This window comes from Bacillus sp. EU55, from assembly GCF_038005925.1.
GTDB lineage: Bacteria > Bacillota > Bacilli > Bacillales > Bacillaceae > Bacillus > Bacillus velezensis.
The window spans coordinates 2921180-3036522 of the sequence record NZ_JBBOUE010000001.1; the positions used below are offsets into that span (position 1 = coordinate 2921180).

105 protein-coding genes, 3 tRNA genes, 1 riboswitch and 3 other annotated features (1 of these 112 cut by a window edge) are annotated in these 115343 nt (G+C 47.2%); of the genes, 14 read left to right on the forward strand and 94 right to left on the reverse strand.

Annotated features, from left to right (window positions below):
• From NYE50_RS14860 to NYE50_RS14875, 4 genes are all read right to left on the reverse strand, one after another.
• Window positions 1-269, reverse strand: the 5' end (the start) of a protein-coding gene (locus NYE50_RS14860) for an SPOR domain-containing protein (protein ID WP_224988709.1). It extends 733 nt beyond the left edge of the window; only the first 269 of its 1002 coding nucleotides appear in the window; it begins with the start codon at window positions 267-269; the stop codon falls past the left edge of the window.
• 126 nt (window positions 270-395) lie between these two features.
• Window positions 396-1148 (reverse strand): prepilin peptidase, encoded by a 753-nt coding sequence (locus NYE50_RS14865; RefSeq protein ID WP_224988708.1) that lies wholly within the window; start codon window positions 1146-1148, stop codon window positions 396-398.
• 139 nt (window positions 1149-1287) lie between these two features.
• Complete coding sequence (locus NYE50_RS14870; protein WP_224988707.1) at window positions 1288-2580, reverse strand: bifunctional folylpolyglutamate synthase/dihydrofolate synthase; 1293 nt, start codon at window positions 2578-2580, stop codon at window positions 1288-1290.
• Window positions 2581-2638: 58 nt separating this feature from the next.
• Window positions 2639-5281 (reverse strand): valine--tRNA ligase, encoded by a 2643-nt coding sequence (locus tag NYE50_RS14875; RefSeq protein ID WP_224988706.1) that lies wholly within the window; start codon window positions 5279-5281, stop codon window positions 2639-2641.
• A 58-nt stretch (window positions 5282-5339) separates the two neighbouring features.
• Window positions 5340-5561 (reverse strand) — a binding site (T-box leader).
• A gap of 172 nt (window positions 5562-5733) precedes the next feature.
• Between NYE50_RS14875 and NYE50_RS14880 the strand changes: the two genes are divergently transcribed.
• The gene (locus NYE50_RS14880) at window positions 5734-5925 is read left to right on the forward strand and encodes a hypothetical protein (RefSeq protein ID WP_003152639.1); all 192 of its coding nucleotides are present in this window, start codon (window positions 5734-5736) and stop codon (window positions 5923-5925) included.
• Between the two features lie 13 nt (window positions 5926-5938).
• Here NYE50_RS14880 and ysxE read toward each other — a convergent pair whose 3' ends face one another.
• The 8 genes from ysxE to hemA form a co-directional block, all read right to left on the reverse strand.
• Entirely contained in the window at window positions 5939-6961 is a 1023-nt protein-coding gene (gene ysxE / locus NYE50_RS14885; RefSeq protein ID WP_029973368.1) for a spore coat protein YsxE, read from the reverse strand.
• Between the two features lie 33 nt (window positions 6962-6994).
• Complete coding sequence (locus NYE50_RS14890) at window positions 6995-8875, reverse strand: LysM peptidoglycan-binding domain-containing protein (RefSeq protein WP_340765469.1); 1881 nt, start codon at window positions 8873-8875, stop codon at window positions 6995-6997.
• A gap of 132 nt (window positions 8876-9007) precedes the next feature.
• A complete protein-coding gene (hemL, locus tag NYE50_RS14895; RefSeq protein ID WP_014418553.1) occupies window positions 9008-10297 on the reverse strand; it encodes a glutamate-1-semialdehyde 2,1-aminomutase in 1290 nt (429 codons plus the stop codon).
• A 28-nt stretch (window positions 10298-10325) separates the two neighbouring features.
• Window positions 10326-11300 carry a porphobilinogen synthase gene (gene hemB / locus NYE50_RS14900; RefSeq protein WP_029973366.1) on the reverse strand — a complete coding sequence of 325 codons (975 nt, stop codon included), beginning with the start codon at window positions 11298-11300 and terminating at the stop codon, window positions 10326-10328.
• 5 nt (window positions 11301-11305) lie between these two features.
• A complete protein-coding gene (locus NYE50_RS14905) occupies window positions 11306-12085 on the reverse strand; it encodes a uroporphyrinogen-III synthase (protein WP_014418554.1) in 780 nt (259 codons plus the stop codon).
• Window positions 12075-13016, reverse strand: a complete 942-nt coding sequence (gene hemC / locus NYE50_RS14910; protein ID WP_012118114.1) for a hydroxymethylbilane synthase — start codon at window positions 13014-13016, stop codon at window positions 12075-12077. The genes NYE50_RS14905 and hemC overlap by 11 nt, the downstream gene beginning before the upstream one ends.
• Before the next feature lie 34 nt (window positions 13017-13050).
• A complete protein-coding gene (locus tag NYE50_RS14915) occupies window positions 13051-13881 on the reverse strand; it encodes a cytochrome c biogenesis protein (protein ID WP_007408154.1) in 831 nt (276 codons plus the stop codon).
• A 7-nt stretch (window positions 13882-13888) separates the two neighbouring features.
• On the reverse strand, window positions 13889-15256 hold the full coding sequence (hemA, locus tag NYE50_RS14920; RefSeq protein ID WP_003152628.1) for a glutamyl-tRNA reductase: 1368 nt from the start codon (window positions 15254-15256) through the stop codon (window positions 13889-13891).
• 193 nt (window positions 15257-15449) lie between these two features.
• Between hemA and NYE50_RS14925 the strand changes: the two genes are divergently transcribed.
• Window positions 15450-15941, forward strand: coding sequence for a hypothetical protein (locus NYE50_RS14925; RefSeq protein WP_017418292.1), 492 nt, complete (start codon window positions 15450-15452; stop codon window positions 15939-15941).
• A 32-nt stretch (window positions 15942-15973) separates the two neighbouring features.
• On the opposite strand, the gene yihA is transcribed toward NYE50_RS14925, so the two are convergent.
• The 13 genes from yihA to ilvB form a co-directional block, all read right to left on the reverse strand.
• Complete coding sequence (yihA, locus tag NYE50_RS14930) at window positions 15974-16561, reverse strand: ribosome biogenesis GTP-binding protein YihA/YsxC (RefSeq protein WP_003152626.1); 588 nt, start codon at window positions 16559-16561, stop codon at window positions 15974-15976.
• The gene (gene lon / locus NYE50_RS14935) at window positions 16558-18882 is read right to left on the reverse strand and encodes an endopeptidase La (protein ID WP_159354433.1); all 2325 of its coding nucleotides are present in this window, start codon (window positions 18880-18882) and stop codon (window positions 16558-16560) included. The genes yihA and lon overlap by 4 nt, the downstream gene beginning before the upstream one ends.
• Before the next feature lie 198 nt (window positions 18883-19080).
• Window positions 19081-20739 (reverse strand): ATP-dependent protease LonB, encoded by a 1659-nt coding sequence (lonB, locus tag NYE50_RS14940; RefSeq protein WP_014418557.1) that lies wholly within the window; start codon window positions 20737-20739, stop codon window positions 19081-19083.
• Window positions 20740-20889: 150 nt separating this feature from the next.
• Window positions 20890-22152 (reverse strand): ATP-dependent protease ATP-binding subunit ClpX, encoded by a 1263-nt coding sequence (gene clpX / locus NYE50_RS14945; protein ID WP_007408149.1) that lies wholly within the window; start codon window positions 22150-22152, stop codon window positions 20890-20892.
• A gap of 271 nt (window positions 22153-22423) precedes the next feature.
• Window positions 22424-23698, reverse strand: a complete 1275-nt coding sequence (tig, locus tag NYE50_RS14950; protein WP_003152618.1) for a trigger factor — start codon at window positions 23696-23698, stop codon at window positions 22424-22426.
• Window positions 23699-23914: 216 nt separating this feature from the next.
• On the reverse strand, window positions 23915-24919 hold the full coding sequence (gene ddcA / locus NYE50_RS14955; protein WP_014305521.1) for a DNA damage checkpoint antagonist DdcA: 1005 nt from the start codon (window positions 24917-24919) through the stop codon (window positions 23915-23917).
• Between the two features lie 117 nt (window positions 24920-25036).
• Window positions 25037-25636 (reverse strand): 3-isopropylmalate dehydratase small subunit, encoded by a 600-nt coding sequence (gene leuD, locus NYE50_RS14960; RefSeq protein ID WP_007408146.1) that lies wholly within the window; start codon window positions 25634-25636, stop codon window positions 25037-25039.
• Between the two features lie 15 nt (window positions 25637-25651).
• Window positions 25652-27070 (reverse strand): 3-isopropylmalate dehydratase large subunit, encoded by a 1419-nt coding sequence (gene leuC / locus NYE50_RS14965; RefSeq protein ID WP_014418559.1) that lies wholly within the window; start codon window positions 27068-27070, stop codon window positions 25652-25654.
• 49 nt (window positions 27071-27119) lie between these two features.
• Window positions 27120-28217: a 3-isopropylmalate dehydrogenase gene (gene leuB, locus NYE50_RS14970; protein WP_003152604.1), complete on the reverse strand. Its 1098-nt coding sequence runs from the start codon at window positions 28215-28217 to the stop codon at window positions 27120-27122.
• Window positions 28218-28237: 20 nt separating this feature from the next.
• Entirely contained in the window at window positions 28238-29794 is a 1557-nt protein-coding gene (locus NYE50_RS14975) for a 2-isopropylmalate synthase (RefSeq protein ID WP_021494398.1), read from the reverse strand.
• Window positions 29781-30809, reverse strand: a complete 1029-nt coding sequence (gene ilvC, locus NYE50_RS14980) for a ketol-acid reductoisomerase (RefSeq protein WP_014418562.1) — start codon at window positions 30807-30809, stop codon at window positions 29781-29783. The genes NYE50_RS14975 and ilvC overlap by 14 nt, the downstream gene beginning before the upstream one ends.
• Window positions 30810-30831: 22 nt before the next feature.
• Complete coding sequence (gene ilvN / locus NYE50_RS14985) at window positions 30832-31350, reverse strand: acetolactate synthase small subunit (protein ID WP_159354434.1); 519 nt, start codon at window positions 31348-31350, stop codon at window positions 30832-30834.
• Window positions 31347-33071, reverse strand: coding sequence for an acetolactate synthase large subunit (gene ilvB, locus NYE50_RS14990; protein WP_159354435.1), 1725 nt, complete (start codon window positions 33069-33071; stop codon window positions 31347-31349). The genes ilvN and ilvB overlap by 4 nt, the downstream gene beginning before the upstream one ends.
• Before the next feature lie 119 nt (window positions 33072-33190).
• Window positions 33191-33442: a binding site (T-box leader), on the reverse strand.
• Window positions 33443-33864: 422 nt separating this feature from the next.
• Between ilvB and NYE50_RS14995 the strand changes: the two genes are divergently transcribed.
• A complete protein-coding gene (locus tag NYE50_RS14995) occupies window positions 33865-34215 on the forward strand; it encodes a DNA helicase (protein WP_159354436.1) in 351 nt (116 codons plus the stop codon).
• A gap of 39 nt (window positions 34216-34254) precedes the next feature.
• On the opposite strand, the gene NYE50_RS15000 is transcribed toward NYE50_RS14995, so the two are convergent.
• The 19 genes from NYE50_RS15000 to sdhC form a co-directional block, all read right to left on the reverse strand.
• A complete protein-coding gene (locus NYE50_RS15000; RefSeq protein WP_007408136.1) occupies window positions 34255-34440 on the reverse strand; it encodes a hypothetical protein in 186 nt (61 codons plus the stop codon).
• A gap of 250 nt (window positions 34441-34690) precedes the next feature.
• Window positions 34691-34764: transfer RNA gene (locus NYE50_RS15005), tRNA-Arg, on the reverse strand.
• A 320-nt stretch (window positions 34765-35084) separates the two neighbouring features.
• A complete protein-coding gene (locus tag NYE50_RS15010) occupies window positions 35085-35975 on the reverse strand; it encodes a restriction endonuclease subunit S (protein WP_159354437.1) in 891 nt (296 codons plus the stop codon).
• Window positions 35965-37851: an HsdM family class I SAM-dependent methyltransferase gene (locus NYE50_RS15015; protein WP_159354438.1), complete on the reverse strand. Its 1887-nt coding sequence runs from the start codon at window positions 37849-37851 to the stop codon at window positions 35965-35967. Before NYE50_RS15015 ends, NYE50_RS15010 begins: the two co-directional genes overlap by 11 nt.
• 180 nt (window positions 37852-38031) lie before the next feature.
• Window positions 38032-38640, reverse strand: a complete 609-nt coding sequence (locus NYE50_RS15020; RefSeq protein ID WP_159354439.1) for a recombinase family protein — start codon at window positions 38638-38640, stop codon at window positions 38032-38034.
• Between the two features lie 120 nt (window positions 38641-38760).
• Window positions 38761-39621 (reverse strand): tyrosine-type recombinase/integrase, encoded by an 861-nt coding sequence (locus tag NYE50_RS15025; RefSeq protein WP_159354440.1) that lies wholly within the window; start codon window positions 39619-39621, stop codon window positions 38761-38763.
• Between the two features lie 126 nt (window positions 39622-39747).
• Window positions 39748-39821: transfer RNA gene (locus NYE50_RS15030), tRNA-Arg, on the reverse strand.
• 124 nt (window positions 39822-39945) lie between these two features.
• Window positions 39946-40019: transfer RNA gene (locus NYE50_RS15035), tRNA-Arg, on the reverse strand.
• Between the two features lie 113 nt (window positions 40020-40132).
• Window positions 40133-40642 (reverse strand): YfcE family phosphodiesterase, encoded by a 510-nt coding sequence (locus NYE50_RS15040; RefSeq protein ID WP_100261932.1) that lies wholly within the window; start codon window positions 40640-40642, stop codon window positions 40133-40135.
• Between the two features lie 15 nt (window positions 40643-40657).
• Window positions 40658-41254, reverse strand: coding sequence for an XTP/dITP diphosphatase (locus NYE50_RS15045; protein WP_159354714.1), 597 nt, complete (start codon window positions 41252-41254; stop codon window positions 40658-40660).
• Between the two features lie 11 nt (window positions 41255-41265).
• Window positions 41266-42003, reverse strand: coding sequence for a ribonuclease PH (gene rph, locus NYE50_RS15050; protein ID WP_007612934.1), 738 nt, complete (start codon window positions 42001-42003; stop codon window positions 41266-41268).
• A gap of 109 nt (window positions 42004-42112) precedes the next feature.
• Window positions 42113-43198, reverse strand: a complete 1086-nt coding sequence (locus NYE50_RS15055) for a GerMN domain-containing protein (RefSeq protein WP_014418573.1) — start codon at window positions 43196-43198, stop codon at window positions 42113-42115.
• A 105-nt stretch (window positions 43199-43303) separates the two neighbouring features.
• Entirely contained in the window at window positions 43304-44122 is an 819-nt protein-coding gene (gene racE, locus NYE50_RS15060; RefSeq protein ID WP_012118125.1) for a glutamate racemase, read from the reverse strand.
• Window positions 44123-44129: 7 nt separating this feature from the next.
• Window positions 44130-44570 carry a MarR family winged helix-turn-helix transcriptional regulator gene (locus tag NYE50_RS15065; RefSeq protein WP_014418574.1) on the reverse strand — a complete coding sequence of 147 codons (441 nt, stop codon included), beginning with the start codon at window positions 44568-44570 and terminating at the stop codon, window positions 44130-44132.
• A 186-nt stretch (window positions 44571-44756) separates the two neighbouring features.
• Window positions 44757-44981: a spore germination transcription factor GerE gene (gene gerE / locus NYE50_RS15070; RefSeq protein ID WP_003152579.1), complete on the reverse strand. Its 225-nt coding sequence runs from the start codon at window positions 44979-44981 to the stop codon at window positions 44757-44759.
• A 120-nt stretch (window positions 44982-45101) separates the two neighbouring features.
• Window positions 45102-45539, reverse strand: a complete 438-nt coding sequence (locus tag NYE50_RS15075; protein ID WP_012118126.1) for an acyl-CoA thioesterase — start codon at window positions 45537-45539, stop codon at window positions 45102-45104.
• 59 nt (window positions 45540-45598) lie between these two features.
• A complete protein-coding gene (gene sdhB, locus NYE50_RS15080; protein ID WP_003152575.1) occupies window positions 45599-46357 on the reverse strand; it encodes a succinate dehydrogenase iron-sulfur subunit in 759 nt (252 codons plus the stop codon).
• A 2-nt stretch (window positions 46358-46359) separates the two neighbouring features.
• Window positions 46360-48120, reverse strand: a complete 1761-nt coding sequence (gene sdhA / locus NYE50_RS15085) for a succinate dehydrogenase flavoprotein subunit (RefSeq protein WP_003152573.1) — start codon at window positions 48118-48120, stop codon at window positions 46360-46362.
• Between the two features lie 33 nt (window positions 48121-48153).
• Entirely contained in the window at window positions 48154-48762 is a 609-nt protein-coding gene (sdhC, locus tag NYE50_RS15090) for a succinate dehydrogenase cytochrome B558 (RefSeq protein WP_003152571.1), read from the reverse strand.
• A gap of 296 nt (window positions 48763-49058) precedes the next feature.
• Here sdhC and NYE50_RS15095 point away from each other — a divergent pair, with 296 nt between their 5' ends.
• Entirely contained in the window at window positions 49059-49505 is a 447-nt protein-coding gene (locus tag NYE50_RS15095; RefSeq protein WP_007612940.1) for a YslB family protein, read from the forward strand.
• Between the two features lie 46 nt (window positions 49506-49551).
• Here the strand turns inward: NYE50_RS15095 and NYE50_RS15100 are convergent, their stop codons facing one another.
• From NYE50_RS15100 to NYE50_RS15140, 9 genes are all read right to left on the reverse strand, one after another.
• Window positions 49552-50781, reverse strand: coding sequence for an aspartate kinase (locus tag NYE50_RS15100; RefSeq protein ID WP_224988363.1), 1230 nt, complete (start codon window positions 50779-50781; stop codon window positions 49552-49554).
• A 125-nt stretch (window positions 50782-50906) separates the two neighbouring features.
• Window positions 50907-51086, reverse strand: a riboswitch (Lysine riboswitch).
• A 61-nt stretch (window positions 51087-51147) separates the two neighbouring features.
• Complete coding sequence (gene uvrC, locus NYE50_RS15105) at window positions 51148-52920, reverse strand: excinuclease ABC subunit UvrC (RefSeq protein ID WP_017418307.1); 1773 nt, start codon at window positions 52918-52920, stop codon at window positions 51148-51150.
• Window positions 52921-53062: 142 nt separating this feature from the next.
• A complete protein-coding gene (gene trxA, locus NYE50_RS15110) occupies window positions 53063-53377 on the reverse strand; it encodes a thioredoxin (RefSeq protein ID WP_003152560.1) in 315 nt (104 codons plus the stop codon).
• Window positions 53378-53530: 153 nt separating this feature from the next.
• A complete protein-coding gene (locus tag NYE50_RS15115; RefSeq protein WP_159354441.1) occupies window positions 53531-55021 on the reverse strand; it encodes an alpha-N-arabinofuranosidase in 1491 nt (496 codons plus the stop codon).
• 213 nt (window positions 55022-55234) lie between these two features.
• A complete protein-coding gene (locus NYE50_RS15120; protein ID WP_159354442.1) occupies window positions 55235-56212 on the reverse strand; it encodes an electron transfer flavoprotein subunit alpha/FixB family protein in 978 nt (325 codons plus the stop codon).
• Window positions 56213-56243: 31 nt separating this feature from the next.
• The gene (locus NYE50_RS15125) at window positions 56244-57017 is read right to left on the reverse strand and encodes an electron transfer flavoprotein subunit beta/FixA family protein (protein ID WP_007408121.1); all 774 of its coding nucleotides are present in this window, start codon (window positions 57015-57017) and stop codon (window positions 56244-56246) included.
• 13 nt (window positions 57018-57030) lie between these two features.
• Window positions 57031-57810 carry an enoyl-CoA hydratase gene (locus NYE50_RS15130; protein WP_029973355.1) on the reverse strand — a complete coding sequence of 260 codons (780 nt, stop codon included), beginning with the start codon at window positions 57808-57810 and terminating at the stop codon, window positions 57031-57033.
• 13 nt (window positions 57811-57823) lie between these two features.
• Window positions 57824-58408 carry a TetR/AcrR family transcriptional regulator gene (locus NYE50_RS15135; protein WP_007408119.1) on the reverse strand — a complete coding sequence of 195 codons (585 nt, stop codon included), beginning with the start codon at window positions 58406-58408 and terminating at the stop codon, window positions 57824-57826.
• Between the two features lie 88 nt (window positions 58409-58496).
• Complete coding sequence (locus NYE50_RS15140; protein ID WP_172869984.1) at window positions 58497-60185, reverse strand: AMP-binding protein; 1689 nt, start codon at window positions 60183-60185, stop codon at window positions 58497-58499.
• 105 nt (window positions 60186-60290) lie between these two features.
• On the opposite strand from NYE50_RS15140, the gene NYE50_RS15145 reads away from it, so the two are divergent.
• On the forward strand, window positions 60291-60965 hold the full coding sequence (locus NYE50_RS15145; protein ID WP_172869985.1) for a DUF2711 family protein: 675 nt from the start codon (window positions 60291-60293) through the stop codon (window positions 60963-60965).
• A 138-nt stretch (window positions 60966-61103) separates the two neighbouring features.
• On the opposite strand, the gene NYE50_RS15150 is transcribed toward NYE50_RS15145, so the two are convergent.
• The 5 genes from NYE50_RS15150 to zapA all read right to left on the reverse strand — a co-directional run bounded on the left by NYE50_RS15150 (window position 61104) and on the right by zapA (window position 66519).
• The gene (locus NYE50_RS15150) at window positions 61104-61508 is read right to left on the reverse strand and encodes a DUF350 domain-containing protein (RefSeq protein ID WP_003152541.1); all 405 of its coding nucleotides are present in this window, start codon (window positions 61506-61508) and stop codon (window positions 61104-61106) included.
• Window positions 61509-61524: 16 nt separating this feature from the next.
• Entirely contained in the window at window positions 61525-63882 is a 2358-nt protein-coding gene (locus NYE50_RS15155; protein ID WP_159354444.1) for an endonuclease MutS2, read from the reverse strand.
• A 20-nt stretch (window positions 63883-63902) separates the two neighbouring features.
• Window positions 63903-65615, reverse strand: coding sequence for a DNA polymerase/3'-5' exonuclease PolX (polX, locus tag NYE50_RS15160; protein WP_007408115.1), 1713 nt, complete (start codon window positions 65613-65615; stop codon window positions 63903-63905).
• A 105-nt stretch (window positions 65616-65720) separates the two neighbouring features.
• The gene (locus NYE50_RS15165) at window positions 65721-66254 is read right to left on the reverse strand and encodes a CvpA family protein (protein WP_014418586.1); all 534 of its coding nucleotides are present in this window, start codon (window positions 66252-66254) and stop codon (window positions 65721-65723) included.
• Window positions 66255-66261: 7 nt separating this feature from the next.
• Window positions 66262-66519: a cell division protein ZapA gene (gene zapA, locus NYE50_RS15170; RefSeq protein WP_007408114.1), complete on the reverse strand. Its 258-nt coding sequence runs from the start codon at window positions 66517-66519 to the stop codon at window positions 66262-66264.
• Window positions 66520-66652: 133 nt separating this feature from the next.
• On the opposite strand from zapA, the gene rnhC reads away from it, so the two are divergent.
• A complete protein-coding gene (gene rnhC / locus NYE50_RS15175; protein WP_053573141.1) occupies window positions 66653-67594 on the forward strand; it encodes a ribonuclease HIII in 942 nt (313 codons plus the stop codon).
• Between the two features lie 37 nt (window positions 67595-67631).
• Here rnhC and pheT read toward each other — a convergent pair whose 3' ends face one another.
• From pheT to NYE50_RS15190, 3 genes are all read right to left on the reverse strand, one after another.
• A complete protein-coding gene (pheT, locus tag NYE50_RS15180; RefSeq protein WP_159354445.1) occupies window positions 67632-70046 on the reverse strand; it encodes a phenylalanine--tRNA ligase subunit beta in 2415 nt (804 codons plus the stop codon).
• A 13-nt stretch (window positions 70047-70059) separates the two neighbouring features.
• Window positions 70060-71094: a phenylalanine--tRNA ligase subunit alpha gene (gene pheS / locus NYE50_RS15185; protein WP_016938647.1), complete on the reverse strand. Its 1035-nt coding sequence runs from the start codon at window positions 71092-71094 to the stop codon at window positions 70060-70062.
• A 361-nt stretch (window positions 71095-71455) separates the two neighbouring features.
• Window positions 71456-72202 carry a TrmH family RNA methyltransferase gene (locus NYE50_RS15190; RefSeq protein WP_159354446.1) on the reverse strand — a complete coding sequence of 249 codons (747 nt, stop codon included), beginning with the start codon at window positions 72200-72202 and terminating at the stop codon, window positions 71456-71458.
• A 120-nt stretch (window positions 72203-72322) separates the two neighbouring features.
• Between NYE50_RS15190 and sspI the strand changes: the two genes are divergently transcribed.
• The 4 genes from sspI (at window position 72323) to NYE50_RS15210 (ending at window position 76522) form a co-directional block, all read left to right on the forward strand.
• The gene (sspI, locus tag NYE50_RS15195) at window positions 72323-72538 is read left to right on the forward strand and encodes a small acid-soluble spore protein SspI (RefSeq protein WP_003152527.1); all 216 of its coding nucleotides are present in this window, start codon (window positions 72323-72325) and stop codon (window positions 72536-72538) included.
• Window positions 72539-72599: 61 nt separating this feature from the next.
• On the forward strand, window positions 72600-73685 hold the full coding sequence (locus NYE50_RS15200) for a CdaR family transcriptional regulator (RefSeq protein WP_159354447.1): 1086 nt from the start codon (window positions 72600-72602) through the stop codon (window positions 73683-73685).
• 99 nt (window positions 73686-73784) lie between these two features.
• The gene (glcD, locus tag NYE50_RS15205) at window positions 73785-75197 is read left to right on the forward strand and encodes a glycolate oxidase subunit GlcD (RefSeq protein WP_015417962.1); all 1413 of its coding nucleotides are present in this window, start codon (window positions 73785-73787) and stop codon (window positions 75195-75197) included.
• Window positions 75194-76522 (forward strand): (Fe-S)-binding protein, encoded by a 1329-nt coding sequence (locus NYE50_RS15210; protein WP_025285083.1) that lies wholly within the window; start codon window positions 75194-75196, stop codon window positions 76520-76522. Before glcD ends, NYE50_RS15210 begins: the two co-directional genes overlap by 4 nt.
• A 70-nt stretch (window positions 76523-76592) precedes the next feature.
• Here the strand turns inward: NYE50_RS15210 and cstA are convergent, their stop codons facing one another.
• From cstA to NYE50_RS15270, 12 genes are all read right to left on the reverse strand, one after another.
• Window positions 76593-78389 (reverse strand): carbon starvation protein CstA, encoded by a 1797-nt coding sequence (cstA, locus tag NYE50_RS15215; RefSeq protein ID WP_012118141.1) that lies wholly within the window; start codon window positions 78387-78389, stop codon window positions 76593-76595.
• Window positions 78390-78499: 110 nt separating this feature from the next.
• Window positions 78500-79999: an arabinosylfuranosidase ArfA gene (gene arfA / locus NYE50_RS15220; protein ID WP_159354448.1), complete on the reverse strand. Its 1500-nt coding sequence runs from the start codon at window positions 79997-79999 to the stop codon at window positions 78500-78502.
• Window positions 80000-80017: 18 nt separating this feature from the next.
• Window positions 80018-80845, reverse strand: a complete 828-nt coding sequence (locus NYE50_RS15225) for a carbohydrate ABC transporter permease (RefSeq protein ID WP_007612991.1) — start codon at window positions 80843-80845, stop codon at window positions 80018-80020.
• An 18-nt stretch (window positions 80846-80863) separates the two neighbouring features.
• Window positions 80864-81805: a carbohydrate ABC transporter permease gene (locus tag NYE50_RS15230; RefSeq protein ID WP_159354449.1), complete on the reverse strand. Its 942-nt coding sequence runs from the start codon at window positions 81803-81805 to the stop codon at window positions 80864-80866.
• A gap of 41 nt (window positions 81806-81846) precedes the next feature.
• The gene (locus NYE50_RS15235; protein ID WP_061862456.1) at window positions 81847-83142 is read right to left on the reverse strand and encodes an ABC transporter substrate-binding protein; all 1296 of its coding nucleotides are present in this window, start codon (window positions 83140-83142) and stop codon (window positions 81847-81849) included.
• 31 nt (window positions 83143-83173) lie between these two features.
• On the reverse strand, window positions 83174-84358 hold the full coding sequence (locus NYE50_RS15240) for a sn-glycerol-1-phosphate dehydrogenase (RefSeq protein WP_224988359.1): 1185 nt from the start codon (window positions 84356-84358) through the stop codon (window positions 83174-83176).
• A complete protein-coding gene (locus NYE50_RS15245) occupies window positions 84355-85161 on the reverse strand; it encodes an HAD-IIA family hydrolase (RefSeq protein ID WP_400127230.1) in 807 nt (268 codons plus the stop codon). Before NYE50_RS15245 ends, NYE50_RS15240 begins: the two co-directional genes overlap by 4 nt.
• On the reverse strand, window positions 85139-85828 hold the full coding sequence (gene araD, locus NYE50_RS15250) for an L-ribulose-5-phosphate 4-epimerase (protein WP_003152509.1): 690 nt from the start codon (window positions 85826-85828) through the stop codon (window positions 85139-85141). Before araD ends, NYE50_RS15245 begins: the two co-directional genes overlap by 23 nt.
• The gene (araB, locus tag NYE50_RS15255) at window positions 85821-87506 is read right to left on the reverse strand and encodes a ribulokinase (protein ID WP_159354452.1); all 1686 of its coding nucleotides are present in this window, start codon (window positions 87504-87506) and stop codon (window positions 85821-85823) included. The genes araD and araB overlap by 8 nt, the downstream gene beginning before the upstream one ends.
• A gap of 1 nt (window position 87507) precedes the next feature.
• Window positions 87508-89001, reverse strand: a complete 1494-nt coding sequence (araA, locus tag NYE50_RS15260) for an L-arabinose isomerase (RefSeq protein WP_224988355.1) — start codon at window positions 88999-89001, stop codon at window positions 87508-87510.
• 184 nt (window positions 89002-89185) lie between these two features.
• A complete protein-coding gene (locus NYE50_RS15265; protein ID WP_072177268.1) occupies window positions 89186-90151 on the reverse strand; it encodes a glycoside hydrolase family 43 protein in 966 nt (321 codons plus the stop codon).
• Between the two features lie 141 nt (window positions 90152-90292).
• On the reverse strand, window positions 90293-91378 hold the full coding sequence (locus NYE50_RS15270) for a M42 family metallopeptidase (protein ID WP_007408096.1): 1086 nt from the start codon (window positions 91376-91378) through the stop codon (window positions 90293-90295).
• 183 nt (window positions 91379-91561) lie between these two features.
• Between NYE50_RS15270 and NYE50_RS15275 the strand changes: the two genes are divergently transcribed.
• Window positions 91562-91954, forward strand: coding sequence for a hypothetical protein (locus NYE50_RS15275; protein WP_003152498.1), 393 nt, complete (start codon window positions 91562-91564; stop codon window positions 91952-91954).
• 13 nt (window positions 91955-91967) lie between these two features.
• On the opposite strand, the gene NYE50_RS15280 is transcribed toward NYE50_RS15275, so the two are convergent.
• The 8 genes from NYE50_RS15280 to NYE50_RS15315 form a co-directional block, all read right to left on the reverse strand.
• Window positions 91968-92234 carry a DUF1294 domain-containing protein gene (locus tag NYE50_RS15280; RefSeq protein WP_159354454.1) on the reverse strand — a complete coding sequence of 89 codons (267 nt, stop codon included), beginning with the start codon at window positions 92232-92234 and terminating at the stop codon, window positions 91968-91970.
• A gap of 57 nt (window positions 92235-92291) precedes the next feature.
• Window positions 92292-92651 (reverse strand): 50S ribosomal protein L20, encoded by a 360-nt coding sequence (rplT, locus tag NYE50_RS15285; protein WP_007613019.1) that lies wholly within the window; start codon window positions 92649-92651, stop codon window positions 92292-92294.
• A 31-nt stretch (window positions 92652-92682) separates the two neighbouring features.
• Window positions 92683-92883 (reverse strand): 50S ribosomal protein L35, encoded by a 201-nt coding sequence (rpmI, locus tag NYE50_RS15290; RefSeq protein ID WP_003152493.1) that lies wholly within the window; start codon window positions 92881-92883, stop codon window positions 92683-92685.
• Window positions 92884-92895: 12 nt separating this feature from the next.
• Window positions 92896-93417, reverse strand: coding sequence for a translation initiation factor IF-3 (infC, locus tag NYE50_RS15295; protein ID WP_071543361.1), 522 nt, complete (start codon window positions 93415-93417; stop codon window positions 92896-92898).
• Between the two features lie 58 nt (window positions 93418-93475).
• Window positions 93476-93606 (reverse strand) — a sequence feature (ribosomal protein L20 leader region).
• A gap of 181 nt (window positions 93607-93787) precedes the next feature.
• Window positions 93788-94471 carry an antiholin-like protein LrgB gene (gene lrgB, locus NYE50_RS15300; RefSeq protein ID WP_007408093.1) on the reverse strand — a complete coding sequence of 228 codons (684 nt, stop codon included), beginning with the start codon at window positions 94469-94471 and terminating at the stop codon, window positions 93788-93790.
• Window positions 94472-94483: 12 nt separating this feature from the next.
• Window positions 94484-94921, reverse strand: coding sequence for an antiholin-like murein hydrolase modulator LrgA (gene lrgA / locus NYE50_RS15305; protein ID WP_007613022.1), 438 nt, complete (start codon window positions 94919-94921; stop codon window positions 94484-94486).
• Window positions 94922-95050: 129 nt separating this feature from the next.
• A complete protein-coding gene (locus NYE50_RS15310) occupies window positions 95051-95785 on the reverse strand; it encodes a LytR/AlgR family response regulator transcription factor (protein WP_014418602.1) in 735 nt (244 codons plus the stop codon).
• The gene (locus NYE50_RS15315) at window positions 95763-97544 is read right to left on the reverse strand and encodes a sensor histidine kinase (protein ID WP_014418603.1); all 1782 of its coding nucleotides are present in this window, start codon (window positions 97542-97544) and stop codon (window positions 95763-95765) included. Before NYE50_RS15315 ends, NYE50_RS15310 begins: the two co-directional genes overlap by 23 nt.
• Before the next feature lie 188 nt (window positions 97545-97732).
• Between NYE50_RS15315 and NYE50_RS15320 the strand changes: the two genes are divergently transcribed.
• Window positions 97733-98527, forward strand: coding sequence for an HAD family hydrolase (locus NYE50_RS15320; protein WP_017418329.1), 795 nt, complete (start codon window positions 97733-97735; stop codon window positions 98525-98527).
• Window positions 98528-98581: 54 nt separating this feature from the next.
• Here the strand turns inward: NYE50_RS15320 and thrS are convergent, their stop codons facing one another.
• From thrS to NYE50_RS15365, 9 genes are all read right to left on the reverse strand, one after another.
• Complete coding sequence (gene thrS / locus NYE50_RS15325) at window positions 98582-100513, reverse strand: threonine--tRNA ligase (RefSeq protein ID WP_224988353.1); 1932 nt, start codon at window positions 100511-100513, stop codon at window positions 98582-98584.
• Between the two features lie 409 nt (window positions 100514-100922).
• Entirely contained in the window at window positions 100923-101753 is an 831-nt protein-coding gene (ytxC, locus tag NYE50_RS15330) for a putative sporulation protein YtxC (protein ID WP_032871714.1), read from the reverse strand.
• Between the two features lie 65 nt (window positions 101754-101818).
• On the reverse strand, window positions 101819-102460 hold the full coding sequence (locus NYE50_RS15335; RefSeq protein WP_007408086.1) for a TVP38/TMEM64 family protein: 642 nt from the start codon (window positions 102458-102460) through the stop codon (window positions 101819-101821).
• 31 nt (window positions 102461-102491) lie between these two features.
• Window positions 102492-103427 (reverse strand): primosomal protein DnaI, encoded by a 936-nt coding sequence (gene dnaI, locus NYE50_RS15340; protein ID WP_012118157.1) that lies wholly within the window; start codon window positions 103425-103427, stop codon window positions 102492-102494.
• 24 nt (window positions 103428-103451) lie between these two features.
• Window positions 103452-104861 (reverse strand): replication initiation and membrane attachment family protein, encoded by a 1410-nt coding sequence (locus NYE50_RS15345; protein ID WP_014418608.1) that lies wholly within the window; start codon window positions 104859-104861, stop codon window positions 103452-103454.
• A 111-nt stretch (window positions 104862-104972) separates the two neighbouring features.
• Window positions 104973-105431 (reverse strand): transcriptional regulator NrdR, encoded by a 459-nt coding sequence (gene nrdR, locus NYE50_RS15350; protein ID WP_003152473.1) that lies wholly within the window; start codon window positions 105429-105431, stop codon window positions 104973-104975.
• 248 nt (window positions 105432-105679) lie between these two features.
• Entirely contained in the window at window positions 105680-106060 is a 381-nt protein-coding gene (speD, locus tag NYE50_RS15355) for an adenosylmethionine decarboxylase (protein WP_003152471.1), read from the reverse strand.
• Window positions 106061-106298: 238 nt separating this feature from the next.
• Window positions 106299-107321: a glyceraldehyde-3-phosphate dehydrogenase gene (locus tag NYE50_RS15360; RefSeq protein ID WP_014418609.1), complete on the reverse strand. Its 1023-nt coding sequence runs from the start codon at window positions 107319-107321 to the stop codon at window positions 106299-106301.
• A gap of 208 nt (window positions 107322-107529) precedes the next feature.
• A complete protein-coding gene (locus NYE50_RS15365) occupies window positions 107530-107916 on the reverse strand; it encodes a winged helix-turn-helix transcriptional regulator (RefSeq protein ID WP_003152469.1) in 387 nt (128 codons plus the stop codon).
• 183 nt (window positions 107917-108099) lie between these two features.
• Here NYE50_RS15365 and NYE50_RS15370 point away from each other — a divergent pair, with 183 nt between their 5' ends.
• Together NYE50_RS15370 and NYE50_RS15375 are read left to right on the forward strand one after the other, a co-directional pair.
• A complete protein-coding gene (locus NYE50_RS15370) occupies window positions 108100-109299 on the forward strand; it encodes an MFS transporter (protein ID WP_063094578.1) in 1200 nt (399 codons plus the stop codon).
• An 83-nt stretch (window positions 109300-109382) separates the two neighbouring features.
• Complete coding sequence (locus NYE50_RS15375) at window positions 109383-110225, forward strand: aldo/keto reductase (RefSeq protein WP_007408081.1); 843 nt, start codon at window positions 109383-109385, stop codon at window positions 110223-110225.
• 38 nt (window positions 110226-110263) lie between these two features.
• On the opposite strand, the gene coaE is transcribed toward NYE50_RS15375, so the two are convergent.
• The 4 genes from coaE to polA form a co-directional block, all read right to left on the reverse strand.
• Window positions 110264-110857: a dephospho-CoA kinase gene (gene coaE, locus NYE50_RS15380; protein ID WP_021494430.1), complete on the reverse strand. Its 594-nt coding sequence runs from the start codon at window positions 110855-110857 to the stop codon at window positions 110264-110266.
• A 15-nt stretch (window positions 110858-110872) separates the two neighbouring features.
• Window positions 110873-111505, reverse strand: a complete 633-nt coding sequence (ytaF, locus tag NYE50_RS15385; protein WP_159354456.1) for a sporulation membrane protein YtaF — start codon at window positions 111503-111505, stop codon at window positions 110873-110875.
• Window positions 111506-111643: 138 nt separating this feature from the next.
• Entirely contained in the window at window positions 111644-112474 is an 831-nt protein-coding gene (gene mutM / locus NYE50_RS15390; protein WP_139783898.1) for a DNA-formamidopyrimidine glycosylase, read from the reverse strand.
• Between the two features lie 24 nt (window positions 112475-112498).
• The gene (polA, locus tag NYE50_RS15395) at window positions 112499-115138 is read right to left on the reverse strand and encodes a DNA polymerase I (protein ID WP_159354457.1); all 2640 of its coding nucleotides are present in this window, start codon (window positions 115136-115138) and stop codon (window positions 112499-112501) included.
• Window positions 115139-115343: the final 205 nt, after the last annotated feature.

The following is a 115343-nucleotide window of genomic DNA, read 5'->3' on the forward strand; positions in this document are numbered from 1 at the left end:
TATGGCGGGACGACTTTCGGATCGTCTTCAAATACCTCATGATTCTTCTCATCATCCCAATTGAAGTCTTCTTCTTTCGGATCTTCATGAGATGCTGCAATCTCCTGCTCCGCCTTCTTTGTTTCTTCCCAATTTGAAAATGTGACGGTTTTCTCCCCGCCTTCATTCACATCTTCTTGTCCATACATCGTTTCTTCTTTTCCGTTAATCGTTACTTTAAGGGCATCGTTTTTGGCTTTGCTGTTCTTTTTGCTTTTCCTTTTTTTCAACGTCTCTTCCCCCTTGCATTCGTCTTGGCCGTACCTTGAACTGATCATGGTTCACACTTTAGCATAGGCGTAAAAAAAAAGAACAAGACTTTTGTCGTCTTGTCCAAAAAACGTTCGCCAAATTTTTCAAGCCCCGCCTGAAGCGAGTGTGATGTAAAACGCGAACAGCTCTTCACCGTAAAAGTAACTTACAGCGCTCCCGGCTGCGATGGCCGGCGCAAACGGGAAAGGCTGCTTTTTACCAAGCCTGCCTCCCGCTGCGGCGCACATACCGTATACGGCTCCGATTATAACGGAAAGAAAGAATGCAATAAGGACAAGCTTCACGCCGAGCGCAAGTCCGATCACTCCAAACAGCTTCACATCACCTGCGCCGATGCCTCCTTTACTGACAAACATGATAAAAACAAGCAGAAAAAATCCGCAAACAGCTCCGGCAACCCCCGCATACCATGAATCCAGCGGAGAAAAAATACGGCCGACGATAAAAAGCGGAAGAAAAAACAGCAGAACTTTGTCAGGAATCAGCATATATTGCAGATCCGTCACAGTCACAATCATCAGCAGAGACAAAAATAACAGCGCGATTAGCAGCTCTTTTGAGAAACCGAAATGGATGCCGGCAGCCGTGAATAAACATGCCGTCCAGCATTCCGCCGCCGGATACATCACTGACAGCTTCTCACGGCAGTGTCTGCATCTCCCTCTTTGCAAGATATAGGAAACAACGGGCACAAGCTCCCCCCAAGAGAGCGGCAAGCCGCAGAACGAACAGGATGAGCGCGGCGAAATAACCGAGATTCGAAGCGGAATACGGCATGCGACTGTATAAAAAAAAGAACCGAAAATCAGACCGAGAACAAACAGAATGAAAAGCACTCAGACCACACCTTTTCTATCAATCTGGCTCAGATTGTAGCATAGAAAAATACCATGCCTGAAATGGCTGAAAATGTGTTTTCCTCATAAAAACACCCGGCAAAACCGTAAAATGGCTTGCCGGGTGTTCCAGGGGCTGTCAGATCAGCCGCTTTCTCATTTCGGAAATAAAGTATAAGGAACCGGTAATGATGATGACATCATCCGCTCCGTCTTTTTGTTCTATCCACTCTTTCACACTGTCCGGATTCTCATCAAAGCTCTTATCCGCAAGACTGCTTGCATTGTAAAGGTCTTCGGCGCTTGCGGCACGCGGAAAGTCAAATGACGCAAAATGAATGGAATCCGCTTCGGTTTCAAGCTTTTTAATCATTTCCTGATACGGTTTGTCTTTTAAAGCGCTGAATACGACATGGACGTTTTTATCGGCAAATCGCTGCCTGATCGTTTCTGTCAGCGTATTAACGCCTTCTTCATTATGGGCGCCGTCCGCAAACACTAAAGGGCGGCTTTGAAGCCGTTCAAACCGGCCCGGCCATGAAGCTTTTTTCAGACCGTTTCGCAATGCTTCTTCAGAAATGGCTGTGATTTTCAGGCGATTCAGCCATTCAGCAGCCAATATCGCCAAGGCCGCATTCTGCCTTTGATGAATGCCGATCAGCGACGTTTGAACGTCCTCATAACATTTCGTTTCCGTTTCCAGCGAGAAGCTTTCGCCGGACGGAAGCGCCGCACCATTAAACAGTCTGCATGTTTTATATAGCGACTGGCACGGAGCCTGCTTTTCTTCGGCCTCCGCTTCAATAACGCCGAGTGCTTCCGGCTGATTGACACCTGTAATGACCGGAATGGCTTTTTTAATAATACCGGCTTTCTGCCCGGCGATCTCCTCGATGGTATTGCCTAAAATCGCCATATGGTCATGTCCGATGCTTGTAATGACCGACAAAAGCGGTTTCACAATATTGGTTGAATCGAATGTGCCGCCGAGCCCCGCTTCAAAAATGACAAAATCGATATCATCCCGCTTCGCAAAATATAAAAATGAACACGCTGTAATGATTTCAAATTCTGTCACCGTTCCGGCATCGGTTTTATCAATCTCATCGACTATCGGTTTGATTTCATTAACGAGCGCTCTCCATTCCTCATCAGAAATCGGCGTGCCGTTTACGCTGATACGCTCATTGAACGTAATAATGTAAGGCGATGTGAACGTGCCGACCGTATAACCGGCTTCTTGAAGCACGGAACGGATAAAAGCGACGGTCGATCCTTTGCCGTTTGTGCCCGCCACATGAATGGCGCGAATGTTCTTTTCCGGGTGTTCCAGTTTTTCCATCAGCTTTTCCATACGGAGAAGGCCCGGCTTAACGCCGAACTTGAGTCTGCCGTGAATCCAGCTGATCGCTTCTTTGTACGTATTAAACAATGAAATCCCCTCTTTTATACGACAAGGCGGTTTCTTAGGAAACCGCCCCGCTGTTTTATCAGCCTTTCAGCTCTGCAATCCGCTGCCGGACAGCTTCGCGTTTTGCCGTGTAGTCTTTCTCTTTTCCGCGTTCTTCTTCAATGACATGCTCAGGAGCTTTTTTAATGAATCCTTCGTTGCCGAGTTTTTTCTGAACGCGTTCGACTTCTTTTGTCAGCTTGTCGAATTCTTTTTGCAGACGGGCGATCTCTTCATCAATGTTAATCAGCCCTTCAAGCGGCAGAATGACTTCCGCTCCGGTGACGACCGCTGTCATCGCTTTGTCTGCCGCAGTGAGATCCGTCCCGATTTTCAGCGTGCTCGGATTCGTAAAGCGTTCAACGTAAGAACGGTTCTTCTCAAGGCGGCCGGCAATGTCTTCCGTAGATGTTTTAATGTAAAGCTCAACCTGCTTGCTCATCGGCGTGTTGACTTCGCTCCGGATATTGCGGACAGAACGGATTAATTCGACGAGCAGTTTCATATCCGCCGCTGCCTCTTTATCCGTATGTTCCGGCACCGGAACCGGCCAAGAGCTGATCGTGATTGACTCGCCTTCATGAGGAAGGTGCTGCCAGATTTCTTCCGTTAAGAATGGCATAAACGGGTGAAGAAGACGCATCGTCTGGTCAAGCACGTATGCCAGAACAGAACGGGTTGTTTTCTTCGCCGCTTCATCTTCCCCGTACAGCGGAAGCTTCGCCATTTCGATATACCAGTCGCACACATCGTCCCAGATAAAGTTGTACAGGTGGCGTCCGACTTCACCGAATTCATAACGATCCGCAAGCTGTGTTACGTCTTCTATCGTTTCATTCAGTCTTGTGAGGATCCACTTATCAGCAACTGATTTTTCACCGGACAGATCAAGCTCGTCATACGTCATGCCGTCCATGTTCATTAATGCAAAACGGGAGGCGTTCCAAATTTTATTTGCGAAGTTCCATGTGGATTCCACTTTTTCATAGCTGAAACGGAGATCCTGTCCCGGTGAACTTCCGGTTGCCAGGAAATAGCGCAGGGAATCCGCTCCGTACTTGTCGATGACATCCATCGGGTCCACGCCGTTCCCAAGGGATTTACTCATTTTTCTGCCCTGCTCGTCACGGATTAAGCCGTGAATCAGCACGTCTTTGAACGGACGCTCGCCGGTAAACTCAAGACCTTGGAAAATCATCCGGGATACCCAGAAGAAAATGATGTCATATCCCGTTACAAGAACATCGGTTGAGTAATACCGCTTAAAGTCTTCAGCGTTTTCATCAGGCCAGCCCATTGTAGAAAACGGCCAAAGCGCGGAGCTGAACCATGTATCAAGCACGTCTGAATCCTGTTCCCAATTTTCACTGTCCTCAGGCGCCTCAAGGCCGACGTACACTTCTTTTGTTTCTTTATGATACCAAGCCGGGATGCGGTGGCCCCACCACAGCTGACGGGAAATACACCAATCACGGATATTTTCCATCCAGTGCAGGTACGTTTTCTCGAACCGGTCAGGAACGAAGTGAACTTTCTCTTCTTTTGACTGAAGGTCAACCGCAGCATCGGCCAGCGGCTGCATTTTGACAAACCATTGTGTGGACAGGTACGGCTCAACAACGGCGCCGCTTCTTTCACTGTGGCCGACAGAATGCATATGGTCTTCGATTTTAAAGAGAACACCGGATTCCTGAAGATCTTTGACGAGTTTTTTGCGGCATTCAAACCGGTCCATGCCGTTATATTGCAGCGCTTTTTCATTCATTGTTCCGTCTTCATTCATGACGAGAATCCGCTCTAAATTGTGGCGGTTTCCGAGTTCAAAGTCATTCGGGTCATGGGCAGGCGTGATTTTAACAGCGCCTGATCCGAATTCCATATCAACATAATCATCGCCGACGATCGGAATTTCGCGGTTTGTAATCGGCAGAATCACCGTTTTGCCGATTAAGTGCTTGTAGCGCTCATCTTCAGGATGAACCGCGACAGCCGTGTCGCCAAGCATCGTTTCCGGACGGGTGGTCGCGATTTCAATTGAGCCTGAACCGTCTGCTAACGGGTAGCGCAAATGATAAAACGCGCCCTGTACGTCTTTGTAAATCACTTCAATATCGGATAAAGCCGTTTTTGTGGCAGGGTCCCAGTTGATGATATATTCGCCTCTGTAAATCAAGCCTTTCTCGTACAGCTTGACGAATACTTCACGCACGGCTTTGTTCAGCCCTTCATCAAGAGTAAAACGTTCGCGTGAATAATCGAGTCCGAGTCCCATCTTGGCCCATTGGCTGCGGATGAAATCAGCATACTCTTCTTTCCACTTCCACGTTTCTTCTAAAAACTTTTCACGGCCGAGGTCATAACGGCTTGTGCCCTGTTCGCGGAGTTTCGCTTCGACTTTTGCCTGAGTGGCGATGCCGGCGTGATCCATGCCCGGAAGCCAGAGCACGTCATAGCCCTGCATGCGTTTCATACGCGTAACGATATCTTGCAGCGTCGTATCCCACGCATGTCCGAGGTGCAGCCTGCCCGTCACGTTCGGCGGCGGAATGACGACAGAATACGGCTGTTTCGTTTGATCGCTGCCCGCTTCAAAATATTTTCCTTTCAGCCAAAAATCATAGCGGCCTTTTTCAATCGCAGACGGATCATATTTTGTCGGCATTGTTTGTTCGTTTGTATCCATGATAACCCTCCAGCATGTTTAGAAATGGCTGAGCAACTAAAAAAGAGCCTTCATCCTGATAAAGGACGAAAAGCTCTTTCGCGGTACCACCTTTTTTCATGAACAGATTTGTTCATGCACTTAAACGGATAACGGGTGCGGCCCGAATTTCTCTACTGTATGTTCAAGAAATTATGCTCCCGGGCGACCTTCCAATGAGACGGCATAAGAAGCCTTTCAGCACAGTAGCTTCTCTCTCTTCATGCGTCTTTCTTGTACTCTTCCCGTTCAAAGCAGGTGTATTTATATCAGCTCATGATCTTATTTATTATGTTCTTTATTATAGTAAAAGTGTTTTTGATTCGTCAATCATCTTTTCCAAAAACCGCTGCCGTCATACATAAATGGGCATGCACCCCGCCCTTTCCCTTACATACGATACATAGAAAGGCGAATGTGAGGAGGAATTGCCCGTGAGAAAAAAATTCAATTCTTATTCGCTCCCCCAGTGGGCCAGACAGGTCCGCCTTGTATCCGTGCAAGTCATTATCCCGATTACGATCTTTCAGGGGATCAGGACGATTTTCTTCCCGACGACTTTTGATGTCCTGCTGCTTGCCATCCTGCTGTTTTTAGCGTGCGCCCTGCATTTGGAATGGATATAAAAAACGAGTCCCGTTATGAAGAGGACTCGTTTTCCGCTTTTATTTTTTTCTCCCGCTCAATCTGATGAACCTTCATGAGAAAAGGCTCAACATTTTTCATCTGCCAAAACGCTCTTAATAATTGCGTGCACTCTTCTTTTTCAGAGCCCCTTTGGCCGGTCTGATACCGTTTCAGCACTTTGTACATGGCGGACGGATAAGCCATATAGCTGAGAAACAGGCTGATTTCCGCTTCACGGAGCGGGAATGATTTGTGATACGTATAAAACCAGTCCAGACACTCCGGGCATGCTTTCGGATAGCTTCTGAACATTCTGGAGTAAAAGCCGAGCAGGTCGTTTTGCGGAGGGCCCAGCGCAGCTTTCTCGAAATTCGTGAAAAAGCCCGATCCCGCATCATTATACAGAAAGTGGCGGCTCGATAAGCTGCCGTGGTTGATCACCGCTCTCGTCTTGTCATGGTCCTTTGCCGCCTCAAACCATTCTTCCAGACGTTCCAGAGCAAAATTGACGGCGGAAACCGTTTCTGTAAGATACGTAACAGCCTGCAGTTCAAAAGGTGAAAGGTACCACTCTTTTTCCGCCCGGTCGGCGAATTGTTCATAGACAAGCTTATCATTTTCCCAATCTCTTTTCGTTGCTTCATAAAAGCCGCTGATATCTTCAGTCCGGATTTGGATGTCCCGCACAGTCGCGGAATGGAGCTTCGCGACCTCTTTAAAAAGGTAAACATGTTTTTGATCCCGTTCCTCTTCCTGATCGTACTGAAGCCAAGGCATTAAATAATAAGAATTCTCCGTCTGTCTTCCGGCAAAAAAATCGCCGGCATACGTGCGGCAGATCGGCACAAATGATCGGTAGCCCTTCTCCTCAATCTCAATCATAAGATCCGTAAATTCACTGCTGCGGGCCGGCTTGAGCTGTTTCAAAGCAAAAATGCCGTAGTTTGAGTAGACCTTCCAAACATGCGGGCTGACAGGCTCAATATACTCAGCCGCCAGCCCGTATTCCTGAAGCACTGATTGGACTGCTTCCATTCCATTCACCACATTTTTACGGCCTCTTTGTGCTTACGCATGGCTGTTATTATATTCAGGTATATACAGAAGCTGACCTTCTTCAAGCTCGTCATCAAACGATAAAGCATTCGTTCTGATGAGCTGCTGGGATGTTATATCATATCGTTCACACACCCGGTCGATAGTATCTTGCTGCTGTACGATACAAATTTTCATTCTTGAAAACTTTTCTTCTTCCCTTGTAAATAATTTTGTCAAGTAATGAGAGTTGTCATTTTCCTTCTGCTCGGTTCCCGGTGCCGCTTCTTCATTCTTTCTTTCAGACTTAAGCGGCTCAGGCTGTTCAGCTTGCGCCGGCTCCTCAGGCGGCAGTTTGGAAAACTGAAAAGACAAATCGAGAGGCTTCCCGGTTTCCTCCTCCGGCTGCGCCATCTTCCTTACCTCAATTTCAAACCCTTCTTCATCATGAGCCTCTTCTTCAAGCAGCTTAGGAGCGCTGTAAAACTCCTCTTCCTGCTGTTCCGGAACGAACTCGCGATAAACGGGCGCCTGCTCTTCTTGAAAAACCGCAGGCTCATCTTCGTCTTCTGCCGCCTCATGATCGCTCTGACGGAGAAGCGGCTCGGCCTCTGGCTGCTCTTCTTTTTGAAGGAAGGGCTGTTCCGCAATTTTTGGTTTTTCTGCATGCGGAGTCAGAGTGAACGCAGGGAAAACCGGCTCGTTATCCTCTTTTGACTTTTCCTGCACTTCTGCTGAATCATCCTCAAATACAGCTTCATTCCTCACAGCCGACATGATTGCAGGCTCCTCAGCTTCTTCCGGCTCTTCTTCATGTTGAAAGGAAACGGGAGGAGGAGGCTCAGTAAAGGAAACAGGTTTCGGCACCTCTTCCTGCCCCCTCAGAATCGGGGCAGTCTCCGGCTCTTCTTCTTCCTGCTCCCTCAAAATCGGGGCAGTCTCCGGCTCTTCTTCTTCCCGCTCCCTCAAAATCGGGGCTGCTTCCTGCTCTTCTTCCCGCTCCCTCAGAATCGGGGCAGTCTCCGGCTCTTCTTCTTCCCGCTCCCTCAGAATAGGGGCTGCTTCCTGCGCTTCTTCTTCCCGCTCCCTCAGAATCGGGGCAGTTTCTTGCTCTTCTTCTTCCTGCTCCCTCAGAATCGGGGCAGTCTCCGGCTCTTCTTCTTCCTGCTCCCTCAGAATAGGGGCAGTCTCCGGCTCTTCTTCTTCCCGCTCCCTCAGAATAGGGGCAGTCTCCGGCTCTTCTTCCCGTTCCCTCAGAATCGGAGCAGTCTCCGGCTCTTCTTCCTCCTGCCTGAGTAAAGGCGGAGTTTCTTCCTCGTTCTTCTCGGTTTCTTGTGCTGCTTCTTCTGATACAGTCAAAGGTATTTCAGGCTCATGGCGTATCATTAATTCTGGTTCGTTTTCGTCCTCAGAATAATGTCCGGCAAGATTGATCATTTCTTCTCTGGCAAATTCAGGCGCCACGTACAAAGGGATCTCCGGCTCTTTTGGCTCGGATTCCTCAAGCAGCCCTTCAATTGCCAAATCAGCTTGAATGGTTAAGATCCTTGAATCCGTCAGCTGATAATCAAAGGCATCAATAAATACGAAAACATCATTGAGGTGGCTCACTTTATTTTTCGGAATCGTGATGTCCACCGGGAAACAATGAATGAGCTCGGCCGTGCCATCCTCCCTCGCCCTCACTTCCTCTACATGCCTCAGCTCCCTATCAAGCTCTTCAAAATGACTGCTGTGATCTATGTTGTACTCGCCAGTAAGTTCTAATGATCCTTTAATTGAGACATAATCATTTACTTCCTGCACCCTGATGTCAGGGTCTAATGAAATCGAAAGTAATTCAGAAACTTCCTGTCCTTTTTGGAAACAGATTGATTCTTCAACAGAAAATTGCAATCGGTGATTATGCGGCAAGTTCATATCCTCCTTTCATCTAATCCATACAATTAGATGTCACTAAAGGTGTATGCCGCAATCCGGGAAAATATGATAATGGAGGCATTGAAAAAAGCCGATACAAGTCTTGCTTGCATCGGCTTTTCGTTATCAGCGGCTGATCGCCTGGAACACTTTCTCAGCGGCTTGAATGGTTTTTTCAATATCCTCCATTGTATGCGCAGTGGAGAGAAACAATCCTTCAAATTGAGACGGCGGCAGAAATACGCCTGCGTCGGCCATCCCTTTATAATATTTGGCGAACAGCTTTAAATCAGAAGATTTGGCTGCTTCATAGTTAATGACAGGCTCATTTGTGAAAAAGAAGCCGATCATGGAACCCGCCCGGTTAAACGTGTGCGGAATGCCATGTGCTGCAGCTGCTTTTGAAATGCCTTCTTCAAGCATATCGCCTTTTTTCACAAATTCTTGGTAAGATTCAGGTGTGAGCTGCTGTAGCGTCTCAAGTCCCGCTGTCATGGCAAGCGGATTTCCTGACAATGTTCCCGCCTGGTAGATCGGACCGCTCGGCGCGATTCGTTCCATAATGTCAGCTTTTCCGCCATACGCACCGACAGGAAGACCGCCGCCGATGACTTTGCCGAGACACGTTAAGTCAGGCGTCACGCCGAAATACCCTTGCGCACAGTTATAATCCACGCGAAAACCGGTCATGACCTCATCAAAAATGAGCAGCGCGCCATACTGTTCCGTAATGTCGCGAAGTCCTTGTAAAAAGCCTTCCTGCGGCGGAACAACGCCCATATTGCCTGCTACCGGTTCAACAATGACCCCGGCAATATCTTCACCGTACTCCCGGAATGCGAGTGCAACGCTTTCCAAGTCGTTGTATGGAACGGTAATCGTATTCATTGCTATTCCTTCCGGCACGCCCGGGCTGTCCGGAAGGCCGAGTGTCGCCACTCCGGATCCCGCTTTGATCAGCAGCGAATCGCCATGGCCGTGGTAACAGCCTTCGAATTTCAAAATTTTGTTGCGGCCGGTATATCCTCTTGCCAGACGCAGGGCGCTCATTGTCGCCTCTGTGCCGGAGCTGACCATCCGCACGATTTCAACAGACGGCACACGGTCAATGACCAATTTGGCCAGTTCGTTTTCCACCTCAGTAGATGCCCCGAAACTTGTCCCGTTCTCGGCTACTTTTTTCAGGCTTTCAACGACCCGGTCATTTGTGTGGCCCAAAATGAGCGGCCCCCAGCTCAGGACGTAGTCGATATATTCATTGCCGTCAATATCAAAAATTTTCGATCCTTTTCCGCGCTGCATAAAGATCGGGTCCATATCAACTGATTTAAACGCGCGCACCGGGCTGTTCACTCCGCCCGGCATCAGTTTCTGCGCTTCTTTAAAAGCGGCTTTTGATTTTTCATAGCTTCTCATCTGCCTCAGCTCCCGTCAAATGAAATCGTTACTCAGCAAGCCATTTTGCTGCGTCTTTTGCATGATACGTCATAATCAGATCGGCTCCTGCACGTTTCATGCTCGTTAAAATTTCCAGCACCATTTCTTTTTCTTTAATCCAGCCGTTTTGGGCTGCCGCTTTCACCATGGAATACTCCCCGCTCACATTATATGCGACCAGCGGCAGGTGATGGCGGTTTTTCACATCACGCATAATATCTAAGTATGACATAGACGGTTTGACGATTAAAAAGTCAGCGCCTTCTGCCGCGTCTGATTCAGCCTCACGGAGCGCTTCCAAGCGGTTGGCCGGATCCATCTGATATGTTTTTCGGTCTCCGAACTGCGGCGTGCTGTCAGCCGCGTCGCGGAACGGACCGTAAAATTCACTTGAATATTTCACGGCATAAGACATGATCGGAATATTCGTGAATCCTTCTTTGTCGAGCGCTTCTCTGATCACTGTGACAAAACCGTCCATCATATTTGAAGGAGCGATGATGTCAGCGCCTGCTTTGGCCTGGCTGACGGCTGTCTGCGCCAGCAGCTCAAGCGACTCGTCATTTAAGATTTCTCCGTCTTTCACGACGCCGCAATGGCCGTGATCCGTGTATTCACAGAGACACGTATCAGCGATTACGATCATTTCAGGATAATGCTTTTTAATTTCAGCAATCCCTTTCTGCACAATGCCGTGATCGTGAAAAGCCTGGGTTCCGCAGGCGTCTTTTTCTTCCGGCACGCCGAAAACGATGACCGACTTAATGCCGAGCGATATCAGCTCAGCCATTTCATCCTTTAACAAATCGAGTGATACATGATAAACCCCCGGCATGGAAGGAACTTCTTTTTTTCCTTCAAGTCCTTCAACGACAAATAACGGGTAAATAAAATCTGAAGGGTGAAGACGTGTTTCTTTTACTAAATCTCTCATCTCAGCGTTCGCGCGCAAACGGCGGTGTCTGTTAAATGTTTGATTCATCATTATCAATCCTTTCCCGACATGCTGCACATGACGTCCAGCATGCCTTCAATCGTATAGATGTCAGGCACATGGGATGAGATCCCGTATTCCAAGAGCGCTTTCTCTGTCAAAGGGCCGATGCTGATATAGCTCGCACCGCTGTTTTCCCACGCTTTTTCTCCGTCTCCGACCGCGTGCATAAACGTATGCACCGCCGATGAGCTGGTAAACGTAATAAAATCAAAATGAGAGCGGGATGCAGCCCGTCTCAGCTCGTCCATGCCTTTTTCATCCTGAATGGTATTGTATAACACCCATTCCCTTATTTGATAGCCAAGCGGCTCAAGCTCCGCTTTTATGACATCGCGTGATAAATTGCCCTTTATCACTGAAATGGGTTCGGCAGCTGATGCGTGCCGTTTTAAAGTATCAGCCAGACATTCCGCCACATACTCGTCAGGCATCGCATCCGTCCGGGCTCCCCGCTCTTTCAGGGCGCGCGCAGTCTTTTCACCGACGGCTGCGATTTTTTTCCGTCCCGAAAGCGCAAGACCGTGCCGATCAAGATAGGAAAAAAAGAACCGGACACCGTTTACGCTTGTAAACACAAGCCATCCCGGCTCAGAAAGGTCTTCCCGGAGACTGTCCGCACATTCATCCGGGAGCGCTTCCTGAAAAGCGATCAGCGAAGCGGAAACAGCCGTTCCGCCGAGCGCCTCCACTTTTTTTCGGAACGGTGCGGCCTGTCTTTTGTTCCGGGTGACAAGCACGGTCTTTCCTTGTAAAGGAAGGTCATTTGCCATCCTGATCGAGCTCCTGTTTCACGCTGTCGATTAATGCTTTGGCTCCTTTTTCAGACATCATCGCCGCACAGCGTTTCCCGATTTCTTCCGGATCATGTCCCGCCGCTGTTTCTTTATAAATCGTCTTTCCGTCCGGAGACGCGACAAGACCGACCAATTCAACCTCATCCCGGTCATTGACGGACGCATACCCGGCTATCGGCACTTGGCAGCCGCCTTCCATCGCGTGTAAGAAAGCCCGTTCGGCTGCCACCGTGCGCTGCGTATACTCATCGGTAAATTGCGCAAACAGCTTCAAAAGCTCCTCATCCGACTCTCTGCATTCAATGGCAAGAGCGCCTTGGCCGACCGCAGGCAGACAGCGGTCCGGTTCGAGAAATTCAGATACGACATCATCTTTCCAGCCCATTCTCGAAAGTCCCGCAGCCGCTAAAATAATAGCATCGTAATCTTCCGTTTCAAGCTTTTGAAGTCTCGTATCGATATTGCCTCTGATCCACTTAATTGTAAGATCAGGGCGTTCAGCAAGAATCTGGGCGCTTCTTCTTAAACTGCTGGTGCCGATGATGCCCCCTTCTTTTATGCCGTCCAGCTTTTGATGCCCCTTTGAAATCAGCGCATCACGCGGATCCTCACGTTTCGGTATGCAGCCTATGACAAGACCCTCAGGCAAAACGGCGGGCATGTCTTTCATGCTGTGAACCGCCATATCAATCTCCTGATGCAGCAGCGCCTGTTCAATCTCTTTGACAAACAAACCTTTGCCGCCCACTTTTGACAGTGTAACATCAAGGATGCGGTCGCCTTTTGTGACAATCTCCCGGATTTCAAAGTTATAGGAAGGGTTCAATTCCTTCAGTTTGTTAATCACCCATTTTGTCTGGGTCATAGCCAGTTTGCTCCGTCTGGAACCTACCTTAATCGTTCTCATTTTCTTTCCTCCCGAATCTGTTTGGGCGCGTGCGTTAACTGAACCAATGGAATTGCGACAGGCTTCCGAGCAGGAAGTAATTAATCATCAGCACGAGAAAACATGCTGAATTCCATAACGCCGCCACTTTTCCCTGCAGTTCCTTAATCATTCTGATATATAAATAGTAGCTGTATAAAAGCAGCACAATAAACGAACCGAGCACTTTTGAATCAAACCAGTACAGCGTTTCCAGCGACACATACGCCCAGATCACGCCTAATATCAGGCTCAACAGCAGCATCGGAACCCCGATGACATTTAAAACGTAAGCCATATAATCAAGTTTTGACAAATCTTCAATTCTCAACAGCCATTTTCCCCACTTTTTCTTCTTTAATAAAGAATATTGAAACTGATAAAGAAGCGAAAAGACAAAAGAAAGGGAAAAAGCGCCGTAAGACAGAATCGCCATTGTAATATGAATGACCAAAAGCTCTGAGACCAGCTGGCCGGAAAAAGCGGCCGAATGCTGATCCGTCGGTGAAAACGTATGGATCGCAATCATCGAGAAACCGATGACATTCGTGAAAAATACGATAAAATCAACGCGCAGAATCTGCGTGACCACAAGTGAGAGCGTGACAAGCACCCACGCATAAAAGTAAAGGGCCTCTGTAATATTCAAGACCGGAAATCTGCCCGTCTGCCACATGAAATAAGAAAGATAGACGGTTTGCAGAGTCCAGACAATAGAAAGCAACCAGAAGGCCATTTTCCCAGCCTTCCGGTTGTGTTGAAGAAAATCTATAAAGTAAAAAAGGACGCTTACTGCATAAATAACAATTGTCGCTTCATTAAGTCTTGCCATTGCTGTATCAATCATACAGCCCTCACTCACTTACAAGCGGACGTAAGCCCGTTTTTGCTTCTGCCTTTTGAAACGAATGAACCGTCTGGCGGTTATCCAGGCTTTTGTCCAGCTGGCGGCCGGCCTCTTCCTCAATATCGAATATCTGCATAAACAGCTTCAGCTTTTCATCTGAATCCGCTTCAGCCGCAAGCTCTTTCGCTTTCAGAATCGGGTCGCGCAGCATTTGGTTAATGATGCTTTTCGTATGTTTGCTGAGAAGTTTTTTCTCTCTTACCGTCAGATGAGGCAGCTTGCGCTCAATGCTCTGCATCGTATCGGACTGGATGGACAGCGCCTTTTCACGCAGCGCCGAAATGACCGGCACGACGCCGAGCGTATTAAGCCACTGCTTAAACTCAACAATTGCCGCTTCAATAAACAGCTCGACTTTTTCAGCGGTTTCACGGCGTTCTTGTAAGTTAGCTTCAACGATTCCTTCAAGGTCATCAATATCGTACAGAAAAACACCTTCAAGATCGTTAAGCGCCGGATCGAGGTCTCGCGGCACAGCGATATCCACCATAAATAACGGACGGCCTTTCCGCTGTCTGCCCGCTCTCTCCATCATTTCTTTGGACACGACGAAATCACTTGCGCCTGTCGAACTGATTAAAATATCAGCTTCAGCAAGTGCATGTTCAAGCTGGTTTAAGCTGCGCGCTTCTCCGGAGAAACGGTCAGCAAGCGCTTTTGCCTTCAAAAACGTTCTGTTGATGACCGTTACTTTGCCGATGCCCTGACCGTGCAGGTTTTCTGCGGCGAGCTCGCCCATTTTTCCCGCACCGAGAATCAAAATGTGCTTATTTGACAATGAGCCGAAGATTTTTTTCGCGAGTTCAACGGCGGCGTAACTGACGGAAACGGCATTGGCGCCGATATCGGTTTCGGCATGCGTGCGTTTGCCGACGGTCACCGCCTGTTTAAACAGCTCATTGAAAATGGTGCCGATCGTCTTTTCTGCCTGCGCCGTTTTAAAGCTCGAGCGGACCTGGCCGAGTATTTGCGTTTCTCCGATGACCATGGAATCCAAGCCGCACGCCACACGGAATAAATGCTCGATCGCCGCGTCGCTCTCATAAAATTTCAGAAACGGAGACAGCTCTTCTTTCGGCAGCGAGAACCATTCGGATAAAAATGTTTTTATATAATAACGGCCGGTATGGAGCTGGTCGACCACCGCATATATTTCGGTGCGGTTGCAGGTTGACACGATAATGTTTTCAAGAACGCTTTTTTCTTCTTTTAAACGGAGCATCGCTTCTGCAAGCTCATCCGGCTGAAAACTTATTTTTTCGCGTATTTCAATAGGGGCGGATTTATAATCTACTCCCACAACAAGAATATGCATCGCTTTCATGCACCCCCGTACATCGCAATTTATTTATAATCATTCTAACATAGAATTTATTATTTATAATAATTATAACATAGTTTCTTCGGGAAAATGTGAACAGATTTCAAAAATGTTATGCTATAGTATAAAAAGCTCGTTTCCACTTAATCATCATACTAAAAATCCTTTACTGCGGGTAGGTGACAGGATGAAAAAAACATCAATTTTATTACCGGGACTTCTGCTTGCCGCTTCATTATTCGCATGGCTTCAGAGCGGACAGGTTCACCTGTTTGCGAATCAGGGGGAATGGCCGGTGCTCCTTATGCTCTTGGGCGCCGTGCTCTTGTATCAGGGCAAAAAGGAAGCGGCCGGGCCTCACGTCCTGATCGGCTTGCTTCTTTTCGGCATAGGTTTACACTTTTTCGCCAAACCTGAGCTCTCATGGTGGCCGGGAGATTTTGAAATGATTCTCTTCGTCTTCGGATTCTCCTTATTTGCGGCAGCCAGAAAAGAATATGTATACGAAGCGGCTGCCATGATTGGTTTTTCCCTCTTTTTATACTTCTTTAAACAAATTACGGCGTGGCTGGAGTCCGTCCATATTCCGACGGAACACTTCAAAACATACTGGCCGTATGTTTTCATCGGAATCAGCCTTTTATTATTGTTTATCAAGCGGAACAAAACTATACGATAAAACCCAAAACGCACTGCGTTTTGGGTTTTTCATTACCGGCTGATCATTTTTTTAATGGCTCCCCATGCTTCATCTTTGCCTTTTTTCGTTTCAGAGGAAAATAAAATCAGCTCATCTTCAGGATCCATATCAAGCGTCTGTTTGACAACCTTTAAGTGCTTGTCCCATTTTCCTTTTGGAATCTTATCCGCTTTTGTCGCGATAACGATGACGGGAATGCCGTAATACTTCAGGAATTCATACATGTTCACGTCTTCAGCAGACGGCGCGTGCCTGAGGTCGACAATCTGCACGCAGGCTTTCAGCTCTTCGCGGGTCGTCATATAGGTTTCAATCATTCTCCCCCATGCTTCCCGCTCGCTTTTGGAAACTTTCGCAAATCCGTACCCGGGAACGTCGACAAAATGCAATTCATCATTGATGATGTAAAAGTTTAAGGTCTGTGTTTTCCCCGGTTTTGATGACGTTCTGGCCAAGTTTTTCCGATTGATTAATGAATTGATAAAAGATGACTTTCCTACATTTGATCTTCCCGCCAGCGCAATTTCCGGAAGCCCCCCATCAGGGTACTGTTCGGGTTTGACCGCGCTGATCACGATTTCTGACTTTGTGACTTTCATTTCTTCTCTCCTACTAAGGCATGTTCCAAAACGTCATCCAGGTGAGAAACGAATATAAACTTCAGTCCTTCTCTGACGCTTTCTGGAATATCCTCTATATCTTTTTCGTTATCTTTAGGCGCAATAATAGTAGTCAGGCCCGCTCTGTGCGCGCCGAGCGCCTTTTCTTTCAGTCCGCCGATCGGAAGCACGCGGCCCCGCAGCGTGATTTCTCCCGTCATACCGACTTCGCGTTTTACCGCACGGTCCGTTAATGCTGAAACGAGCGCCGTGGCCATCGTAATTCCGGCAGAAGGGCCGTCTTTCGGCACCGCTCCTTCAGGGACATGGATATGAATGTCATACTTCTCATGGAATTTCGGGTCGATTCCGAACTGTTCCGCTTTCGAGCGGACATAACTGAAAGCGGCCTGCGCTGATTCCCGCATGACATCTCCAAGCTTCCCGGTCAGAATCAGCTTTCCTTTTCCCGGTGACAATGACACTTCGATTGACAGCGTATCTCCGCCGACCGTCGTATACGCGAGCCCCGTGACAACCCCGATTTGATCTTCGGTTTCCGCCTGTCCGTATCTGAATATCCGTTTTCCGAGATAGTCGGCCAGATTTTTCTCTGTAACGGTAATGCGTTTTCTCTCCTCAGACACAATGGCTTTCGCAGCCTTTCGGCAAATGGCGGCAATCTGGCGTTCAAGCGTTCTCACGCCGGCTTCCCTCGTATAGTAGCGGATGATGTCCGTAATCGCCTGGTCCCGAATCTGCAGGTTGCTCTTTGTGAGCCCGTGCTCTTTGATTTGTTTCGGAAGCAGGTGGTCCTTCACGATTTCCAGCTTTTCGTTTTCAGTGTAGCCTGACAGGCTGATAATCTCCATTCTGTCTCTGAGAGGTCCCGGTATGGAAGCAAGGTTATTCGCAGTCGCGATAAACAGCACTTTCGATAAATCGAACGTCTCTTCAATATAGTGGTCGCTGAATGTGCTGTTTTGTTCCGGATCCAGCACCTCAAGCATCGCCGAAGACGGATCGCCTCTGAAATCAGACGACATTTTGTCGATCTCATCCAGGAGAAAGACGGGATTTTGTTTACCGGCTTTTTTCATCCCCTGTATAATACGGCCCGGCATCGCTCCGACGTATGTACGCCGGTGCCCGCGGATTTCAGACTCATCGCGCACTCCGCCCAGTGAAATTCTCACAAAACGGCGCCCCATGCTCGTACTGATTGATTTTGCAAGAGATGTTTTACCGACTCCCGGAGGTCCGGCCAGACAAAGAATCGGCCCTTTCAGCGTTTTCGTCAGCTGTTTCACGGCCAAATACTCCAAAATCCGCTCTTTCACTTTCTCTAAGCCGTGATGCTCTTTATCTAAGATTTCCCCGGCTTTTTTAATGTCAAGTTTATCTTCTGTTTCATCCGACCACGGAAGGGCGATGAGCCAGTCAATATAGTTGCGGATAACAGAGCTTTCCGCTGAGCTTGACGGCACTTTTTCGTAACGGCTTAATTCCTTAAGCGCCGTTTCTTTGACACGCTCAGGCATGCCTGCTTCTTCTATCTTTTCCGTGAGCGACTGAACTTCGCCGGTTTTTCCTTCTTTGTCGCCAAGCTCCTTCTGAATGGCTTTCATCTGTTCACGCAAGTAGTATTCCTTTTGAGTGCGTTCCATCGAACGTTTGACGCGCTGACCGATTTTTTTCTCAATCTCCAGCACTTCTTTTTCATTATGAATGGAACGGATGACCTTATTCAGACGTTCTTTAATATCCGTTGTTTCTAAAATGTCCTGCTTGTCCTTTAATTTCAGCGGGAGATGAGAAGCGACGATATCCGCCATTCTGCCGGGCTCTTCAATATCAGTCACAGCCGCATACGTTTCTGCGGAGATTTTTTTAGAAATTTTTATGTACTGGTCAAAATGGTCCAGCAGCGTCCGCATAAGCGCTTCGTCTTCCACGTCTTTTGAATCATCCTCATGCATCAGCTGTATATCGACCGAAGTATAATCTTCGAGCTCGGCGTATTCAAGAATCTGCGCCCGCTGAATTCCTTCTACAAGCACTCTGATCGTACCGTTGGGCAGCTTCAGCATCTGTTTAATTTTTGTATAAGTGCCGACGGCGAAAATATCCTCTTCACCCGGTTCGTCTATCGAAATATCCTGCTGAGTGGCTAAAAAAATCATATGATCATGCATCATTGCCTGTTCAAGAGCCTGAACCGACTTGTCACGGCCTACATCTAAATGTAAAACCATTGTCGGGTATACCAATAAGCCTCTTAAAGGGAGGAGCGGGATGCTGCGTTTTGTATCTTCTGCCATGTGACTGACACCTCCGTGACTTTAGTATGAACCATTATAATACAACTTTTTCATCGTTGTACAATTCCGGGATCGGGCAAAATCGGCTTATCCGCCTGCCCTGTATATAAAACAGTCTCTTCGTAGTATACCCTTTCTTTCTGTTCTGAAAAAGGAAAAGATGTCCTCCATAAAAAAACCCCATTATAAAAATGGGGTTTATACGGATTCTTTATTCATTTGGATATCAAACGGTTTTTGTTCTGAAGGAGGGTCAACCAATATGACGTCAAGCACTTCCTGGAACGTTTTTACCGCTTTAATGGTGATTCCGTCTATTCGTTTCAGAATGGACTGCTGATTTTCATATGGGATAATGACCGTTTTTGCTCCGGCCTGTTTTGCGGCTTTAATTTTCGGAATGACGCCGCCGATCGGTTTGACAAGCCCCGTCAGGCTGATTTCTCCCGTCATCGCCACCGTATGGTCGATCGGGATGCGGTGAATCGCGGAAAAAATCCCCGCGGCCATCGCGATACCTGCTGAAGGTCCGTCAATCGGGCCTCCGCCCGGAAAATTGACGTGAATGTCATAGTCTGAAGGTTTGATGCCCATTGTGCGCAGAACCGTCAGAACATTTTCCACAGATCCCTTCGCCATGCTTTTGCGGCGGATCGACTTCGATTGGCTGCCGATGCTTTCTTCCTCTGCAATTCCCGTGATATTCAGGCTTCCTTTGTCCTGCGCAGGTGTGACATTCACTTCGATTTCCAGCAATGCGCCGCTGTTCGGCCCGTAGACAGCAAGTCCGTTCACGATGCCGACTTGCGGTTCATCGGCGATTTTCTGCTCATTTTTAGGCGTAAGCTGACTGGAATGAACAACCCATTCTATATCTTCTGTCGTAATTTCCTGTCTGTCCTCAGTCACCGCCATGCCGGCGGCGATCTGGATCATATTGACGGCTTCACGTCCGTTTCTCGTATATGCGGTCAGCACACTGAGAGCTTCGTCAGAAATCTCTTTCTGAATTTTGTCGGCTGCTTTTTTCGCAACGATTTTAAGTTCATCCTTTTCCAGCTCGCGGAAAAATACTTCAAGACAGCGCGAACGGATGGCCGGCGGAATTTCATTCGGCATTCTCGTTGTCGCTCCGATCAAACGGAAATCTGCCGGAAGCCCATTTTGAAAAATATCATGAATGTGATTCGGTATTTGCGTATTTTCTTCACTGTAATACGCACTGTCTAAAAATACTTTTCGATCTTCAAGCACCTTCAGCATTTTATTCATCTGAATCGGATGAAGCTCGCCGATTTCATCAATAAACAATACCCCGCCGTGAGCATGGGTCACAGCCCCCTGTTTCGGCTGCGGAATGCCCGCTTGGCCCATCGCACCCGCTCCCTGATAAATCGGATCATGCACTGAACCGATAAGCGGATCGGCAATCCCCCGTTCATCAAATCGCGCGGTCGTCGCATCAAGTTCAACAAATACAGCCTGCTTTTGAAACGGTGACTGTTTATGTTTTTTCGCTTCTTCCAATACCAGCCGCGCCGCAGCCGTTTTACCGACTCCCGGAGGACCGTAAATAATGACATGCTGCGGGTTCGGTCCGCAAAGCGCTGCTTTTAACGCTTTAATTCCGTCTTCCTGGCCGACAATGTCCTGAAAGCTTTTCGGCCGCACCTTTTCTGATAAAGGTTCTGATAAACTGATGGCGCGCATTTTGCGCAGCTGTTCCATTTCTTTTTTTGATTCTTTATCTATCGTCACTTTTTGTGTACGCTGGTTTTTGAGCAGATTCCAAAAATATAATCCGATGACTATCCCGAAAAACAGCTGTACAAATAATGCGATCCCTGTCCAACTCATGCTGGTCCCTCCTGAAAAAACGATTTATGTATCCAATTCATTCCTCTGTCCGCTAGTATCTCCCAGCAAAGCCCGGAATAAACATTTTCAGAAGGGTCAGGACAAGAAAAAAAACCTCCTGATCAATTCGGGTCAGGAGGTTTTGTCATGTTATGCTGATGTTTTATCTTGGCCGACAACTGTGCCGTCTTTTAATACAAGACGCGGTGCTTCACCGTCTGCGACTGTCGCTCCGGTAATGACACATTTTTCAATATCATCGCGGGACGGCAGATCAAACATGACGTCAAGCATGATGCCTTCAATGATAGAACGCAGGCCGCGTGCGCCTGTTTTACGCTCGATCGCTTTTTTCGCAATTTCAGATAATGCCTCGTCTTCAAATTCAAGCTCGACATCATCAAGTTCTAACATTTTCTTGTATTGTTTGACGAGTGCGTTTTTCGGTTTAGTCAGAATTTCAACCAGTGCCGTTTCGTCAAGCTGCTCAAGGCTTGCAATGACAGGAAGACGGCCGATGAATTCAGGAATCAGACCGAAACGGAGCAAGTCTTCAGGAAGAACTTTAGAAAGCAGTTCTTCTTTTTCCAGGTCTGCCGCTTTATTATCAGAGCCGAAGCCGATGACTTTTTGTCCGAGACGGCGTTTGATGATTTGTTCGATGCCGTCAAATGCACCGCCGCAAATGAACAGGATGTTCGTCGTATCGATCTGGATGAATTCCTGATGAGGATGTTTGCGTCCTCCTTGAGGCGGCACGCTTGCAACCGTTCCTTCAAGAATTTTCAGCAGCGCCTGCTGAACGCCTTCGCCTGATACGTCGCGTGTAATGGACGGGTTTTCAGATTTTCGCGCTACTTTATCGATTTCATCGATATAAATAATGCCTTTTTCTGCTTTTTCCACATCATAGTCTGCTGCCTGAATCAGCTTGAGGAGGATGTTTTCTACGTCCTCACCGACATATCCGGCTTCAGTCAGAGATGTAGCGTCCGCAATCGCAAACGGCACGTTCAGAATACGCGCAAGCGTCTGGGCAAGAAGTGTTTTCCCGCTTCCAGTCGGTCCGATTAAAGAAATATTACTTTTAGAAAGCTCGACATCATCCACTTTACTGTTGGAGTTGATGCGTTTGTAATGGTTGTATACCGCAACCGCAAGTGATTTCTTCGCCTGATCCTGTCCGATGACATATTCATTCAGAATCTCACGGATTTCCTGCGGCTTCGGAACGTCTTTAAATTCGACTTCTTCTTCTGTACCAAGCTCTTCTTCTACGATTTCTGTACAGAGCTCAATACATTCGTCGCATATATATACACCCGGTCCTGCAACCAGCTTACGAACCTGATCTTGCGTTTTTCCGCAGAACGAGCATTTCAATTGTCCTTTTTCCTCGTTGAATTTAAACATTCTTTCACCCCTTAATCTTGTCTCACTTTTTCTTTTACCTGAAGGGCAAAAGAAAACGGTTCTTGCTACGATCGAGTATGTATTGCATTTTACCATACTTTCCAGTAAGACGGTAACAATGTGTTTCGCACTTGCACATTCTATATGTATGACGAAAAACAGCCCGGCAATGACTATCTTGCCCCAAGAAAAAGAGTTATATCATAATTGTACAAAACAAGGCACGAATTAATCGCGCCCTGTTTTATTATGTCTATTATTATGAACCATATTAACGGTTTTCTACAAGAAAATCAATTGCTTTTCGAACTTTTAAATCTTCTTTCATCGCGTCAGTTGAACCGATTGCCTGCTTGATGTTTTCAACCGGCATGTTGTAAGCTTCAGCCATTTTAGTCAGCTCAGCTTCAACTTCTTCGTCCGTTACTTCAAGGTTTTCTGCTTGAGCGATCGCTTCAAGAGTCAGGTTTGATTTTACGCGTTTTGCGGCATCTTCTTTCATTTGCTCTTTTAACGCGTTTTCGTCTTGGCCTGAGAATTGAGTGTAAAGCTCAAGGTTCATGCCTTGCATTTGCAGACGCTGTTCGAATTCTTTCAGCATGCGGTCAAGCTCAGTGTCGATCATCGCTTGAGGAACATCAGCTTCAGCGTTTTCAGATGCTTTCAGAACAAGCTCTTCACGCAATTTAGCGTCAGCTTCGTTTTCTTTTGCTTCTTCAAGGCGTTTTTTTGTTTTCTCAGTTAATTCAGCAAGCGTTTCAACTTCTTCGTCAATGTCTTTTGCGAATTCGTCGTTAAGCTCAGGAAGCTCTTTCGCTTTGATTTCATGAATTTTCACTTTGAAAACAGCTGGTTTTCCGGCAAGCTCTTCAGCGTGGTACTCTTCAGGGAATGTTACTTCAACATCCTTTTCAGCGCCTGCTTCAAGGCCTGTTAACTGCTCTTCGAAGCCCGGGATGAATGAACCTGATCCTACTTCAAGTGAGTAGTTCTCAGCTTTTCCGCCTTCAAACGCTTCGCCGTCAACGAAACCTTCGAAGTCAAGAACGACTGTATCGCCGTTTTCAACAGCGCCTTCTTCTTTCACGACAAGCTCAGCCTGACGCTCTTGAAGCGCTTTAAGTTCGTTTTGTACATCTTCGTCAGTAACGGCAGTGTCATCTTTTTCGATTCCTAAGCCTTTGTAGTCGCCAAGTTTCACTTCCGGTTTTACAGTCACTTTTGCAGTGAAAATCAAGCTTTCGCCTTTTTCGATTTTTTCAACATCGATTTCAGGGCGGTCTACAGGCTCAATGCCGGCTTCTTCAACCGCTTTAGGGTATTCTACAGGAAGTAAAATATCTAAAGCATCCTGGTAAAGAGCTTCAACGCCGAAACGCTGTTCGAATAAACCGCGGGGAACTTTCCCTTTGCGGAATCCAGGAATAGAAACCTGTTTTACTACTTTTTTAAATGCATCATCAAGAGCTGTTTTGAACGTATCGGCATCAACTTCAACCGTTAATACGCCTTCGTTGCCTTCTTGTTTTTCCCATTTTACAGACATGTGTTTCCCTCCAAAAATCTATTCAGGTTGTGTCGGTCTTCCATTCTAAAGCAATCCGCGGCTTTGTCAAAGAAAAAACCGCTTTGAATCAGAATCATTATGTAATGAACTGGCAGCCTGTCCAACCGTAATTCTCATTTCAGTTAAACCGCTATACATAAATACAACCACTATATTATAACATAACGCCTACCGCTTTCAACTATATGGCGTGATTTACAAATAAGAAATTTCTTCAATATCCTTAATCATCGTGCAGGCTTCTTCGAGTTCGCGGCTGTCAAACTCGTACATCATATGAAGTTCCTCCGGCTCAATGTCAATGCCGTGCATCTCGTAACCGACCTTATGAAGCGCCGCCGCCCATAAATCTGCGTTCAAAAACTTCGGCATAAAAGGGTGCAGGACGTACAGATGCCTTCTCCACAGCTCCTCGACGGCAGCGTATAATGTAGGGTTTTCATTGCCGAGCGTTTCATCAAGCACCCGGAGAACGCGATGCAAAATCGGAGCCGCATCAGGCTGAACCGTTTCACTCGGAACCGCGGTCATTGAATCGCCGAATTTTGTAATATGGACCGGCTTGCTGTAGTCATGGTCCGCCATCAGCGTCAAAATCATCGTCTTGATAAGAGGATGCGCGCCCGGATCTTGAAGAATCGTTTTTAAGAGACCCGTGTATTTTGCAATATTGCGGTCTTTGAGAGAATGAATCAGATTCATTTGTTCAGCGGGGCTGTTCAGCACTTTTTCCGCATCAAGAATGTCCTCGTATTCCTCCTCCCACGCTTCATCCTGCTGGTCGGGATCGGTCATTTTGCGGCTGAATTCGAGCAGCCGGTAGAATTGCTCCGCACTTTCTGCGGGCAGCTGGTTTTCTTCCAGCACAGCTTCAATTGTGCTTTTGACTTCTTCATATTGTTTCAGCTGAATTAAAATGGTCATGTACACCTGCAGTACGGTGAAATAATGGCCGTACCCTTCATTCAGCATTTTCTCGCAAACTTGTTTTGCTTCTTCCAATTCCCCGAGTTCCAGAAAACAAATCGCCATGCCTAAATGTACATCGGACTCGGTATCGCCATGGCTTACCGCCTCTGAAAACAGTTCGAGGGCCTCCTCATACTGTTTGTCCTTCATGGCGGCCATCCCTTTATCAACCAAGCGTTCTTTCAGACGGGGGAAAGGAATGATATCAGCTTTTTTCTTGTCATGCGTCATACTTTATTTCCTTTCAGGCGCTATTTTGTTCAAGTGTATCAACACGCGTCATGAAACACAAGAAAGGATGGTGCGCACGGTAAAAAAAGCCGCCGGACAGATGCCGGGCGGCTTTTTTCAGGCTTGAAGCCATGAACTTCTTTTCGATTCAAACTGCTGAATGTCGTCCTCCAGCAGAAGCGTTAATGAAATTTCATCATAACCGTTTATCAGCATTTCCTTCCAGTGCGGATCGACTTCAAATGAAATCTCTTTTCCTTCACTGTCGTGAATGAGCTGGTTTTCCAAATCAACCGTCATGTTAAGAGACTGATTTTCATATTGACCGGCGAGTTTTTTCCACTGATCATACGGCATACGGATGGGAAGCATACCGTTTTTAAAACAGTTTTGATGAAAAATATCGGCAAATGACGGAGCAATGATGATTTTGAAGCCGTAATCATCCAGCGCCCAAGGAGCGTGCTCACGGGATGATCCGCAGCCAAAATTCTCTCCGGCAATTAATATGGACGCGCCTTCATAGACTTTGCGATTTAATTCAAATTCAGGATCAGGCTCACCGTTCTCAAGGTATCTCCAATCAAAAAACGCGAATCTGCCGTATCCGGTTCTTTCAATTCTTTTCAAAAACTGTTTCGGAATAATCTGGTCCGTATCGACGTTGATCCGGTTTAAGACGGCCGCTTTTCCCGTATGCGTTTTTAAAGGTTCCATCTTTTCGCGCACTCCTTACACAACTGTTTTTTCTTGATAAAACTTTCTTACATCGACGAAATGCCCGTGAATGGCTGCCATTGCCGCCATCGCCGGACTGACAAGGTGTGTTCTCGCGCCTTTTCCCTGTCTGCCTTCGAAGTTGCGGTTGGAAGTGGAAGCGCATCGTTCCCCTTCAGGCACGACATCATTGTTCATACTGAGGCACATGCTGCAGCCTGATTCTCTCCATTCAAAGCCGGCCTCGAGAAACACGCGGTGCAGCCCTTCTTCCTCGGCCTGCTGTTTCACGCTTTGAGAACCCGGCACCACAATGGCTCTGACGCTGTCAGCGACTTTTCGGCCTTTGATCATATCCGCAGCCTGGCGAAGATCGGTCATCCGCGAATTTGTACAGGAGCCGATAAACACATGCTCGACTTTAATATCTTCAATTTTTTGATTCGGTGCGATTCCCATGTATTCGTACGCGCGGATGGCTTCTTTTTTACCGTCTTCAGAATCAATGGTTTCCGGCGCCGGTATTTGGGCATCGACCGGAAGAACCATGCCGGGATTGACGCCCCATGTTACCATTGGAGAAATCTCGCTGCCGTCTAACACGATGGAATGATCGTATACGGCGCCCGGATCGGTTTGTAACGCTTTCCATTCTGCGGCGGCTTTTTCAAATTCCTCGCCTTTTGGCGCGTATTTACGGTTTTTACAATATTCAATCGTCGTGTCATCTGGAGCGATCAGTCCCGCCCGTGCTCCCGCTTCTATTGACATATTGCAGACCGTCATGCGTTCGTCCATAGACATGTTTCTGAATACTTCCCCGGTGTATTCAATGACATATCCGGTACCGAATTTCACCCCGTATTTTCCGATGACCGACAAGATGACATCCTTCGCGGTCACTCCTTTTTGGAGCGTTCCGTCAACGCGGATTTCAAGCGTTTTCGGCCGCTGCTGCCATAATGTCTGTGTGGAAAGAACATGTTCCACCTCACTTGTGCCGATACCGAAGGCAAGCGCTCCGAACGCGCCGTGAGTCGATGTATGGCTGTCTCCGCAAACGATCGTTTTTCCCGGAAGTGTCAGACCAAGCTCAGGCCCGACCACGTGAACGATTCCCTGGTCTGCGCTGTGAAGATCCGCAAGACGGACGCCGAACTCCTCACAATTCCGTTCAAGCGCGGTTACTTGGCGCTTTGCGACTTCATCTTTAATGTCAAAACGGTTGACGGTCGGAATATTGTGGTCCATCGTCGCGAATGTGTTCTGCGGCCGTCTGACCTTTCTCCCCTTCTGCCTTAACCCTTCAAACGCCTGAGGAGACGTCACCTCATGAATTAGGTGCAGATCAATATAGAGAAGGTCGGGTTTTCCTTCACCGCTTTTTACAACATGCCGATCCCAAATCTTTTCGATGATTGTTCGAGGCATCATCTTTGTTTCCTCCCTCTACCTATGAACTAAGACCGCTTTCTTTAAAGCGTCACACTATAGATTTTGTATTCGAGCCGGCTAATGCGGCTTTTACTTTTTCAGTAATGTCATGCGTTCCGGCATATTGGCCGTCCCGGGCGATATCACGTGTACGGCTGCCGTCTGCAAGCACCTTTGCGACCGCCTTTTCCACCGCCTGAGCTTCGTTTTCAAGCCCGAAAGATGTTCTCAAAAGCATCGCCGCTGATAAAATCGCCGCAAACGGATTGGCCATCCCTTTACCGGCGATGTCAGGCGCAGATCCATGCACGGGTTCAAACAAGTGAAGACCTGAACTTGATAAACTGGCTGACGGCAGCATGCCGAGCGAACCTGTCAGCATGGAAGCTTCATCGCTTAAAATATCGCCGAACATATTCTCAGTTACGATGACGTCAAACTGGCTCGGAGCGTAGATGAGCTGCATCGCGGCATTATCGACAAGCATATGTTCAAGCGTCACATCAGGAAATTCTTTTGCGATTTCATCTGCGGTTTCACGCCACAGCCTGCTTGATGAAAGCACATTCGCCTTATCGACGGACGTCACTTTTCCTTTTCTGCCGGCAGCCATCTTAAAGGCTTCTCTGACAACGCGTGCGATTTCTTCTTTCTTATAAAAAAGGGTATCGACCGCTTCCTTTTCTCCCGCTTCATTGACATACTGTCTGCTCGGTTCTCCGAAGTAGAGGCCGCCCGTCAGTTCCCTGACGATTACAAAGTCGACGCCGCTGATATATTCTTTTTTCAGCGGAGAAGCCTCAGACAGGCTTTCAAATACGGTCACGGGACGCAGATTGGCAAACAGGCCGAGTTTTTTTCTGATGCCAAGCAGGCCTTTTTCCGGTCTGAGCTCTGGAGGATTTTGGTCCCATTTCGGCCCGCCGACGGCTCCGAGCAGGATGGCGTCGGATCTTTCACAAAGAGCCACCGTCTCCTCAGGAAGGGGGTTTTGATGGGCGTCAATAGCTGCTCCCCCGATCAGCCCGTTTTCAAATTCAAATTCATGTCCGAATTGTTCGGCAACGCTTTTCAATACATCTGCCGCTGATTCCGCCACTTCCGGTCCGATTCCGTCACCGGGCAGCAAAGCAATGCGTTTTTTCAAATCAAACGTTCTCCTTTCTATTACGAGCCGACCGCAGTCTGTCTCTTTAATCCGTCTAAATTGCAATCCAGCACCAACTGCCGGTTCACGGCGTTCAGATAAGCTTTAGCAGAAGCTTCCAGAACATCCTGCGCGATTCCCCGCCCTGATGTTTCTTTTCCGTTCACGGTCACTCTGACAAAAACTTGAGCCAGCGCGTCTTCGCCTTTCCGGTTGGATTGGATGCGGTAGTCTGTCAGTTCAATATTTTTATCGATGCAGCGCCCGAGCGTGTTATAAACGGCTTCCACGCTGCCCGCCCCCGTTGCCGCCTCTTGAATCAGCTGTTCGTTTTCCTGATTTTTTAAAGAGACTGTTGCAGTCGGCACCTGAGACGTCCCGTAATGCACTTGCAGAGACAAAAATTCATAGCCGATTTTTTTGTCCGTCACTTTTTCTTCTAAAATAAGAGAAATCAAGTCATCATCGGTGATTTCTTTTTTCTTTTCGGTCAGTTCTTTAAACATCGTAAAAAATTTATTGATTTCCTCACTATCAAACTGGAATCCAAGCGCATTCAGGCGGTCTTTGAACGCATGGCGTCCGGAATGCTTTCCGAGTACGAGCGCATCAGCAGTCACGCCGACAAGTTCCGGTGAAATGATTTCATATGTTGATTTTTCTTTCAGGAAACCGTCTTGGTGAATGCCGGACTCATGTGCGAAAGCGTTATCTCCGACGATTGCTTTATTGCGGGGAACGGCCATGCCCGTCAGTTTGCTGACAAGATCACTCGTCCGCTTCAATTCATGAAGATTGAGGGATGAATCGGCTTGATGCGCGTCATTTCTGACATGAAGCGCAACGGCGATTTCCTCTAGCGCGGCGTTCCCGGCTCTTTCTCCTATGCCGTTAATGGCGCATTCAATTTGATCTGCGCCGTTCTCAATTGCCGAAAGTGAGTTGGCAACCGCCATTCCGAGATCATCGTGGCAATGGGCTGAAAGCTTTACCCGGCCGATATTCGGAACGTGTTCCTTCATATATTTAAAGATGTTTCCGTATTCAGCCGGCGTCAGGTAACCTACAGTGTCCGGCAGGTTGATGACGCTCGCGCCGGCATCAATCACTTTTTCTACGATTTCAGCCAGAAACGGAAGTTCGGTGCGGCATGCGTCTTCTGCTGACCATTGAACGATCGGAAAGCGTTCTTTTGCATACTTCACCATTTCAACCGCTTTTTCCTTAACCTCTTCCCGCGTCATTTTCAGCTTATGCTTCAGATGAATGTCAGAGGTGGCGATAAAGATGTGAATCCGCGGGCTGGCCCCGTCTTTCAGCGCTTCCCAGGCTGCGTCGATGTCACCTTTGACAGATCGGGCAAGCCCTGTTACCGAACAATTTTTAATCGTTCTTGCGATTTCCTGCACGGCTAAAAAATCACCTCGGGATGAAGCGGGAAATCCCGCTTCAATAATGTCCACCCCGAGTCTTTCAAGCTGCTTGGCTATCGCCAGTTTCTCCCGGGAATTGAGGTTGACCCCGGGGGATTGTTCACCGTCACGAAGGGTCGTGTCGAAAACATTAATTTTGCGCAACGGAGACCACCGCTTCCTTCTTTTTGCCTTGTTTGACAAACGGCATCATTTCACGAAGCTGTCTGCCGACCTTTTCAATCTGATGCTCGTTTTCACTTGCATTGATCGCATTGAAACGAGGACGGTTCACTTGGTTTTCCACGATCCATTCTTTTGCGAATGTACCGTTTTGAATATCCGTTAATACTTGTTTCATCGATTCTTTTACCTTCGCATCGACTACGCGCGGTCCTGATACAAAGTCTCCCCATTGAGCCGTATCGGAGATAGAGTATCTCATGCCCGCCAATCCTTCTTCATACATCAAGTCTACGATCAACTTCAGTTCGTGCAGACACTCGAAGTATGCGAGTTCAGGCTGGTAGCCGGCTTCTGTCAGCGTTTCAAAACCCGCTTTGACAAGCGCTGTTAAACCTCCGCACAGAACAGCCTGCTCACCGAACAAATCCGTTTCCGTTTCTTCCTTAAATGTTGTTTCAAGAACGCCCGCACGCGCTCCGCCGATTCCTTTTGCATAAGCAAGAGCCGTATCTTTCGCTTCGCCTGATACATCCTGGTAGATGGCAAACAATGCCGGTACGCCCGCGCCTTGTTCATATGTTCTTCTGACAAGGTGTCCAGGTCCTTTAGGGGCGACAAGGAATACATCCACATCAGCAGGAGGCACGATCTGATGGAAATGGACGTTAAATCCGTGTGCGAATACCAATGACTTGCCCGCCGTCAATTCATCTTTGATTTCAGATTCATATACTTTTTGCTGCTGTTCATCCGGAAGAAGAACCATAATGATATCAGCCTGGGCAGCCGCTTCTCTTACCGAAAAGACTTTATGACCGTCTTCTTGGGCCTGTGTAAATGATTTGCCTTGTCTGACGCCGACAATGACATCAATTCCGCTTTCTTTTAAGTTCAGCGCGTGTGCATGACCTTGTGAACCGTAACCGATAATCGCTACTTTTTTACCCGCCAATACGTTCTCTTTGATATCACCGTTATAATATACTTTTACCATTTTAATCTCTCCCTTTTTTGTGTTATACAATTGAAATTGTTTTATTGGATGACGCCTTCTGCTGGGTTCCCCTCGCAAAAGCCGTTGTGCCCGTTCTCGCGATTTCTTTAATTCCGTAAGGTTTGAGAAGCTCTATGAGCGCTTCGATTTTATTAGATTCGCCGGTAACCTGAACGACGATGCTGTCTCTTGAGACATCAACGACGGAAGCTCTGAACGGCTCAATGATTCCATTGATTTCCGTTCTGGCCGACGGTGCAGAAACAACTTTGATTAATGCCAGCTCACGCTGTACAATTGATTGGTTTGTAATATCCGTCACTTTCAGGACGTCAATTTGTTTGTTAAGCTGCTTTGTCAGCTGCTTTACGTCATTTTCGCCTTCCACATGGACGACAAATGTAATCCTTGAAACACCGCTTGTTTCCGTGTGGCCTACAGTGATGCTTTCGATATTATAGTGTCTTTTTGTAAACAGGCCGGTGATCCGGTTTAATACTCCCGAGCGGTTGACCACCGTTAATGTGATAATGCGTTTCAAGGTTTCACCCCCACCATTTCATGAAGTCCTTTACCCGGCGCAATCATCGGGAATACTTTCTCGCTTTTGGCGACCCGGACGTCAATAACGGCCGGTTCTTTTGATGAAAGCGCCTTTTTAAGCTCTTCTTCCGCCTCTTCTTCCGATGAAATCCGGACGCCTTTAATGCCGTAGGCTTCTGACAATTTGACAAAGTCAGGCTGCGCCGAGAATTTGGATTCAGAGTAGCGTTCTTCATAGAAGATTTCCTGCCACTGTCTGACCATGCCCAGACATTCGTTGTTCAAGATAACCACTTTGACAGGAAGATTCAGCTGCCGGATGACATCTAATTCCTGAAGGGTCATCTGAAAACCGCCGTCTCCGAGGATGGCAACGACCGTGGCGTTACGATCGGCCAGCTGCGCTCCGATAGCCGCCGGAAGGCCGAAGCCCATTGTGCCGAGCCCCCCCGAGGTCACCCACTTATCAGCCTTTCGGAAAGGATAAAACTGAGCCGCCCACATCTGGTGCTGGCCGACATCCGTCGCCACAATCGCCTCTCCGTTTGTGAATTGGTGAATATACTCAATCAGCTTTTGGGGTTTCAAGCCCTCTTCTCTGTTGTCTGTATACCAAAGCGGATATTCTTCTTGCCATTCTGAAAGCTGCTGTTTCCATTCCTCTGTCTGTCCCTGTTTTCCGTTTTGCTTCAATAATTCCTGAAGGACGATTTTACTGTCGCCGACCACCGGAATCTGCGTTTCAATAATTTTTCCGATTTCAGCAGGATCAATATCGATATGCGCTACTTTGGCCGATTTTGCAAAATGCTTCAGATTTCCGGTCACGCGATCATCGAACCGCGCTCCGATGCTGATCAACAAGTCACAGTGGTAAAGCGCCATATTCGCTGTGTATGTGCCGTGCATCCCCGCCATTCCCAGAAAAAGAGGATGGTCTGCCGGGAAACCGCCCAAACCGAGAAGCGTGTGCGCTACCGGAATTTGCTGCTGTTCGACATAATTTTTTAAATCTTCTGAAGCTTTACCGTGCAAAACACCCGCTCCGGCTAAAATAACCGGCTTTTTCGCACTGCTGACAGCTTCCACGAGCTTTCGGATCTGCAGATAGTTAGGCTCTTTTACAGGCTGATAACCCGGAAGGCTGATCTCGTGATCATATCTGAACTCTCCTTCAAATGCTGCGACATCCTTCGGTATATCAATTAATACCGGGCCCGGTCTTCCCGTCGTGGCGATATGGAACGCCTCTTTAATCACACGGGGGAGATCTTCCGGACGGCGGACTTGGTAGCTGTGTTTCGTAATCGGCATCGTAATTCCTAAAATGTCGGCTTCCTGGAAAGCGTCGCTGCCGATGACCGAAGTGGCCACCTGACCGGTAAACACTACGAGCGGCAATGAATCTATCATCGCATCCGCAAGACCGGTAACTAAATTTGTCGCTCCGGGTCCGGAGGTAGCAATCACAACCCCCGGCTTTCCGGAGACTCTCGCATACCCTTCTGCCGCATGAATCGCGCCTTGCTCGTGGCGGGGCAGGATGTGAACCAATCCTGATTGATACAGCTTATCGTAAATCGGAAGGACGGCTCCCCCCGGATAGCCGAAGATCATCTCGACATTTTCTTTCTTTAATGATTCAATCAGCATCAGAGCCCCGTTCATTGTTTTTGTACATTCGGCAGACAAAGAATCCGCCTGTACATTTGTGCCCATTTTCAGTTCCTCCTTTTCAATGTTCCCTTCTAAAATCCAATTCATAAAACGCAGCGCCGGCTGACGCAAATAAAAAAGCCTTCCCACCCACATTCAGCCAAGCATTTCATGCGATAGCCAAAAGGGGCGAAAAGGCTTTGCTCTCCGCGGTACCACCCTTGTTTACGGTCATATGCAGACCGTCTCATGGATAATGATTATCCGTTTTGATAACGAGTAAACATTGCGTTCACTCGGCCGAGTCCTACTCTTTACATTTCAGACCGGCACTCTGAGGGGAGTTCACTTTGTTTTGTTTTACCGGCTCTCAGCGTTACCGGCTCTCTGTGAAAAACTTCAGCAAAGCTACTTATCCTCTTCGGCGCTTTTTATTATGGCAGCTCTTTTATTAAAAAAGAACCTTCACTTGTTTGTTTTTTCAGTGTTTTATGATTTTTCTTTTTAGCGTGAATCATTTATTTATTTTTGTTTGAACTCATATTACGCCCGTTTGCAGGCAGTGTCAACAGCATTTTTATAATTATTAGACAATTTAGATTAATCAATCTATTTTGTATACGCTTTCATTACTGGTACAAAGGGATCTGTAAATGTTAAAAGTTTTTATCATTTTTTTATTAATCTCTCAAGATTACATGAAATTTTTCCGTTCATATACGAATATGTCACATTTTATTACACAATTTTTCTCTGTCCTTCCGGCATGCTTGTCAGATATTCCGATCGATTGAACAGGCTCTTTCTACAGACATACGCATAGACTGTTCTTATCTCGTAAGAAATGAGTGATGTCATGAATAAGATGTTATCAGGCATGCAGGGCCTGCCTCCCGGATTTCCGCCTTTACCGGTCTTACCGCCTCAGTCTTACTATCCTCCGGCCCCGATGCATACAGCACCATATCAAGGCGGCCCTTCTTTTCAGCAGGGATTCCCGTCGTCCGGATACGGACAGCAGACCCCGCAAAGCACGCTGTCATTCGGCGGGCAGCAATTCGTTCCGTACCCTTATACAACCGGGTACTACGGCCAATCCTTCAGTGACGTCGGCGGAAGCCTCGGCGTCGGGGCGCATCCCGGCGCGCTCGGGGGCGGTTTCAGCGGCCATGCCGGGGGCTTCAGCGCTCCGAGCGGATTCAGATGATACAAAAACCGGCCTCCCACGGCCGGTTTCTTTTCTTATTCACAGAGTATAACGGTCATTCCATTGATTCATTTCCTGCTCCGTATAGTAATCAGCCCTTGAAACCTCAACAATGATTAAACCGCATTGAGTGATTAAAAATTGCTTCAGTTCCTCAAACAGCTCGTCTTTTCCGCAAAAGATCGTTTCTATATTGTGATTTTTATATGCAAATGCGTACTTCAAAAGCTAATTCCTCCTGCTGTCTTTCTATCATTCATTGACAAAATGTATGATAGAAATTAGATAATTTATCACTCAAGGGCGCCTTAAGTATCTTTATAGATATATTTATTACGGTAAATATTACATTAAGTTTCATTTATGTTAAAATTACTTTACAATTTTCATCAAATACGGAACTTTTGTTTCGTAAAATTAAAAATAAAATACAAAAAAACCTCAAACCCATTGTCAGGGCTTGAGGTTTTTTATACGTCCCAGGAGAGATTCGAACTCCCGACCGACGGCTTAGAAGGCCGTTGCTCTATCCGGCTGAGCTACTGGGACATACTGTATTTATCCGCTCTTTAGTATAACGGTCGCCTTTCGAACTTAGACCGCTTGACTCTTTATAATTATAGTTCTTTATACTTCGTTTTTCAATTTAAATATATCCTATATTAGTTTAGCCCAGTATTGTTTATTTTATAAAAAATATAGCTTCTTCCTCCTAGAGATATCCACCTAACCCATTTGGAAACAAAGTGCCCACAAGCAATAAAAAGCCCTTAAACCATTGATACTAATACATATCATGGTCAAAAGACATTTTATTTTTCTTATTCAGGTGTAGAAAGTTAAATAAGCAAATTAATTTCATGTAATAATTAAAATTCAACATTCGGTAACATAAGCTTCTCAAACCTTGCTATCGTTACCATCCTACCATAATGAAATCTCCACTTAGAAAACTTATTTATATAAGCAGCATAAAAGTGTAAGGCTGCATCTGACATTTCCTTTTTAGGTTTAAGTACTAATAGTCCACTACCACCATTACCCCTTGGTAAAAAAGGAGGTTCTTGTATTGTAGCTTCACAGAACGCTGAAACACAAATTGACTTTTCATGAAAAACCCTATCATCATCGTATGGAGTAACGTACCCAACTATTCCTCTATTAAATGTTCCATTTGAGACAAATGCTACATCCCCATTATCGTATATATCATACCCTTTTGATTTTGCATTAATAATTTCAAATAGGTTTGTTATAGGAACAGATGCTTTTTCGTCTTGAATTTTGGGAATTTCATATAATTTAATTTCTGGTAATAACTTTTTAAAATTTATTTGCTTAATTTGATTTTCATATGGTAACAATTCCATTTTCTTTAATCGTGCCATATTTAACCTTCTTCCATAATGGAAGCCGAATTTTGCTTTCCTATTAATCTGATAACTATAAAAATACATTTCTTCTACAGACATTTCTTTTATTGGTACTAATATTATTATGTTACTTTTATCAACAACAGAAGTTGTAAAGGGAACTACTTGAACGAAAGCACTCCCTAAATACGAAACTGTTATTAATGGTGGCTGAAAAATGTCATCCTCATTCTCAACAGCAACGTATTTTTCAACACCATTATTAGTACTAGTACCATAAACTAATGGGATGGGCCCATCATCTAATTTTTCAAGTGCAGGTAAATTTCCAGTTGTAAATGTAAATAGTTTATTAATACTAATCGTTTTACTTGTACTAGTCTTCATTTATAAATTCCTTATCCTTCTTCCCACGAATTAAGAATGCAGCAGTTTCTCTTACTAATTCCTCAACTCCATCAATTATTTCAGTAGCAGTTGGTATCGTTTGGTCTAAATATGCCTCTGGAACTAATTCCAATAAATTATCTTCCATTAAAATAGGAGAAGACTTTTGAAATTCAGGAATATTATCTATATTAAAATCACCAGTTAAAATAGCTGATTTAAGTATTTTTTGTACCTTTTTTAAATCATCAACTTCAGATGGTTCCGTTAATCTTTTTCCTTTCTTAACCTTAAAACCATCCTGTTTGCATCTTAACCATAGAACATTATTTTTCTTATCATGTTTAACACCTTTTCTTACTATGATTGCACATGTATGAACACCAACAGGGTAAAATAATTTTTCAGGCAATGAAATAACTGATAACAAGGTATTATTTTGCAACAGTTGGTCTTTTCGCCACTTCTTTGAATTTCCACTTTTCGTTAATACAGAAACAGGAATTATTGCAAAAAGAAGACCACCATCATCCATTTGGTCCAATGCATGTTGAATAAACTTATATTCCTTTTCATCTTTATCCTTTAATGCGAAAGGCGGATTCATCAAAACTTTCGTAATAGGTTCCTTACCTTCATTTTCTCCCTTACCAACATATTCAGCTGTATTTGAACTATTTAAAACCAATTTTTTCAATCCAATAGAGAGGCAATTGTTATCTATAATGTTATTGCTTCCATCACCACGAAAAATCATATTTACAATTGCAAGTGCTGCTATTCTAGGTTGTTGTTCTACACCAAAAATTCGATGTTTACGAAATTCTTTGATTTGTGCATCTGTTGAATTTCTTCTTACATGGTCAAATGCTGATACTAAGAATCCCCCTGTTCCACAAGTCGGGTCATAAACAACATCCTGATGAGTAATATTTAGAACATCACATGCAAATTGCGTGATATGCCTAGGTGTTAAAACAATACCAATATCTTTAGCACCATTTCCATACTTTAAAAATACTTCGTAAAATTTGCCTAAAATATCTGTTCCAGAAGACATAGCTGCCTTGATATTTATTTTCATTAGCTTAAATATTGTAGCGACTAGGGCTTTTTTATATTTTTGCTGACCTTCCGCCTTACTTGGTAATTTTATTTGTATATGCTTAAAAAAGTCACGTTTATTATGCTGTATTAGAACTTCCTCAGCTCTACTATTAACATCTTTAACAAATATCGTAGGAGATGCATTATAATTAGGTTTAGTTTCATCAATTAATGACAACAAAAGAGTAGCCATAACCGATGCTCTCTCATCTTTATTTATTGAACCTAAATGTAAAATTTCATTTATTTCTTCAGCAGTTTTAAGAAGATGCTTTTCATTAATTTCTAGTTCTTTAATAGCAGCAACATCATTTTCTATTAATTCTTCTGCAATTCCTGGGCTTACTAAACTTGTAATTTCTTTTCCATGATAATTTATTTCCTTGAATTCACCATTTTCGTAAAAAGCACTTTTAACAAGATATCCGTCATCATCATTTCCAGCTACTCCTGAAATAATTGGAGCACAAATAATGTCGTTTGTATTTATTTTTTTTGCATAATCAATTGCTTCATTAAAAGCTTTATCTATGTCATCAATTTTAGCTTTTGCTTCAATAACATAAAATTCATCCTCAGATATTTTCACCACATACTCTGGCTTTAAATTAACCAACTGTTTTTTTATTTCAGGGTTACCTAGACATTCTTGTTGCGTATATACTTGTCCATCGGCATTCCTGTTAGGATTTTTTGTAACCCAACCTAAAGCAGCTAATTCATTCTTTATATAAATATAAGATGTATATTCTGACACACTACCACTCATTTTTTGACACCCCATTAGATAATATGATTATATTGTACATAAAAAGTGACATTTTTTCTACATAACATAACATTTATTGACATGAATGCTGTCTTGTAGGCTTGAGCTAGAAAATTTCCATAAAACCATATATCACTTAGAGTGCTCTTAATTCATGCCCTTAGTTTTCCAGCTAAATACTTATTGCTTTATAGATTCAATTTCTTTGACCAACTTATAGAATGTTGTTCTTTTCATTCCTGTTACTTCAATTGCTAAGGTAGCAGTTATCTCCCCAGCTTTCCACTTTTTATACGCTTGGTAAAATTCATGCGTAGGCTCTAATTTTGGTCTACCAAATTGAACACCTTTCTTTAATGCTACATCTATGCCTTCTCGCTGCCTTTTTCGGATGCGGTCCCTTTCTTCCTGAGCCATCCATGACAATTTTTGAAGTACAAGGTCAGATATGAAGCTCCCCATGCTGTCTTTGTATTTCGTTGTATCAAGGAGAGGCATATCCAGCACAACTATATCTGCTTTAATCTTCTTGGTGATTTGCTGCCATTCATTAAGGATTTCATCTTTGTTCCTACCGAAACGGTCAAGAGAGTGTATATACAGAACATCACCTTCACGCAATGACCTTTTCATGAGTTGGTAATCGTTCCGCTCAAAATCCTTACCTGATTGCTTATCAATGAATATATCCCGTTCTTCAATCCCCTGCTCTATCATAGATGCAACTTGTCTGCCTTCGTTCTGGTCTTTGCTGCTTACACGGACATAGCCAAATTTCTTTATTTGCATTTTGTTTCTCTCCCCTTTGATTGATTTATTAATGAATGTTCGTATACATCCCTGCAACTTACCGAATATCCGTAAAGAGTTTTTTAATATTAACGAACAAGAAATACACAGCTAAGCAGCCTATATTTGACTATTTGTAAAAGTATACATTTTTGAATACTTATTAAGTCGCTTCTGGATATTATTATGTGTCGGCGAAGTCGATATAACGTCACCATATTTCGTAATAAATACCAACCTGTTATTCTTCCCATATTCCTTTCTAATCGCTGCATTCTGTTTTATAAGAACAGTCAACAACTCTTTCAATAGATTATCAAAAGGCAATTTTATTTGTTGATGGTTCTTCATGATGCTACCATCCAAATTTAACAAATTGTTATTGAAGTCTATATGGCGTTCTTCAAGTTTAGTCAATGTATTTATACGAATACCTGTCTTATACATTACCAGTACGGCAACAGCATCCCTTAGTTGTATGAAGTTATGCAGGTCTAATAAAGAGAGTAATACCTTAATATCATGCTCTGTTGCACCTTCTTTAATTTTTGAATCAACCTTTATATTGATGGTCTTCCAAAATTTAATTTGAATCCAACCATTATCAAAACATCTAGAGAGAAAGGCCTTTAAACATTTCAATCTAGTTAATTTTGTTTGATTACTGACATTCATGCTGTCCAACCATCTATAAATCTCTTTGGCGTTGATATCCTCAACAAATTTTAAATGTGTTACACTCTGGAAATGCTCTACATGATGTACATAATCACTGATAGTACGGCTTCTGTTGCCACTCACCTTCATTTGCCTAGTAATTATTTCTAAAGCTTTTGTAATTAGAATCAGTTCTGTAGTATGTTTAGCATTTTGAATAACGTTACTTTTTAGTGTAAGAGTGTTTGGGCTTGAACTAGGTAAATCCTCTAGTAATCTTCTTAAATCAACGTCCACATCAAACAGACCTTTTCTTTTAGTCATACAAAAAACCTCCTATATCGTTAGTAAGTCGATATACGGTGTAATTTCTTACGTGACCGTTATACTGACCGTTTCACTAAACGATATAGAAGGTTGATTTGACGGGGGTTGCACCCGATTTAATTACGTCCCAGGAGAGATTCGAACTCCCGACCGACGGCTTAGAAGGCCGTTGCTCTATCCGGCTGAGCTACTGGGACATGAAAATCAAATTGTTCTGCTGATCATTTTACCATGATATCAGCGAATTGACAATATAGTCATCCGATAAAAAAGGCCAGCGGCATCAGTTTTCACTCTGATGTCACCAGCTCTTTTTTTGTACGTCCCAGGAGAGATTCGAACTCCCGACCGACGGCTTAGAAGGCCGTTGCTCTATCCAGCTGAGCTACTGGGACAGCTTTTGCTTTATGTATCAGCGACAAGATTTATTATATACAGGTTCAGATCATAAGTCAATATTTTTTTAAAAACTTTTGATGGGGAAGAAAGAAATCTCCCCCATCACTTGTTAAAAACTGATTGTAGTCTCCAAGTCCTTCAATTCCCGACCCGTTTCGTCGTAAAATGTCACGGCGCCTTCTCTTTCTGTAAGAGTAAGAATGGCATAGCTTTTCACATTGCGGACTCTCGGAAGACGGATGCTGCCCGGATTAATCAAAAGCTTGCCCCGAAGCTCTTCACTCCCGGCAATATGTGAATGGCCGAAGCAGACGATATCCGCCCCAAGCTCTTCCGCCCGGTAAAAAACAGTTAAAAGTGACTGTTTAATGCCGTGAAGATGCCCGTGAACGGCCAGAATTTTCTTTGAACCGGCGTCCAGAAGGAGTTCATCCTGAAACCCGCCGCCAAAGTCGCAATTGCCTTTTACCGTGTGATACGGCGTGAGCGCCGGATGTGCGGCGTCAAGCTCTGAATCACCGCAATGAATCATCAGATCCGCTTCGTCTTCGTGCCGCTTTGCAATCGTCTCCAGCTCGTTTTCAAGGCCGTGACTGTCACTTATTATCAGCACTTTCATTGCATACGCTCCCCCTTATGAATCAAGCAGCTTTGACAGTTTCTTGAGCGCCTCAGCCCTGTGGCTGATTTTGTTTTTCTCAGCGCTTGTCAGCTGGGCCATGGTTTTATCTTTATCTTTTACAATAAAAACGGGATCATAGCCGAACCCGTTATCCCCCTCGGGTCCTTCCGCAATATACCCTTCAACATGACCTTCGACCGTTTTTGTTTCCTGCCCCGGCATGCTGACGGCAAGGGCGCAGCGGAAACGGGCCGTGCGCTGCTCTTTTTCGATGCCTTTTAATTCTGACAGCACCTTGTCCATATTCGCCTTATCATCTTTTGCTTCTCCGGCATAACGGGCTGAATAAACGCCCGGTCTGCCTCCAAGGTTGTCCACCGATAAACCGGAGTCATCTGCAATGACCATTTTGTTTACGGCTTTTGCCACGGCTTCCGCTTTTAAGATGGCGTTTTCTTCAAAGGTATGTCCGGTTTCTTCAATTTCTTCCGTAAATCCGATTTCCGCCAAAGAAGAGACGCTGTAGCCTTTCGGTTCGAGTATTTCTTTGAATTCTTTCACTTTTCCCTGATTGTGTGTCGCAATAATGGCTTCTTTCACGGTGATCAGGCCTCTCTTTCTTATTTCAGTTCTGGCAATGTTTCTCCCAGCACTTCTTTTTGCTTTTGAATAAGCGTCTGGATTCCTTTTTCAGCAAGGCTTAACAGTCCGTTTAAATCTTCGCGGGAGAATGTGGCTTCTTCGCCCGTCCCTTGAAGCTCTACAAAACGTCCGCTTCCCGTCATGATAATATTCATGTCGACTTCAGCCGCCGAATCCTCTTCATAATTCAGATCCAAAAGAAGGCCTTCTTCTTTATCCATCCCGACAGAAATGGCCGCGAGATAATCTGTCACAGGAGAGGTTTTGATAACGCCGCTTTTTACGAGTTTGCCGATCGCAATGGCCATCGCCAAGAAGGCGCCCGTAATGGAAGCCGTTCTTGTTCCGCCGTCGGCTTGAATGACGTCACAGTCGATCCAGATCGTGCGTTCGCCGAGCTTCTCCAAATCAACGACGGCCCGGAGCGCGCGCCCGATCAGCCGCTGAATTTCCATCGTTCTGCCGGAGACCTTTCCTTTTGAAGATTCTCTTATCGTTCTTTGATTCGTCGCGCGGGGAAGCATGCTGTATTCCGCTGTGATCCAGCCTTTTCCTCCGCCGCGTAAAAATGGCGGCACCCGGTCTTCCACAGATGCATTACAGATGACCTTCGTATTTCCTGCTGTAATTAAAACAGAGCCTTCCGGGTGAGTGATAAAATCCAAATCAAATGTGATAGGGCGCAGCTCATCGTGCTGTCTTCCGTCGTGTCTCATATTTTACCTCCGATTATATGTACATAAACCTTTTGTTCCGGATTGTGAATAAAGAAAGAGGCAGCCGGAACGCTAACCTCTTTTTTACTAGTATATCAAAAATCGCAAATTAAAAACTACCCGTATTCACTTGTGACGGCCTCGAAACAGGTTTTGAAAGGGATTCTCCTTTTTCATTCACCAGTTCTGATTTTCCATTTACTTTTATAGAAACACTTTTGATCGACGGCTGTTCGGTTAACGTGAGAACGATGCTGTCCAGTACGCCCGATGATACCATTTTTGTTTTTTCGTCGGCGCTTCCGTAAATAGAGCTGTTAAAGTCCAGTGTAACCTGGCCGTCTTTCACTTTCGGCTTGCTGAGAAGCTTAACATCGTTATTAAAGTCCGTCAAAAGCCCGCTTGCTTTGCCCGGTCCGTCAGCGAGCTGTTCAACGGCAGCGGTGATGTCATTTGTTTCCGAATTGTCAATCCGCTTTGTGACAGGCACGTAGTATTCGCTTGTCTCTGTTTCCGCCAGATAATATACAGTCAGCGGATGGGTGTCTGTCAGATCATTCACTCCGGCCGTTTCAATATTAATCCCGTCTTTTCTGCTTAAGTCGCCCGTAATCGGCGTGCCGCCCACAGGCATTTCTTTCAGCTCGTGCCCGTTGATTCTGATTTTGACTTTATCTATTGAGCTGAATTGGGTAAGCGTCCATGTAATCGATTGCAGGATTTTTTGTTCGTCTTCTTTTTTATAGTTTTTAAATTCCTTCGAAAAATCAGCGACGGCAGTGCCGTCTTTTTTAATATCGACATTTACCGTCGTATCCGCAGGGAGCACCGCTCTGAAGCCGTTCGGCAGGATTTCTGACACAGGCCCTCCCTGAACCAAATACTCAAGGGCCTGCTTTGCGGTTCCCTCACTGTTCGGAAGAGGCAGTGTCTGTGCTGCGACATAGCCGTTTTTATCAATCAGATACAGCTCTCGCATGACTGTATTGGCCGGCTGGTCGGCTTTAGAAGTGCCGTTTTTCTCTGACTGCTTTGGTTTTGCCTGAATTCCCGCTTCATCCTTTACATATGAAATGTCTTGAGGCGGGTCAATTTCCCCGGCTGTTTTATCGGATTGAAACAAACCGCATCCAGATAACACAAAAGCCGAAGTAAGACATGTTGCAGCAATGACTGCAGGTCCTTTTTTCAGCATACTTTTCCCTCCTAAGGCTGTTTGTACTATGATGTATACGAGCCCTGTCCGGGAAATAGACCGGGAAGCGCAAAAAAACCCGCCGTAAACAGCGGGTTTTTTGATTTATTTTCTGACCGGCTCTTGAAGGGAGATGCACTCGACATGGCCGATTTCGTGGCCGAACCAGTCTTCGGCAATTTTTGCGAAGCCGTTCCGCTCTCCCGTTGTAAGAAATTGATGCTCCGGTGCATGTTTCGATTGGTTTAACAAACCTTTATAAGACAAGATGGTGCTCACTTCTCTCGCCGTCTCGTCTCCGGAGGAAATGATTTTCACATGCTCCCCCATATAGTTCTGAATCGGATCTTTTAAAATCGGATAATGCGTACATCCTAAAATCAAGGTGTCAATTGATGTACCTTTTAAAGGCTCAAGCGATGCTTCAACCGCTTCCTCCGCCGATTCCTGAAGAAACCGTCCGCTTTCTACAAACGGCACGAGCAGCGGACAAGCCGTGTTCTCAACTTGAAGTTCTGCGTTTAACCCGAGCAGCGCCTGCTCATACGCTCTGCTTTTAATGGTATTGACCGTGCCGATGACGCCGATATGCTGGTTTTTCGTGACCTTTATCGCCGTTCTCGCACCCGGCTGAATGACGCCGACAACCGGAATATCCGTTTTGCGCTGAATATCCTCCAAGGCAATGGCCGTGGCCGTATTGCAGGCGATCACGAGCATTTTGATATGGTGGTTTTCCAGCAGGTAATCGGTCATTTCCCACGTGTATTGAAGAACTTCTTCTTCAGGACGCGGGCCGTACGGGCAGCGTTTTGTATCTCCCACATAGATGATATTTTCCTTCGGTAGCTGTCTCATGATTTCCTTAGCAACGGTTAACCCGCCAACCCCGGAATCAATGACTCCTATCGGCTGTTCCAACAAAATCGCCTCATTTTCTTTTCATTTCATGCTGCAGTTTCAATAATGATTTTTCGAAAGCGGCTGTTTCTTCTTCGGAAAATGTCGCAAACATATCCCGCAAATAAGCCTGTCTTTTCAAAATCACTTCTTGGATAATGCGCTCTCCTTCAGCGAGAAGATGAATTCTGACGACCCGTCTGTCAGCCGGGTCTTTGACCCGCTCGACAAGCTTATTTTTTTCCATGCGGTCTATCAGATCCGTCGTCGTGCTGCAAGCCAAATACATTTTGGCTGATAATTCGCCTATTGTCATATCCCCCAATTCATAAAGCCATTGAAGCCCCACGAATTGCGGCGGTGTAATTGCATATTGGTTAAGGATTTCTCTTCCTTTTTGTTTAATGATCGCAGCGATATGGCGGAGTGATTTTTCGATATCCGCAACATGCTCTACAGATTTTGATGTCATTTGTCCATCCCTCACTCAAGGATCTTTCTGGGCTATGCGCTCCGTGTCTATTTTCCTTCTTTTTTTAAGAAAATGCAAGACTGACGGAGAAAAAGGAAAAACCGGGATTTTCACCGCATGCCCATCAGCCCGGGCGCCAACGCAAATAACCGGCTCCTTCTCGAAAAGAAGGAAAACCGGCAAGAATCAGAGCTCTAGCTCACCCATTCTAAGAAGCTCGACAACAGCTTGCGAACGCCCTTTCACACCTAACTTCTGCATGGCATTTGAAATGTGATTCCGTACAGTTTTTTCACTGATAAATAGCTCGCTTGCAATTTCCTTTGTTGTCTTGTCTTGAACGAGCAATTCGAATACTTCTCTTTCTCTTTTGGTCAGCAGCGGCTTTGATTGAAAATCTTTCTCCTTCAAGTATTGTAACCCTCCTTGCTAAGGTGAGAGCGAATCTGAAACGAATGGGTTTATATAGTCAAGATATCATATGTAAAGGGCGCTTCGGAGGTGATGTCTCTTAGAGAAATAGTTATCCGTTCAGGCGAGCAGAATGCCTTTCTCCCGCTCCGTCCAGCTGACCGCTTTGCCGCTTTTCTTCGACACTTGAACCATAACGACGGAACCTGTAAAGCACGGGAGGCCCGACTCATTTTCTCCAAGGTAATGAAGGGTGACGGACGCATTTCCGGCAGCGCTTGCTTTCACATAAATCCGCAGATTTTCATACGGCATCACCTGACGCATATAGTCGCACTGCTGGCTTGCGACGACCGTCATCGTTTCCGAGTTTTGCGCCGTTATGCCTCGCTGTTTAAAATAAGCGATCCGTGCTTCTTCAAAATAGATGAAAGGGGTTACATTATTCATATGGCCGAACATATCCGTTTCTGAAAAACGAACCGATACTTCAGTAAAGAAAGAAAACGACTGTCTCCATTCTTCAAACGGGATATCAATATATTGCGGTTGTTTCATCATCTTCAGCTCCTTATAAAAAAACCTCTCCCGTGCGGAAGAGGCTCTTTTTCTCTTTCTTATACTCTGTCGCTTCCGAAGAAATTACGGAATGCTTGTAAATTGGTATCTCTGTTCAAAGCGGCGATTGAAGTCGTAAGCGGAATGCCTTTCGGGCAGGATTGCACACAGTTTTGTGAATTCCCGCAATCTCCAAGGCCGCCGTCTGTCATTAACGCTTCTAAACGTTCTGCTTTGTTCATCGCGCCCGTCGGATGGGCGTTAAACAGACGCACTTGCGACATCGGGGCAGGCCCCATGAATTTCGACTTGCTGTTGACGTTCGGGCAGGCTTCGAGGCAGACGCCGCATGTCATGCATTTAGACAATTCATATGCCCACTGGCGGCGTTTTTCCGGCATTCTCGGCCCCGGCCCCAAATCGTAAGTTCCGTCAATCGGCACCCATGCTTTCACTTTTTTCAGTGAATCAAACATTCTGCTGCGGTCAACCTGAAGGTCACGGACAACCGGGAATGTTTTCATCGGCTTCAGACGGATCGGCTGTTCCAGCTTATCAATCAGCGCCGTACATGACTGGCGCGGTCTCCCGTTGATGACCATGGAGCAGGCGCCGCATACTTCTTCAAGACAGTTCATGTCCCATGCGACCGGAGTGGTTTTCTCTCCTTTTGCATTCACGGGATTTCTGCGGATTTCCATCAGGGCAGAAATCACGTTCAGATTCGGGCGGTAATTGATTTCGAATTCTTCATCGTATGGCGCGCTTTCGGGCGTATCCTGACGTGTAATGATAAACCGTATCTTTTTCTCACTCATGATTATTTCGCCACCTTCTTCTTCGAGTAGTCGCGTTTACGGGGCGCAATCAGTGATACATCGACATCCTGATATTCAAATTCCGGAGCTTCAAACGGACCGGCATGTTTAGCCATCGTCGTTTTGAGCCACTCATCGTCATTTCTTTCAGGGAAATCCGGTTTATAGTGCGCTCCCCGGCTTTCATTTCGGTTATATGCGCCGAGCGTGATGACTCTGGCAAGCTGAAGCATATTGGAGAACTGGCGGGTGAACATCGCCCCTTGGTTGCTCCATTTTGTCGTATCGTTGATATTGATTTTCTTAAAGCGTTCCATCAGCTCTTGGATCTTGTCATCCGTTTTCAAAAGCTTGTCGTTGTGGCGGACCACCGTGACGTTGGCCGTCATCCACTCTCCGAGCTCACGGTGAAGCACGTAGGCATTTTCGTCGCCGTCCATCTTCATAATATCGGCCCATTTTTCTTCTTCTTTTTTCACATAGGAATCAAATAATGAAGAAGACAGGTCTTCCGCTGAAGTTTCAAGTCCGGAAACATATTTCACCGCATTCGGTCCGGCCACCATTCCTCCGTAGATGGCGGAAAGCAGAGAGTTCGCCCCTAAACGGTTTCCTCCGTGCATTGAATAATCACATTCACCCGCTGCGAACAGTCCGCGGATGCTTGTCATCTGATCATAATCAACCCACAGTCCGCCCATTGAATAGTGAACGGCAGGGAAAATTTTCATCGGAAGCTTGCGCGGGTCATCGCCCATGAATTTTTCATAGATTTCGATAATGCCGCCAAGCTTAACGTCAAGCTCTTTCGGATCTTTGTGCGACAGATCGAGATACACCATGTTTTCTCCGTTGATGCCGAGTTTCTGATTCACGCACACGTCAAAGATTTCACGTGTCGCAATATCCCGCGGCACGAGGTTTCCGTATGCCGGATATTTTTCCTCAAGGAAGTACCAAGGTTTTCCGTCTTTGTACGTCCAGACTCTTCCGCCCTCGCCGCGCGCCGATTCACTCATCAGACGCAGTTTATCGTCCCCCGGGATTGCTGTCGGGTGAATTTGGATAAATTCGCCGTTTGCATAATAAGCGCCCTGCTGATAAACGATTGATGCGGCAGATCCCGTGTTGATCATGCTGTTTGTTGATTTTCCGAATACGATTCCGGGTCCTCCCGTCGCCATAATAACGGCGTCAGAACGGAATGACTCGATTTGCATATTGGTCAGATTTTGGGCTACGATACCGCGGCACGTGCGCTCATCGTCAAGAACGGCGCCGAGGAATTCCCAGCCTTCGTATTTTGTGACGAGACCCGCCACTTCATATCTGCGCACCTGCTCGTCCAGTGCGTAAAGAAGCTGCTGACCCGTCGTCGCTCCCGCGTATGCGGTTCTGTGATGCTGTGTACCCCCGAAACGGCGGAAGTCCAAAAGCCCTTCCGGCGTTCTGTTAAACATAACCCCCATGCGGTCCAATAAGTGGATAATGGACGGCGCCGCTTCACACATCGCTTTTACAGGAGGCTGGTTTGCCAAAAAGTCGCCTCCGTATACCGTGTCATCAAAATGCTCAAACGGAGAGTCTCCTTCCCCTTTTGTGTTGACAGCTCCGTTTATCCCGCCCTGCGCGCAGACCGAATGAGAGCGTTTGACCGGAACGATGGAAAACAATTTAACGGCCGTGCCTGATTCCGCTGCTTTAATTGTCGCCATGAGGCCGGCAAGACCCCCGCCGACTACGATAATGCTTGATTGACTCATGATAGCCCCTCTCCCTCTAGTAATCTAGTTCTCTTACACAAACGCAAAAATCGCTTTTAAACCTACGTATGAAAGCGCTAAAAATATAATCAGCGTCACGTAAGTCGAAATTCTTTGAGAACGCGGCGTGACCGTGATCCCCCATGTGACCGCAAAAGACCATAAGCCGTTTGAAAAGTGAAAAATGACCGATAAAACGCCTACAATGTAAAAGCCGAGCATAAACGGCGAGCTCAGAATATTCGCCATCATATCGAAGTTGACTTCAGCGCCCATCTGCGCGGCAATCCGCGTCTGCCACACATGCCAGCTGACGAAAATAAGGGTGAGAATACCAGTGACACGCTGAAGCACAAACATCCAGTTTCTGAAATAACTGTAGTGGCCAGCGTTGTTTTTCGCAGTAAATGCTATGTACACACCGTAAACCGCATGATAAATTAAAGGTAAGAAAATAATAAAAATTTCTAACGCATACCTGAACGGCAGACTGTCCATAAAGCCGGCCGCCTTGTTAAACGCATCCGCTCCCCTTGCGGCAAATTGGTTGACGACTAAATGCTGGATCAAAAAGATGCCGACCGGAATAACACCGAGCAAGGAATGCAATCTTCGAAAATAAAACTCTCTGTTCCCAGACATTACTTTACCCCCTGTTTGATTTAAGTGCGAAATGTACTAAAATCTCTGCCCCCACTTCGTTTCAATTGTAAGCACTTTATTAAAATTTATTGACAATTTCATTTTACTCCTCCCTCAAAAGGGCGTCAAGAAAACGTGTACATAAATTATAATTTTCGGAATTGATTATCTGGAGGGAAAATTTTATTTTCCTGCGATATCTTTCTCACATTTTTTCGCTTGTTTTATAGGATCATCCTGTAATCCTCCCCCCTGTTTAAGCTATAATAAACGAAGGAGAGAGGGGAATACATAATATGAAGAATAATTATGAAGCAGCTTTAGAACCTTTAACTGAACTCGACGTCAGCGCATACGGCTACGAATTAATCCGGGAAATCGTGCTTCCGGATATCCTCGGCCCGGAACATTCATCGATGATGTATTGGGCGGGAAAACGCCTCGCCCGCAAATTTCCTCTTCAATCGTGGGAAGAAATCCCCGCCTTTTTTGAAAAAGCCGGCTGGGGAACTTTGACAAACGCAGGATCAAAAAAACAAGAACTGGAATTTGAACTGGAAGGACCGCTCGTATCCAGCAGGCTCAAACATCAGAAAGAGCCTTGTTTCCAGCTTGAAGCCGGTTTTATAGCCGAACAGATTCAATTGATGAACGATCAGATTGCAGAATCTTATGAACAGGTAAAAAAGAGAGCGGATAAAGTCGTCCTGACCGTAAAATGGGATATGAAGGACCCTGTATAATTGAAAAAAGGCGGTGACTCCAAGTCCCGCCTTTTTGCCTGCCTGTTTATACGGCAGACGGCTGTTTAGAAAGCTCAAACGCATCATGAAGCGCTTCGACCGCTTTCACCATATCATTTTCACTGACAACCGCTGATACTTTTATTTCAGATGTGCTCACCATTTTGACTTGTACATTTTTTTTCGCCAGTACGGCAAACATGTCCGCGGCGACGCCGGGATTTGAAACCATGCCCGACCCGACAATAGAGACTTTCGCCAGTTTTCTTTCGGTTTCAATTTTTTCATAGTCAAGCGCGTTTTTATATTCTTCAAGCACGGCGACCGTTTGCGCGGCATCTTCCGTTTTCACTGAGAAAGAAATATCCGCTTCCCCATCGTCCGACTGAGTCTGAATAATAATGTCAACGTTGATGTTTCGTTTTGCCAGCGCGGTGAAGATTGTTGAAAGTGTTGTCAATCCGCTTGCAAGGCCTGTAACGGACACCCTCGTGATCTGGTCTTCAAATGCAATTCCTCTGACGATTAAATTCTGCTCCATTGATGATTCCTCCTCAATTAATGTTCCCGCTTCATGTTCCGTGCTTGACCGCACTTCCAAAGGCACTTGGTAGTTTTTCGCGAACTCAACCGCCCGCGGGTGAAGAACACCCGCTCCTAGATTTGCAAGCTCCAGCATTTCATCATAAGAAATTCCCGCCAGTTTTCTCGCTGACCGGACATACCGCGGATCTGTCGTAAATACGCCCGGAACATCTGTATAAATGTCGCATTTATCCGCTTCCAGCGCTGCTGCAAGAGCGACCGCCGTCGTATCGGAACCGCCCCGTCCGAGCGTCGTGATGCCGCCGTCTTCCGTTACGCCCTGAAAACCGGCAACGACTGTGATTTTGCCTTCTGCAAGCTGCGAACGAATCGCCGTGATATCAATATCCGTAATTCTCGCATTGCCGTGAACGGCTTCCGTGCGGACACCCGCCTGCCAGCCCGTATAAGAGACGGCGTCATATCCTTTTTCCTGAAGCGCCATGGCCAAAAGCGAAATCGTGACCTGCTCTCCCGTAGACAAAAGCATATCCATCTCGCGTCTTCTTGGTTCAGATGTGATTTCAGCCGCGAGGTTAACGAGCGCGTCGGTTGATTTTCCCATTGCCGAAACGACGACTACGACATCATGGCCTTTTTGCTTTTCAGCAATGGCGCGATTTGCGGCATTTTGAATTTTTTCGGCAGAGCCGACGGAAGTGCCTCCGAATTTTTGTACGATAAGACCCATACTAGACCACCCTTTACATTTTGGTTCGTGCGGGTGAGGAGAAAAGAGCGTTTTGTCCACAATAAAAAAAGCAATGAGAGGAATAGCTCTCATTGCTTTTTCATATCATTACGATTGATTATGAACAACGAGATAGCCCTCCAAGAAAATGAATTCTTGACAGCCTTACATTTATTTAATGCAAGGCCAGCGAATCACACCGATGGGATGTGATACACTTCGGCGACGCTCCCCTTTCAGCCTTTTTCGCAGAATCCATCATTCTCCAAAGGCTTACTATTGAAGTTCGCACCTCTATCTTCACCATATAACACGATCTTATGAAATTAGTTCACATTCTAGCAGATTTTTCAGAAAAGCACAATACTATTTTTTTAATTTTTCAAACAGCAGCTGGGCCGCCGCGGCCGGCACACCCGCTTTTTTGATATCGTCAAGGCTTGCTTCCTTCATCTTTTTGACAGATCCGAAATGTTTTAAGAGCATTTTTTTGCGTTTTTCGCCGATTCCGGGGATATCATCCAGAACGGATTGAAAGACGCTTTTTCCCCGGATCTGTCTGTGAAAGCTGATCGCAAAACGGTGAACTTCGTCCTGAATACGCTGAAGCAGGTAAAACTCTTGGCTGTTCCGCTCCAGAAACACCGGTTCAAGCGGGTCGCCGATCAAAAGGTTGGATGTTCGGTGTTTATCATCTTTCGCCAATCCCGCTACCGGGACATCAAGGCCGAGCTCATTCTCGAGCACATCGCGCGCCGCGTTAATCTGCCCTTTTCCGCCGTCAATGATGATTAAATCGGGCAGCGGAAGGTTTTCGCGGAGCACCCTCGTGTATCTTCTTCTGACGACTTCCCTCATTGAGCCGTAATCATCCGGCCCTGTTACGGTTTTAATTTTATATTTGCGGTATTCCTTTTTATTCGGTTTTCCGTCAATAAAGACAATCATGGCCGATACGGGGTTTGTGCCTTGAATATTGGAGTTGTCAAACGCTTCAATCCGGTGCGGCGTGTAAATATTCAGCGCTTCGCCGAGCCGTTCGGCTGCACCGATTGACCGTTCCTCATCCCGCTCGATTAACGAGAATTTTTCCCGCAGGGCGATTTTCGCATTTTTGTGCGCAAGCAAAAGCAGCTCTTTTTTCGGGCCTTTTTTCGGCTGATGCACGGCGGTTTCCAACAGCTCGCTGATCATGTCCCTGTCAACGCTGTCAGGCACCAGGATTTCCTTAGGCAGAAAGTGATTGTTTTTGGAATAGAACTGGCCGATGAAGGTCAGAAATTCTTCATCCGCTTCCTGATACATCGGAAACATGCTGACGTCGCGTTCGATCAGTTTTCCTTGGCGAATGAAAAAGACTTGGACGCACATCCAGCCTTTATCGTAGGCATATGCAAACACATCGCGGTCCAGAAGGTCATTCATGGTCATTTTTTGCTTCTCCATCGTCGATTCGATGTGAACAAGCTGGTCGCGGAATTCTTTAGCCCGTTCAAATTCAAGCTTTTCCGCCGCTTCTGCCATTTTCGCTTCGAGCTCTTTTTTGATTTCGTTATGCCCTCCCTTTAAAAAACGGGTGATGTCTTCAACAATCTCGCGGTTTGTTTCCTCAGATATATCCTTTACACATGGGGCGAGGCATTGTCCGAGATGATAATAGAGACAGACGCGGTCCGGAAGCTTTGAGCATTTCCTGAGCGGGTAAAGGCGGTCCAGCAGTTTTTTCGTTTCCCGCGCCGCCTGCACATTCGGATACGGGCCGAAATAGCGTCCTTTGTCTTTTTTGACATTCCGGGTGACAATCAGCCGCGGATGGCGTTCATGGGTGATTTTAATAAAGGGATAGGTTTTATCATCTTTCAGCATGACATTGTATTTCGGATCGTATTTTTTAATCAGATTCATTTCCAAAATAAGCGCTTCAAGATTGGAGGAAGTCACGATATATTCAAAGTCCTCAATCTCCGTCACAAGCCGTTGGGTTTTTGCGTCGTGAGAACCGGTGAAATAAGATCGCACCCTGTTTTTCAAGACTTTCGCTTTCCCCACGTAGATGACTGTTTTTTGACGGTCTTTCATTAAATAACAGCCCGGCTGATCGGGAAGGAGGGCCAGTTTTTCTTTCAGTTGTTTATTCATACGTTACCCTTCCTTACATTCATTTCTCGTGTCCATTCAGTGTATCACGAACATTTGTTTTTCTCCATTCTCAGCTTTTGGAAGATCAAAAAAGGCGATTCCCTTTCAAAGGAATCGCCCTGCCGTAACGGAAGCTTTCGGCTTACAGATGTTTGTTTACAAGCTCTTCAAGAGCTTCTTTCGGTTTGAAACCGACAGATGTTTCAACGACTTCTCCGTCTTTTAACACGAGAAGTGTCGGGATGCTCATGACGCCGTATTTACCGGCAGTTTCTTGGTTTTCATCCACGTCGATTTTGACGATTTTCAGTTTGTCTCCCATTTCTTGATCAAGCTCTTCAAGAACGGGCGCGATCATTTTACAAGGTCCGCACCAAGGAGCCCAGAAATCAGCCAATACGACACCTTCACTTGTTTCAGCTGAGAACGATTGATCAGTTGCTTTTACGATAGCCATTTTGTTATTCCTCCAATTGTCAAATGATGATTTTTAGTATAGCATCTCCCATTCGTTCATGCTAATTTAATGCTTATATTATTTTCTCCCGAACCCGCCGGAAATAATCTTATTTATACAGTGTATTATAACCGGGCGGGGGGCGTTCAAAACTTAAGATGGACCCGCAGGCAGCGTGATTAATACAATCGCCATCGGAGGAAGCTCCGCCTCAAGTTTTCCGCCCTTTTGAGAAAACCCGGAAAACGGCTTCGGTTTGACGTTTTCCGGACTGCTGAATGTATTATGGGCATTCATTTTTTCCGCGTGCAGAATCGTTCCCGAAGGCTTCCCTGTCTTTTTCATGCCCCGCAGTTCAATCTTCACATCAGCTTTTTGCAGATGATCGATATTGCAAATGCTGATATGTATGTCTCCGTTTTGCTGTTTGGACGCTGAAATGCTGACTTGCGGGAGCCGGCCGTCATTCCATTCGTACCCGGCTGCTTTTGTTTCTGTCGCCAAAAAAGAAGCGTCCTGATGCACTTTAAACATATCAAACACATGATACGTCGGCGTCAACAGCATTTCTTTCCCTTTTGTCAGGATCATTGCCTGAAGTACGTTGACGGTTTGCGCGATATTGGCCATCTGTACGCGGTCTGCGTGCTGATGAAAAATATGAAAATGCGTGGCGGCGACAAGGGCGTCGCGGATCGTATTCTGCTGATACAGAAAACCCGGATTCGTGCCCGGCTCAGGATCAAGCCACGTGCCCCATTCATCAATGATCAGCCCGACTCTTTTTTCGGGATCGTACTGATCCGTGATGGCACTGTGCCTTGTGATCAATTCATCCATATGCGCCGCTTTTTTCATCGTGATGAACCATTCATCTTCCGTAAACTCCGTCGCTGATCCTTTCCCCTTCCAGAAGTCGCCCGGTATTGTGTAATAATGAAGGCTCAGCCCGTCCATGAGATCAGCGGCTTTTTTCATTAAAGTTTCAGTCCAGCGGTAATCGTCGACATTCGCGCCGCCGGCAATTTTATAGATTTCATTGCCGCTGTAATTACGGACATAGGTTTGAAAGTTTCTGTAAAGGTCGGCATAATACTCAGGATGCATGTTTCCGCCGCAGCCCCAGTTCTCATTTCCTATTCCGAAATATTTCAGCTTCCACGGTTTTTCCCGCCCGTTTTCTTTCCTCCAGTCGGACATCGGCGTGCCCGCTTCAAACGTCATGTATTCAATCCAATCAGCCATTTCTTTAACCGTTCCGCTGCCGACGTTTCCGGCGATGTACGGTTCGCAGCCGAGCAGTTCACAAAGCATCATAAACTCGTGCGTGCCGAATTCATTGGAATCAATCGTCCCGCCCCAATGGGTATTCAGCATGGTTTTGCGTTTCCCTACGCCAGTTGCCCAATGGTATTCATCAGCAAAACAGCCGCCCGGCCATCTGAGGACGGGAATCTGAAGCTGTTTGAGGGCGGCGGCAACATCCGTCCTGACCCCGCCGGTATTCGGAATATCGGAATCTTTTCCGACCCAGATGCCCTCATATATGCCTCTTCCCAGGTGTTCCGCGAAATGTCCGTATATGTTTTTATTAATGGTTCCCCGTGTGATATCAGTTTGAATGACTGCCGTATTGTGAGACAAACTTGATCATTCCTATCCCTTAATAAGAATGAAAGCACTACAGCCGATCTATGTATCTGGAATGCATGCTGAATGGATAAGTTTGTAAGCGCTTTACAAAAGCTTATTACATTGGTTCGTACATGTCAATCTATTGTTTTATTAATCTATAATTTGTACGAACCAATTAACACAAATCAAAACCCTCTGACAAATTAAGCCAGAGGGTTTTGATTATGAATGAATATTGGCATTTTTAAATTCCTGGGTCAGAAGCGGAACCACTTCGAACAAATCGCCGACAATTCCGTAGTCCGCTATTTTAAATATTTCCGCTTCCGGGTCTTTGTTAATGGCAACAATGACCTTACTGTTTGACATGCCCGCCAAGTGCTGAATCGCTCCGGAAATGCCGCAGGCGATATACAAATCCGGCGTGACGACTTTTCCCGTCTGGCCGATTTGAAGAGAATAATCGCAATAGTCCGCGTCACACGCGCCGCGTGAAGCGCCCACCGCTGCTCCGAGCACCTCGGCAAGTTCTTTTAACGGTTCAAATCCATCCTTGCTTTTTACACCGCGGCCGCCTGCTACGATAATTTTCGCTTCTGATAAATCCACGCCGTCCGCCGTTTTTTTGACTACTTCTTCAATGACCGTCCGCAAATCTGCCGGAGGCGCCGCAAGCTCTTCAATATCACCCGTCCGGTTCGCGTCTTTTTCTAATGCCTGAATATTATTCGGCCGAATTGTCGCCAAAATGAAAGGATCGGTTGAAATCACCTGTTCAAAGGCTTTTCCCGAATAAATCGGTCTTGTAAAAACGATGTTGCCTCCGGTAACGCTTACATCCGTGCTGTCTGAAATCAGCCCCGTTTCAAACCGGGCCGCAAGCTTAGGCGACAAATCTTTTCCCATAGAAGTGTGGCCGAAAATGACCGCATCAGGCTTTTCATTTTCGATCAAATTCCCGAGAACCGCGGCATATCCGTCCGCCGTATACTGAGAAAGCCCCGGCGCATCGGCCGTAAATACTTTGTCGGCGCCGTACTGAATGAGTTCTGATGCTGCATCAGCCGCGCCTTTTCCCATCAGCACGCCGATGACATCTCCTCCGCCGGAAATGGTTTTGCCTGCGGCTATGGCTTCAAAGGTGACGTTCCGTAAGGCGCCGTCACGAATTTCTCCGAGTACGATCACTTTTTTTCCCATTCTGACATCCCCCAGTTTCTTTAATATCGGTTTATACGACTTTGGCTTCTTTTCTCAGCAGTGACACAAGCTCTTTCGCCTGCTCAGCGGCTTCTCCTTCGATCAGTCTGCCCGCTTCTTTTTGCGGCGGCAGAAAACGTTCGATCGTTTTGAGCTTCGGTGCGGCATCATCTTCATCAATATCGAGATCATCGAGCTCAAGTTCTTCCAGCGGTTTTTTCTTCGCCTTCATAATGCCCGGAAGCGACGGATAGCGCGGCTCGTTTAAGCCTTGCTGTGCCGTGATGACTAAAGGAAGTGAGGTTTTAATGATTTCGGTATCCCCTTCGTTGTCTTTCTCTGCCACAGCTTCATCGCCGCTGATTGTCAGTTTTGTAATCGTTGTGACGCAAGGAATGTTCAGCAGTTCGGCAAGCCTTGGAGCCACTTGGCCGGAACCGCCGTCAATCGCGACATTTCCTCCGAGAATCAGATCATATTCGCGATCCTTGAAATAATGATATAAGATAGTTGAAATGGAGTATTGGTCAGGATCGCTCAGATCATCTTCAATATTGATTAACACCGCCTGGTCACAGCCCATCGCAAGGGCGGTTCTCAGTTCTTTCTCCGCATCTTCTCCGCCGACGGTTACAGCGGTAACGGTTCCGCCGTGCTCTTCCTTCAGCTGAATGGCTTCTTCAATGGCGTATTCATCATACGGATTAATGATAAATTCGGCCCCGTCCTCCTGAATCTTTCCTGCTTCAATGACGATTTTCTCTTCTGTGTCAAACGTCCGTTTCATCAGTACAAATAGATTCATAATCTTATCCCCTTTATCTTCGCCCACCGAATTGAGGCTTTCTTTTTTCGAGAAATGCCTGAATGCCTTCTTTTGCGTCATCTGATGCAAATGCTTCCCCAAAGCGCTTTGCTTCAAGCTTTAAGCCGCCGTCATAAGAATAGATCTTGTTTGAATAAAGGAGCTCAAGCAGATAAGCCATTGACTGCGGGCTTTTTTCCGCAAACTTGCCCGCGAGCGTTTTCGCCTTTTTCAGCAGCTCTTCCTCATGTTCGGCGCCTATCGTGACAAGGCCGAGGCTGAGTGCTTCTTCTCCGGTCACAGGTTCTGAAGTGCCGATCATTTCAAGCGCTTTCGCCGTACCGACGTACCGGGGAAGCCGCTGCGTCCCGGCAAAGCCCGGAATAATGCCGAGATTCAGCTCGGGCAGGCCGAGCTTTGCATCCAATGTAGCGATTCTGATATGGCAGGCCATGGCTAGCTCAAGACCGCCTCCGAGCGCAGCGCCGTGAATCGCTGCGATAACGGGCTTCGGAAACCCTTCAATTCTTTCCATCAGCTGCTGGCCTTTATCCGCCATGGCAGAAGATTGCTCAAGATTTTCAAGCGACGTAAATTCCTTTATATCGGCGCCCGCCGAGAAAAATTTTCCCTCACCGCGAATAATGATACTTCTGACGCTGTCATCCGTTTCACACCGGTCGAACAGACCGGACAACTCATCTAAAACCGCACCGGACAGCGCGTTGGCCGGCTGATGATTAATGATGATCACCGCAACAGATTGTTCTACCGCCATCGAAAGGCTGTTCATCCGTCAACCCCCTTTAGTTTTGATGAATCCCTGACACCAACAGCTCCAATACCTTGTCTGACAAATCCGGAAGATCATATTTCTGATCGTTCATCACCCATGTTGTCACTGTTTCATCTATCGTCCCGAATATCATCTGCCGGGCGAGGCGGACGTCGAGATTGTCTTTCCATTCCCCCGACTTAATTCCTTCGGTCAAAATGGTGTCCAGCATGTTTAAATAACCTTTTAAAATATCATTGATTTTCAGGCGCAGCTTGATATTCGACTGTCTGAGCTCAAGCTGGGTCACAATCGCGAGGTGGCGGTCATTGCCGAGCAGTGTGAAATGCTGCTTAATAACGAGGGCGAGTTTTTCTTTTGCCGTCGTTTTTTCTTTCACTTCTTCTTCCATGCGTTCAATGAACTGGCCCATCTTTTCTTTAAAAAGAGAAATGAGTATATCCTCTTTGTTTTTGAAATATAAATAGATGGTGCCGTCCGCAACGCCGGCCTGCTTGGCGATTTTGGACACCTGTGATTGGTGATAGCCGTTTTCCGCTATGACTTCTACTGCTGCATCAATAATCTGCATATACTTTGGCCGTTTTTGGTTCAATGTCATCGTTCCTTCCTTCGATAAATGAATGACTATTCATTCATAACTTCATGATAAAAAGGAATGCGGATTTTGTCAAGTTTTTCTTTTAAGGCACCTTGTTTTCACGGGAAACATCTTCCTCTTCGACTAAACGCCTTCTTAATATTTTTCCGACGGCCGTTTTCGGAAGCTCTTTTCTGAATTCGTAAAGCTTCGGGACTTTGTACGGCGCAAGCCGCTCTCTTGCAAACGCATCAAGCTCATCGGCATCTGCCTCGGCGCCTTTTTTCAAAACGATAAATGCTTTCACCGTTTCCCCCCTGTAGGAATCAGGAACGCCCGCTACGACGATTTCCTGAACGGCTTCATGCTCATACAGCGCCTCTTCCACCTCCCGGGGGTAAATGTTGTATCCGCCGGCAATGATGATGTCTTTTTTCCTGTCGGCGATGTAGAAAAATCCTTCCTCATCCATATATCCCATATCTCCGGTAAACAGCCAGCCGTCTCTGATGACACGCGCCGTCTCCTCCTGCTTATTCCAGTATCCTTTCATGACCTGAGGACCTTTTACGATCAGCTCGCCGTGTTCATACGGCCCCGCAAGCCCGCCTTTTTCTTCTGAATAGATTCCGGCGTCGGTATTGGGCCAGGGACAGCCGATGCTGCCGGGTTTATTTTTTCCCCAAATGAAGTTTGAATGGGTAACCGGTGATGCTTCGGATAATCCGTAGCCTTCCACAAGCTTTCCTCCGGTCACTTTTTCAAATTTCTGTTTGACCTCAACCGGCAGCGCCGCTGAACCGCTCGGACAGCTTTCAATGGAGGACAAATCATACTTATTCAGCTCCGGGTGATGCAACAGCCCGATGTAAATCGTCGGTGCCCCGGGAAAAACCGTCGGCTTCAGCCTGTCGATTGTTTTCAGGGTATCCAAAGGATTAAATTTAGGAAGAAGGATCATTTCACATCCCTGCATAATGGAAAAATTGAGCACGGCGGTCAATCCGTACACATGAAAAAAAGGCACGATGCCGAGCACCTTTTCGGCTCCCTTTTTCATTTTGTACATCCAGGCGGCGCACATTTCTGTATTGGCCTGAATGTTCCGATGTGTGAGCATGACGCCTTTCGGATAGCCGGTTGTTCCGCCCGTGTATTGAAGCACGGCGATGTCATGCGCAGGGTCAATATCAAATGGCTCCGCTTCCTCCGCTCTTTCGTTTTTTAAAATATCCGCTAATTTGTGAATTTGTTCGCAGCCGTCATAATCAATATGCACCTGTTGTTTTTGGGTGAGCGTATACAGCATATTTTTCGGGAACGGCAAAAAATCTTTTATACTCGTTGTAATAATGCGTTCGACGATTGATAACGTTTTCATTTTTATCACCTTCGGAAACAGCACATCGAGGGTGATGATCACGCGCGGCGCACTGTCTTTCAGCTGATACTCAAGTTCGTGTTCCGTGTAGAGAGGATTGGTTTGAACGACAATGCCGCCGGCAAACAATACGCCGTAAAAAGCGATGACCGACTGCGGACAGTTGGGCAGCATAATGGCGGCTCTGTCACCTTTTTTCAGGCCTGTTTTGCGTAAAAAAGCGGCCAGCTTTAACGAATCTGTGAGAACGTCTTGGAATGTGAGTTTTTTTCCGAGAAAATAAATGGCGGTATGGTTCGGGAATTGAGCTGCGGAGTTTGTCAGATTGGATGGCAGGGTTTGATCGGTAAATTCAAGCTCATGCGGAATCTCTTCGGGATATTGAGAAAGCCATGGCTTTTCAGACTGCATAATACCTCTCCCTTCTGTTTTCCTATACGCTATTATTATAGCAGAAGGGTGATTGGAATTGGAAAGCGTTTCATGTGAAATTTCGAGTCTCAGGAGGTGTTGAGTTTGCTGGAAACGCTGCATTTTGAAGAGGGAGTTCCTATCCTGCGCCAGCTGCCGAAGCCGTTTACGTCGGCCGCCTTTTTGCTTCATCCCTTTGTCCGGATGCCGGATGGGTGGGAAGAGCAAAAGCGCAAACGGCCTTATGAACATATGTATCCGAGTGATGAGGAGATCATCGCGATGGGCAGACCCGTTTCCTGGAAAACCGTCATGACCGTTTGCGGATTGCGCTCTGAAAAAGAGACGGCGCTTGCGCTTATGACCGCTGTCACGGCACTGCGGGAGGAATATGCACTTCCTGAATCCGCCAGGCTGTTTAATCGGCTTCATCCCGATCTGTACTTGCCGAGCGATGATGTCACTTCACCATTTTTAATTCCGGGACTTTTGGATGTGTTCCGTTCAAAAGGCATAAAGCGCTGCACTTATTATGAGCCGGTCGAAGAGAAAGGCATATTTTCACTCAATCAAACGGCGGCTTCGGATGTATGCGGACTGCTGCGGGCTGACATGATCATTGCCGACGAAAAACGGCGCGCCGCTTTTATGAGCATATATGATTCTTTTACGACACTCTTTCTCACGGAAGACCAAGACATGCCGTCTGTCATCCGCGCCATGAGTTGGGAAGCCGTCATTTGCTCCGATACGGCCTGCATAAACTGGTATTCTCAATAAAAAAGGCCGCCGATTTTAGTTCGGCAGCCTTTTTTCAGTATTAAGATGTCATGACCAGATAAATAAGTCCGATGAACAGAAAAATTCCCGCTGCCGACAGCAGCACTTTCGCAAGCTTCTCCATTTTTCCCCGTCCCCTTAAATCCCGGCGGCCACCACAAATGACAGGCCGACTGAGATGACAAATGAAATAAAGCCGACAGCTCTGTTATCTTTTTCAATTTCTTTATCAATTTTAAACCGGGGCGTCAGAAATTCAAAGATAAAATAGCTGATTAAAAGCATAATAAATCCGTATACGCCCCAGCCGATCATTTGCAAAAGCGAATTATGCTGGGCGATGCTGTGCTGAAAGACATTTGCGATACCGAGAATTTTCCCTCCGGTCGCCATTGCCACCGCAAGATTGCCTTTTTGGATTTCCACCCAGTTTTTATAGGATGTCACCAATTCAAACACGGTCAGAAAAATGACGAGACACAAGACGGCTACACTGTAATAAGCCGCGATTTCAACAAGCTCATTTTCCCAAAAAGCATTCATGACGTTTACTCCCTTTTTATTTTAGTTCGACAATCGTTACGCCTGATCCTCCTTCTCCCGCTTCCCCGAACCGCGAGCTTTTCACGCTGCGGTGGTTTTTCAGAAGATCCTGCACCCCTTTTCGGAGGGCGCCCGTGCCTTTTCCGTGAATGATGGACACTCTCGGATAGCCGGCAAGCACCGCGTCATCTAAATATTTTTCGACGCGGCTGAGGGCGTTTTCGTAACGCTCTCCCCTGAGGTCAAGTTCAAGGGATACGTGATAATCCTTCCCTTTTACGGCGGTGATTGCTTTTTCTTTTTTCGGTTCAGGAGCCGATTTGACAAACTCAAGATCTTTTTCCTTCACCTTCATTTTAAGGATGCCGATTTGGACGTTCCATTCTTTCTCGCCGGTTTTTTCAAGCAGCGCCCCTTTTTGTCCGAATGTGAGCACCTTTACTTCGTCGCCCGGCTTCAGCTCGCGTTTTTTCTCTGTTTTTCTTTCCGGCTGCTTTGATTTTTCAAAAGCCGGCATCGCGTCTCCGAGACGTTTTTTGGCGTCAATCAGCTCGTGTTCCTTAAAGGATCTGTGTTCTTGCTTGATGGACCGGAGTTCGCGGATAATCTGTTCGGCTTCATTTGCGGCGGCTTCCAGTTTTTCCGCAGCTTTCTGCTCGGCTTCTTCCATCATTTTATCTTTTTGGGCGTTCAGCTCAATGATCTGCTGCTGAAGCTCTTTGTGCAGTTTTTCTGCTTCTTTTCTGATTGATTCGGTTTCAGAAAGCTCTTCATCCGCTCTTTTTTTGCTTTTTTCAAGCGATGCGATCATCAGATCGACTTCGTTATGTTCGGCGGTCATTTCTGACTTCGCCTGGCCGATGATATGCTCCGGAAGCCCAAGGCGTCTTGAGATTTCAAATGCGTTGCTTCGGCCCGGCACTCCGATCAGAAGCTTATAGGTAGGCGAAAGCGTTTCAATGTCAAATTCAACGCTGGCATTCATGACGCCTTGTCTGTTATATCCGTATGCTTTCAGTTCCGGATAATGGGTTGTCGCAAGCACTCTGGCGTTTGTCCGGTGAACTTCGTCAAGGATGCTCATGGCAAGCGCCGCCCCTTCCTGCGGATCTGTTCCGGCACCGAGTTCATCAAACAGCACAAGACTGTTTTCAGACACGTCTTTTAAAATATTAACGATATTGACCATGTGGGATGAGAACGTACTCAGACTTTGTTCGATCGACTGTTCATCGCCGATATCGGCAAACACATTGTCAAATACTGCTGCTTCCGATCCCTCATCAGCCGGTATGTGTAATCCTGCCTGCGCCATAATCGTCAGCAGCCCGAGTGTTTTTAACGTAACGGTTTTACCGCCCGTATTCGGCCCCGTGATAACGATCGTTGAATAATCTCCGCCCAGTTCAATATCGTTGGCCACGACTTGATCTTGGGGCAGCAGCGGATGGCGCGCTTTTTTCAGCCGGATAAAGCCGTCTCCGTTCATGAGTGGTTTTGTCGCCTTCATCGCTTTTGCGTATCTCGCTTTGGCGAAAATGAAATCCAGTGTCTGCAGCACTTCCACATTTTGAGCGATTTCTTGTGTGTGTTCAGCCGTATGCTCCGTCAGCATCCGGAGAATCCGTTCGATTTCCTGTTTTTCTTTTACTTTCGCCTGCTGAAGCGAGTTGTTCATATCTACGATCGCCTGCGGTTCAATAAACAGTGTCGCACCGGATGAAGATGTATCGTGGACAATTCCGCCGTAGCTTGATCTGTATTCCTGTTTGACCGGGATGACAAAGCGGTCATTCCGAATCGTAACGATGGTGTCAGACAGCATTTTAGAAGCGGAAGATGAACGCAGCATCGATTCAAGCCGGTCTCTGACTCTTGATTCAAGCGTCCTGAGCTGCGTGCGGATTCCCCTTAAAGCGGGAGACGCATGATCAAGCACTTCACCATGGTCATCAATGCAGGAGTTAATCTCCCTTTCCAAATCGCCTAATGTAATCAGCTCTTCTGCATGGGCCTGTATCAGCGGAATGCCGACGCCGTCTTCTGTCATTTGGCTGATAAAATGCTTCATTTGTTTAACGGCATACAGCAGCCCGGACAATTCGGTGAATTCCGCCGGCGTCAGCACACTGCCGATTTCCGCCCGCCGTAAAGCGGCTCTTATGTCGGTCAGGCCGCCGAACGGAGCATGGCCTCTCAAGCGCATGACCGCGGATGCTTCTTCGACTTCATCCAGCTGTTTTTGGATGTCTGAGAGATCCGTCAAAGGTTTCAGCTGCAGAAGCTTCTCCCGGCCGAGCGATGAGGCGGCATGTGCGGTAATCTGTTCTTTTACTTTATGAAATTCAAGTGATGATAACACTTTTTGCTGCACGGTTTTGTGATCCTCCTTACTTAATCATTGCGCGTCAGAAATGCTTTGACCTCGTGTAGCGGCCGGGCGTTTAACACATGTTTTGTCTCCGTCCACCCTTTGCGCGCAGCGGTCACGCCCGTTTTCATATCATCGAGCATCTCGATATTATGGGCATCGGTATTAATGACCAAAGTCACACCTTTTTCATTCGCTTTGATCAGATGCTCAGTCCGTAAATCGAGGCGCGCGGGGTTTGCATTTAGCTCAAGCGCCGTATTTGTTTTGGCGGCGAGTTCAATCAGCATGTCGATGTCGACTTCATAGCCGGCCCGTCTGCCGATCAGGCGGCCCGTCGGGTGGGCGATAATGTCCACGTGCTTATTCGTCAGCGCCTGTTCAAGCCGTTTCATAATGACATGTTCCGGCTGGCTGAAGCTTGAATGAATAGATGCGATGACAAGATCCATTTCAGACAGAACACTGTCATCATAATCAAGCGAACCATCGGGAAGGATGTCCATCTCTACGCCTTTAAAAATATGAAAATTTTCAAATTCAGCGTTTAACGCGTCAATTTCTTCCGCCTGTTTTTTGAGCCGTTCGGCCGTTAACCCGTTGGCTACCTTTAAATATTGAGAATGGTCGGTGATCGCCATGTACTGATAGCCTTTTGCCATACATGCTTCTGCCATTTCCCTGATGGAAAAAGCGCCGTCACTCCAGGCTGAGTGCATGTGGAGATCGCCTTTTATCGCTTTATGCTCCACAAGGTCCGTTTCTTCCCGGTACGTGTCGACCTCCTGCCCGCTTTCTCTGAGCTCAGGAGGAATAAACGGCAGACCGAAGTGGGCGTAAAACGCTTCTTCGCTCGGGAATGTTTTGACGTCTCCCGTTTCTATAGTTTCTACTCCGTATTCACTGATCCGTTCACCGCGCTCTTTCGCCAGCTGGCGCATTTTAATGTTGTGATCTTTAGAACCGGTAAAATGATGCAGTGTGGTGGCAAACTGTTCCTCTGTCACAAGCCGGAAATCCACACTCGTCTCATATTCAAAGGTCAGGATGACTGATACTTTTGTGTCCCCGCTCGCTATCACGTCTTTTACGTTCGGGAGGGAAAGAAGCTGTTCTCTGACAGCCTCCGGATGATCTGTAGCGATAATGTAATCCAGATCTTTTACGGTTTCCCGCGCTCTTCTGAGACTGCCGGCCCGGGAATATTTCTGAATATCCGTCAGCCGGGCCAAATGTTCTTCAATTACTGAAGCAATGCTGAGCGCATAGCCGATCGGAAAACGTTCCGGCTGTTTTCCGGCTTCTCCGAGAGCCTGAAGGATTTTCTCCTCCGTTTTTTTGCCGAAACCGGCGAGCCCCTGTACTTTTTGCTGCTCGCATGCTTCTTTCAGCGATTCCGCGTCATGAACGCCAAGCTCCTGATACAGCTTGGCGATTTTTTTGCCGCCGAGGCCCGGAAGCTTCAAAAGAGGAACCAAGCCTTCCGGAACTTCTTTCTGCAATTGGAGAAGCGTGCCGGACACACCTTCCTGCATATATTCACGAATGACGCCGTAGGTGCCTTTTCCGATTCCGGATAAAGACATCATGTCGTCGATTTCCGACAGGCTGCGGTCATCCTGCTCAAGCGCCGCTGCCGCTTTTCGGAAGGCTGATATTTTAAACGGGTTGTCCCCTTTCAGTTCCATATAGACCGCAATCGTTTCAAGCAGCCTGATGATATCTTTTTTATGCATACTGTTAACCCCCAGTCGTTTCCTGCTTTTCATCATACAAATTTTTCTCCTCCGGCACAACTGACGCAGAGCTTGAAAAAAACTTCTCCGGTCAAGAGAAGTTTTTTATGCCCCGTACTGGGCCCACAGTTCTTGCAGGAGCCCTGACAGATACGGCGTATGATGTGTGATGATATTTGCAAGCGTCGATTGTGCGAGCATATCCTGAAGCGCGCTTACCGGCAGTACGGATGCGACGTATAGCAGGATAAACGCAAATAAATAGACTTCCAGAAACCCAAGCACCCCGCCCAGCAGTTTGTTGATCTGTTTAATGACCGGAATGCCGGCGATGATATTAAGCGCCGCTCCGATAATCCGGAGCAGAATCTTTGCGATGATAAACAAAATGACAAACGCGATCGCGTTGTAATAAGCCGTCTCTACGTTTCCTTTAATAAAAGACAGAGCCGCCTGCCCGCCGGAAAAATCAGGCGCGGGTATAAAGCTCAGATGCGGGGCCAGGCTTTTGTAAAAAAGCGCCGCAAACGCAATCGAGAGGATGAAACTCGTTAAATATATAAATTGGAGGATAAATCCTCTTTTTAATCCAAGCAATGTGCCCATTAAGAGCAGAACTAAGATGATGATATCTATCATATGGTGTTCATTCCTTTTCTTTAAGCTGCCGCTCCAGTATTTCATATTTTTCTTGCAGTTTCATATAATCATGCACAACATTGACCGCAGTCAATACAGCGAGCTTATTTATATCAAGATATGGATTTTTCTCGTTGATTTCTCTCATTTTATCATCAACCACTCCGGCCACATGACGCATGTGCGCTTTGCTTTCTTCCCCGATAATGGTGAAGTGCTGGCCGTAAATGTTTACTGTCGTTTTGGTTTTTTTGCCGTCAGACAACGTTTCTCCTCCATTCCGCGAGAATCCTAGTTCCTATCATACCACGATTATCGTTTGAATGGAAAGACGAGCCTCGGGCTGTTATGATACACTGGTATATACAGTGAAAAGTGCCAAAAAAGGAGATTATATCGTGTCCCATTCTGTTATAAAAGTATCCGCTTCCGCTATGGAACAAATGAAACAATCCTATGCCGGCTCCCTTACTCCCGCCGTTCCGCAGGGCGCCGTCTTCCAGGCTAAGCCTCCGGGCTGTACCATTACAGCCTACCGCTCGGGCAAGGTTCTCTTTCAAGGAAAAAACGCCGGCACAGAAGCGGCCCGCTGGGGAACGGCTGAGACGCCGAAAGCAAAGAAAACCGTCAAAAAAGCGGCCGACCCGCTTTACGCTCCCCCGGCGGGCATTGCCTCCATGTCAGTGATCGGCTCTGATGAAGTCGGAACAGGCGATTACTTCGGGCCGATAACGGTTGCCTGCGCCTACGCCGACAAAACAAAGCTCTCTTTAATGAGAGAACTCGGTGTGAAGGATTCGAAGGATTTAAAAGATCCGCAGATTATTGAAATCGCCAAACTGTTAATTAAAACCATTCCTTACAGCCTGCTTGTGTTAAAAAACGAAAAATACAATCAGATGCAGGAAAAAGGCATGAGCCAAGGAAAAATGAAGGCGCTCCTTCATAATCAGGCGATTTCCAATCTGCTGAGAAAAATGAACGGCGTTAAACCGGAAGCGATTCTGATTGACCAATTCGCAGAGCCCGGCATTTATTTTAAACATCTTTCCGGACGGGATATCGTAAAAGAAAAAACGTTTTTCAGCACGAAAGCGGAAAGCATACATCTTTCTGTCGCCGCAGCCTCTATCATTGCGCGATATTCTTTCTTAATTGAAATGGATAAGCTTTCCCGTGAGGCTGGGATGACGATTCCAAAGGGCGCGGGGCCGCACGTCGATGAAGCTGCCGCCAAGCTGATCATCAATAAGGGAGAAGGTGCGCTCAGAACGTTCACCAAACTTCATTTTGCCAATACGCAAAAAGCGAAACGCCTTGTAGAACGGAAACGGTCATAATAAAAAAAGCTTGCAGAATGATCTGCAAGCTTTTTCTTTATCCTCTTAATACCGCCTGATACGTTTCTTCCAGCGCTTTCAGCACGTTTTCATGTACTTTTGTCACTTCTTCTTCTGTCAATGTTTGTTCAGGGTTAACATATTGGAGCGAGAAGGCGACGGATTTTTTGCCCTCTTCCATATGCTCACCTTCGTACACATCAAATACGGTGACTTCTTTCAGCAGCGCGCCGCCGGCTTCTTTGATCACGGCTTCGAGCTGTCCGCTTGTAACGGTTTTATCTGCCACAAGCGCAATGTCGCGCGTGACGGACGGGTACTTCGGAATCGGCGTATACACGACAGGTTCTGTTTCCTCAGTCAGAAGCGCGTGCAGATCAAGCTCGAACACATACGTTTCTTTGATATCCAGCTCTTTTTCCATTGCCGGATGCACCTGGCCGATAAATCCGGCAAGCGAACCGTTCAATAGAATGTTTGCCGTCCGGCCGGGATGCATGTTTTTCCGTTCAGACTGGACAAATTCAACCCGGTCTGACACATTCAATTGATGCAGCAGGCCTTCAACGATTCCTTTGGCGACGAAGAAATCAACCGGCTTTTTCTCACCCTGCCATAAATTTTTGCGCCACAATCCGGTTACAGCTCCGGCAACCCGTTCTTTTTCAACCGGTTTTGTGTTTTCTTCTTTCGTCAGAAATACAGAACCCGTTTCATATAAAGCAACGGAATCAGTCTGTCTGGCCAGATTGTATGAAACGGCTTCAAGAAGATTCGGCACGAGGCTGTGTCTGAGAATGCTTCTTTCTTCGCTCATCGGCAGAGCAAGCATCGTGTTGAATGATTTTTCGATCGCAAAAGCGGCCGCTTTTTTATCATTCGTTAATGAATAAGTGGTCGCTTGTGAAAGACCCGCTCCTTCAAGGAAACGTCTCACTTTCCGGCGTTTTGCCTGGTACGGTGTCAAGCCGCCTGTCGTGCCGGCCGTTTCCGGAAGCGTGGACGGAATATTGTCATACCCGTACAATCTCGCCGCTTCTTCAATCAGGTCTTCTTCTATTCTAATATCTCCGCGGCGCGACGGGACCGTTACGACGAGAACGTCTTCAGCTTCACCGACTGCAAACCCGAGGCGCTTGTAAATGCTGATGATTTCTTCTTTAGCGATTGTCATGCCGAGCACGGCGTTCACTTTTTCAACAGATACATGAATGTTGTTCGCTTCGATTTTCAGATGGTTTTCTTCAACCGTGCCTGAGAGCACTTCTCCGCCGGCATATGCCTGAATGAGGCTGCAGGCCCGTTCAGCCGCCAGCAGAACGCGTGCCGGGTCAATGCCTTTTTCATATCTGGCGCTCGCTTCGCTTCTCAGCCCGAGGTCTCTCGACGCTTTGCGGACGGTCTGTCCATCGAAATAAGCGGCTTCCAGTAAAATCGCGGTAGTGTCTTCACGGACTTCAGATTCAGCTCCGCCCATGACTCCCGCAACGGCTTGTGCTTTTTTTCCGTTTGTGATGACCAAATGGCTGCTTGACAGCTTGCGCTCCTGTTCATCCAGCGTCACGATGGTTTCGTTTTCCGCCGCTTTTCTGACGACGACCTCTTTTGAACCGAACCGATCGTAATCGAAAGCGTGAAGCGGCTGACCGTACTCAAGCAGGACGAAGTTTGTAATGTCCACGACGTTATTGTGCGGGCGGATGCCTGCATTCATCAGCTTCGTCTGCATCCACAGCGGAGACGGGCCGATTTTGACGTTTTTAATGATTTTTGCGGCATAATGCGGATTGGCCTGCGTATCTTCAATTTTGACGGAAACAGCGTCCGCCGCTTTTTCTGCCGCTTTTTCATATGAAGTCTCCGGAAGCTTTACCTCGGTGCCGAGAATAGCCGCAACTTCATAAGCCACGCCAAGCATGTTCATCGCGTCGGCGCGGTTCGGCGTTAAGCCCAATTCTAAAATCGCATCATCAAGCTGAAGGGATGCCATTGCGTCAGCTCCCGTTTCAGCATCATTCGGAAACACGAAAATGCCTTCCGCATATTCTTTCGCCACGAGCTTGCTTTCAATGCCGAGCTCCTGGAGAGAACAGATCATGCCGTGAGACGCTTCGCCGCGCAGCTTGGCTTTTTTAATTTTGAAATTGCCGGGAAGCACGGCGCCGACTGTTGCAACGGCAACCTTCTGTCCTTTATCAACATTCGGGGCGCCGCAGATAATCTGAACGGGTTCCTCCGCACCGATATCGACAAGGCATTTGTTGAGTTTGTCGGCATTCGGGTGCTGTTCACGCTCAAGCACGTGTCCGATGACAACGCCTTTTACGCCTTCCCCTTTATACTCGATACCCTCAACTTCAATACCGGCTCTCGTAATTTTTTCTGCAAGCACGGCCGGGTCGATTCCCTGCAAGTCAACGTAATCTTCTAACCATTTATATGAAACAAACATGTGTATCCTCCTCTTACGCCTGTTTAAACTGCGAAATGAATCTGACATCATTGGTATAGAAATGGCGGATATCTTCAATGCCGTATTTCAGCATTGCGATCCGTTCCACACCCATTCCGAAAGCAAAGCCCTGGTATTCCTCAGGATTGAATCCGGCCATTTTCAGCACGTTCGGGTGAATCATGCCGGCGCCGAGAATTTCGATCCAGCCCGTTTTTTTGCAGACGGAACAGCCTTGTCCGCCGCACTTAAAGCAGGTCACATCCACCTCGACAGAAGGTTCAGTGAATGGGAAAAAGCTCGGACGGAGCCTGATTTCACGGTCTTGGCCGAACATTTTTTTGGCGACCAATTCAAGCGTTCCTTTCAGATCGCTCATGCTGATTTTGCGATCTACGACGAGACCCTCAATCTGCATGAACTGGTGGGAATGTGTCGCGTCATCGTTGTCGCGGCGATACACTTTTCCGGGACAAATGATTTTGACGGGGCCTTTGCCTTTATGCTTTTCCATCGTGCGCGTCTGCACCGGTGACGTCTGCGTTCTCATCAGCATTTCTTCTGTAATGTAAAAGCTGTCCTGCATGTCGCGGGCCGGGTGCTCCTTCGGCAGATTCAGCGCCTCAAAGTTGTAATAATCCGTTTCCACTTCAGGACCTTCTTCGATGGTATACCCCATGCCGATAAATAAATCTTCAATTTCTTCAATAACGACCGTCAGCGGATGGCGCCCGCCGATGTTTACCTGACTGCCCGGCAATGTGACGTCAATCGTCTGGCTGCTGAGTTTTTTATTCATCTCTTCTTGTTCAAGCTGTTCATTTTTCGCCGTAATGGCTGCTGCAATGCGCTCTCTCACTTCATTGGCGAGCGCTCCCATTTTCGGGCGCTCTTCGGCGGACAGTTTGCCCATGCCGCGGAGAACTTCTGTAATCGGCCCTTTTTTTCCGAGATATTGCACCCGAATGTCGTTAACTTCTTTTAATGAACCCGCCGCTTCTACTTTTTCTGCAGCTTCCAGTTCAAGCTGTTTAAGCTTCTCTTCCATCATGCATCCTCCTTTTATGTAAACCAAACCGTTCTATGCCTTTTTCAGAAAACAAAAAAACCCGCCCCTTGAGAGAAGGGACGAGTTGTGGCCGCGGTACCACCCTTTTTAAGGCAGACTTCATCTGCCGACAGCTTCATTGACATAACGGAAACGATCGTTCCGGTTCACCTTTACGCGCGTTTGGCGCGGTCCCGGTGACAACTCGAGAGGTGAAAATCAATTTCTGTGCTGCGATAAAAATGCTCTCAGTCAGCGGCATTTTCTCCCTGGAAGGCAGCGTGTGCAAAAATTGACGTCCTCTGTCACGGTTTTTACATTATTGCTATCTATTATAGTGAAATCCAAGGCTTTTCGCAACCTATCCTCTGAGATGATAAACGAGGATGGCGGCCGCTACCGCCACATTCAGCGATTCCGCCTTTCCGTACAGCGGAACGTACAGGTTGAGATCGGTTTTTTGCAGAAGGCCGGCGTCCACTCCCGCCCCCTCGTTCCCGACGATTAACGCGAACGTTTCTTCAGGCTTCACGCTTTGATAAGCCGCACCGTTTTCAAGCGCCGTGCCGTAGATCGCGACGCCTTGTGATTTCAGCTCAGCGGTAAACTCATCAAGCGGACGTTTCAAAATGGGAATATGGAAATGAGAACCTTGTGCTGAACGCAGCGTTTTTCCGTTGTACGGGTCTGCTGTCCCCTCACCAAGGACAACGGCGTCGATCCCCGCCGCATCTGCCGTTCTGATCATTGTTCCTAAATTCCCCGGGTCCTGCACGGCATCAATCAGAAGCAGCCGTTTCAGCTGATCAGGCTGCTTATCCGGCATATGGCAGACCGCGGCGATCCGCTGCGGCGTTTCCGTTTCCGTCACGGCTGAAAACGCGTCTTCGCTCAGCACGTAGCATGGAATGCTCATGTCCAGATCGGCCGGGATGGCGCTCTCATCGTTTACGAGAATTTCTTTTACCGTTCCCTTTGATTTGAGCGCTTCTTCTGCCAGATGCTCTCCTTCTATCAGAAATGTATTCGTTTTAAGTCTCTCTTTTTTTGTGTGAAGTTTTTTCCAGTCCTTCACTTTTTGGTTTTTTGCAGAGTCGATTCGTTTCACTTTATGTCTGTGCTCTCCTTTTTTCATGCATGTTGTTATTATATCTCAAGAACAGCACATAATAAACCGCGTGCGCGGTAAGAATATGCGTATCACATTCAGGAAAAAGGAGCGGTTGTAATGGATCTTAATTTACGCAACGCCGTTATTGCCAATGTAACCGGCAATAACCAGGATCAGCTGGAGCATACTATCGTTGACGCCATCCAAAGCGGTGAAGAAAAAATGCTTCCGGGCCTCGGCGTCTTATTCGAAGTTCTTTGGCAGCATGCGTCAGACTCAGAAAAAAATGAAATGCTCAAAACACTTGAAGGCGGATTAAAACCTGCGCAATAAGCATGAACCGGGTGATGGCACACCCGGTTTTTTTTGTATAATAATGGCGAGGGGGATCGCCATGCAGTTACAGCCGGAACTGGCAAAGAAATTGATTGCCGAAGTCAAACATATGTACAGCCGCGAAGTGATTATTGCCGATACAAAAGGGATGATCATCGCAGGCACCAACGAGGCGCGCGCCGGATGGTTTCATGAAGGCGCACTGATCTGCGCCCGCGAAAAACGGAATGTCATCATTACGAAAGAAGATGAAAAACGGCTCCAGGGCGTAAAAGCAGGACTGAACCTCCCCGTTTTTTCAGGCCATGAGGTGATCGGAGTGTTCGGTCTGACAGGAGACCCTGACGATATCCTGCCTTTCGGAGAATTGCTCAGGAAAATGACGGAGCTGTTTATTAAAGAAACGCGCCATATGGAAGAAGCGCAGTGGCGTGCGAGAATGCTTGAATCCTTTTTGGTTGATTGGCTGCAGCTGAAAGAATGGTCTCCGGGCTTTTTAGAAAAAGCAAAGCTCATCGGCGCAGACCTTCACGCATACCGCCGGATCATACTCATTCAAGGACGTTATGAGCAATATAAAGCGGAGGAGCTCGGGCGGCTCTGGCAGAACGAATGCCCCGAAGACCTGTTTGTCCGCTGGGGAAATGAACGCATTCTCATTAATCATGAAGCAAATTCGGCTTCCAAAACACAGCTCATCAAAAAGATCGGCGCCGTTTTTGGGCAGCCTGTCACCGCCGGCATCGGACGGATCGTTCCGGGAGAGCGCCTCGCGGAATCATACGAACAGGCGGATAAAGCACTTTCAGCCGGAATCGGTGACAAGCAGGCCGTCTTTGAAGAAGATTTAAAACTGGATATGTGTATTGCCGATATCGCACCCGGTACGCGGTCGGAATTTTCACGGCGGGTTCTCAAGCATGTACTCGGCCGGGAAGAACTTCTGGATACGCTGCGCGTCTTTTTCGATCGGCAATTATCGTTAAAGCGCACCGCCGACGACATGCATATTCATATCAATACATTGCGCTACCGTCTTTCCAAACTGGAATCACTGACAAATATGAAGCTTGACCGTCCCGAAGACATAACGGCTTTTTATTTGGCGCTCCGCTTTTTAGATCAACATACAAAAAGTACGTAATCATATCATCATTTTTCATATGTTTCTCCATAGTGTGCGGAAGCGTTTTTCTTTACAATGAAATGAAAACGCTTTTCTTATCAAGGAGGTTGGGAGAACATGATTTCACGAGAGGCAAAAGAAGCGTTCATCCGGACGGTCGGGAAGGAGAATTATGATGATTCGGCGGCGGGCCGTCTAGTGTATTCTTATGATGCGGCTCCTCAGCTGCAAGCCATGCCGGATGCGGTAATCGCCCCCCGCAGCGCGGATGACGTGTCCCGTATATTAACGATTTGCAGCAGGCATGACATTCCGATCGTGCCGAGGGGTTCAGGCACAAACTTATGCGGCGGCACATGTCCGTCTGAAGGCGGGCTTGTGCTTTTATTCAAACACATGAACCGCATTCTAGAAATCGATGAAGAAAATTTGACGGCAACCGTCCAGCCGGGCGTGATTACGCAAGATATGATCCGTGCGGTTGAGCAAAAAGGTTTATTTTATCCGCCTGATCCGAGCAGCATGAAAATATCGACGATCGGCGGGAATATTAATGAAAATTCCGGCGGACTGCGCGGTTTGAAGTACGGCGTCACCCGGGATTATGTCCTCGGCCTTGAAGCCGTCTTGGCTTCAGGCGATATCATCCGCACAGGAGGGAAGCTGACAAAGGATGTCGCCGGTTATGATCTGACCCGGCTTTTCGTCGGATCAGAAGGTACGCTCGGTGTTGTGACGGAAGCGACTTTAAAGCTGGTTCCGAAGCCGGAAACGAAAAAAACGCTGCTTGCACTCTATGAACATATTGAAGCGGCTGCGGAATCTGTTTCTGCCATCATCGCTGAAAAAATCATTCCGGCGACACTCGAATTTCTGGATCAGCCGACACTGCAGGTCATTGAAGATTACGCCAAGATCGGGCTTCCGACCGATGCAAAAGCGGTGCTGCTGATCGAACAGGACGGTGACATCGACACGGTCAGACGAGATATGGAAAAAATCGAAGCGATTTGTAAAAACGGAGCCGCCGTATCCGTCCAAACGGCTGAAACCGAGGAAGAGGCATTCGCGCTTACAGAGGCCAGACGGTCCGCATTATCAGCCCTTGCCCGGCTGAAACCGACAACGATTCTGGAAGATGCGACCGTGCCGAGATCACAAATTGCGAGCATGGTCAAAGCCATTAACGAGATTGCAGAAACATACGGCCTGTCCATCTGCACATTCGGCCATGCCGGAGACGGCAACCTCCATCCGACGTGCACCACCGATATCCGAAATACAGAGGAAATGGAACGTGTCGAAAAAGCTTTTGCCGCCATTTTTGAAAAAGCGATTGAGCTGGGCGGGACGATAACGGGTGAACACGGGGTCGGCATCGTAAAAGCGCCGTATTTAGAAATGAAACTGAAAACAGAAGGCATCACCGCCATGAAAGCGATCAAACAAGCGCTTGATCCCCAAAATCTGCTGAATCCGGGAAAAATATTCGCCAATTCATCAAGGAAACGCGTGGTGGTGATGAAATGACAACGGCTAAAGAGCAGCAACAAATTCAAACAGAATTCAAAACCCGCATGGATGAAGGTGAATTGCTGAACTGTATGCGCTGCGGCTTCTGCCTTCCTTCCTGTCCGACCTATATTGAATCGGGATTTCAAGAATCCCATTCGCCGCGCGGCCGGATCGCCCTGATGAAAGCCGTCACTGACGGACTGATCGAGCCGGATGAAGATGTCGAGCGCTCACTTTCGCTGTGTCTCGGATGCCGGGCATGCGAGCCCGTTTGTCCGGCAGGGGTCAATTACGGACAGCTGCTTGAAGAAGCGAGGGATATCATTCATCAAAATAAAAAACATAAGCCGGGCGTGCGCCTCTTGCGGAAAGCCGCCTTCACCGGGCTTTTCCCTCATCAAAACCGCATGCAGACAGCCGTGAATCTTCTCGGAATATACCAAAGATCAGGACTGCAGACCGCCGTCAGAAAAACCGGTATGCTGCGCGTTTTGCCTGAACATCTGCGCACAATGGAACAAGTGCTCCCGCCCGCCCCGAAACGGAAAGACATGAAGGAAAGGCCGCGTTTTCTTCCTGCCGCGGGTCCCGTCCAAAAACGGGCCGCTTTTTTCTCGGGCTGCTTAATGGATACGATGTTTTTAGCGACAAATCATGCGACAACGGCGCTTTTACAGGCGGCCGGGTGTGAAATCGCGGTTCCGGACGGCCAGGCGTGCTGCGGCGCGCTTCACGGGCACAGCGGAGAAAAAGAGATGGGAAAAGAACTGGCCAAGCGGAATATCGCGGCTTTTGAGGCGCTTGACGCTGATTATATCATTACAAACGCCGGCGGATGCGGCGCCTTTCTTCAGGAATATCCGCATTTACTGAAAGATGAACCTGGATGGGCGGAACGTGCCGAACAATTCGTCCGGAAGCTCAAAGACTTTTCATCCGTACTGGTTGATCTGAAGTTCCATCAAAAAAACCTGCGGGCGCAGTCTCCTCATATCGTCACATATCAGGACTCCTGCCATCTCCGCAATGTGATGCATACGTCAGAGGAACCGCGCACGCTTTTGAAAAGCATTAAAGGGGCTGAGTACAGAGAAATGGAAAAGGCCGACAGCTGCTGCGGGTCGGCGGGGATTTATAATATAACAGAGTCAGAGATGTCTATGAAAATATTAGACAGTAAGATGAAAGCCGCCGGAAAAACGGAGGCGGCCGTCATCGTGACAGCCAATCCCGGATGCCTTCTGCAAATGCAGCTCGGCATTTTACGCGAAGGATTAACAGGCCGTGTCCGCGCGGTTCATTTGGCGGATTACCTTTTGGAAGCGGCGGATTTGTCATAAGATGAAAGCAGAGAGACCGATCGGCTCTCTGCTTTTTTTATGATGCTGCAATGTTCGGACGGCCGCGGATTTATCCGGGTATTGAAGCTTCCAGTCTGGCACTCGGATCACGCCATACATTCGCCCATTTTTTCACAGCCGCAATGATAATCACAAGCCCGAGAATGAGCATGATAATGGATAAAACGCCATTCAGCACGTTGTATCCCGCCGCTTCGGGGTTCAAATACACATACCGCACCATCCAATAACCCGCATAGTTGACGGTCACGTACAAATAAGCGAGAGGAATCAGGCATGTCAGCATATAGCGCCGCTTATCCGCTATTTTTAATACGACGGTCGCACCGATAATTAAGCCGACAGACGCCATAAGCTGATTGGATACGCCGAACAGCGCCCAAATGGAGCTGATGTCGCCCGAATACAGAAGATAGCCCCACAGCAGGCAGGCGAGCGCGCTTGAGAAAATCGAGCCCGGCAGCCAGTCTGTTTTTTTCAGCGGCTTATAGACCTCTCCGAAAAACTCTTGAATCAAGTACCGGGCGACACGGGTTCCCGCATCAATCGCCGTTAAAATAAACACCGCTTCAAACATAATGACGAATTGAAAAAAGTATGAAGCCAAATGACTGAAAAACGGAATCTCCGTAAAGATATACGTCATTCCGACGGCAAGCGTAACAGCGCCGCCCGTTCTTCCTTCCAGACTGAGCCCGATTTCTTTACTCAATTCAGGCAGATGGACGACATTCATCCCGAGGGTGCGGAATATTTCAGGCGTGCTGTTAATAGCAAAATAGTCGGCGGGCTCAAGAGCGGCAGCTGCAATGAGCGCCATAATTCCGACGAGACATTCCACAAGCATCGCTCCGAAAGCAACCGGCTTTATATCACTCCATTTATCCAGCATTTTCGGCGTTGTGCCGGAACCGACAAATGCATGAAAGCCCGAAATGGCGCCGCAGGCAATCGTTATTGAAATAAACGGCCAGACAGGACCCGCGATCACCGGCCCTCCGCCGTGAATAAACTCCGTTACGGCCGGAAATTTAATGGCGGGATTGACGAAAAAGACGCCTGCGATCAAAGCGGCAAAAACCCCGATTTTCATAAAACTGCTTAAATAGTCACGCGGAGCCAGCAAGAGCCAAACCGGAAGCGCCGCGGCGAAAAACGCATAGACAGGAAGCGCCACTGCGAGCGTTTTCGCATCCAGTGTCAGCATGTCCCCGAGAGCCGTTGTCTGCAGCCGCGGCCCGATGACAACACCGGCCATTAACAAAAGAAACCCGACAGTTGATGCGAGTTTGAGATTGCCCGTTTTTTTATAATAGAGGCCGACCCCCATCGCGATCGGAATCGTAATCCCCACCGCAAACGTTCCCCACGGGTTTTTCTCAAGCGCGTGCAGCACAACCATGGACAGCCCCGCCATCGTGATCGTAATGATAAACAGCATCGAGAGACCCGTGCAAAAACCCGCCACCGGGCCGAGCTCTTCTTTGGCGACTTCAGAAAGCGTTTTCCCGTTTTTCCGCATTGATGCAAACAATACGACAATATCGTGCACGGCTCCTCCGATCACCGCCCCGATTAACAGCCATAAAAGCCCGGGCAGATAGCCGAACTGAGCTGCCAGAATCGGTCCGACAAGCGGGCCGGCAGCGGCGATTGCCGCGAAGTGGTGGCCGAATGACACCCACTTATTCGTCGGCACATAATCTTTCCCATCCTCAAGCACATGGGCCGGAGTCGGTGTCTGATCATTGATTTTTAATACTTTGACCATCATAAAGGTACCGTAAAGCCGATAGGCGATCGCCAGAATACATATAGACGCTATGACGATTGTAATCGCATTCATTTAATCCCAGCCCCTTTTCTCTTTTTCTAAATATTATCACAATTATCAGATAACGGGAGATGATTTTTGCGTAAAAAAAAGCCGGCGGCGCAGCCCGGCTTTTCGGAACATTATTTGCCTGATAAACGGATGACATTCCAGGACAGCGGAGTAAAATGAGCCGTTATCCCTTCAGCATTTGCCGAAGACGTTCCGTTTGAGTGAGGCGTGACTTCTTTTCTGTTTTTTTGATTGGTCGCTTTCATATCCTGATGCTCCAGCACGATATGCTCAATAATGCGGTAATCTTCAAACCCTCTCAGCTTGATCTCCGTTTCCATCAGTTCCTTGCTTTTGTTGACGGCAAAAATGGTCAGGGCTTCATCCTCTTCATGGTAAACGGCCGCGGCATCAACATACGGCACATCCGTAAAATCCGCTGAGTCGTATTTCGGGGAGGTGACCAGCAGCTTCATTGAAGTCCCTCTCCCGTAGACAGAGGCGTGCATGTAAGGATAAAAGATCGGCTGTCTCCATGCTTCTCCGCCCTTTTCAGTCATGATAGGCGCAATCACGTTGACAAGCTGGGCGAGACAGGCGATCTTTAGTCTGTCCGCATGCTGCAGCATCGTAATCAGCAGTGAACCGATCAACAGCGCATCTTCAAAATTGTAGATGTCTTCGAGAATCGGCCGGGCCGTAATCCATGGCTCCACTTTTTTATCCGCTTCATTTGAGTGATACCACACATTCCATTCATCTAAAGAAAGGTGAATCGTTTTTTTGCTGCGTTTTTTCGCTTTCATATAATTACATACGGCTGTGACGGATTTAATAAAATGGTCTAAATCCATAGACTTCGCCAAATAGTTCTCAAGATCATTTTCATGGTTGCCGTAATACGTATGCAGTGAAATGTAATCCACATGCTCGTACGTATGCTCAAGCACCTCGGCCTCCCACTCGATGAAGGACGGCATGCCGCTGTTTGAGCTTCCGCAAGCCACCAATTCGATCGTCGGGTCCGTCCATTTCATCACCTTTGCTGTTTCAGCGGCGAGCCGTCCATATTCATGCGCCGTTTTATGACCGATCTGCCAAGGGCCGTCCATCTCATTTCCTAAGCACCATGTTTTGATGCCGTAAGGTTTTTCATATCCGTGCGATTTTCGTAAGTCGCTCCAGTATGACCCTTCAGGATGGTTGCAGTATTCAACGAGGTTCCGGGCGGCATCGATCCCTCTCGTCCCGAGATTGACCGCCATATTCACTTCGGCGTTCACTTTTTTCGCCCACGTTAAAAATTCATTCGTCCCCACTTCGTTCGTTTCTGTCGTCTGCCATGCCAAATCAAGCCTCCGCGGGCGGTTCTTCACCGGCCCGACGCCGTCCTCCCAATTGTAGCCTGAGAGAAAATTCCCTCCCGGATAGCGGATGAACGGCACTTGCAATTCCTTGATTAACTCCTGCACGTCTGTTCTGAAACCGTCCTTGTCGGCTTTTGGGTGTCCGGGCTCATAAATGCCTTCATACACCGCCCGGCCCATATGTTCTATAAAAGATCCGTACATCCGTTTGTCCACTTCACCGATGATATATTCTTTATCTGCTGTAATCCCCGCTTTTTTCATTACATTTCCTCCCTCTCTCTATCCCTTCACTCCGCCTACTGTGAGGCCGGAAATGAAGTATTTTTGGAAAAACAAGAATATGATGATCACCGGCAGTATCGCAAAAACGGACCCGGAAATCAGCATGTCATAGTTGTTGCCGTACGGACTCAGCAGCCCTGAAAGTCCGATTGGAAGCGTAAACATTTCTTTCGACCGAAGCACGATCAGCGGCCATAAAAAGTTATTCCAGCTGTTTAAAGATTGAAGAATGATCATTGCTCCGAATGCCGGTTTCATGAGCGGCGCCATAATTCTGAAGAAAATGCCGAATTCGGTGCAGCCGTCCATTCTCGCTGAATCAAGCAGATCCTTCGGAAGTCCGAGCGCATATTGCCGGAAAAAGAACACAGCGACAGGCGACACAATAAACGGCAGAATCACCCCCGTATAAGAATCGATCAAATGAAGACCCACCGTCAATTTGAACAACGGGAGCATCATCACTTCAAGAGGCACCATCATAATGATCAGCACAAGAACGAAAATAATATTTCTGCCTTTAAACTCGTAGACACCGAGTCCGTAGCCGATCAAAGAGGAAAAAAACAGCGTGAGAACCGTGGTGAGGACGCCGAGCAGCAGGCTGTTAAAAAACCATTTGAAATAAATGCTCCCCCCGTTGAACAAATACGTATAGTTATCAAGGCTCATCACATCCGGATCAAGACGCAGATTCAGCCCGATGCGCATCAGCTCAGATGACGGCTTTAATGAACCGAGCAATAGGCAGATCATCGGAAAGATATACAACAGGCTCAGCATGATAAAAAACAAGGTAAACGCGACTCTGTACACGGAAAACATGTAATTGTTACGCAACGCTTATCCCTCCCCTTTAAACGAACCGGACAGTTTCAGTGAAACAAGGCTGACTAGTAAGATGACAAGCAAAAGGACAATTCCGATTGCGGCCCCGTACCCCATTTCGTTGTATGCAAGCCCCTGCTGATATAAATAACCGACAAGTGTGAGGCCGATATTGCCCGGGGAATTATTCTGCCAAAGCACATAGCTTTCCTCAAACATTCTGAAACCGCCGATAATACTGATCGTTAACACATAAACGGACACCGGCTTTAAAAATGGAAGGGTAATATGCCGGAACTTTTTCCACGTACTCGCCCCGTCAATTTCAGCCGCTTCATACAATTCTTTCGGCACGTTTTGCAATCCGGCCAGAAAGTAAAGAATGTTAATCCCCATCCACCTCCATGACGCAAGCAGCACCATTAAAATCATGCCGGTACCTTTGTTGTTGAGCCAGTTTTGGGGTGATGCGCCAAGCTTCATCATCAGCTCGTTTGCAAGCGACGTATTCATTTCTCCGAACATCAGACGGAAAATAATCCCCGCTACGATCGTCGATGTTAAAGCCGGTACAAACAGAGCCGATTTAAACACATTTCTGAACCTGACGAGCTTCGAATTCAGAATCACCGCCAAAAGAAGCGGCACCGGAATCAGCACGATCAGCGTCCAGAAGGTATATTCCAATGTGTTAAACAGTGCGGTGTAAAAGGTTGGATTAAGAAGAGCGGTATAATTGGAAAACCCGACAAATGTAATTTCTCCCGGCAGTATCCGCTGAAAGCTCATGATAAACACGCTGATGATCGGATACAAAAAGAAAACGAGAAACGAAATGATAAATGGCACCGTAAAAAGATAAGGCGCCGCTTTTTTTGAATACAGCACATTGCGCCGGCGCGGCTTCTTCCGGACTGCAGAAACGGTTTGCGCTGTCTCTGTCTTTACAGGTCTCATAAAAGCTCCCCCGCTTTCACTGTTAATTAGGGCGGCTTCTCCTATTTCTCTAATTGCTCTGCCGCCTCGTCCAAGGCTTCCTTAGGTGTTTTTTCCTGCGTCTTCAGCGCATCGAACAGCACCTGTCTGACAACGAGATCAGCCGCTTTAGAGAAGTCTTCATGCAGATAAATCGGATTGATCTCATCTTTTATTTCAAGGAGCGAGGAAAAAATTGACGTACCGTTCCGGAAGAAATCCGTGTACTTGTTTTTCTCCTTCAATTCTTTTGAATCCCACACGTCCCAGCGGAGCGGGTCAAAGCCGAGCACCGTCCAAAGCTTTATGTTCCCTTCCTTCGAACCTTTCGCAAAACCGAGAAATTCTTTCGCGAGCTTCAGATGTTCAGCCTGCTTCGGCACGACGGTGGCTGTTCCGCCTAAACCCGCTGATCTGTCGCCGCCTTCTTTCCAAGCCGGCATAGGGTAAATCGCCATTTTCCCTTTTAAATCAGGCATATAATCGATAAACCGTCCCATGTACCAAATGGGCATCAGCACTGAGGCTGCCCCGCCCTGATTCATAAAACCGTAGTATTCTTCGCTGTGGTGGCCGCCGCCGGGAGCCGGCAGAAGGGTTTTATCATTTACCATGTCCTTTACATAATTCAGTGTGTCTGTATTCGTCTTGCTGTTCAGAATCAATTTTCCGTTTTTGCTGTAGTAGCCTGATCCTTGCTGCGAAATCATGGATAGGAATGTGGCGGAGTCGTTTGTTTCAACCGTTCCCATCGGTTTCCCAGATGCTTCACGCACTTTTTTCCCTGCCCGCCGGTAATCTTCCCATGTCTTAATGGAGGCGGGATCAACGCCCGCTTTTTTCATGATATCCATGTTGTAAAACATGACGGTCGTCCCCACATGTGTATCAAGGCCGTACAATTTTCCGTTTTTGCTGTATAAGGCCAGACGCGCTTCCACAAACTTATCGCGGTCTTTTTCAATCAGCGGCGTCAGATCGGCAAGCGGGATATCCTTCCCCTTCAGAAAGTTCGAGAACCGGCTTAATTCCACGTCGGCTATATCGGGAAGCCCCTCACCCGCGATCAGCGAAACCGATAAATTATCATGCATTTGTCCATAAGGATAAACAACGGTATTCAGCTTGATTTTGCGATCCGGATATTTCTGATTCCATTCTTTGACCATTTCCTGATAAAACTGTTCGTGCAGACCGTTAAACGTCCAAAACGTCAGCTCCGTTTCTCCCGTCCGGCCGGCAGTCCGTTCTTGTGAACAGCCGGCGGTAAACAAGAAGAGCATCATCAGCACCAAACATACAGCGGTCGTTTTTTTCATGTCATTACCCCTTCCACTTTAGGCCGTGCGGCTATTGATGCAAATGATGTGCAAAGATCGCTGCATTTTCATTTATGATGGTTAAACCGGTATAACGGTCTCTCAGTGTGTGCGCATGCTTAAGCGCATCGCTGACAAGGTCCTGTTTTACACCGATCTCATCGAAACAGGCGGGACCTCCCGCAGATGTGAGCCATCCGGCAATTGTTTTGCCGTCGGGAAGCCCTTCATATGCAGATTGAATCGCCTCGCGAAAGTGCGGCGGCAGTTCCGCAAGCTTTTCGTGACAAGCCAGTTCTTTGTAAATATCACTCAGCACCGCGCACGCACAGCCGACCTTCGCACCGTGGAGAATCGCAGGCTGTTTTGCCTTCAGCATTTCCATCTCAATCCAATGCGAGATGTGATGTTCTCCTCCTGAGGCGGGGCGGGAGTGGTCAAGCGCAAGCATGACAAGACCCGAAACGATCAGCGCTTCCATCAGTATCTGAATGCCGGCCTCCGTTCCCATGGCAATGTCAGCGCGGTGATCAATGCACTGCCAAAGCGCGTCTTTCACAAGCTTCGCCCCGGCTTCTGAGTACGGCTCACCCGCTAGCCTGCGGGAAATCTCCCAATCTGCCAGCGATGTTATTTTTCCGAGCATGTCTCCGAAGCCCGCGGCTGTCATTGAACGGGGCGCTTCTTTTAATACATTCGTATCCGCAAATAAGGCGATCGGCGCTTTCGTTTGAATCGTCGTTTTGATTCCGTTTAATATGAGCGGCGCTCCCGCCGATGTAAAACCGTCGACTGACGGAGCGGTGGGGAATGAGATAAACGGCAATCCGCGCTGGCAGGCGGCAAACCGTGTAATGTCGTGAATCGTTCCTGCACCGGCCGCAATGATGACATCCGTCTTTTCCGAGAGATTGATCAGCGTATAGACCAATGTCCTCTCATCAGCCGCGGCGGTCCCGGCTTCATGCTCCGGAATGATGACTTTTGACGCTTTGATCCCGCCTGCCCTCAATTCGTCCGCAAGCAGACGTCCCGCCGCCTCGTACGTGTTCCGGTCACAGACGATGACCGGATGATTCCAGCATTTTTTTTGCAGAAATGTGAGAAGCTCTTCTTTTGCATTCGACCCGATCACGATATCTTCTATTTGAATCGGTGAGCGGCTGGCCCCTTCCTTGTCAAACTCGGATTGAATGTCCTCAGGAGAACGTTTCATAAAAGGATTCCCTCCTTCGCTAATTCTGTCAGGTCTTTAATAGAATCAAGGACGATGTCAGGTTCATATAGACGGGGCTCCCCAAGTTTGGCCGCCCCCGTCAGAACCAATACGCTTTTCATTCCGTACAGCCTGCCCATTGCGATATCAGATTCGAGGCTGTCTCCGATAATGGCGCATTCCTCAGGGGGAAGTCCGAGCGCTTCACATGCCGCCTCAGCCATCAGCCAAGACGGTTTGCCGATGACAAGCTCCGTTTTTGCTCCGGCGGATGCTTCAATGGCCCCGATCATTCCCGCGACGTCCATGGCATGGCCGCCTTCATTCGGAAAGGAGCGGTTCCGGTTCGTGGCGATGATACGCGCGCCGGAGGAAGCCGCCTTAAAAGCGAGATTCAGATCCTCATAGGTGACGGTTTCATGCAGGGAGATGACAAGCCAGTCTGCCGCCTGCGGGTTTTGCGCCAAGGCGACACCCGCTAAAGCGAGTTCATCAGTCAGCCCTTTCTCTCCTAACACCCACACCTTTGACAAAGGATAATGCTTCTTTAAAAATGATGCCGTCACACTGGAGGACAGCACGATGCTCCGTTCATCCGTGCGGATACCGGCACCCAGCAGTTTCTTTCGGCACATTGCTCTTGATAGATTGCCGCGGTTGCTTAAAAAGACAACGGCTTTGCCCAGTGACTGAAGGGTATGAACGGCTTCTTTTGCGCCGTCAATCAGCTCCCGCCCCCTGAATACGGTTCCGTCTAAATCAATCAGAAACCCGGCTGCGTCAAGTTTGGCCATAATAAGCATTCGCCCCGTGTTTTCTGTAAAAATGCTTATCATGCAGCACTCTGTCGATCGGACTGAGCTGTTTGTTCAGCATAAGCGAATGGTAGGCCATTTCCGCTACCGTTTCGAGCACAACGGCGTTATGCAGGGCATTCAGCGCGTCCGTTCCCCAGCAGAACGGGCCGTGGCTGTGGACGAGGACACCCGGATTTTGTTCATACGGTTCGTTTTGAAAGGTTTCGGCTATGACTTTGCCTGTATGATATTCATAATCTTTCACAATTTCTTCTTCATACATTTCCCTCGTACAGGGTATAGCGCTTTCAAAGTAATCCGCGTGAGTCGTTCCGAGAGCGGGTATGTCTCTTCCGGACTGTGCCCAGCTCGTCGCCCAGCGGGAATGAGTATGAACGATTCCGCCGATAGCCGGAAACGCTTTATACAGATAAAGATGGGTCGGCGTGTCAGAAGACGGTTTCAGCGAGCCTTCGAGAATGTCTCCGTCCTCATTCAGGACGACCAGTTTGTCAGCGGTCAGCTCACTGTAATCGACACCGCTCGGTTTAATGACGATTCTCCCGCTCTCTCTGTCAATGCCGCTGACATTCCCCCATGTAAACGTGACAAGGTTATGTTCCTCAAGCTTCAGATTGGCGGCGAGCACTTCTTCTTTTAACGCTTCAAGCATGGCGGCTCCCTCCTTTTGCAAAATCACGGTTTTTAATGGCTTTCAGGCGTTTCATGACATTGTTTTCTTTGCCGAAGTAGTGTACGAGCTCTTTATATTCCGCATATAAATTGTCATAAATCTCAGCTCTTTCCGGGTTCGGGGCATAAAAGCCGTCTTTTAATTTCCCCATATGCGCGCATGCTTCAGCAATATTGGAGAATCCCCCGTTTTCCCGTCCCGCGGCGAGCGCTCCGAAAATCGCGGAGCCCAGTGCAGGCGCCTGCGGAGACCCGGATAATTTAATATCCATATTTGTGACGTCTGCATAAATCTGCATGACAAACGGATTTTTTTCGGCGATTCCTCCGGCTGCGTAAAGCTCTTCGACCGGAACGCCGTTTTCCCGGAACGTTTCGATAATCATCCTCGTTCCGAACGCCGTCGCTTCAATCAATGCCCTGTAGATTTCTTCCGGCTTCGTGTGCAGCGTCATACCAAGCATCATGCCCGTCAAATCGGCGTCCACCAAGGTTGACCGGTTTCCGTTCCACCAGTCAAGCGCGAGAAGGCCGCTTTCCCCTGGAACAAGTTCAGCTGCTTTTTTGCTGAGCAGCTCGTGAATGTCTATGTGTTTATCCTCAGCTTCCTTCTCATAGTCTCTCGGAACACACGTTTTGACGAACCATTCAAAGTGGTCGCCGACACAGGACTGCCCCGCTTCATATCCCGCATATCCGGGCAAGATGCCGTTATTGACGACCCCGCACATACCGGGGACGATATGTTCTTCGTCGCCGAGCAGCACATGGCAGGTAGACGTTCCCATGATCATCAGCATTTTCCCCGGCTCTGTAATACCGACCGCGGGCACTGACACATGAGCGTCGACATTGGCGACGGCAACGGCCGTCCCCGGCAGAAGCCCGGTCAGCTCCGCCATTTTTTCGGTTAAACCTCCTGCTTTTTCCCCGACTGAATAAATGGTGCCGCTTAATTTATCCTTTGTAATCGTTTTCATTAACGGGTTGAGCTTTTCGAAAAAATGATCCGGCGGATATCCCGTCTCCTCATCCCAGATTGCTTTGTAGCCGGCCGTGCAGTTGCTTCGCTTCAATGAACCGCACAATTGATAGACGATCCAGTCTGCCGCTTCCACAATCCGATCTGCCGCCTTGTATATATGCGGCGCTTCTTCCGCGATTTGCATGATTTTCGGGATCATCCATTCAGAAGAAATTTTACCGCCGTATCTTTTAAGGAATGGTTCCTTTGTGTCTTCGGCAATCGTGTTCAAACGGTCTGCATGTTTTTGAGCCGCATGATGCTTCCACAGCTTCACATAACTGTGGGGCTCCCGTTCAAATTCCGGCAGCATACAAAGCGGCTGCCCCGCGCCGTCTATCGGTAAAATCGTGCAGGCGGTAAAATCAATTCCTATGCCGATCACGTCTTTTGGATCAGCGCCCGCCTGCTCAAGCAGGTTCGGAATCGCCGTTTCCAGAACTTCGATATAATCGGCAGGATGCTGAAGCGCCCAGTCCCGAGGGAGTTTTTCACCCGTCTTCGGCAGCGTGCGGTCGATGACAGCATGAGTGTATTCTTTTACCGCAGAGGCGATTTCTTCGCCCGTGCGGACATTGACAAGCACCGCCCGGCCGGACAATGTGCCGAAATCAACACCAATCGTATACGCCATATCAATTCCCTCCCAGCCGGTATAATACGTCATTCCATTTCAGCTCTTTTTTCAGCTCATGTATTTCGGTATTGCGGGAAATAAAGATGCTTTCAATGCCTGCCATCTCAGCCCAGTCAAGCATCTGTTCAGCCGTAAGCCGGAAAGACATACAGGTATGGTGGGCGCCCCCCGCCAAAATCCATGCTTCCGCAGCTGTTTTCAGTGATGGCTCCGGCTTCCACAGCACCCGCGCCACAGGGAGATTCGGCATATCATGATCAATTTCCCTGCCTTCCGCTTCATTCAGAATGAGACGGAATCGCCCGCCGATATCAATGATGGTGGCGATGATGGCTGAACCGCCGATTCCGTTAAAGACCAGCCGGGCCGGATCTTCCTTCCCTCCGATTGAGAGAGGATGGACTTCGATTTTCGGCTGATCAAGGGCGATCGTCGGACATACTTCAAGCATATGTGATCCGAGAATCATCGCACGCCCCGGTTCAAAATGGTACGTATAATCTTCCATGAAGGAGGTTTGTTCTCCGTCCGCCATTATTTTCATCATTCGCACAAGGGCAGCCGTTTTCCAATCGCCTTCTCCGGCAAATCCGTACCCTTTTTCCATGAGACGCTGAACGGCAAGACCCGGAAGCTGCTTCATTCCGTGCAAAACTTCAAAGGAGGTCGAAAACGCTGTATATCCGCCCCGTTCGAGAAAGGCCGTTAATCCGAGTTCAATTTTCGCCTGTTCTTTAATGGAAGCAACTTTTGCTTCATCCCGCTTCGTTTCGTCGCTGATGACATACAATTTGTCGTATTCCTCATAAAGCGCCTCAATTTCTGCGTCGGTGACATTGTTCATCACCTCGGTAAGATCGCCGATTCCGTACCCGTCAACCTGCCAGCCGAATTGAATGTGGGCGCCGACTTTGTCTCCGTCAGTAACCGCCACATTCCGCATATTGTCGCCGAACCGGGCAACTTTAATATGCCTGCTTTCATTCCAAGCGGCAGCCGTGTTCATCCATTGCGAAATGTCATGTTTGACTTCCTCATCATCCCAATAGCCTGCGATGACTTTTCTCGTCTGCCCCATTCTTGACTGGATATATCCGTATTCCCGGTCTCCGTGAGCGGATTGGTTGCTGTTCATAAAGTCCATATCAATCGTTTCCCACGGGATGTCGCGATGATACTGTGTATGCAGATGAAGCATCGGCTTTTGAAAAGCGGAAAGACCTTCAATCCACATTTTCGCAGGGGAAAATGTATGCATCCACGTCACGACCCCGGCACAGTTTTCTTGATACTGCGCTTCCCGCAAAACCTCTCTGATCGTTTCAGATGACGTGACAACCGGTTTATGCCTGATCTTGTATCTTGATGACACCCCGCTGAGACCGTCACATATTCCCTTTGCGTGTTTATCGACAAGCTGAAGCGTTTCCTCTCCGTATAAGTGCTGGCTTCCCGTTACAAACCAAAATTCATATTCTTTGTTCTGAAGCACATTCATTTCCCCTTCCCATCAAAATAAAGCGCTTGCATTTTTTAAAAAATATACGTACGAATATAAACTACAAAACTTTCATCCTTTTATTTGTACGAACAATTTTATTATAGTTAAGGAGGAATCAAACTGTCAATCTTTTATTGCAAGTAAAAAAGCCGGACACACATGCCCGGCTGATCAATTAATAGGAAGGCCAGCCTGAACTCCAATCGATATCATTGATGAGCATCTTCGGAATTCCGCTGTTTTCGGCATCATACGCATGACGCACTAAAATATTCCCGTTCACAATGTCTTGACCGCCCGGGCCTTTCCAGCGGTCATTGCCGGAGTCAAGAATCGTCCCTCCGCCTTCTGACATGCTTTTCCCGCTTTTATCGAGATATGGGCCGGTGATGCTTTTGGATCTTCCATAAGCGATTTTGTACGTACTATTCACGCCTGAACAGCATTTATCAAACGACACCATTAAGTAATAGTAGCCGTTCTGGTAGGTGATGGCCGGCGCTTCCAAAGCTCCGCCGTTATTCGGTCTGGCAGCGATGGAATAAAGTGATCCCGTCGGTTTCATTGTATTTTTATCAAGCTTTGTCAGCTTAATGCCGCTCCAAAAAGAACCGAAGGCAAGCCAAGGGTTTCCGTCTTTATCAATTGTCAGCTCCGGATCAATTGCATTGTAGTTATTGGCGCTTGTTGAACGGATGACGAGCCCTTCGTCCTTCCAGTTTCCCGAACTGAGGCTTGCAGATGATGCAAGACCGATCGCGGAGGTATTTTTGCCGAATGAAGAAACCGCATAATACAGCCAATACTTTCCGTTATAATATTGAACATCGGGGGCCCATTGATTCAGCCCGTAATTCGGCACATAATTGCCCCACCATGACAGCGGGGAAGTAAAGATTGATTTCTGAACGGTCCATACGCCGCCGCTGCCCGCCTTTAAGACGCGAAGCCCCCTCTCCCCTTCCAAACCGGTTCCGAAAGCGTACCACGTGTTTCCTTCCTTCGCCATTGTCGGATCGTGAAGCAATTCATTTGATGCCCCCCAAAACGCGGCAGATGCCGGAGATGAAGACATCAGCAGCAGCCCGGCTGTAACGGCTGCGCACGAAAAGCGGATCATGCGTCTGAATCTGTTTTTCATTTGTAAACCCTCCCCTTTTTAAAGCGCTTTCAAAAACATGTTGTCAGATTTTTCTATGTCTTCTCTTATTGTAGACGCAGGGCTCATATTTGTACAGACAAAAAAAAGAATCTGCTTAAAAAAGCAGATTCTTCCGTATCTTTATTGGTAAGTAATACGGTCAACTGTTTCCCGGTCTAATTTTTTAATCACTTCTGTGATCAATTTTACCGTATTCTCATAATCATCCCGATGCAAAATAGCGGCATGAGTGTGAATGTAGCGCGTCGCGATCGTAATGGACAGCGCCGGCACTCCGTTTGCGGTTAAATGAATGGAACCTGAATCCGTGCCCCCTCCGGCAATAGAATCGAATTGATACGGAATTCCCGCTTCTTCCGCCGTGTTCACGACAAGGTCGCGCAGCCCTTTGTGAGATACCATTGACGCGTCATACAGAATAATTTGCGGCCCTTCGCCGATTTTGCTTTGCGCCTCTTTTTCAGAAATTCCCGGTGTATCTCCGGCAATTCCGACATCCACACCGAACGCGATATCAGGCTGGATCGTATGTGCCGCTGTTTTCGCCCCGCGCAGCCCGACTTCTTCTTGCACCGTTCCGACCCCGTATACTTCATTGGGGTGATCACTGTTTTTCAGATTTTTTAATACATCGATGGCAATCGCACAGCCGATACGGTTGTCCCATGCTTTCGCCAATAAATGCTTTTCATTGTTCATCACTGTAAATTCAAAATACGGCACAATCTGGTCACCCGGAAGAACGCCCCATTCCATTGCTTCTTCACGGCTGGATGCCCCGATATCGATGAACATCTCTTTAATATCGGCGGCTTTTTTTCTGGCGTCAGGAGGCAGAATGTGAGGCGGTTTCGAACCGATGATCCCCGTGATGTCCCCTTTTTTTGTCACGACGGTGACGCGCTGGGCCAGCATGACCTGAGACCACCAGCCGCCGACGGTTTGAAAGCGGAGAAAGCCTTTATCAGTGATTTGCGTCACCATAAAACCGACTTCGTCTAAATGCCCTGAGATCATGATTTTCGGACCGTTTTCTTTGCCGGTTTTTTTGGCGATTAAGCTTCCCAGCCGGTCTGTTGTGACGTCATCGGCAAATGGTTCTATGTATGATTTCATCACTTGTCTTACTTCTCTCTCATTTCCCGGTATCCCTTTTGCATCCGTTAACGCTTTCAGCATGGTGAGCGTTTCATCTAATTTTGTCATCAATAAACCTCCTTTTTTTCACTACCCTTCTTATTATACAAAACCAATGCTGAAGCATACGATTAATTCGCCTGAAAAACGGGTAAATGTTTTTATCTATTTCTTTTAAAAAAATGAAACCTTTTGTTTTGTTTTTCGTATTACATCAGATCATGACAAAGGTGAGGAGGTGCCTTCACACATATGGCCATTACAGTATTGAGGATTGTCTTGCTTGCACTTCTTATTTATTTTATTTACATGTGCGTCAAATTTTACGCAAACCCGAAAAGAAGGCTCAGACTGGCGCAATCAAAAGAGAATTTTTATTTTATTGACGAACAGAAAAACACGCGAAAAAATCTCCAGCTTACTTATAAAGGAGTGCTCTTTGAAGGAGAAAAGCATATCCCTTCCAAAGATCATCCGCTGTTTATTCATACGATATTTGTATGGACCGAAAATCCGGAAAAGCTGAACCGCTTTTCTGCAGGTGATTTTGAAGAAGTCGAAAAAAAGGTATTGGAGCGGTACCCGAATTGCAAGATTGATTGGGACCAGCCCATCAAAAAAGCGAAAAAAGCAGGCGAGCGATAAGCTCTCCTGCTTTTTATGTTTTATACATCAAATACATCAGCACAAGGGCGGCTTCAGTGAGAAAAAGCAGCGGCACCCCGTATAAAAAGGATTTGTGTTTCGTCTTATGCCTGAAGGTGCGCATGCCGATCCATACGCCGAGTGAGCTGAACATGGCGGCTGTGAGCCATATTCGTTTCTCTGATATTCTCCACCGGTGTGCCTTTGCTCTTCTTTTATCAGCGCCCATGATCCAAAAGCCGTATCCGTTTATCAATACGGCGTAAATGAAGAGAGCCATTGATTGTCACCCTTTACGTAAAAAAACCGCTCCCGGAAAGAGAGCGGCTTTTTCAACTTACTTGTCTAACTGAGCTTTAGCAGCATCAGCAAGCTGATTGAAAGCAGTAAGATCGTTTACAGCAAGATCAGCAAGCATTTTGCGGTTTACTTCGATGCCTGAAAGCTTAAGACCGTGCATTAAACGGCTGTAAGAAAGACCGTTCATACGTGCAGCAGCGTTGATACGAGTGATCCAAAGCTTACGGAAATCACGTTTTTTCTGACGGCGGTCACGGAATGCATAGTTTCCTGATTTCATGACCTGCTGGTTTGCTACTTTGTATAATCTATGTTTTGAACCGAAATAACCTTTTGCTAATTTAAGAACCTTTTTACGACGCTGACGCGACACAGTTCCGCCTTTTACTCTTGGCATTATATTTCCCTCCTAATTGTTCCTTGTCCGATTACTTGATGTTAGCAAGCTGTTGTTTGATGCGTTTGAAGTCTCCTGCGCTTACAATAGCACCCTTGCGAAGCTTACGCTTTTGCTTTTGGGATTTGTTGGCGAATAAGTGACTTGTGTATGCATGAGAACGTTTTAACTTCCCAGAACCTGTCTTTTTAAAACGTTTAGCAGATCCGCGGTGAGTTTTCATTTTTGGCATGGGATTTCCTCCTTATTGCTTTTCGTTTTTCGGCGCGAGCATTAAGAACATGCTGCGGCCGTCCATTTTTGGTTTTGTTTCGACTGTCGCAACTTCCGCACATGCTTCAGAGAAACGGTCCAATACGCGCTGGCCGATTTCTTTATGAGTGATTGCGCGCCCTTTAAAGCGGATAGAAGCTTTCACTTTATCGCCTTTTTCAAGGAATTTAATCGCATTGCGCAATTTCGTGTTAAAGTCATGCTCATCGATCGTCGGACTTAATCTAACTTCTTTTAAGTTAATGATTTTTTGATTTTTGCGTGCTTCTTTGTCCTTTTTCTGCTGCTCGAATCTGAACTTACCGTAGTCCATGATGCGGCAGACAGGCGGTTTTGCATTTGCTGCAACTAACACAAGGTCAAGATTTGCGCGGCCGGCGATTTCAAGTGCTTCCTGACGGGACTTGATGCCGAGCTGATCGCCATTTTGTCCGATCAGACGAACTTCACGTGCACGGATACCCTCATTAACCAATTGATCTTTGCTAATAATGAGCCACCTCCATAGTTTCTTCGAATTGATTCACAACGCTTTTTGACTGCATTCTGCAGGCAAACAAAAAGTGCGGGCATGACAACACACCCACACTACGAACATCTGCATAAATAAAAATGTACGGTCAACCTGCCAACTACATGAATGTGTCAATCAGGTGAGAAGCGGGTGCCTCTGCTTGTGATTTATATTCAATTCAATAACTATTCTACACAATACCGGATCATTAGTCAAGAATGACTTCTCCGGATCAACTTTTTCATTTTAACACGATGCCGGGGCGAGCGCAAGGAAAAATGTGAAATTTCGTTCTTTGCCGCCCGCGGACGCGCCAACACAATAAAAAACCCGGGTCTATGACCCGGGTTTATCCTCCGATAAGCTGAACGAATACCGGAATGACCAGCACCGTCACCACTCCTACGACGACAACCGCGATACTTGCCATTGCCGCTTCTACTTCCCCCATCTCAATACCGACCGCAACACCGAGTGCGTGTCCTGATGTGCCGAGAGCCAGTCCCTTAGAGATTGGGTGTTTCACTTTAAACAATTTTAAGAATAGAGCGCCCAGAGCATAGACGATAACGGCGTTGAAAATAACGGCGAAAGCGGTGATGTCGGTGATGCCGCCGATTCCTTTTGACAGCGGAAGGGCAATTGCCGTTGTCGCCGCCTGCGGAAGCATGCTTTTCATAACGGCCGCGTCAAGATGAATGCCTTTTGCGATCAAATAGACAATCGTGACTGAGCAGATAGAGCCGACAATGATAGAAGACATGATCTGCCACCAGTATTTTTTCAGTTTGTCACGCTGTTTGTATAAAGGGATCGCAAAAGCGATCGTCGCGGGCTCCAGGAAGAATTTAATAATGTCTCCCCCGCTTTTATAATCTTCATATGAAAAACCGCCGAGCTTCAGAAAAAGGATTCCAAGCACCATCGCGACAAACAGCGGGGTGAAGAGGAAAAAGCCTCTCGTTTTTTTAAATAAATACGTGCCGATGCCAAAGGCCGCAAGTGAAACGACAATACCGAAATATGGACTCATCCGATTTCCCTCCTAATGCTGCACAAGTTCTTTTTCCTGATTGGAACGGCGCACCGTTTGTTTTTCAGGAGCAGTCTTCTGACGTTTTTGGCTGACAGACAAGATCAGCTGAGAAAAAAGGCCCGTGGCCCCTAACAGAATGATGGTGGCGAGTAAGATGACGAGTGCGATCTGCACGCCGTACTGCTGCATGACGCCAAGTGAATTCATCACGGAGATGCCCGACGGGACAAATAAAAATCCGATCAGTGACGTTAATGATGTTCCCAGCGTTTCTACTTGTTCAAGCTTAATCACTTTCAGGCATAAGAGGACAAATAATAACACCAAACCTACTACGGAAGCGGGTATAGGAATGGGGACAATCGCTGCAATCCCATTAGATATGAGCATAATTACGGCAAAAATAAATGCTTGTGTCAGAAATCCGTACACTTTTTTCGCACTCATTTTCTTCACCTCTTTCTCTTTGTTAGGTCCATTATAAAAGAGAAATCGATTTTTAAAGCGCTTTCATAACAAACGGCTGAATATTCATTCTGAAATGCAAAAAACGGCTGCTGAAATGCAAAAGCCGCCTCATATAATATGAAGCAGCTTTTTTAAGTCCTTGGCATATGTACGGCTGACGGGAATTTTAGAGCCGTCTTTTAAGATAAGATTGTACGTCGAATTAAACCACGGATGAATTTCCGTAATATGCTCCGTATTCACGATGAACGCGCGGTGCACTCTCAAGAAACCCGTATCAGGCAGTTTTTTCTCAATGACCGCCAAAGTTTCATGAACGGAATAAGAAGCGGCAAACGTTTTGACAGAAACGTGTCCGTCCTCCATGCCGGCGAAAATAATGTCCTTCGTATCTAAAATGACAATAGATTCACCGGCTGATACAGCCAGTTTATGCGCTCCGGCTGCGGACGGCTGCTCTGAGACGGCTCCTGCCCTGTCCTGCTTCACTCTTTTAAACTTTCTGATTGTCTGGCGCACTCTTTCTTCATCAAAAGGCTTCGTTAAATAATCGAGCGCGTCGACTTCAAAGGCTTTTAAAGCAAATTGGTCATACGCCGTCGCAAAAACGACGGCCGGCGGATTTTTCATGTTTTTCAGCCGTTTGGCAATGTCAAATCCGTTTTCTCCTGACAAATCAACGTCCAAAAACAGCAGATCCGGTTTTTGATCCATCATACTGTCAAAAGCGGATTCAATATTTTCAGCTTCGTTTATGTCACTTACTTCATTCGTCCGTTTCAGCAAATAAGCTAATTCATCTCTTGCCAGCATTTCATCATCAACGATTAACACCTTCAGCATGTTCTTCTCCTTTAGTCATCAGTTTCAAAGGCAGCTCAAATGATACCTCCGTACCTTTGCCGGCCTCACTTTCCAATCGCAGGGCTGCCTTGGGGCCGAACAGCCCGATCAGCCGCTGATTTAAATTGTAAAGCGCGGTTCCCGTCCCTTCTTTAGACGGGAGCGGACGGTTTCCGAGCACGGACAGCAATTCAGGATCAATTCCCCTCCCGTTATCTCCAACCCGCATTAAAACCGACTGACCGGCGGATACCACGCTGACATTGACGGCACAGCTGTCCTGCTTTCTTGAAAATGCATGGCGGAGCGCATTTTCGACGAGGATCTGCAGCACAAAAGGAGGAATTTCGATGTCCTCCAAACCGCGTTCGATTTCAAGGCTGATTTTATATTTCCCGGGAAAACGGGCCTGCTCCAATGATAAATATGCCTGCAGATGGTTCAGTTCTTTAGAAAGCGGGATGAGCAGCTGCCTTGCCCCCTGCAGATTGGAACGGAAATAGACGCTGAGCTGCAGCAGAAGCTTTCGGGTTTTTTCCACATCCGTACGGCAAAGAGCAGAAATCGTATTGATCGCATTAAACAGAAAATGCGGATTGACCTGTGCTTGAAGCGCCTTTATTTCTGCGTCTTTCAGCAATTTGCTCTGCAGTTCCGCCTCGCCGAGTTCAAGCTGGGTGGAAAACAGCATGGCGAGTCCTTCTGCAAGCTCTTCTTCAACCCGGCTTAAACCTGACGGGCTTTTAAAGTACATTTTCAGCGTCCCGATCGTTTTGCCGTTTGACGTCAGCGGCAATACGATCGCCGCATGCAGCGGACAGGGATCGTGCGTGCATTCAATTTCTGCCTTTGATGTCGCTTTCATAATATGACCCGTTTTAATGACGCGTTTTGACAATCCGGTGATCAGGCTTTCAGACGGAATATGATGGTCGGCACCCGCGCCGACGTGCGCCAAAATCTTTTCGTTATCCGTAAGCGATACCGCGTCCGTTCCCGTTTGCCTGTGAATGATGGCGGCGACGCTTTTGCATGAGCTTTCATTCAGCCCTTGGCGGAAAAACGGAAGCGTCTGATCGGCAATCATCAGCACCCTGTGGGTTTCAAGGGCTCTCGCCCGTTCTTCCTTCCGGATAATCGACTGAATGATCGAAAGAAAAATAAAAGTCCCTGACCCGTTTACCAATATCATCGGGATGCCGATGATGCTCACAAGCGTCCAAGCATCAGAAAACGGCTTGGCCATCAAGAGAATGAGCAGCATTTGCAGCGATTCCATCCCGAGTCCGACAAGCGCGGCCACCCGCGGTGTCGGCATCGCATAGCGTTTTCTGAAATACCGTCCGATCCAGCCGGACAAAATGCCCGCTAAAACGGATGAGACGGCACAGCTGACTGCGGTCGCGCCGCCGAGTGATAAACGATGCAGGCCGGCCAGTATGCCGACGCCGATTCCCACATACGGGCCGCCTAAGAGTCCGCCGATTTCAACGCCCATAATTCTTGTATTGGCAATTGAACCGGACGGATTAATTTGAAACACCCAGTCATTATTCATGATTGTATTCCGCTGAATTTCTATTCCCGTATAGTTGCTGATGATACTGAACAGCGAGAAAATTGAAATCAGCACCGCTTTGCCTTTATAGCTCTCAGGCTGCTGGAGCGCCTGTCTGAACAATCTGGTATGAGCCAGAACAAATCCCAATATGACGATAATTCCGACTCTTTCCAGCATCATGATGATCAAATGCAGCATACTTTTCACCTATTCTTTCAAATTTTATTTTATCACGTTTTAGAGCCTGAGACAGAATCTGACACAAACCTGCCTGTTTTTTTCAAATCATCTGAAAACAAATCTTTCACAGTCTATGTATCTATTGTAGAATAAACGGGAGCCTTGCGGCAGAGAGTTTCAGAATATAAAAAAAAGAGGAGAAGATCATGAAAGCCGTATTTTTTGATTTGGACGATACACTGTTATGGGATGAAAAAAGCGTCAGAACAACATTCAGGGAAACATGTTTACAAGCGGAAAAAAAATATGGCCTTGACCCGCATACATTTGAAGAGGCGGTTCGGAAAGCGGCACGGGAATTGTATATGTCATACGAAACCTATCCGTATACGGTCATGATCGGTATTAATCCGTTTGAAGGATTGTGGGCGAATTTTTCCGAGCCGGTCAGCGAAGGGTTTAAAAAGCTGAATCGGATTGCGCCGGAATACAGACGAAACGCTTGGACGAACGGCTTAAAAAGCGTCGGTATAGACGATGCGGCTTACGGCGAATATTTGGCGGAGTTTTTCGCGGCGGAACGCAGACAGCGTCCGTACGTGTATGATGAAACGTTTGCAGTGCTTGATAAGCTGAAAGGTGTTTATGAATTGCTTCTGCTGACAAACGGCGACCCCAGCCTGCAGAAAGAAAAACTCGCCGGCGTTCCTGAGCTCGCGCCTTATTTTAATGAAATCGTCATCTCAGGCGCTTTCGGAAAAGGGAAACCCGATGCCTCCATATTCGAACATTGCCTCGGCCTCCTGAACCTGAAAAAAGAAGACGCCATTATGGTCGGAGATAACCTCAATACTGATATATTGGGAGCGAAACGGGCAGGCATTACGACAGTCTGGGTAAACCGGACGCAAAAGAAAAATGATACGGACATTGCGCCTGATTACGTGATCAGCGATCTTCACGAGCTGTTTGCGATTATAGAGAAACAAAAAGAAAGATAATGTTATACGCAAAAAAACCCCATTCTGAATGAACGGGGTTTTTTGTATTTCCGGTTATTTTTTCGCTTCGGCTACAGCCTTTTTCACAAAATCGTCCAATGAGACGGTTTCTGATTTCTGCTCGCCGTATTTCCGGACGTTTACCGCGCCGTTTTCCGCTTCTTGGTCACCGACCACAAGCATGTACGGGATTTTTTGCATTTGCGCTTCACGGATTTTATAGCCGATTTTTTCGTCCCGGCTGTCAAGCTCGACACGCAGGCCTTCACGCTGCAGGCGCTCCTGCACTTTTTTCGCATAGTCAAGATGCACGGACGGTGATACAGGAATGACTTGGAATTGCACCGGCGCAAGCCATGTCGGAAGGGCGCCTTTGTGCTCTTCGATTAAGAAAGCAACGAAACGCTCCATCGTTGACACGACGCCGCGGTGAATAACGACAGGGCGGTGCTGTTTGCCGTCTTCTCCGACGTAAGTGAGATCAAAGCGTTCCGGAAGAAGGAAGTCAAGCTGTACAGTTGACAATGTCTCTTCTTTGCCGATCGCCGTTTTCACCTGCACGTCAAGCTTAGGGCCGTAAAACGCCGCTTCGCCTTCCGCTTCATAATAGTCGTGCCCCATCTCATCCATTGCCGCCTTCAGCATGGACTGCGCTTTGTTCCACATCTCATCATCATCAAAATATTTTTCCGTATCTTCAGGATCACGGTAAGACAGGCGGAATGTGTAATCACCCAGTCCGAAGTCTTCGTATACGTCTTGAATCAAACGGACCGTACGGATGAATTCTTCTTTAATCTGATCAGGACGGACGAAAATGTGCGCGTCATTTAACGTCATGCCGCGTACGCGCTGAAGACCTGAAAGCGCCCCGGACATTTCATATCGATGCATCGTTCCGAGCTCTGCGATGCGGATCGGAAGCTCGCGGTAGCTGTGAATGTCCTGTTTGTAAATCATCATATGGTGAGGACAGTTCATCGGACGGAGCACGAGTGTTTCATTGTCCATTTCCATCGGCGGGAACATCGTATCCTGATAATGATCCCAGTGGCCCGATGTTTCATACAGGTCTTTGCTTCCGAGAACAGGCGTATAGACGTGCTCATAACCGAGGCTCAGCTCTTTATCCACAATGTAGCGCTCGATCACGCGGCGGATGGTTGCGCCTTTCGGCAGCCAGAGCGGCAGGCCTTGTCCGACTTTTTGAGAGTTGGCGAACAATTTTAATTCTTTGCCCAGTTTTCGGTGGTCGCGCTCTTTCGCTTCTTCAAGCATCCGCAAATGCTCTTTCAGGTCATCCTTTTTAAAGAAGGCCGTGCCGTAAACGCGCTGAAGCATTTGGTTTTTGCTGTCGCCGCGCCAGTATGCGCCCGCAAGGCTCAGCAGCTTAAATTCTTTAATTTTGCCTGTAGACGGCACGTGCACGCCGCGGCACAGGTCAAAAAATTCGCCCTGCTCATAAATGGAGACCGTTTCGTCTTCAGGGATGGCATCCAGCAGTTCAAGCTTCAGATTATCGCCGATTTCCGCAAACATGGCTTTTGCTTCATCACGGCTCACTTCTTTTCGGATAATCGGCAGATTTTCACCGACGATGCGTTTCATTTCTTTTTCAATCTTCGGAAGGTCATCCGGCGTCAACGCCTGCTCCATTTCAACGTCATAATAGAACCCGTTTTCAATGACGGGACCGACTCCGAATTTCACATCTTTATAAATGCGTTTAATCGCCTGGGCCAATAAATGCGCCGTGCTGTGCCGCATGATGTTCAAGCCTTCTTCTGTGCCTTCTGTAATGATTTCTACGGCACCATCCTCTTGAATCGGCGTTCTTAAATCAATTTCCTGTCCGTTCAGTTTTCCGGCTAAAGACTTTTTCTTTAATCCCGGACTGATGGATGCCGCGATATCTTCTGTTGTTGTTCCTTTCGGAAATTCCTTTACCGCTCCGTCCGGAAATGTGATGTTGATCATATCTGACATCTTCGTCACTCCTTTTTTTATGCAAATCAAAAACCCCGCCCCCTATGAAAGGGACGAGGTTAAATAAACGGAATCGTGGTTCCACCCTTTTTTCCGCGCGGCCGATTGTTTCGGCACCTGCGGCTCTAAACTCTGTAACGGGAGTTCCCGTCAGCTATTACTGGCGCTTCTTCCGGCGTTCACAGCTGAAGTTCAAAGGCGGTAAAGACAATGATCCATAGCTGGAAAGCTTTCAGCCTGGGCTCTCCTCTCTTATAAAGCCGGTATCAATGCTTCATGTCCTTATCAATACGTGTAGCAATCATTAATCTTTTATGTATTATAAAATGTCTGTGAGAAAAATGCAACTCGGTTTTCCGTCTGATTTCCCACAGACAGCCCTGCCGCTTACACAAGGCCGTCCGTGCGGCTATCCTTCCGTCTTCTCGGCGGCAAATGCGCCCAGCGGAAAAAGGCGCACCCTCTCCTGAAACACGTTTTGAATCGTTCTGGACATCATATGCTCCGGTTTATCCGTATACAGTTCTACCGTCTCAGGCGCAATGGAGATCAGCGGCGCAAGGAGATGGGAATCTATATACATCGGGTGCTCCCGCACAAACCGTCTGTCTATGTATTTTTTCTGTTCCCGTTCTGACAAATAGCGCAGCTCCCACAGCGTAAAAGCTTGGTCATGTACGATGCGGACTTTCTTCATCCGCGGCGGATTGGATGTCACATAATCTCTCAGAGACTGGATAAAGTTTTGATATTCCTGTTCCATCCGGTATTCATCTATCGCGGCCTCCGCGTATTCTCTGAGCCGCTCATAATATCTGCCGAGCCGGAACGTCTGAAACGAACGCACGGAAAAAACACCCGCATCAAGTGAAATCGTCCGGAGCGCATCTGAAATAAACTGTGTGCGCGGCTCTTTCTTCGGCTCGAACGGATGATCATCCAACTCTCCTTCCATAATGCTGTGTGCAAGCTGAAGGATTTGCTGCTGTTCATCCTGATCGGTGAAGCAGTATGCGTCCTCAATAAGCGAAAGCATATGCTCGTCTTCTTTGCATTCCAAAAAAAACCTGACAAGTATCGGCTCAATAAAGCGCTGAACGCAAAAAGCCGTTTCAGACCTTGCGATTCCGACTTTTTTTATGCCTTCACGGACAATAAAATGTCTCCGGTCGTCCGATTGCTGAATGAGATGTAAAAAAGCGGCGGTATCGTGGTCATCTTCAAAGATCACTTCAAGCATATTTGTCCCCCCTTACGGCATCTGTTACAAGTATATGGGGGATGTTTTTAAAATAGACGTAAAGGTTAGCTTTCACCGCCGAACAAATGGCGCACCTTCTTTTTAAATATAACGGGAAGCGATAAAAATACGATGTAAAGACAGATCACGCCGAGTACGGTCAGCACATTGCCGGACATAAAGCTCGCGCCGAGCACATTCAGGACGATCGTCCCCGGGATGATGCCCGCTGCGGTCGCCAAAAAATACGTCATCGGCCTGACTTTCGATAGGCCCGCGGCATAGCTGATCACATCAAAGTTAACAGGCAGAATACGCAGGATAAAAATATAAAAGAAGCCATTGGTTTTCATCTGCTTTTGAATGGCTTCCATTTTTCCATGACGGCTTTTCTCATTAAAGGCAAACAGCCCCGCCGCAAAAAAAGACGCGGCGGCAGCGCCCATTGAGCCCGCCAGCGTATACACGGTGCCGAAAAACGGCCCGAACGCCAATCCTCCGGCGACGGAAACGATTGATACGGGAAACAGCACAAAAGGCCTGACAATGGAAATTCCGATAAACACAAGCGGCGCAAAAACACCGAACGATAACACCCACAGCCGGATCTCCTTAGGCGACAGATTCAGATATTTGCGGTTTGCCCACAGTAAAAGGCCCGCTCCCGCCGCAGCCGCAGCCCAAGTGACAGCCTTCTTATTCCTCATTCCCTCAAATCCTTCCCATTGGACGCCGGCATCATGAACGGCGGCGGTTTTCCCCGTCAAGACGGACGGGCGAAGCCAAATATAAAATCCGCTCCATCAGTCTTGCCGCTTTTACTTCTTCCTTTTCTCCCCGCTGTGAATACGTAAAATGATGCTTCAGCTCGTCTGGTGAAAAATTAGACGAGAAGAAAGTGGGAAGCTGCTGGCTCATTCTGTGCTGAAGCACGGTGCCGATGACCTCATCCCTGACCCAGCTTGTCATTGACTCCGCCCCGATGTCATCAAGCATCAGTACGGGCGTCGTTTTCACCATATTCAGTTTCGCCTCCAACGACTGATCCTGGAGCGAGTTTTTCAGCTCTCTGACAAATTCGGGAACATATACGATCATTGATGAATACTCTTTTTCCGCCAGCTCGTTGGCAATGGCGGCTAAAATAAATGTCTTTCCGATTCCGAATTTTCCGTACAGATACAGCCCTTTGCCTTTTCCCGTTTCATTATAGCTCTTCAGAAAATCCGTCACATGCTGGAAGATGCCGACTCTGCTCGGATCGGTAATGTCGATCTGCTGAAACGTCGCGCCGAGAAGATCCTGCTGGATATACATGCTCTTCATCAGGGACTTTTGCCTTTTCTGGCGGTCGAGCTTTCTCTTTTCCGGACATTCGTAATATTCAATATCAATGGAACGCCCGTTGATCACAAGCTTCGGATGATAGCCTTCAAGCAGGCTGTTCGTCCGGCTGTCTTTCGAGCAGAAGGCGCACTGTTTGCTTTGCTGAACGAATTCGTACAGTTTATTTAACCCTCTGTCAATCATGCTTTGATTGATTACATCTTTCTGTTCCTTCAAAAAAGCCTGGACGTCTTCGTCGGCCATGACTTGCTGCTGCATTCGTTCCAGGCGTTTTTGAAAGTCAGGTCTTTTCGTCACGCCTTCTAAGGATCGGCTGATCGGTTCCATTCATTATCACCCCGCTTCTCTGTCTCAATAGGCAGAGTATTTTTTCAGTTTTTTCATTTCTTCCATCATTTTTTTCTTCTGTTCTTCAAGATCCTGCGCGGAAAGAGCCGGCTGTTCTTGTTTCTTCCCGGTTTCTTCTTCTTTCATCCAATCAGGGCGCTTTTCTTCCCGGACGGTTTTTTTGCCGCGCGCCGCGCCGTTTGTTTTGCCGTCCGCCCAATCAAGATATTGCCTGTGCTCTTCTATTGCGAGCTTCATTGCTTCCCGTACCGTTTTGACTTTCTTTCTGGCCCAGTGGGCGGCGATTTTTTGGATATAGTTTTTGGACAGCTTCATATCCGTTTTCAGCATGACATAATAAATCAGCACATTGGTGACGCCGGGCTCAAGCTTTTGTTCGAACATAATATCGGCGATGATCTGCAAGTCGGCTTTTGACGGCTCGGTCCCGTCCGCAATGTCCTGAAGAAGCTTTCTCGGTGATATGGTCTCAAGCTGTGCGATGAGTTCGCCGTTCAATGAATCGTCCTTTTCCGTCCGGTTTTCTCTCAAGGTGACAGGCTGTGTTTTATCAATCAGTTCCGGAAGCTTCCCGCTTCTTTCAATTTGATACCAGTCGCTGGCCGCTTTCCTCAGCGCTTCGGCCGTTATCGTATCCTGTTCATTAATTGCGGTCATGACGACGTGCTGCATGGAGATAGGATCTATTCCGTATAAATATGAAAGCTTTTTAATGCTCTCCCGCACGTCCTGCGTGATTGATTTGCGCGGTATCATCGTTTCTGACAGTCCCGCCATGAAAAGCTCAAAATCAAACACTTCCTCCGTCACCGTATAGGAAGGCGCTTGTCCGACAGACGCCGTCTCATAGTCCTCGGGTAGCTTCATCGCCTCTTCCATATCAGGCGTCATTTTCCATTCACTCGGCTGAAAAGAGGCAAAAGCGTGATTAAAAGGACGGGTAATTTCCCTTGCGTCCGCGCCGACGGAAGGATGCGTGTAAAATTGTCTCAGCTGCTGGTATTTCGTTTTACCGACTCTGTTATAAAGAAAGACATTCAGCATGCCGTCTTCAAAAAAATCATTCGGTCTGAGCGGGGGCAGCAGCTCATAAATAAACATCCGCTCTTTTTGCTCGGACTCCCGGATATACACTTTCAGCAGCCCGATTCCTTCAAGCTTTCCCTGTTCATGATGAATCTTTTTTAAATTTGACTGCATCATGCCCATCAGCTGCCTGTGCGTGGATTCCGCTCCCCACAAGCGGTTCTGCTCAAGCTCCCCCCATAAGGTCATATAAAGGGAGAATGCAAAAGAACCGATCAGCGGCTGGTACAGATGTGTCAAAACCTGTCTGTCGACATCCTGAAGAAGCGAACGGCTTTTGACCGTATAAGGATCTACAGGCAATACGTCATTCCAATAGTCAGCCATGATTCTCAAACCTTCCGATATGTTTCTACTCTCATTTTACACCGTTTCTGCGATCTATCAAATGCCAATTTTGCTCATGAGAAAAGAGCCAGACACAATCTCTTAGCTCTCTCAGCGTTCTTTCTTTATTAAATCTTTCAATTCATCGATAAACACGTTTATATCCTTAAACTGCCGGTAGACGGAGGCAAAGCGGACATAAGACACCTCATCGATTTTCGCCAGACGGTCCATTACCATTTCTCCGACAAGTTCGCTTTTGACTTCAGATACACCTTGGTTTCTCAGCTCTTTTTCAATGTCAAAGCACATGTCTTCCAATGTTTTTAAAGGAACGGGCCTTTTTTCACAAGCTTTAATTAACCCGCGCAGCATTTTTTCACGGCTGAATTCTTCCCGGACGCCTTCTTTTTTCACGACGATCAGAGGCATCTCTTCAAACTTCTCGAATGTAGTGAAGCGGTAATGGCAGGCTTCGCATTCCCGCCTTCTGCGGATTGATTTCCCTTCGTCCGCAGGCCGTGAATCAAGTACGCGGGAACCGTTATGCTGGCATGAAGGACATTTCAAATTGGATCAGCTCCCATCTGTTTCGTTGCTGTAATGCGGTTCGCAAGCTTCCGGTAAATGCCCGCCAACGTTTCTAGGATGAGCCTATTTGTTGGGAGAGCCGATAGACCGGCCTTATCTTTTCTATTTTACAAAAAAAATGCTTAAAGAAAAAGCAATGCTGTTTTTTTACATTAGAAAAGGAGCATCAGCTTCAAAGCGCGTAATGGCTTTTTCAGCTTAGCTCCCTTGTGTTTGCGTTTTGAAAATTACAGTACTTTCGCTTGTGCCTGTTTAATCTGTACAGGCCCCATTCCTCTCGGTATTTCAATGTTTTCTCTTGTATCTGCATGTAATGCGTCCGCAATGTAATCCGCAGCCACATTAGGATCCAGGTCTCCACAAGTATAAACATCAATGCTTGCATATCCGTGTTCAGGAAAACTGTGAATCGTTAAATGTGACTCAGAGATAATAACGACTCCGCTTACGCCTTGCGGTGCAAATTTGTGAAATGCGACCTCGCGCACCTCAGCTCCTGATTTCAAAGCAGCATTTACAAACGTTTTTTCAATAAAATCCATGTCATTGAGCTTATCAAAATCGCATCCCCACAGCTCGGAGATGACGTGACGCCCCATTGTTTCCATAATCATGGACCCCCCTTAACAAGAATTAAAAAAGTGAATTTCCGAGAACTGACCCGGCCATTTACCACGGGGGAAAGTTAGTCCGGAGAGGTCCTAACCCTTTAAGTAATTCCGAAGCAGTCACGAGCAAGAAGTTCACGAAAGATAGTATACTGTGTTTAAGTTTATTTTGCAAGGTGTGTTTTTTGCGAATATGCCGTTAAGGGTGTTTTTCTAACAAATGTCCATGATCTTTAGTCTACACAGCTGACGGGTGTTTCATTCGCGCGGCGACGTGACGGATAAGATCAACGACCCGGCAGGAATATCCCCATTCATTGTCATACCAGGCGAGCACCTTTACTTTTCGGTCTTCCATCACTATCGTTGTCAGTCCGTCGATGATCGCAGAGTGTGAATTCGTATTATAATCCGAAGAAACGAGCGGCTCATCCGAATAATCAAGAATTCCGTACATCGACGTTTTTGCGGCTCTTTGGAAAGCGGCGTTCACTTGCTCGGCCGACACATCTGTTTTCAGATCGCAGACAAGGTCCACTAAAGACACATTCGGAACGGGAACACGCAAAGCGAGACCGTGAAGTTTTCCTTTCAAATGAGGCAGCACGAGCGACAGCGCTTTGGCGGCGCCAGTAGAAGTCGGGATGATGGATTCTCCGCACGCTCTCGCCCTCCGCAGATCTTTATGCGGATTGTCGATATTTTTTTGATCATTCGTGTAAGCGTGAACAGTCGTCATCAGGCCGCTTTCAATCCCGAATTCCTGATCAAGCACTTTGACGACCGGCGCAAGACAGTTTGTCGTGCAGGATGCATTTGAAATAATGACATGTTCATCGGGATTGAACTGCTCTTCATTTACTCCCATGACAATGGTAACGTCTTCATTTTTGCCCGGAGCCGTTAAAATAACTTTTTTCGCCCCTGCTTCAATATGGCTCATCGCTTTTTCTTTTGAATTAAATTTCCCCGTTGCCTCTACGACGATGTCTATTCCGCATTCTTTCCACGGAAGCTCTCTCGGATCCCGGCGATTGAACAGCATAATATGTTTTCCGTTGACGATCAGACTGTCGTCGGAGGTCTCAACTTCTTGATCGTATTTGCCGTGAATTGTGTCATACTTTATCAAATGAGCAAGCGTTTCCGGGGGATAGCTTGCATTAATGGCTGTTATTTGAATTTGATCATCTTCCATTGCTTTTCTGAACACCATTCTTCCGATTCTTCCAAACCCGTTGATTGCTACTTTTACCTTCATGCTCAGGTCACCCCTTTTTAATATGCCACTCTAATTTACCTTTATTTATATATAGTATAACACATTAAAAGAAATCCGCCAGTACAACTTGATAAAAATCCACCCTTATACCGATCAATATGTTGTTCAATCGGTTTTTTTGCATATAAAATGATCTTTCTTCCATAAAAAAAAGCAGGATCAGCGTCTCAGGCTGCCTGCTTTTTTCTTATATTTGTCCCGGTTCTTTAAATTTGTCATTTAAAATGCTGTCCTCTAAAACGGAAGACACCTCGCCGTACCGTTTAGCAATATGCATCGCGCCCCAGTCGCACAGCGCGTTTAAAATTCTTTCCAGACTGTGCCCGTATTCACTCAGCTCGTATTCCACTTTCGGTGGCACCTGATTGTACACGATCCGGTTGATGACGCCGTCAGCTTCCAGCTCCCGCAATTGCTGTGTCAGCATCTTCTGGGTGATGTCGGGCATAAGCCGCTTCAATTCGCTTGTCCGTTTTTTCCCGCGCATGAGGTGGCAGAGGATCACACACTTCCATTTTCCGCCGATCACTTCAAGCGCCGCCTCTACGGATATATTGTATTTTTTCTTCAGCAACGGTAATTCCTCCTCATCTATAGGAACTAAAAAGTACCTATGGCACTTAAAAGTACGTTCTTTTCAATGACACTTCTATCGATCATAATGACATTTGCCGGCTGAAAAGGAATGTACTCTTATACTTATATCGTTTACCCGGCATCATTTCAACCATACATTATCGTTCAAGGAGGAAAACAGATGTCTTCACATCGCCAAAGCTATTTACCAGCACTGCTGGCATTAGCCGTCAGCGCTTTTGCGATCGGCACAACCGAATTTATCAGCGTCGGGCTGCTGCCGCTTATATCTCAAGATCTGCATATACCTGTGACAACGGCGGGGCTTACCGTTTCCATGTATGCTCTGGGCGTGACATTCGGCGCGCCGGTTTTAACGTCTCTCACATCCGGCATGTCGCGGAAAACGCTGCTGCTCTGGGTGATGCTAATTTTTATCGCCGGAAATACACTCGCAGCGAGCGCTTCCTCAATCAGCGTCTTACTGGCGGCACGGGTCATTTCGGCTTTTTCCCACGGCATTTTCATGTCAATCGGGGCAACAATCGCCGCCAATATCGTGCCGGAGCATAAAAGAGCAAGCGCGATTTCCATCATGTTTACGGGGCTGACGGTGGCTACGGTGACCGGCGTTCCGTTCGGCACCTATCTCGGCCAGCAATTCGGATGGAGAATCGCATTTGCCGTCATTGTGGCGGTAGGAATCATCGCATTCCTCACAAACGCGCTCCTCGTTCCGTCGCATTTGCGAAAAGGGACGAAAACCGCATTTTCCGAGCAGGTCAAACTCGTCACAAACGGCCGGTTATTGCTTTTATTTATCATTACCGCGTTAGGCTACGGGGGAACGTTTGTCGTGTTTACGTATTTATCTCCGCTTCTTCAGGAGGTAACCGGTTTTCAGAAAGAAACCGTCGCGGCCATCCTGCTCGTTTACGGAATTGCGATTGCCATCGGAAACATGATTGGCGGCCGTTTATCAAACCGAAATCCGCTGAAAGCCTTGTTTTATATGTTCATTGTCCAGGCTGCTGTGCTGTTTGTTCTGACTTTTACCGCGCCGTTTAAAACAGCCGGGCTGATCACCATTATTTTCATGGGGCTGTTGGCGTTTATGAATGTGCCGGGGCTTCAGGTATATGTTGTGATGCTGAGTGAACGTTTTGCGCCAAGCGCCGTTGATACAGCATCAGCCTTAAATATCGCGGCATTTAATGCCGGAATCGCGATCGGCTCATTTGCCGGCGGAATCATTACAGACTCAATCGGAATCATTCATACCGCTTGGATCGGGGCGCTGATGGTGCTCAGCGCGGTCGTATTAACCGGATGGAGCAGGAAGCTTGAAAAGCGGGATCGCACTGCCCTTGAAAGGAGGTGAGTTTTTCTTCAGCGCATTTTGATTGTTTCAACAGACAACTAATTTGATTGTTTCAACAGACAACTAATAGGAGGAATATATACATGACAACACATTTACAAGCAAAAGCAACATTGCATAACGGAGTAGAGATGCCTTGGTTCGGCATCGGAGTTTTCAAAGTAGAGGAAGGCGCGGAACTCGTCAACGCGGTGAAAACGGCATTGGTGCACGGCTATCGCAGCGTTGATACCGCCGCGATTTACGGAAATGAAGAAGGTGTCGGCGAAGGCATCCGCCAAGGGCTGCAAGAAGCGGGATTAAAACGCGAAGACATTTTTGTCACGTCAAAAGTATGGAATGCCGATTTAGGATATGAAGAAACGTTAAAAGCGTTTGACACAAGCTTAGAAAAACTCGGTTTAGATTATTTGGATTTATATTTGATCCATTGGCCTGTCGAAGGAAAGTACATCGATGCGTGGCGGGCGCTCGAAACCCTCTACCGGGATGGACGCATTAAGGCGATCGGGGTCAGCAATTTCCAAATTCACCACCTGAAACATCTCATGAAAGAGACGGAAATCAAGCCGATGATCAACCAGGTGGAGTACCATCCTCGTCTGACACAGAAAGAACTGCTTGCTTTCTGCACTGAACAAGGCATTCAGCTTGAAGCGTGGTCGCCATTGATGCAAGGTCAGCTGCTTGATCACACCGTCTTACAGGAAATCGCTGAGAAGTACGGCAAATCAGCCGCTCAAGTGATTTTGCGCTGGGATTTGCAAAACGGTGTCATCACCATTCCGAAATCAACGAAAAAACACCGTATTGAAGAAAATGCAAATGTCTTTGATTTCGAACTGTCAGCTGACGATATGAAGCGGATTGATGATCTGAACGAAAACCTCCGTGTCGGTCCTGACCCTGACAATTTTGATTTTTAACCAGAAAAACACCGTTCGGCTTTCCGAACGGTGTTTGTTTATGCCCAGCCGCTCAATACTTCCTCAAGCTGGTGCTTTGTATGTTCAAGACTGCCGCTGTTATCAATGACGGCGTCAGCTTTTTTTGTTTTGTCCGCTAAAGGCATTTGCGACGTTATCCGGCTCATCGCTTCTTCTTCTGTAAGGGAATTCCGCTCCATCAGCCGTTTGAGCTGAATGTCTGCCGGTACGGTGACGACGAGCACCTTGCCGACAAGATAATCAAGCCCGCTTTCATACAAAAGCGGTATATCCAAAACGACGAACCGCTCTTTTCGCGCAACGGCTTCATCCCGCTGTTTCAGCATTTCCGCACGCACCGCCGGATGAACGATCTGATTCAGCTTCAGACGCTTCTGTTCGTCAGTAAAAACGATAGAACCGAGTTTTTTTCTGTCAATACCGCCATTTTCCAGCAGGATGTCTTTTCCGAATGCCTCCACAATTTGTCCGTAAGCCGGCATTCCTTTGTCCACCGCCTGTTTTGCGATGACATCCGCATCAATGACTGTTATTTTTTTGTCGATCAGCATACGCGCTACCGTGCTTTTGCCGCTTGCGATGCCTCCCGTTAAACCGATGACCAAGCTCAAAAAGCCCACTCCTTCTTACATTTTCCAAATCCCGATGATAATCAGCAGGACTCCCGGCAAAAATGTCATTTTATCTATCCAATTCCATCTTGAGAGCAAATGCCCCGCGTTTATGCCGAGTGAAACAAACAGCGAGCTCATCAGCCCGACAGTCACGCTCATCATAACCGGAGAAAAGCCGAGAATGGCCGCTCCCAGCCCGGCGCCAAACGCGTCAATGGATAAGGCGATACCGAGCAGAAGCGCCTCGACTCCGTTAATGGTTCCGGATTGATCAATATCGGCGCTCGTCGGTTTTTTTAAAATGTGAATCACGATGCCGAGCGATTTCACTTCAAGATTAAGTAACGTTTTTTCATGCAATAAGTAATCCGGCTCTTTAGCCGGTTTGAAAAATTGCCAGATGACCCATGCCCCGATTCCGATTAAGATCAGTCCGCCCAGTTTTTCCGTGACGGATACGGGAAAAATCTTTGTCAGAAAATGGCCGATCATCATGGATATAAACATCACAGAGGCTGAACAGCAAGCGATCACGGCAATCGCTTTGAACGGGATTTTCATTTTTCTCAAACCATACGTAAACCCGACTGAAAAACTGTCCAAGCTGACAGCAAAAGCCAAAAGCAGCAAAGAAACAATCTCCATATCCGTTTCTCCCTTTCTCTTGATCGGCAATTGTGACATATGCCTATTGGGTGAATCACAATATATATATATGGAGAAAGGTCATCAACTGTGTTAGAAAAAAGTCATTCTGCTGCCGCCTGCTTGAACAGCTTCAGTTTATGATTTTTTTTGGCAGCGGGCGCAAAAATGCGTACCCCTTCCGCCGACCACGATTTTAGAAATCATCGTGCCGCACGTTTTGCACGGTTCGTCCTTTTTGCCGTATACGTAATGTTTGAGCTGAAACATTCCGATTTCCCCTTGAGAATTGATATAAGACCGGACGGTGCTCCCGCCCGCGTCAATCGCTTCCTGAAGGGTGTCTTTAATTTCTGTATGAAGCGTTTTTATCTGCCCGTCTGACAGACTGCTCGCTTTTGTCTCAGGATGAATACGCGCCCGGAATAAAGCTTCATCGACATAAATATTGCCGAGGCCGACGACCGCTTTTTGGTCGAGCAGGGCTGTTTTCACCGCGCGGTTCGTTTTTGCAAGCCGCTCTTTTAAATAAGCAGCGGTAAATGCTTCATCATCGGGTTCGGGCCCGAGCTGTGAAAGCGGTAATGCATTCTGTTCCTCTCCCGGCGCAAACAAATGCATCGTGCCGAATTTCCGGACATCCCGGTAGCGGAGCTGTGTTCCGTCCGTCATGTAAAACACGACGTGCACATGTTTATCGTCAGGCTCATCGGCCTGATGAAGACCGTATTTCCCCTCCATCCGCAGGTGGGACACCATGACATAATGATCCAGATGGAAAAGCAAAAACTTTCCCCTTCTTCCGATGGATCGGATCGTTTCTCCTGCAATCTGCCGCGCGAATTCCTCCGGCTCGGCGGGTTTTTTGATGATATTCGGCCATCTGATATCCGCCGATTCAATCGTTTTCCCCTTCACAAGACCGGTCAGAGTGCGCCGGACCGTTTCAACTTCTGGTAATTCCGGCACAATCATCACTTCCTTTTTCTCTGTTTATTTTGCATCGTACCAAGACGGCCCTGAAGCATAATCCGCCTTCAGCGGCACGTCTAATGCCAAAGCATGCTCCATCACTTCAGGAACCAGCTTCTCTAATATTTCAATTTCTTCCTTAGGCGCTTCAAAAATCAATTCATCGTGCACCTGAAGCAGCAGTCGCGCCTTCAGGTTTTTTTCTTTCAGCTCAGCTGCCATGTCAATCATGGCTTTTTTAATAATATCGGCGGCGCTTCCCTGAATCGGCGTATTCATGGCCGTCCGTTCCGCAAAGCTCCGCAGGTTGAAGTTGCGGCTGGTCAGCTCAGGAATATAGCGGCGGCGCTGCATAAGTGTCGTGACATATCCTTTTTGCTTCGCTTCCTGCACCGACTCTTCCATATACGCCTTGACGCCCGGGAAGCTCTCCAAATAGCGGTCAATAAAAGCGCCCGCTTCTTTCCGGGTGATGCCGAGGTTTTGCGACAGCCCGTAATCACTGATGCCGTAAACGATGCCGAAATTGACGGCCTTTGCCTGGCGGCGCATCGCTTGTGTCACTTCATCTTCACTGACATGAAACACGTCCATGGCGGTTTTTGTGTGAATGTCCATGTCATTCGTAAACGCTTCGATCAGATTTTCATCTTTTGAAATATGCGCAAGCACCCTTAATTCAATTTGTGAATAATCGGCGGCGAAAATAAGCCAGTCCGGTTCGGACGGTACGAAAGCCTGACGGATTTTCCGCCCTTCCTCCAGCCGGATCGGAATATTTTGCAGGTTCGGATCCGTTGAGCTGAGGCGTCCGGTTTGAGTCAACGCCTGATTGAACCGTGTATGCACCTTATGAGAATCCTTGCGCGTGACTTTCAGCAGCCCTTCTATATAAGTCGATTGAAGCTTGCCGATTTGTCTGTATTGCAGAATGTAAGCGACGATATCATGTTTGTCTGCGAGCTTTTCCAGGACATCGGCTGAAGTGGAATAGCCTGTTTTTGTTTTCTTTACTGGCGGCAGGCCGAGCTTTTCAAACAGAATGACGCCGAGCTGTTTTGGTGAATTGATGTTAAACGGCTCACCGGCGATGTCATGGATTTTTTCTTCATATTCCTTCAGCTTCGCCTTAAGCTCTTCGCCCATTCGTTTCAGTCTTTCAACATCCACTTTGACGCCCATTGATTCCATTTCTCCGAGAATAAGCGCAAGCGGGAGTTCGAGATCTTCATATAATTCAAGCTGATTATTTTCTTCCAAAGCGTCAAGCAGTTTGTCACGGAGGCTGTTAACGGCAGACGCTTTCCGCGCGAGATGACCGGCAAGCTCTTTTTCAGCCGGAACGGCGCGCTTTGCGCCTTTTCCGTATACCGCTTCATCTTTTGAAACGATATTCAGCCCGTATTCTTTCGCTACGCTCGCGACATCGTCGTACGAGTTGCCCGGGTTTATAATGTAGGCAGCAAGAAGCGCGTCAAATTCCGTTCCCTTCAGCTCAATTCCCTGCCAGCGCAAAGCGACGACGGAACGTTTGCTGTCGAACACCCACTTTTTCATCGATTCATCTTCAGCCCAAGATTTAAAAGCTTCAGACTGAATGGCGATTTCTTTCGGAATATAATAAAGACCTGTTTCATTCACGATGGAAAAGCCGAGGATCGGTTCTTCGTGATAGTTATCACCGATTTGTTCGACGACCAAAGCGGACGGCGAAACGAGCATATCTTCGGTGATTTCTTCTGCCGTTTCGACATTGATGTCTTCAAAATTTTCTTCCGCCGTTTCCCCGCTTTCTTCACCGAGCCGCTCAAGAAGCGTATTAAAACCCAGGTCTTTAAAAATGGCAACAACTTGTTCACGGTCAAACCCTTGGTAATCTAAATCTTCGGGCTTGACTTCAATCGGCGCATTTGTCATAATCGTCGCCAGCTCTTTGCTCATCAGGGCTTGTTCCTTGTATTCTTCAAGCTTTTCTTTTAATTTTTTTCCGCTGACTTCATCAATGGAATCAAGCAGTTTCTCAACCGAATGGAACTGCTTTAAGAGCTTAATCGCGGTTTTTTCTCCGACGCCGGGGACGCCCGGTATATTATCGGATGAATCCCCCATTAACCCCTTCATATCAATGATTTGCAAAGGGGTCAGACCGTACTTTTCTTGCACGTGCTCCGGCGTGTAATCCTCCACGTCGGTAATGCCTTTTCTAGTAATGGCAACGGTCGTTTTCCCGGTTGCAAGCTGGGTTAAGTCCTTGTCCCCCGAAACTACCTTTACTTCGAAGCCTTCTTTTTCAGCAGATACGGCAAGGGTGCCGATAATATCGTCCGCTTCATATTCAGGAAGCTCGTAGCGGCTGATGTTATAGGCATCAAGGAGCTCGCGGATGAACGGCATCTGTTCTGAAAGCTCCGGCGGCGTTTTTTGTCTTCCGCCTTTATATTCTTTAAACGTGCTGTGGCGGAAAGTGGTTTTTCCCGCATCAAAAGCCACCAGCATGTGGGTCGGCTTTTCATCTTCCAGCATCTTCATTAAAATCATCGCAAACCCGTATACGGCATTTGTATGGATGCCTTTTTCATTGCTTAAAAGCGGCAATGCAAAAAACGCCCGGTACGCCAGACTGTTTCCGTCGACAAGCACTAATTTTTTTCGTTCCGTCATTCAATATCCTCCTAAGAGCAAAAGCTCGTCATTCCTCTATTTTTTAATCTCACAGCTTCTCTTATTTTAACAAAGTTCAATTTGAAAGGAAAATGAGCGAACCCCGTGAAAACGCAAAAAAGGACGGGAACAAGAAAATACGTTCCCGCCGTTAAAATTGGCTCCTTGGATGAAGGGGTTCTGTTACATCCTAACAAGATAGGTT

What these genes read in the sequence shown, in the direction of transcription:
- NYE50_RS14875 (WP_224988706.1), bottom strand. Translation starts at nt 5,281, where the DNA reads ATGGATACAAACGAACAAACAATGCCGACAAAATATGATCCGTCTGCG.
- ysxE (WP_029973368.1), bottom strand. Translation starts at nt 6,961, where the DNA reads ATGGAAGCAGTCCAATCAGTGCTTCAGGAATACGGGCTGGCGGCTGAG.
- hemL (WP_014418553.1), bottom strand. Translation starts at nt 10,297, where the DNA reads ATGAGAAGCTATGAAAAATCAAAAGCCGCTTTTAAAGAAGCGCAGAAA.
- hemB (WP_029973366.1), bottom strand. Translation starts at nt 11,300, where the DNA reads ATGAATCAAACATTTAACAGACACCGCCGTTTGCGCGCGAACGCTGAG.
- NYE50_RS14905 (WP_014418554.1), bottom strand. Translation starts at nt 12,085, where the DNA reads ATGGCAAATGACCTTCCTTTACAAGGAAAGACCGTGCTTGTCACCCGG.
- hemC (WP_012118114.1), bottom strand. Translation starts at nt 13,016, where the DNA reads ATGAGAACGATTAAGGTAGGTTCCAGACGGAGCAAACTGGCTATGACC.
- NYE50_RS14915 (WP_007408154.1), bottom strand. Translation starts at nt 13,881, where the DNA reads ATGATTGATACAGCAATGGCAAGACTTAATGAAGCGACAATTGTTATT.
- hemA (WP_003152628.1), bottom strand. Translation starts at nt 15,256, where the DNA reads ATGCATATTCTTGTTGTGGGAGTAGATTATAAATCCGCCCCTATTGAA.
- NYE50_RS14925 (WP_017418292.1), top strand. Translation starts at nt 15,450, where the DNA reads ATGAAAAAAACATCAATTTTATTACCGGGACTTCTGCTTGCCGCTTCA.
- yihA (WP_003152626.1), bottom strand. Translation starts at nt 16,561, where the DNA reads ATGAAAGTCACAAAGTCAGAAATCGTGATCAGCGCGGTCAAACCCGAA.
- lon (WP_159354433.1), bottom strand. Translation starts at nt 18,882, where the DNA reads ATGGCAGAAGATACAAAACGCAGCATCCCGCTCCTCCCTTTAAGAGGC.
- lonB (WP_014418557.1), bottom strand. Translation starts at nt 20,739, where the DNA reads ATGAGTTGGACAGGGATCGCATTATTTGTACAGCTGTTTTTCGGGATA.
- clpX (WP_007408149.1), bottom strand. Translation starts at nt 22,152, where the DNA reads ATGTTTAAATTCAACGAGGAAAAAGGACAATTGAAATGCTCGTTCTGC.
- tig (WP_003152618.1), bottom strand. Translation starts at nt 23,698, where the DNA reads ATGTCTGTAAAATGGGAAAAACAAGAAGGCAACGAAGGCGTATTAACG.
- ddcA (WP_014305521.1), bottom strand. Translation starts at nt 24,919, where the DNA reads ATGACGCATGACAAGAAAAAAGCTGATATCATTCCTTTCCCCCGTCTG.
- leuD (WP_007408146.1), bottom strand. Translation starts at nt 25,636, where the DNA reads ATGGAACCTTTAAAAACGCATACGGGAAAAGCGGCCGTCTTAAACCGG.
- leuC (WP_014418559.1), bottom strand. Translation starts at nt 27,070, where the DNA reads ATGATGCCTCGAACAATCATCGAAAAGATTTGGGATCGGCATGTTGTA.
- ilvC (WP_014418562.1), bottom strand. Translation starts at nt 30,809, where the DNA reads ATGGTAAAAGTATATTATAACGGTGATATCAAAGAGAACGTATTGGCG.
- ilvB (WP_159354435.1), bottom strand. Translation starts at nt 33,071, where the DNA reads ATGGGCACAAATGTACAGGCGGATTCTTTGTCTGCCGAATGTACAAAA.
- NYE50_RS14995 (WP_159354436.1), top strand. Translation starts at nt 33,865, where the DNA reads ATGAATAAGATGTTATCAGGCATGCAGGGCCTGCCTCCCGGATTTCCG.
- NYE50_RS15010 (WP_159354437.1), bottom strand. Translation starts at nt 35,975, where the DNA reads ATGAAGACTAGTACAAGTAAAACGATTAGTATTAATAAACTATTTACA.
- NYE50_RS15015 (WP_159354438.1), bottom strand. Translation starts at nt 37,851, where the DNA reads ATGAGTGGTAGTGTGTCAGAATATACATCTTATATTTATATAAAGAAT.
- NYE50_RS15020 (WP_159354439.1), bottom strand. Translation starts at nt 38,640, where the DNA reads ATGCAAATAAAGAAATTTGGCTATGTCCGTGTAAGCAGCAAAGACCAG.
- NYE50_RS15025 (WP_159354440.1), bottom strand. Translation starts at nt 39,621, where the DNA reads ATGACTAAAAGAAAAGGTCTGTTTGATGTGGACGTTGATTTAAGAAGA.
- NYE50_RS15040 (WP_100261932.1), bottom strand. Translation starts at nt 40,642, where the DNA reads ATGAAAGTGCTGATAATAAGTGACAGTCACGGCCTTGAAAACGAGCTG.
- rph (WP_007612934.1), bottom strand. Translation starts at nt 42,003, where the DNA reads ATGAGACACGACGGAAGACAGCACGATGAGCTGCGCCCTATCACATTT.
- NYE50_RS15055 (WP_014418573.1), bottom strand. Translation starts at nt 43,198, where the DNA reads ATGCTGAAAAAAGGACCTGCAGTCATTGCTGCAACATGTCTTACTTCG.
- NYE50_RS15065 (WP_014418574.1), bottom strand. Translation starts at nt 44,570, where the DNA reads ATGACATCAAAATCTGTAGAGCATGTTGCGGATATCGAAAAATCACTC.
- NYE50_RS15075 (WP_012118126.1), bottom strand. Translation starts at nt 45,539, where the DNA reads ATGAAACAACCGCAATATATTGATATCCCGTTTGAAGAATGGAGACAG.
- sdhB (WP_003152575.1), bottom strand. Translation starts at nt 46,357, where the DNA reads ATGAGTGAGAAAAAGATACGGTTTATCATTACACGTCAGGATACGCCC.
- sdhA (WP_003152573.1), bottom strand. Translation starts at nt 48,120, where the DNA reads ATGAGTCAATCAAGCATTATCGTAGTCGGCGGGGGTCTTGCCGGCCTC.
- sdhC (WP_003152571.1), bottom strand. Translation starts at nt 48,762, where the DNA reads ATGTCTGGGAACAGAGAGTTTTATTTTCGAAGATTGCATTCCTTGCTC.
- NYE50_RS15095 (WP_007612940.1), top strand. Translation starts at nt 49,059, where the DNA reads ATGAAGAATAATTATGAAGCAGCTTTAGAACCTTTAACTGAACTCGAC.
- NYE50_RS15100 (WP_224988363.1), bottom strand. Translation starts at nt 50,781, where the DNA reads ATGGGTCTTATCGTACAAAAATTCGGAGGCACTTCCGTCGGCTCTGCC.
- uvrC (WP_017418307.1), bottom strand. Translation starts at nt 52,920, where the DNA reads ATGAATAAACAACTGAAAGAAAAACTGGCCCTCCTTCCCGATCAGCCG.
- trxA (WP_003152560.1), bottom strand. Translation starts at nt 53,377, where the DNA reads ATGGCTATCGTAAAAGCAACTGATCAATCGTTCTCAGCTGAAACAAGT.
- NYE50_RS15120 (WP_159354442.1), bottom strand. Translation starts at nt 56,212, where the DNA reads ATGGGAAAAAAAGTGATCGTACTCGGAGAAATTCGTGACGGCGCCTTA.
- NYE50_RS15125 (WP_007408121.1), bottom strand. Translation starts at nt 57,017, where the DNA reads ATGAATCTATTTGTACTGATGAAACGGACGTTTGACACAGAAGAGAAA.
- NYE50_RS15130 (WP_029973355.1), bottom strand. Translation starts at nt 57,810, where the DNA reads ATGAACAGCCTTTCGATGGCGGTAGAACAATCTGTTGCGGTGATCATC.
- NYE50_RS15140 (WP_172869984.1), bottom strand. Translation starts at nt 60,185, where the DNA reads ATGCAGTCTGAAAAGCCATGGCTTTCTCAATATCCCGAAGAGATTCCG.
- NYE50_RS15150 (WP_003152541.1), bottom strand. Translation starts at nt 61,508, where the DNA reads ATGAATGCTTTTTGGGAAAATGAGCTTGTTGAAATCGCGGCTTATTAC.
- polX (WP_007408115.1), bottom strand. Translation starts at nt 65,615, where the DNA reads ATGCATAAAAAAGATATCATCAGGCTGCTTGAAACGATTGCGGTCTAT.
- NYE50_RS15165 (WP_014418586.1), bottom strand. Translation starts at nt 66,254, where the DNA reads ATGATAGATATCATCATCTTAGTTCTGCTCTTAATGGGCACATTGCTT.
- pheT (WP_159354445.1), bottom strand. Translation starts at nt 70,046, where the DNA reads ATGTTTGTTTCATATAAATGGTTAGAAGATTACGTTGACTTGCAGGGA.
- pheS (WP_016938647.1), bottom strand. Translation starts at nt 71,094, where the DNA reads ATGGAAGAGAAGCTTAAACAGCTTGAACTGGAAGCTGCAGAAAAAGTA.
- sspI (WP_003152527.1), top strand. Translation starts at nt 72,323, where the DNA reads ATGGATCTTAATTTACGCAACGCCGTTATTGCCAATGTAACCGGCAAT.
- NYE50_RS15200 (WP_159354447.1), top strand. Translation starts at nt 72,600, where the DNA reads ATGCAGTTACAGCCGGAACTGGCAAAGAAATTGATTGCCGAAGTCAAA.
- glcD (WP_015417962.1), top strand. Translation starts at nt 73,785, where the DNA reads ATGATTTCACGAGAGGCAAAAGAAGCGTTCATCCGGACGGTCGGGAAG.
- NYE50_RS15210 (WP_025285083.1), top strand. Translation starts at nt 75,194, where the DNA reads ATGACAACGGCTAAAGAGCAGCAACAAATTCAAACAGAATTCAAAACC.
- cstA (WP_012118141.1), bottom strand. Translation starts at nt 78,389, where the DNA reads ATGAATGCGATTACAATCGTCATAGCGTCTATATGTATTCTGGCGATC.
- arfA (WP_159354448.1), bottom strand. Translation starts at nt 79,999, where the DNA reads ATGAAAAAAGCGGGGATTACAGCAGATAAAGAATATATCATCGGTGAA.
- NYE50_RS15225 (WP_007612991.1), bottom strand. Translation starts at nt 80,845, where the DNA reads ATGTTTTCCGTGTACAGAGTCGCGTTTACCTTGTTTTTTATCATGCTG.
- NYE50_RS15230 (WP_159354449.1), bottom strand. Translation starts at nt 81,805, where the DNA reads ATGAGACCTGTAAAGACAGAGACAGCGCAAACCGTTTCTGCAGTCCGG.
- NYE50_RS15235 (WP_061862456.1), bottom strand. Translation starts at nt 83,142, where the DNA reads ATGAAAAAAACGACCGCTGTATGTTTGGTGCTGATGATGCTCTTCTTG.
- NYE50_RS15240 (WP_224988359.1), bottom strand. Translation starts at nt 84,358, where the DNA reads ATGAAACGTTCTCCTGAGGACATTCAATCCGAGTTTGACAAGGAAGGG.
- NYE50_RS15245 (WP_400127230.1), bottom strand. Translation starts at nt 85,161, where the DNA reads ATGCTTATTATGGCCAAACTTGACGCAGCCGGGTTTCTGATTGATTTA.
- araD (WP_003152509.1), bottom strand. Translation starts at nt 85,828, where the DNA reads ATGCTTGAAGCGTTAAAAGAAGAAGTGCTCGCCGCCAATCTGAAGCTT.
- araB (WP_159354452.1), bottom strand. Translation starts at nt 87,506, where the DNA reads ATGGCGTATACGATTGGTGTTGATTTCGGCACATTGTCCGGCCGGGCG.
- NYE50_RS15265 (WP_072177268.1), bottom strand. Translation starts at nt 90,151, where the DNA reads ATGAAAAACAGATTCAGACGCATGATCCGCTTTTCGTGCGCAGCCGTT.
- NYE50_RS15270 (WP_007408096.1), bottom strand. Translation starts at nt 91,378, where the DNA reads ATGACAAAATTAGATGAAACGCTCACCATGCTGAAAGCGTTAACGGAT.
- NYE50_RS15275 (WP_003152498.1), top strand. Translation starts at nt 91,562, where the DNA reads ATGGCCATTACAGTATTGAGGATTGTCTTGCTTGCACTTCTTATTTAT.
- NYE50_RS15280 (WP_159354454.1), bottom strand. Translation starts at nt 92,234, where the DNA reads ATGGCTCTCTTCATTTACGCCGTATTGATAAACGGATACGGCTTTTGG.
- rplT (WP_007613019.1), bottom strand. Translation starts at nt 92,651, where the DNA reads ATGCCAAGAGTAAAAGGCGGAACTGTGTCGCGTCAGCGTCGTAAAAAG.
- rpmI (WP_003152493.1), bottom strand. Translation starts at nt 92,883, where the DNA reads ATGCCAAAAATGAAAACTCACCGCGGATCTGCTAAACGTTTTAAAAAG.
- lrgB (WP_007408093.1), bottom strand. Translation starts at nt 94,471, where the DNA reads ATGAGTCCATATTTCGGTATTGTCGTTTCACTTGCGGCCTTTGGCATC.
- lrgA (WP_007613022.1), bottom strand. Translation starts at nt 94,921, where the DNA reads ATGAGTGCGAAAAAAGTGTACGGATTTCTGACACAAGCATTTATTTTT.
- NYE50_RS15310 (WP_014418602.1), bottom strand. Translation starts at nt 95,785, where the DNA reads ATGCTGAAGGTGTTAATCGTTGATGATGAAATGCTGGCAAGAGATGAA.
- NYE50_RS15315 (WP_014418603.1), bottom strand. Translation starts at nt 97,544, where the DNA reads ATGCTGCATTTGATCATCATGATGCTGGAAAGAGTCGGAATTATCGTC.
- NYE50_RS15320 (WP_017418329.1), top strand. Translation starts at nt 97,733, where the DNA reads ATGAAAGCCGTATTTTTTGATTTGGACGATACACTGTTATGGGATGAA.
- thrS (WP_224988353.1), bottom strand. Translation starts at nt 100,513, where the DNA reads ATGTCAGATATGATCAACATCACATTTCCGGACGGAGCGGTAAAGGAA.
- ytxC (WP_032871714.1), bottom strand. Translation starts at nt 101,753, where the DNA reads ATGCTTGAAGTGATCTTTGAAGATGACCACGATACCGCCGCTTTTTTA.
- NYE50_RS15335 (WP_007408086.1), bottom strand. Translation starts at nt 102,460, where the DNA reads ATGAGGAATAAGAAGGCTGTCACTTGGGCTGCGGCTGCGGCGGGAGCG.
- dnaI (WP_012118157.1), bottom strand. Translation starts at nt 103,427, where the DNA reads ATGGAACCGATCAGCCGATCCTTAGAAGGCGTGACGAAAAGACCTGAC.
- NYE50_RS15345 (WP_014418608.1), bottom strand. Translation starts at nt 104,861, where the DNA reads ATGGCTGACTATTGGAATGACGTATTGCCTGTAGATCCTTATACGGTC.
- speD (WP_003152471.1), bottom strand. Translation starts at nt 106,060, where the DNA reads ATGGAAACAATGGGGCGTCACGTCATCTCCGAGCTGTGGGGATGCGAT.
- NYE50_RS15360 (WP_014418609.1), bottom strand. Translation starts at nt 107,321, where the DNA reads ATGAAGGTAAAAGTAGCAATCAACGGGTTTGGAAGAATCGGAAGAATG.
- NYE50_RS15370 (WP_063094578.1), top strand. Translation starts at nt 108,100, where the DNA reads ATGTCTTCACATCGCCAAAGCTATTTACCAGCACTGCTGGCATTAGCC.
- NYE50_RS15375 (WP_007408081.1), top strand. Translation starts at nt 109,383, where the DNA reads ATGACAACACATTTACAAGCAAAAGCAACATTGCATAACGGAGTAGAG.
- ytaF (WP_159354456.1), bottom strand. Translation starts at nt 111,505, where the DNA reads ATGGAGATTGTTTCTTTGCTGCTTTTGGCTTTTGCTGTCAGCTTGGAC.
- polA (WP_159354457.1), bottom strand. Translation starts at nt 115,138, where the DNA reads ATGACGGAACGAAAAAAATTAGTGCTTGTCGACGGAAACAGTCTGGCG.